General features: G+C 67.1%; 85 protein-coding genes and 2 pseudogenes. 53 read left to right on the top strand and 34 right to left on the bottom strand.

Going from position 1 to position 81,058, the window contains the following annotated elements:
* Positions 1-11 precede the first annotated feature (11 nt).
* Entirely contained in the window at positions 12-125 is a 114-nt protein-coding gene (locus ACIPY5_RS20110; protein WP_400974083.1) for an LPXTG cell wall anchor domain-containing protein, read from the top strand.
* Positions 126-297: 172 nt separating this feature from the next.
* Here the strand turns inward: ACIPY5_RS20110 and ACIPY5_RS20105 are convergent, their stop codons facing one another.
* Positions 298-744 (bottom strand): pyridoxamine 5'-phosphate oxidase family protein, encoded by a 447-nt coding sequence (locus tag ACIPY5_RS20105; protein WP_400974075.1) that lies wholly within the window; start codon positions 742-744, stop codon positions 298-300.
* Between the two features lie 67 nt (positions 745-811).
* A complete protein-coding gene (gene mgtA, locus ACIPY5_RS20100; protein WP_400974080.1) occupies positions 812-3,376 on the bottom strand; it encodes a magnesium-translocating P-type ATPase in 2,565 nt (854 codons plus the stop codon).
* Positions 3,377-3,704: 328 nt separating this feature from the next.
* Between mgtA and ACIPY5_RS20095 the strand changes: the two genes are divergently transcribed.
* Positions 3,705-4,166, top strand: coding sequence for a universal stress protein (locus ACIPY5_RS20095; RefSeq protein ID WP_400974072.1), 462 nt, complete (start codon positions 3,705-3,707; stop codon positions 4,164-4,166).
* Positions 4,167-4,191: 25 nt separating this feature from the next.
* Here ACIPY5_RS20095 and ACIPY5_RS20090 read toward each other — a convergent pair whose 3' ends face one another.
* Complete coding sequence (locus tag ACIPY5_RS20090) at positions 4,192-4,833, bottom strand: response regulator (protein WP_400974069.1); 642 nt, start codon at positions 4,831-4,833, stop codon at positions 4,192-4,194.
* On the opposite strand from ACIPY5_RS20090, the gene ACIPY5_RS20085 reads away from it, so the two are divergent.
* The 3 genes and pseudogenes from ACIPY5_RS20085 (at position 4,804) to ACIPY5_RS20075 (ending at position 9,221) form a co-directional block, all read left to right on the top strand.
* Positions 4,804-6,594: a GAF domain-containing protein gene (locus tag ACIPY5_RS20085; protein WP_400974066.1), complete on the top strand. Its 1,791-nt coding sequence runs from the start codon at positions 4,804-4,806 to the stop codon at positions 6,592-6,594. The genes ACIPY5_RS20090 and ACIPY5_RS20085 overlap by 30 nt on opposite strands.
* 83 nt (positions 6,595-6,677) lie before the next feature.
* Positions 6,678-8,033: pseudogene (locus tag ACIPY5_RS20080) on the top strand (MBL fold metallo-hydrolase RNA specificity domain-containing protein); the annotation flags it as partial.
* 39 nt (positions 8,034-8,072) lie between these two features.
* Positions 8,073-9,221 carry a zinc-dependent alcohol dehydrogenase gene (locus ACIPY5_RS20075; protein WP_400974077.1) on the top strand — a complete coding sequence of 383 codons (1,149 nt, stop codon included), beginning with the start codon at positions 8,073-8,075 and terminating at the stop codon, positions 9,219-9,221.
* 316 nt (positions 9,222-9,537) lie between these two features.
* On the opposite strand, the gene ACIPY5_RS20070 is transcribed toward ACIPY5_RS20075, so the two are convergent.
* Positions 9,538-10,287: a Pr6Pr family membrane protein gene (locus tag ACIPY5_RS20070; RefSeq protein WP_400974063.1), complete on the bottom strand. Its 750-nt coding sequence runs from the start codon at positions 10,285-10,287 to the stop codon at positions 9,538-9,540.
* A 519-nt stretch (positions 10,288-10,806) separates the two neighbouring features.
* Here ACIPY5_RS20070 and ACIPY5_RS20065 point away from each other — a divergent pair.
* A complete protein-coding gene (locus tag ACIPY5_RS20065; RefSeq protein ID WP_400974060.1) occupies positions 10,807-11,124 on the top strand; it encodes a hypothetical protein in 318 nt (105 codons plus the stop codon).
* Positions 11,125-11,557: 433 nt separating this feature from the next.
* On the opposite strand, the gene ACIPY5_RS20060 is transcribed toward ACIPY5_RS20065, so the two are convergent.
* Positions 11,558-12,274, bottom strand: a complete 717-nt coding sequence (locus ACIPY5_RS20060) for an SOS response-associated peptidase (protein ID WP_400974057.1) — start codon at positions 12,272-12,274, stop codon at positions 11,558-11,560.
* Between the two features lie 120 nt (positions 12,275-12,394).
* On the bottom strand, positions 12,395-12,775 hold the full coding sequence (locus ACIPY5_RS20055) for a hypothetical protein (protein WP_400974055.1): 381 nt from the start codon (positions 12,773-12,775) through the stop codon (positions 12,395-12,397).
* Between the two features lie 165 nt (positions 12,776-12,940).
* On the opposite strand from ACIPY5_RS20055, the gene ACIPY5_RS20050 reads away from it, so the two are divergent.
* The 3 genes from ACIPY5_RS20050 to ACIPY5_RS20040 are packed head-to-tail and all read left to right on the top strand — an operon-like array spanning position 12,941 to position 14,273.
* Entirely contained in the window at positions 12,941-13,372 is a 432-nt protein-coding gene (locus ACIPY5_RS20050) for a hypothetical protein (protein ID WP_400974052.1), read from the top strand.
* A complete protein-coding gene (locus ACIPY5_RS20045; RefSeq protein WP_400974049.1) occupies positions 13,366-14,052 on the top strand; it encodes a hypothetical protein in 687 nt (228 codons plus the stop codon). Before ACIPY5_RS20050 ends, ACIPY5_RS20045 begins: the two co-directional genes overlap by 7 nt.
* A gap of 35 nt (positions 14,053-14,087) precedes the next feature.
* Positions 14,088-14,273 (top strand): hypothetical protein, encoded by a 186-nt coding sequence (locus ACIPY5_RS20040; protein ID WP_400974046.1) that lies wholly within the window; start codon positions 14,088-14,090, stop codon positions 14,271-14,273.
* Between the two features lie 68 nt (positions 14,274-14,341).
* Here ACIPY5_RS20040 and ACIPY5_RS20035 read toward each other — a convergent pair whose 3' ends face one another.
* The 5 genes from ACIPY5_RS20035 to ACIPY5_RS20015 form a co-directional block, all read right to left on the bottom strand.
* The gene (locus ACIPY5_RS20035) at positions 14,342-19,141 is read right to left on the bottom strand and encodes a helicase (protein WP_400974043.1); all 4,800 of its coding nucleotides are present in this window, start codon (positions 19,139-19,141) and stop codon (positions 14,342-14,344) included.
* 200 nt (positions 19,142-19,341) lie between these two features.
* Positions 19,342-19,824: a hypothetical protein gene (locus tag ACIPY5_RS20030; RefSeq protein WP_400974041.1), complete on the bottom strand. Its 483-nt coding sequence runs from the start codon at positions 19,822-19,824 to the stop codon at positions 19,342-19,344.
* 373 nt (positions 19,825-20,197) lie between these two features.
* Complete coding sequence (locus ACIPY5_RS20025; RefSeq protein WP_400974039.1) at positions 20,198-20,698, bottom strand: hypothetical protein; 501 nt, start codon at positions 20,696-20,698, stop codon at positions 20,198-20,200.
* On the bottom strand, positions 20,695-21,420 hold the full coding sequence (locus ACIPY5_RS20020; RefSeq protein WP_400974036.1) for a ParA family protein: 726 nt from the start codon (positions 21,418-21,420) through the stop codon (positions 20,695-20,697). Before ACIPY5_RS20020 ends, ACIPY5_RS20025 begins: the two co-directional genes overlap by 4 nt.
* A 181-nt stretch (positions 21,421-21,601) precedes the next feature.
* A protein-coding gene (locus ACIPY5_RS20015) for an IS5 family transposase (RefSeq protein WP_400974034.1) occupies positions 21,602-22,532 on the bottom strand; the annotation gives its coding sequence in 2 pieces (ribosomal slippage) (positions 21,602-22,156 and positions 22,158-22,532; 930 coding nt in all).
* 169 nt (positions 22,533-22,701) lie between these two features.
* Between ACIPY5_RS20015 and ACIPY5_RS20010 the strand changes: the two genes are divergently transcribed.
* From ACIPY5_RS20010 to ACIPY5_RS19985, 6 genes are all read left to right on the top strand, one after another.
* Positions 22,702-23,175, top strand: coding sequence for a MarR family winged helix-turn-helix transcriptional regulator (locus ACIPY5_RS20010; RefSeq protein WP_400974031.1), 474 nt, complete (start codon positions 22,702-22,704; stop codon positions 23,173-23,175).
* On the top strand, positions 23,172-23,843 hold the full coding sequence (locus ACIPY5_RS20005; protein ID WP_400974028.1) for a pentapeptide repeat-containing protein: 672 nt from the start codon (positions 23,172-23,174) through the stop codon (positions 23,841-23,843). The genes ACIPY5_RS20010 and ACIPY5_RS20005 overlap by 4 nt, the downstream gene beginning before the upstream one ends.
* Before the next feature lie 379 nt (positions 23,844-24,222).
* A complete protein-coding gene (locus ACIPY5_RS20000) occupies positions 24,223-24,579 on the top strand; it encodes a hypothetical protein (protein WP_400974025.1) in 357 nt (118 codons plus the stop codon).
* Positions 24,576-24,902 carry a hypothetical protein gene (locus tag ACIPY5_RS19995; RefSeq protein WP_400974023.1) on the top strand — a complete coding sequence of 109 codons (327 nt, stop codon included), beginning with the start codon at positions 24,576-24,578 and terminating at the stop codon, positions 24,900-24,902. Before ACIPY5_RS20000 ends, ACIPY5_RS19995 begins: the two co-directional genes overlap by 4 nt.
* A gap of 55 nt (positions 24,903-24,957) precedes the next feature.
* Positions 24,958-25,194: a hypothetical protein gene (locus ACIPY5_RS19990; protein ID WP_400974021.1), complete on the top strand. Its 237-nt coding sequence runs from the start codon at positions 24,958-24,960 to the stop codon at positions 25,192-25,194.
* Positions 25,195-25,311: 117 nt separating this feature from the next.
* Positions 25,312-26,331: an MBL fold metallo-hydrolase gene (locus ACIPY5_RS19985; protein WP_400974019.1), complete on the top strand. Its 1,020-nt coding sequence runs from the start codon at positions 25,312-25,314 to the stop codon at positions 26,329-26,331.
* 61 nt (positions 26,332-26,392) lie between these two features.
* Here the strand turns inward: ACIPY5_RS19985 and ACIPY5_RS19980 are convergent, their stop codons facing one another.
* The 3 genes from ACIPY5_RS19980 to ACIPY5_RS19970 all read right to left on the bottom strand — a co-directional run bounded on the left by ACIPY5_RS19980 (position 26,393) and on the right by ACIPY5_RS19970 (position 29,176).
* On the bottom strand, positions 26,393-28,225 hold the full coding sequence (locus ACIPY5_RS19980) for a hypothetical protein (RefSeq protein WP_400974016.1): 1,833 nt from the start codon (positions 28,223-28,225) through the stop codon (positions 26,393-26,395).
* Between the two features lie 284 nt (positions 28,226-28,509).
* On the bottom strand, positions 28,510-28,758 hold the full coding sequence (locus ACIPY5_RS19975) for a hypothetical protein (RefSeq protein ID WP_400974013.1): 249 nt from the start codon (positions 28,756-28,758) through the stop codon (positions 28,510-28,512).
* A gap of 31 nt (positions 28,759-28,789) precedes the next feature.
* Complete coding sequence (locus tag ACIPY5_RS19970; protein WP_400974010.1) at positions 28,790-29,176, bottom strand: ArsR/SmtB family transcription factor; 387 nt, start codon at positions 29,174-29,176, stop codon at positions 28,790-28,792.
* Positions 29,177-29,341: 165 nt separating this feature from the next.
* On the opposite strand from ACIPY5_RS19970, the gene ACIPY5_RS19965 reads away from it, so the two are divergent.
* The 29 genes from ACIPY5_RS19965 (at position 29,342) to ACIPY5_RS19825 (ending at position 55,877) form a co-directional block, all read left to right on the top strand.
* On the top strand, positions 29,342-29,968 hold the full coding sequence (locus tag ACIPY5_RS19965) for a helix-turn-helix domain-containing protein (protein WP_400974008.1): 627 nt from the start codon (positions 29,342-29,344) through the stop codon (positions 29,966-29,968).
* A 78-nt stretch (positions 29,969-30,046) separates the two neighbouring features.
* Positions 30,047-30,568 (top strand): hypothetical protein, encoded by a 522-nt coding sequence (locus ACIPY5_RS19960; protein WP_400974006.1) that lies wholly within the window; start codon positions 30,047-30,049, stop codon positions 30,566-30,568.
* Positions 30,561-31,541, top strand: coding sequence for a hypothetical protein (locus tag ACIPY5_RS19955; protein ID WP_400974004.1), 981 nt, complete (start codon positions 30,561-30,563; stop codon positions 31,539-31,541). The genes ACIPY5_RS19960 and ACIPY5_RS19955 overlap by 8 nt, the downstream gene beginning before the upstream one ends.
* Positions 31,538-32,638: an alpha/beta hydrolase gene (locus ACIPY5_RS19950; protein WP_400974002.1), complete on the top strand. Its 1,101-nt coding sequence runs from the start codon at positions 31,538-31,540 to the stop codon at positions 32,636-32,638. The genes ACIPY5_RS19955 and ACIPY5_RS19950 overlap by 4 nt, the downstream gene beginning before the upstream one ends.
* Before the next feature lie 415 nt (positions 32,639-33,053).
* Positions 33,054-35,219 (top strand): hypothetical protein, encoded by a 2,166-nt coding sequence (locus ACIPY5_RS19945; protein ID WP_400973999.1) that lies wholly within the window; start codon positions 33,054-33,056, stop codon positions 35,217-35,219.
* 155 nt (positions 35,220-35,374) lie between these two features.
* Complete coding sequence (locus ACIPY5_RS19940) at positions 35,375-36,616, top strand: hypothetical protein (RefSeq protein ID WP_400973996.1); 1,242 nt, start codon at positions 35,375-35,377, stop codon at positions 36,614-36,616.
* A gap of 119 nt (positions 36,617-36,735) precedes the next feature.
* The gene (locus ACIPY5_RS19935) at positions 36,736-37,020 is read left to right on the top strand and encodes a glutaredoxin family protein (protein WP_400973994.1); all 285 of its coding nucleotides are present in this window, start codon (positions 36,736-36,738) and stop codon (positions 37,018-37,020) included.
* The gene (locus tag ACIPY5_RS19930) at positions 37,020-37,316 is read left to right on the top strand and encodes a hypothetical protein (RefSeq protein WP_400973991.1); all 297 of its coding nucleotides are present in this window, start codon (positions 37,020-37,022) and stop codon (positions 37,314-37,316) included. Before ACIPY5_RS19935 ends, ACIPY5_RS19930 begins: the two co-directional genes overlap by 1 nt.
* Positions 37,313-37,723: a hypothetical protein gene (locus ACIPY5_RS19925; RefSeq protein WP_400973989.1), complete on the top strand. Its 411-nt coding sequence runs from the start codon at positions 37,313-37,315 to the stop codon at positions 37,721-37,723. The genes ACIPY5_RS19930 and ACIPY5_RS19925 overlap by 4 nt, the downstream gene beginning before the upstream one ends.
* Before the next feature lie 110 nt (positions 37,724-37,833).
* Positions 37,834-38,610: a class E sortase gene (locus ACIPY5_RS19920; RefSeq protein ID WP_400973987.1), complete on the top strand. Its 777-nt coding sequence runs from the start codon at positions 37,834-37,836 to the stop codon at positions 38,608-38,610.
* Between the two features lie 8 nt (positions 38,611-38,618).
* Entirely contained in the window at positions 38,619-38,993 is a 375-nt protein-coding gene (locus ACIPY5_RS19915; protein WP_400973984.1) for a hypothetical protein, read from the top strand.
* The gene (locus ACIPY5_RS19910) at positions 38,993-39,169 is read left to right on the top strand and encodes a hypothetical protein (protein ID WP_400973982.1); all 177 of its coding nucleotides are present in this window, start codon (positions 38,993-38,995) and stop codon (positions 39,167-39,169) included. Before ACIPY5_RS19915 ends, ACIPY5_RS19910 begins: the two co-directional genes overlap by 1 nt.
* A gap of 265 nt (positions 39,170-39,434) precedes the next feature.
* The gene (locus tag ACIPY5_RS19905; RefSeq protein ID WP_400973979.1) at positions 39,435-39,863 is read left to right on the top strand and encodes a DUF6993 domain-containing protein; all 429 of its coding nucleotides are present in this window, start codon (positions 39,435-39,437) and stop codon (positions 39,861-39,863) included.
* Positions 39,863-40,174 carry a hypothetical protein gene (locus ACIPY5_RS19900; protein ID WP_400973976.1) on the top strand — a complete coding sequence of 104 codons (312 nt, stop codon included), beginning with the start codon at positions 39,863-39,865 and terminating at the stop codon, positions 40,172-40,174. The genes ACIPY5_RS19905 and ACIPY5_RS19900 overlap by 1 nt, the downstream gene beginning before the upstream one ends.
* On the top strand, positions 40,171-41,700 hold the full coding sequence (locus ACIPY5_RS19895) for a hypothetical protein (protein WP_400973973.1): 1,530 nt from the start codon (positions 40,171-40,173) through the stop codon (positions 41,698-41,700). The genes ACIPY5_RS19900 and ACIPY5_RS19895 overlap by 4 nt, the downstream gene beginning before the upstream one ends.
* A gap of 61 nt (positions 41,701-41,761) precedes the next feature.
* Complete coding sequence (locus tag ACIPY5_RS19890; RefSeq protein ID WP_400973970.1) at positions 41,762-42,328, top strand: hypothetical protein; 567 nt, start codon at positions 41,762-41,764, stop codon at positions 42,326-42,328.
* Positions 42,328-42,672, top strand: a complete 345-nt coding sequence (locus tag ACIPY5_RS19885; RefSeq protein ID WP_400973967.1) for a hypothetical protein — start codon at positions 42,328-42,330, stop codon at positions 42,670-42,672. The genes ACIPY5_RS19890 and ACIPY5_RS19885 overlap by 1 nt, the downstream gene beginning before the upstream one ends.
* A gap of 257 nt (positions 42,673-42,929) precedes the next feature.
* On the top strand, positions 42,930-43,382 hold the full coding sequence (locus ACIPY5_RS19880) for a hypothetical protein (RefSeq protein WP_400973965.1): 453 nt from the start codon (positions 42,930-42,932) through the stop codon (positions 43,380-43,382).
* Positions 43,376-44,794, top strand: a complete 1,419-nt coding sequence (locus ACIPY5_RS19875) for a hypothetical protein (protein WP_400973962.1) — start codon at positions 43,376-43,378, stop codon at positions 44,792-44,794. Before ACIPY5_RS19880 ends, ACIPY5_RS19875 begins: the two co-directional genes overlap by 7 nt.
* Complete coding sequence (locus ACIPY5_RS19870) at positions 44,794-46,407, top strand: hypothetical protein (protein WP_400973959.1); 1,614 nt, start codon at positions 44,794-44,796, stop codon at positions 46,405-46,407. The genes ACIPY5_RS19875 and ACIPY5_RS19870 overlap by 1 nt, the downstream gene beginning before the upstream one ends.
* Complete coding sequence (locus tag ACIPY5_RS19865; protein ID WP_400973957.1) at positions 46,404-47,810, top strand: ATP/GTP-binding protein; 1,407 nt, start codon at positions 46,404-46,406, stop codon at positions 47,808-47,810. Before ACIPY5_RS19870 ends, ACIPY5_RS19865 begins: the two co-directional genes overlap by 4 nt.
* On the top strand, positions 47,807-48,988 hold the full coding sequence (locus ACIPY5_RS19860) for a hypothetical protein (RefSeq protein WP_400973954.1): 1,182 nt from the start codon (positions 47,807-47,809) through the stop codon (positions 48,986-48,988). The genes ACIPY5_RS19865 and ACIPY5_RS19860 overlap by 4 nt, the downstream gene beginning before the upstream one ends.
* A 200-nt stretch (positions 48,989-49,188) precedes the next feature.
* Positions 49,189-49,560: a hypothetical protein gene (locus ACIPY5_RS19855; RefSeq protein WP_400973952.1), complete on the top strand. Its 372-nt coding sequence runs from the start codon at positions 49,189-49,191 to the stop codon at positions 49,558-49,560.
* Positions 49,557-51,257 (top strand): type IV secretory system conjugative DNA transfer family protein, encoded by a 1,701-nt coding sequence (locus ACIPY5_RS19850; RefSeq protein WP_400973950.1) that lies wholly within the window; start codon positions 49,557-49,559, stop codon positions 51,255-51,257. The genes ACIPY5_RS19855 and ACIPY5_RS19850 overlap by 4 nt, the downstream gene beginning before the upstream one ends.
* A 17-nt stretch (positions 51,258-51,274) precedes the next feature.
* Positions 51,275-52,093 (top strand): hypothetical protein, encoded by an 819-nt coding sequence (locus tag ACIPY5_RS19845; protein WP_400973947.1) that lies wholly within the window; start codon positions 51,275-51,277, stop codon positions 52,091-52,093.
* Positions 52,094-52,173: 80 nt separating this feature from the next.
* The gene (locus ACIPY5_RS19840) at positions 52,174-53,523 is read left to right on the top strand and encodes a hypothetical protein (RefSeq protein ID WP_400973945.1); all 1,350 of its coding nucleotides are present in this window, start codon (positions 52,174-52,176) and stop codon (positions 53,521-53,523) included.
* A gap of 14 nt (positions 53,524-53,537) precedes the next feature.
* The gene (locus ACIPY5_RS19835; RefSeq protein WP_400973942.1) at positions 53,538-54,335 is read left to right on the top strand and encodes a DNA/RNA non-specific endonuclease; all 798 of its coding nucleotides are present in this window, start codon (positions 53,538-53,540) and stop codon (positions 54,333-54,335) included.
* A 44-nt stretch (positions 54,336-54,379) separates the two neighbouring features.
* Positions 54,380-54,814, top strand: coding sequence for a hypothetical protein (locus ACIPY5_RS19830; RefSeq protein ID WP_400973939.1), 435 nt, complete (start codon positions 54,380-54,382; stop codon positions 54,812-54,814).
* Between the two features lie 22 nt (positions 54,815-54,836).
* A complete protein-coding gene (locus ACIPY5_RS19825) occupies positions 54,837-55,877 on the top strand; it encodes a YhcG family protein (RefSeq protein WP_400973936.1) in 1,041 nt (346 codons plus the stop codon).
* A gap of 23 nt (positions 55,878-55,900) precedes the next feature.
* On the opposite strand, the gene ACIPY5_RS19820 is transcribed toward ACIPY5_RS19825, so the two are convergent.
* The 4 genes from ACIPY5_RS19820 to mobF form a co-directional block, all read right to left on the bottom strand.
* Positions 55,901-56,368, bottom strand: coding sequence for a hypothetical protein (locus tag ACIPY5_RS19820; RefSeq protein ID WP_400973933.1), 468 nt, complete (start codon positions 56,366-56,368; stop codon positions 55,901-55,903).
* A 94-nt stretch (positions 56,369-56,462) separates the two neighbouring features.
* Positions 56,463-57,482, bottom strand: a complete 1,020-nt coding sequence (locus tag ACIPY5_RS19815; protein ID WP_400973931.1) for a zeta toxin family protein — start codon at positions 57,480-57,482, stop codon at positions 56,463-56,465.
* Entirely contained in the window at positions 57,479-57,730 is a 252-nt protein-coding gene (locus ACIPY5_RS19810) for a hypothetical protein (RefSeq protein ID WP_400973928.1), read from the bottom strand. The genes ACIPY5_RS19815 and ACIPY5_RS19810 overlap by 4 nt, the downstream gene beginning before the upstream one ends.
* Before the next feature lie 60 nt (positions 57,731-57,790).
* The gene (gene mobF, locus ACIPY5_RS19805) at positions 57,791-62,236 is read right to left on the bottom strand and encodes a MobF family relaxase (protein WP_400973926.1); all 4,446 of its coding nucleotides are present in this window, start codon (positions 62,234-62,236) and stop codon (positions 57,791-57,793) included.
* A gap of 926 nt (positions 62,237-63,162) precedes the next feature.
* Here mobF and ACIPY5_RS19800 point away from each other — a divergent pair.
* Both ACIPY5_RS19800 and ACIPY5_RS19795 read left to right on the top strand, forming a co-directional pair.
* Entirely contained in the window at positions 63,163-63,558 is a 396-nt protein-coding gene (locus ACIPY5_RS19800; RefSeq protein WP_400973924.1) for a hypothetical protein, read from the top strand.
* Positions 63,558-64,043 (top strand): hypothetical protein, encoded by a 486-nt coding sequence (locus ACIPY5_RS19795; RefSeq protein ID WP_400973922.1) that lies wholly within the window; start codon positions 63,558-63,560, stop codon positions 64,041-64,043. Before ACIPY5_RS19800 ends, ACIPY5_RS19795 begins: the two co-directional genes overlap by 1 nt.
* Before the next feature lie 50 nt (positions 64,044-64,093).
* Here the strand turns inward: ACIPY5_RS19795 and ACIPY5_RS19790 are convergent, their stop codons facing one another.
* From ACIPY5_RS19790 to ACIPY5_RS19745, 10 genes and pseudogenes are all read right to left on the bottom strand, one after another.
* Complete coding sequence (locus ACIPY5_RS19790; RefSeq protein ID WP_400973920.1) at positions 64,094-64,615, bottom strand: hypothetical protein; 522 nt, start codon at positions 64,613-64,615, stop codon at positions 64,094-64,096.
* A 36-nt stretch (positions 64,616-64,651) separates the two neighbouring features.
* On the bottom strand, positions 64,652-65,161 hold the full coding sequence (locus tag ACIPY5_RS19785; RefSeq protein ID WP_400973918.1) for a single-stranded DNA-binding protein: 510 nt from the start codon (positions 65,159-65,161) through the stop codon (positions 64,652-64,654).
* Positions 65,162-66,000: 839 nt separating this feature from the next.
* Positions 66,001-66,330: a hypothetical protein gene (locus ACIPY5_RS19780; protein ID WP_400973916.1), complete on the bottom strand. Its 330-nt coding sequence runs from the start codon at positions 66,328-66,330 to the stop codon at positions 66,001-66,003.
* Positions 66,331-66,347: 17 nt separating this feature from the next.
* Entirely contained in the window at positions 66,348-66,737 is a 390-nt protein-coding gene (locus ACIPY5_RS19775) for a hypothetical protein (protein WP_400973913.1), read from the bottom strand.
* Positions 66,737-66,970, bottom strand: a complete 234-nt coding sequence (gene nrdH / locus ACIPY5_RS19770; RefSeq protein ID WP_400973910.1) for a glutaredoxin-like protein NrdH — start codon at positions 66,968-66,970, stop codon at positions 66,737-66,739. Before nrdH ends, ACIPY5_RS19775 begins: the two co-directional genes overlap by 1 nt.
* 356 nt (positions 66,971-67,326) lie before the next feature.
* A complete protein-coding gene (locus ACIPY5_RS19765; protein WP_400974086.1) occupies positions 67,327-67,701 on the bottom strand; it encodes a hypothetical protein in 375 nt (124 codons plus the stop codon).
* A 145-nt stretch (positions 67,702-67,846) separates the two neighbouring features.
* Positions 67,847-68,239 (bottom strand): annotated as a pseudogene (locus tag ACIPY5_RS19760) (DUF6349 family protein); the annotation flags it as partial.
* A gap of 200 nt (positions 68,240-68,439) precedes the next feature.
* Positions 68,440-68,820, bottom strand: coding sequence for a hypothetical protein (locus ACIPY5_RS19755; RefSeq protein ID WP_400973908.1), 381 nt, complete (start codon positions 68,818-68,820; stop codon positions 68,440-68,442).
* The gene (locus ACIPY5_RS19750; RefSeq protein ID WP_400973905.1) at positions 68,817-69,224 is read right to left on the bottom strand and encodes a hypothetical protein; all 408 of its coding nucleotides are present in this window, start codon (positions 69,222-69,224) and stop codon (positions 68,817-68,819) included. The genes ACIPY5_RS19755 and ACIPY5_RS19750 overlap by 4 nt, the downstream gene beginning before the upstream one ends.
* 11 nt (positions 69,225-69,235) lie before the next feature.
* Positions 69,236-69,631 carry a hypothetical protein gene (locus tag ACIPY5_RS19745; RefSeq protein ID WP_400973902.1) on the bottom strand — a complete coding sequence of 132 codons (396 nt, stop codon included), beginning with the start codon at positions 69,629-69,631 and terminating at the stop codon, positions 69,236-69,238.
* Between the two features lie 463 nt (positions 69,632-70,094).
* On the opposite strand from ACIPY5_RS19745, the gene ACIPY5_RS19740 reads away from it, so the two are divergent.
* From ACIPY5_RS19740 to ACIPY5_RS19730, 3 genes are all read left to right on the top strand, one after another.
* A complete protein-coding gene (locus ACIPY5_RS19740) occupies positions 70,095-70,310 on the top strand; it encodes a hypothetical protein (RefSeq protein WP_400973900.1) in 216 nt (71 codons plus the stop codon).
* A gap of 157 nt (positions 70,311-70,467) precedes the next feature.
* Complete coding sequence (locus ACIPY5_RS19735) at positions 70,468-70,968, top strand: hypothetical protein (RefSeq protein WP_400973898.1); 501 nt, start codon at positions 70,468-70,470, stop codon at positions 70,966-70,968.
* Between the two features lie 102 nt (positions 70,969-71,070).
* The gene (locus tag ACIPY5_RS19730) at positions 71,071-71,643 is read left to right on the top strand and encodes a hypothetical protein (RefSeq protein ID WP_400973895.1); all 573 of its coding nucleotides are present in this window, start codon (positions 71,071-71,073) and stop codon (positions 71,641-71,643) included.
* 79 nt (positions 71,644-71,722) lie between these two features.
* Here ACIPY5_RS19730 and ACIPY5_RS19725 read toward each other — a convergent pair whose 3' ends face one another.
* Together ACIPY5_RS19725 and ACIPY5_RS19720 are read right to left on the bottom strand one after the other, a co-directional pair.
* Positions 71,723-72,037, bottom strand: coding sequence for a hypothetical protein (locus ACIPY5_RS19725; protein ID WP_400973892.1), 315 nt, complete (start codon positions 72,035-72,037; stop codon positions 71,723-71,725).
* A 4-nt stretch (positions 72,038-72,041) separates the two neighbouring features.
* Positions 72,042-72,320 (bottom strand): hypothetical protein, encoded by a 279-nt coding sequence (locus ACIPY5_RS19720; protein WP_400973890.1) that lies wholly within the window; start codon positions 72,318-72,320, stop codon positions 72,042-72,044.
* Positions 72,321-72,367: 47 nt separating this feature from the next.
* On the opposite strand from ACIPY5_RS19720, the gene ACIPY5_RS19715 reads away from it, so the two are divergent.
* Positions 72,368-72,628, top strand: coding sequence for a hypothetical protein (locus ACIPY5_RS19715; RefSeq protein WP_400973887.1), 261 nt, complete (start codon positions 72,368-72,370; stop codon positions 72,626-72,628).
* A gap of 34 nt (positions 72,629-72,662) precedes the next feature.
* Here ACIPY5_RS19715 and ACIPY5_RS19710 read toward each other — a convergent pair whose 3' ends face one another.
* Both ACIPY5_RS19710 and ACIPY5_RS19705 read right to left on the bottom strand, forming a co-directional pair.
* Entirely contained in the window at positions 72,663-72,944 is a 282-nt protein-coding gene (locus ACIPY5_RS19710) for a helix-turn-helix domain-containing protein (RefSeq protein WP_400973885.1), read from the bottom strand.
* Positions 72,945-72,997: 53 nt separating this feature from the next.
* The gene (locus ACIPY5_RS19705) at positions 72,998-73,210 is read right to left on the bottom strand and encodes a PspC domain-containing protein (RefSeq protein ID WP_400973882.1); all 213 of its coding nucleotides are present in this window, start codon (positions 73,208-73,210) and stop codon (positions 72,998-73,000) included.
* Positions 73,211-73,401: 191 nt separating this feature from the next.
* On the opposite strand from ACIPY5_RS19705, the gene ACIPY5_RS19700 reads away from it, so the two are divergent.
* Positions 73,402-74,151, top strand: coding sequence for a hypothetical protein (locus ACIPY5_RS19700; protein ID WP_400973879.1), 750 nt, complete (start codon positions 73,402-73,404; stop codon positions 74,149-74,151).
* Positions 74,152-74,843: 692 nt separating this feature from the next.
* Here ACIPY5_RS19700 and ACIPY5_RS19695 read toward each other — a convergent pair.
* Positions 74,844-76,652, bottom strand: coding sequence for a sigma-70 family RNA polymerase sigma factor (locus tag ACIPY5_RS19695; protein ID WP_400973876.1), 1,809 nt, complete (start codon positions 76,650-76,652; stop codon positions 74,844-74,846).
* A gap of 421 nt (positions 76,653-77,073) precedes the next feature.
* Here ACIPY5_RS19695 and ACIPY5_RS19690 point away from each other — a divergent pair, with 421 nt between their 5' ends.
* Positions 77,074-78,600: a hypothetical protein gene (locus ACIPY5_RS19690; protein WP_400973873.1), complete on the top strand. Its 1,527-nt coding sequence runs from the start codon at positions 77,074-77,076 to the stop codon at positions 78,598-78,600.
* A gap of 693 nt (positions 78,601-79,293) precedes the next feature.
* Positions 79,294-79,710 carry a hypothetical protein gene (locus ACIPY5_RS19685; protein WP_400973870.1) on the top strand — a complete coding sequence of 139 codons (417 nt, stop codon included), beginning with the start codon at positions 79,294-79,296 and terminating at the stop codon, positions 79,708-79,710.
* A 131-nt stretch (positions 79,711-79,841) separates the two neighbouring features.
* Here ACIPY5_RS19685 and ACIPY5_RS19680 read toward each other — a convergent pair whose 3' ends face one another.
* A complete protein-coding gene (locus ACIPY5_RS19680) occupies positions 79,842-80,525 on the bottom strand; it encodes a hypothetical protein (protein ID WP_400973868.1) in 684 nt (227 codons plus the stop codon).
* Positions 80,526-81,058: the final 533 nt, after the last annotated feature.

Raw genomic sequence — 81,058 nt, 5'->3', positions numbered from 1 at the left:
CATCGGGCGGTCTGGCGCAGACCGGTGGTGACTCGATGCTGCTCGCCGGAGGAATCGCAGGCCTGCTGCTCCTCAGCGGCGCGCTGACCCTCATCGTCGTCAAGCGCCGGAACTCGATGAGCTGACACTCGTCGTCCCTCTCGTGAATGGCCCGCGGCCCAGAGGCCGCGGGCCATTCGTCTGTAATGTGAACATCGCGCCGGTACCGAGGCAAAGCGGACTGCGCTACCACGGCCGCCGAACAGGTTCGTCCCGCCGATCACAGCGGCCGCGATCGCATCCAGGTTGGTATCTCCGCTACCCGTATTGGGCATCGTGATCCGGCACACGCCGCGCCCGCCGTCGGAAGATCCGTCCTGAGACGGTTGTGGGGTGGATGCGCACCCAACGGTCTTTGGGTTCCGGTGCCCACGGTGTGGCCCCGGTGTTCTCGGCGTCGAGCGTGTCCGCATCCCGGTCGAACTCTTCGGCGACGCCCTTCACCATCACACTGAACGCTTCAGGTCCGTCGGTCCCGTCGATCTCGAACACCACGCGCTGTCTTATGGTCAGCTCGAGCAGTTTCGTGCCTGGGGAGGTCCGGAACACGATCATCCCCTCGAGTACGCCGTGGTTGATTGGGAAGATGTCGATCTCGTCCGCCGCGGCGACGGCGATGCGCCCATACGGAGCCGCGTGGATCCGCTCCCAGCATTCGCTTTCGGTGAGAGCCCGTGTCGGCTCCCTGCCCTCATCGGTGTCCATGGCCCGATGATCCCCGGCTCGGCCGCTCCGGGCCGGGCCTAAGGTCCCGTCGTCCTGGCGGGCACGATCAGCCGTGCGCACGCCTCGGACGGCCGGAGGGCGCAGTGAATCGCGCCGCGCGACGCAGCACCCTCCGCACACCGGGCCGGGGCGTCACGGCGGCGGCAGGCCGTGCGCTCATCCGCTGGAAGTACCAGAGCTTGGCGAGTTCGACGAGAACCAGGTAGATGATCAGCATCGCGACGAGCGCGAGGAAGAACGGCGCCGGCAGCGGTGTGAAGCCCAGCAGCCCGTTCGCGGGAGAGTACGGCAGCCAGGCTCCGACTGCGATGGCGGCGAGCACCGTGACCACCAGTGCCGGAGCCGGACGGCTCCGTGTGAACGGCACCCTGCGGGTGCGGATCGCGAAAACGATGAGCGTCTGGGTCGCGATCGACTCGATGAACCAGCCTGAGCGGAACTCGGGCGCGCCCGCGTGGAAGACGAACATCATGAGTCCGAAAGTAGCGAAGTCAAAAAGCGATGAGATCGGCCCGAACAGCAGCATGAACCGACGCACGGCACCGATGTCCCAGTGCGAGGGTGCTCGCAATTGCTCGGGATCTACCCGGTCGGCGGGTATTACGAGCTGGCTGGCGTCGTAGAGCAGGTTGTTCAGCAGGATCTGCCCGGGGAGCATCGGCAGGAAGGGCAGGAAGATGGAAGCAGCCGATGCGCTGAACATGTTGCCGAAGTTGCTGGACGTGCCCATCATCACGTACTTGATCGTGTTGGCGAAGATGCGCCTCCCCTCGGTCACCCCGTCGGCCAGCACATCGAGGTCCTTGTCGAGCAGCAGGACGTCCGCCGCGTCTTTGGCGACATCGACGGCGGAGTCCACCGAGATGCCGATGTCGGCGCCGTGCAGTGCGAGGGCGTCGTTCACCCCGTCGCCGAGGAATCCCACGGCACGGCCGCGATGCCGCAGCGCCCGCACGATTCGCGCCTTCTGCTCGGGCGAGACCCTGGCGAAGATCGTGGTCCGCTCGGCTGCGCCGATGAGCGCGATGTCGTCCAGTGCATCGACCTCCTCGCCGGTGAGCACCGCCGTCACATCCATGCCCAGATCGCCTCCGGTGCGGGCCGCGACCACCGCGCTGTCACCCGTGCAGACCTTGACTGCGACACCGAGTTCCGCGAGCCGCCGCAGAGAGACGCCGGCGCCGGGTTTGACGGCATCGGAGAAGACGAGGAAGCCGCCCACCGCGAGCCCCTCATCGAGCCCCGGCACCAGGGCGCGGGCTCCCGGCGCCGCGCCGTGGGCGACGGCGACCACTCGGAACCCTTCGCGATACAACTCGTCCAAAGCGGTAGCCACGGCCGCCGGCACCGATGCACAGCGCGGCAGGACGGATTCCGCCGCCCCCTTGACGATCACCATCGGGTCCTGTCCCTCGTGCTGGACGAGTACGGTCGTCGTGCGGCGTTCGTGATCGAAGGGGATGGCGTCGAGACGGCGCCACGGGTCGAGGGAGGCGCCGTCGCGCAGGCCCGCCAGGAGTGCGGCGTCGAGGGCGTTGAGCCCGACCGTGGAGAGCGCGTGCAGATCCGCATCGGAGGCGAGCAGGCCCCATTCGACTAAGGGCGCGGTCGCATCGCCCTCGACTGGGACCGAGCGTTCGAAGGAGATCTCCCCGGTCGTCAACGTTCCGGTCTTGTCTGTGACGAGAAGGTCGAGATCTCCCAGGTCCTCGATGCACACCATGCGCTTGACGAGGACGCGGCGGCGAGCCATCGCCTGCGACCCCGCCGCGAGGCTCGTGCTGACGACCGCCGGCAGAAGCTGCGGGGTGATCCCGACTGCGATGGCGAGGGAGAACAGCAGCGATTGGATCAGCGGTCTGCCCAGCGCCACCGCAATGACGAAGATCGTCGCGGTGAGCACGATCGCCACGAGCAGCAGGAAGGTCGAGAAACGTCCGAGACCGCGCTGGAACTCGGTCTGCGGCTCCCGCGCGGCGAGCCCGGCGGCGATCCGCCCGAACTCCGCGTCGGCACCGGTCGCCACGACCACTCCGGTCCCGGTTCCCGCGTGCACGACCGTGCCCATGAGTGCACAGCAGGTGAGGTCCCCGACGCCCGTACCCGCGGAAACGGGCGCCGCGCTCTTGACCGCCGCCAGCGCCTCACCGGTGAGGATGCTCTCATCGCATTCGAGCCCCTCGGAGTGCAACAGGCGCAGGTCGGCCGGCACCACGGTTCCCACCGAGAGCGCGACCACATCCCCAACCACGAGCTCCGTCACATCCACGCGCTGAACCTCGCCGGCCCGGTGCACGATCGCCGTGTGCCGCAGCCGATCATGCATCGCGTCCGCCGCGCGCTCGGCACGGAACTCGTTGACGAACCCGAGGCCGACGCTGAGCAGCAGGATCGCCCCGATCACCACAGCATCCGTGACATCACCGACGAAACCCGCGACGATCGCCGTCCCGAACAGCATCAGCACGATAGGGCTACGCAACTGCCTGCCCAGCACGCGCCAAGGACGGGCTCGTCGGCTGCGGATCGCATTCGGGCCCTGCCGCGAGAGCCGCGCCCGGGCTTCCTCCGGACTCAAACCGCTTTCGAGCGATCCGCACTCGGCCAGCACCTGCGCGGCTTCTTCGGCTGCATACCGTCTCACTGCACTCGGTGAAGCTGGATAACCGAGCGGGGCCGGCCGCGGGTGCCCCCTTCCGTCCGCGTCTCTCGTCACATCTATGGCCCGCTCAGCGGACACAGGCCCAACTCCGCTCTGCGACCAGCCCTGCGATCGGCGTGAGCATCTCGGCGTCTGTGGGCTCGTGGGTCACGGTCGGTCCTCTCTGTCGACGGCGGCACCCGGCACCGCTCGCGACTCCACCCTGTCCCGCGCACTCGCTCCATACAAGTGACTTTCGTCCCAACCCCTGCGACGCCCACGTCAAAAGATGAACTTCATGAACACGACTGAGAAAGCTCCCGTCCTCGTCGGCGTCGACGGCTCCGACTCCTCGCTCGACGCCCTCCGCTACGCCGCGAAGATCGCGGCCGCACTCGGTGCGCCCCTGCGAGCGATCACTACGTGGGACTACCCCGCCCTGGTCGACCTCTACCCGGCGCCGGGCTGGACCCCGGACGAGGATGCGGCAAACGTCCTCGATGCTGCCATCAGGAAGGTGTTCGCCGGGGATCCGCCGGCGGACTTGTCCGCCGCTGTCGTGGCAGGACCTGCCGCGTCCGTGCTGATCAAGGAGAGCCACGGGGCCGAGATGCTCGTACTCGGTAGCCGCGGCCGCGGAGGCTTCACCGGACTTCTTCTCGGCTCGGTGAGCTCGACCTGTTCAACGCACGCGCACTGCCCCGTTCTTGTCGTGCGGCACGAGCGGCACGGCGAGAACGCCGAACACACCGAGAGCTGACCGCGATCGATGGTCAGACCCGCGGTCAGGCGCCGCGGGTCCGACCCCGCTCGATCTCGAAGACCGCGGCCTGCGTACGGTGGTCGAGCCCAAGCTTGCTGAGCAGACCCGAGACGTAGTTCTTCACCGTCTTCTCCGCCAGGCCCAGCCGTTCGCCGATCTGCCGGTTCGTGAGCCCGTCGGCGATGAGCGCCAGGATCTGCCGCTCGCGCAACCCCAACGATCCGAACCGAGGATCCTCACCGGGCGCATCGCGCATCCGCTGCATCGCGTTGCGCTCCGCACTCGGATGCAGAAGTCGCTTGCCCGCCGCGACATCGCGGATGGCCTCGAGCAGCTCCGCGGCGCGGACGCTCTTCAGCAGGTATCCGGCGGCGCCGGCGACGACGGCCGCGAACATCGCGTCGTCATCGTCGTAGGCCGTGAGGATGAGGCACTGCACCTGAGGATGGTCCTGTCGGATCTGCCGGCATAGGTCGATGCCGTTGCCGTCCGGGAGCCGGACGTCGAGCACTGCTACGTCGGGCCGCGTCGCGGCGATACGCGCCAGCGCGTCGTGAGTGGTCGCGGCCTCGCCGATCACCGTCAGATCGGACTGGCCGTTGATCACCCCGGCGAGTCCCTGGCGGACGATCTCGTGATCGTCGACGAGGAAGACAGTGCTCATGAGATCTCCCTCCCGTTCTGTTCATCATGCCCCCAGGCGCCGAGATCCATGGGGCGAAGGTCCTGCGCTGACTCTAGACTGCGAAAGGTCAGGGACAGAGGTGCCATGGACGACGATCCGCTCACGTTCCCCGATGTTCCTCGGCTGGAGCTCGAGAAGAACATCGCGGAGCTGATAGCCCGCGCCCAGCAGGTGCTTACGGCTCAAGGACGTCTGCGCAGCCTGCTCAGTGCCACACGTGCCGTGAGCGAGGATCTGGACCTCGACACAGTGCTGCGGCGCATTGTCAGTGCGGCCATCGAGCTCGTCGGTGCTCGCTACGGGGCGCTCGGAGTGATCGACGAGGACGGTCTGCTCGAGCGCTTCATCCACCAGGGCATCTCCCCCGAGATCGTCGAGGAGATCGGTGCTCCTCCCCGAGGGCACGGGCTGCTCGGCGCCGTGATCGATGCCGGCGAGACGATCCGGATTCCGCGCATCGCGGATGATCCGCGCTCGGTCGGCTTCCCGGAGCACCATCCACCTATGGATGCGTTCCTGGGCGTACCGATCCGCGTGCGGGACCAGACTTTCGGCAATCTCTACCTGACAGACTCCGACAAGCCGACCTTCTCGCACGAGGACCAGGAGATCATCGAGGCGCTCGCGACCACGGCCGGGGTGGCGATCGAGAACGCCCGCCTCTACGCGGAGACGCGACGGCGCGAACGTCTCGGGACCGCGCTATCCGAGATCACCGCCGCCCTGCTGTCCCCCGATTCAGTGGACGCCCTGGGCATCGTGGCGGACCGGGTCGCCTCGATCATCCCCACGGATCTCGTCACGATCATCGTTCCTGACGAGGACGACCGGCTGCGTATCGACGTCGCTCGCGGGGCGGGTGCCAGAGATCTGGAGGGCGCTCACTACCCGGCGGCCGATTCGATCGCCGCCATCGCGATCACCGAGGGCCGGTCGGTCGTCGGCCGCCTCCCCGATCCCGTCGACGTCGTGCTTCGCCCGTTCGGCTTCACCGTAGCCGTGCCGCTCATCACCGCCGGCGACACTGTCGGCGCCCTGTGCGTGTCACGCAGCGCAAGCACATTCACGCGCACGGAACTGCTCACGATCACGGACTTCGCTTCGCAGGCGGGGATCGCGATCTCGCTGGCGCGCGCGCGCGAGCAACGCCAGATCCTCGACATCGTCGAGGATCGCGGCCGCATCGCCCGCGACCTGCACGACCACGTGATCCAGCGCCTTTTCGCCACAGCGCTCGGGTTGCAGGGGCTGGCGTCAGCGCATCCGCCGGTCGCCGCCGACCTCGATCACCACATCGAGGAACTCGACGGGGCGATCTCAGACATCCGCACGGCGATCTTCGCCCTTCGCGCCCACGACAGCGCGACCAACGGTCTTCGGCGCCGTCTGCTCGCGATCATCTCCGACTACGCTCCGCGCCCGCGGATCTCCTTCACCGGACCGGTGGACCTGGTCGTCACCGGCGACCTCGCCGACGACCTCGTCGCGGTTGTGCGCGAGTCACTCGCGAACGTCACCCGACACGCACAGGCGTCGTCCGCGCTCGTAGAAGTCCGGCTCTCGGACACCGAGGTGATGGTCACGATCGAGGACGACGGCGTCGGTCTGCCCACGAAACTGACGAGAAGCGGTACCGCCAACCTCGCTGCCCGCGCCGCCCAGCGCGACGGCGAATACGCCATCGAGCGTCGCCCAGAAGGCGGCACACGCGTCCTCTGGAGCGCCCCCCTCCAGGGATGAGCACGATCACCGAATCGACGGCGCACCGACTCACGTGACAAAGGTCCCTCCCCGCAAGTCACGGCCCGTGTTGTCTGACCTCTATGAGCGCAACACTGACCTTCCTCGGAGCAACCGACACCGTCACAGGATCCCGTTACCTGGTCGAGACAGGGACGAGCAGAATCCTTGTCGACTGCGGGCTCTTCCAGGGCTACAAGATCCTGCGCGAACGGAACTGGTCACGCTTCCCCGTGGAACCGGCGAGCATCGACGCCGTCGTCGTCACGCATGCGCACCTCGACCACACCGGTTACCTGCCGGCGCTCGTACGGGACGGATTCCGAGGGCCCATCCACACCACCGCCGGGACGGCGGAACTCAGCACCCTCGTCCTCCCCGACAGCGGCAGGCTGATGGAGGAACAGGCATCGTTCGCCGAGCGTCGGCACAGCTCGAAGCATGCGCACCCGCGGCCGCTGTACACGGAACGCGACGCGATGGCAGCACTCGATCGCTTCGAGCCGCACCCGTTCGACGTCGGCTTCGAGGTCGGCGACATCGGGGTCTCGTTCACACCCGCCGGACACATCCTGGGCGCTGCGCAGGTACGCCTCGACGTGGACGGCACCCGCGTGCACTTCACCGGCGATCTGGGCCGTGCCGACGATCCACTGATGCGCGCACCCCGCGCCCTCGAGGCGACGGATGTGCTCGTCTCCGAATCGACCTACGGAGACCGCGCCCATCCCGCCGAGGACCCGGAAGTCGCGCTCGCCGACATCATCACCCGGGTGTGTCGGCGCGGTGGCGTCGTGCTACTGCCGGCCTTCGCCATCGGACGGGCAGAGACGCTGCTGCTGCACCTCAGCCGCCTGCGCGCCGCCGGAAGGATCCCTGACGTCCCGCTGTTCCTGAACAGCCCCATGGCGGTGAGCGGCGCAGAGATGTACGCCCGCCACCCCGAGGAACACCGCATCCCCGCCGACGAGTTCCAGCGCATGTACAAGGATGTGACGCTGGTGCGCGGCGTCGAGGAGTCCAAGGCGCTCAACACCCGCGGAGGTCCGGCGATCATCATCTCCGCGAGCGGAATGCTCGAAGGCGGACGGATCCTGCACCATCTCGCCTCCTACGCGCCGGATCCGCGCAACGCGATCGTGCTTACCGGGTTCCAAGCCGGGGGCACCCGCGGAGACGCGCTACAGCATGGCGAGCGCACCCTGCGGATCTACGGACAGGACGTGCCGATCCTCGCCGAAGTCCACTCGCTGGAGATGCTCTCGGCACATGCCGACGCCGGACAGATCCTCGACTGGATGCGCACCGCACCAGAACCCCCCACGCAGGTGTTCCTCACACACGGCGAGCCGGGCTCATCCGACACCCTCCGAAATCGGATCCGCCGCGAACTTGGCTGGAACGTACGGGTACCGCACCTGGGAGAAGCAGTCAAGCTGGACACACTCCGTCACAGGTCGTCCGACGAGGCCGTTTCCATGTCCTCTGTCACCCCTACCGTTTCCACCGCCGCCGCCACCGAAGCGACGAGCCCGGCCACGGTGGTGCCGGAGGCTCTGGACACCGCACCAGCGGACTCCGAGGCTTCGTCCGGGACCATGCGCGCCGCGGTCGTCTCGTCGTTCACCGAGCCCATCACCGTGCAGGACGTACCTGTGCCCGTCCCGGGCCCGGGGCAGGTGCTCGTGCGCATTGAGATGAGCGGCCTCTGCCATACCGACATCCACGCTGCGCGCGGCGACTGGCCGGTGAAGCCAACGCTGCCGTTCATCCCGGGACACGAGGGCATCGGCCGCGTCGACGGCCTCGGCCCGGGTGTCACCGCTCCCGGAATCGGAACTCGCGTCGCATTGGCGTGGCTCGGATCCGCATGCGGCTCCTGCCGGTACTGCGTGACCGGGCGCGAGAACCTCTGCCTGGCGCAGAAGAACACCGGCTACGCGGTGAACGGCGCGCACGCGGAGTACGCCGTGATCGACGCCCGCTTCGCCGTGCCCGTTCCCGACTCAGTCACGTCGCTCGATGCCGCGCCACTGACCTGCGCCGGCGTCACGACCTACGCCGCCATCAAGGCCGCCCATGTGACGCCGTCAGAGCGCGTCGCCGTCTTCGGAATCGGCGGCCTCGGACACCTCGCGATCCAGTACGCACGCCTCGTCGGCGCGGAGGTGATCGCCGTAGACGTGAGCGACGAGAAACTGAAGCTCGCCACGATGCTCGGCGCCGACCACGTCGTCAACGCTGCGAAGACCGATCCGGTCGAAGCGATCAGAGCCCTCGGCGGTGCGGACGCCTGCATCGTACTCGCCGTCGCTCCCGCCGTGTTCGACCAGTCCTATCGTGCTCTCGCCCGAGGCGGACGGCTCGTGCTCGTCTCGCTGCCGAAGGACGGCACCCTGACGTTCCCCGTGTTCGACACGGTCCTGAACGGCATCGAGATCATCGGATCCATCGTCGGCACGCGCGAGGACCTCGCCGAGGTCTTCCGGCTGCACGCCCTCGGTCGCACAACCGTCGTCGCCCAGACGCGCGACCTGTCCACCGCGGCCTCGTCAATGCAAGAAGTGCTCGACGGATCCGTACCCGCTCGACTCGTCTTCGACTTCGACATCGAGAACACCGACTGAACGGTGGAGACCCTCCGGCCCGGGTGACTTTCGTCCCGCGCCGGTGTGCTGTCGCGGAGCATCATCGACGTCATGGACAGCATCGACAGCAACCGGATCATCGTCGGCGTCGACGGATCGGCCTCGTCCGTCGCCGCCCTGCGCTATGCCGCGCGACTCGCGGACGCGCTCGATAGCTCAAGTGCGAACGCCTGGCCACGAACTATCAGACACTCGCGCACGCAATCCGGACCAACGACCCCGACACCGCAGGTCGCGCGGTCGAGGACATCCACGCCCGCTGAGAACCACGGACGGACGCAGAGTCCGGGATCCGTCACTTCGGGTCGAGCGAAGGGGCGCCTCGGTCAGCGCCGGACAGGCTGCCAGCACCGTCGACGCCTGCCTGAGAAAGCTCCTCAGGGCGCGGATGGGTGCGCACGGCGGGAACCTTGTTGTCGATCAACAGGACGACTGCCATGAGGGTCGCCGCAACGAGGATCACGATGCCGGCGCCGGTCAGGGCCGCCGGGTATCCGACCACGTTCGCGTCCAGGAACGGGTAGGGATACCAGCCGGTCACCGCGCCACGCACGAATGTTCCGACCAGCCAGGCGGCCGGCCAGGCCAGCGCCCAGGCGACGGTGGTGATGGTGAACTGCCGGCGGGGACCGAACAGCAGCCAGCCGATCACGAACATGGTCGGGGTGATGAGGTGGAACAGGTTCGAGACGAACACGGCCTCGGCGCGCAGCTCGAGGTCCGGGGCGAGAATGAAGGAGAAAACGAGGCCCGTGATGATGATCCCGAGCAGCGCGTCCAGGAACAGCACCCGCCCGACGCGGCCGAGGCGCGTCTTGGAAGCGAGGAGTGCGCTTCCCGCGAGCACGAGGAGGTTCGACTGGATGGTGAAGAAGCTGAACAGTCTCACGAACCGGATACCCAGCGGCACCGCGCTCCCCGTCTCGCCTGAATTCGCATCGGCGCCACCGGTGAACAGCAGGTAGAACTGCACGACGAACCCGGCGAGGACGACGAGAGCGATCAGGGCGAACCAGATCCGCGCAACGACTCCAAGCCTCTGCATGGCACTGATTCTTGCATGTCGGACGCCCGTCACCGTTTACAGGTCGCATCCCGTGCTGGTATCAATATCTCGCTATGACGCACGTGACGGCCGCTCAAATCGGGCTCGCCCGATGCCAGGAGAAGGTCACGACGAACCGTCACCCGGCATCCGCGCAGCGCGGGGCACGCGCCGGCCCCGAGGTGTGAGGCCCGCCAACCTCGCGGTCCCGGCGCTCGGCGCCGGACGCGGCGGCACTACGAGCCAGACGACATTGGCGCTCGCTGCCGGAACAGCAATGGCCAGGCGCCCCTCTTGGGTCGTGGTCCGCGCCGCCCCGCAAGCACCAAGACCCCGCACCGTCGCACGAAGCCCCCACCGGGTCCGGACCACGAACCCGTCCCTCACCAGCCGGGAGACACGCCACTGCCGCCGCAGAGAACGTCCCGCAGCGGTCAGCGCAGCCTTGAACGCGATCTGCCTGAGCAGCTGACGCTCGACAAGAGTCAGGGTCCGGGCGAGCTGAGCCCCCTCCAGGAGATGGCGGTCGACCAGGGCCTCAGCCATCCCAGCAGACCATCGACGCCGAACCATGAGCTTCCTCCCGCGCACGCGGAGAAGTACGAGGGCCTGCGCGCCGAGCTCACGAAGCGACGCCTCGCAGAGTGGGCCGAGTACGGCGAAGCCCTCCGCGTGCAGCTGGACCGTGCGATCGCCGCAATGCCAGGGCTGAACGTTCCGGTCAAGATCTCCATCGACACGACGACCGAGCGGTACGGAAGTCCCTACGATCGCTACTCCCTGGAGTGGCTACTTCTCGAGCAAGCAGCATCCCGGATCGGCTCAGGGCGCGAGTGAGTGACGGAGATGGGAGAACTACACGACAGGAACATCGGCCGGATGGCAGAGTCACTCCTGATCGCACTGAGCGATCCCGAGGAGGCTGAGAAGCCGCACGTGGTCGTGGTCACCGACCCTAAGCGTGCGCCGCCTTTCGGGACGTCTACGGTCCCTATCCCACTGGGGTGGAGGCCCTGGCGGCTGTTGATCGGGTCAGAGAGCTGCACCCCCTTTACCAACTCATGAAGATCGATGTCCAGCGCCTACTCACCGAGTCAGAAATGCGCCAGAGTCCCTGACGATTCGCGGATCAAGCGTTGGGGCGTACCCTCTCTCCAGACGGTTCCTCCGGTCCGTCTTGGGACCCGCCGCGCACCCCCCGCTCGGCGGGTCCCACCTCTGCATGTCAGAGAGGTGCGTCCCAGCATCCCGCAGGTCTGCGGCGCTGACGCTACCCGCCGACCGGGTGGATGAGCTGTGGCCCGTCGTCCTTCACGCCGAACGGGGCCACCTGGTCGATGCGCAGCGCTTCGGCCTGCGCCACGCCGGCACGCACGGCCTCGTCGACGAGCGCCTGATCGCCCGTCACGGTGGGGTCGAGCCAGTGCGACCACAGCTCCTCGGGCAGGATCACGGGGTTGCGGTCGTGGATCCCCTCCAGGGTGTGCACGGCGTCCGAGGTGAGGATGGTTGCCGTGAGGATCCAGCGGTCGGGATCGTTGTCGTCCTTCGTGTGGTCGCGCCACCACGAATAGAGGCCGGCGAGGCCGAGCACGGCGCCGTCCGGGTTGCTCATGAACCACGGGGTCTTCGAGCCTCGCTCCCCCGTCCATTCGTAGAACCCGGTCGCCGGCACGATCGCCCTGTGAGACTTCACCGGGCCGCGCCAGGTTCGCTTTTCGAGGATCCCCTCGGTGCGGGCGTTGAAGGTGGGGAACTTGAGCTTGAGCGTCTTCGACCAGCCGGGAACGAGGGACCACCGTGCACGCTCGAAGCGCAGCTCCCCTGTCTTCGCAGACTCGAGCAGGATCGGGATCTGCTCGGTCGGAGCGATGTTGTACGCGGCCTCCCAGTCCGGGGACCACTCCGCCGGCTTCCGGCCCGTGCTTTCGACGAACTCAGTGATGCTCTCGTTGATCTTGTCGTCGACGGCGAATCGTCCGCACATGGTGCGAGCGTACTGCGGGGAGCCGACGCCGGCGCCAGGATTCCGCGGTACCGAGAACTGGGACCAAGCAAGTAGCCTCCATGGGTGCGCATCCGAGTCCTCTCCGCAGTCGCTGTCCGATCAGCCGCTGCTGCCATCGCAACCGGCGAGAACCTGCGGGCCGAGGTCCACGTCGGCCCCGCGATCGGAGGCGGATCCCGCATCGAGGTGAACTACACCTGGGATCTCGTCGACGGAGATCGCGCAAGCATCGAAGCCGAGCTCGTCGCACGGGTCGCCGCCGCGCTGGATCGGCAGGGAATCGTGCACGAGACCCACGCCGACGCCTTCATGAAGTACCGGAGGTCGTCCGGGTTGGGTGTCTCCCAGTTCACGGTGCGCACCGCCGGCGCCGACGGCCACTCCCCCGCGATCATCACCATCCCGGCCCTCGATCGAGCCGAGTTCGAACGCAAGCTCGCGTTCCTCCGAGACCTCGGCACGGACGATCGCCTCGGCCACGGGCCCGGACTTGACGGACTCGCAGTCCATGTCAGGGGGCCAGCTGCCGACGCTCTCGACACGCAGCAGCCCCCATACACGCGAGGCTGAGTACAGCTTCGCGCCTCGAGACAGTCACGCAAGCCAGGGTTGCGCAATCTAGGGTTGCGCGCTACGTTCGACGACATGGATTGGAACCAAGCCCTCTGGTACCGCGAGGACGGCGAAGACGATGTCGCTCGTCGATTCGAGGCCGCCGGGCTGTCCGCGCAAGATGTCGACCAGCTGCTTGCGCGGTTCGCGGCTGGGGCGACGTACTGGGAGCGGGAGCAGGAGAAGATTCCCGCTCGAGTACGGGTCCTGCTTGCCATTGAGCTCGACGTGCTTGGCGACGTGGTCCGACAGGAGGCCGCAGCAATGCGCGCGGACGGCATCCATGAGATGGCGGCCGAAACCTCGATCGCCGATATCGCGCGCGACGTAGGGCTGACCCGCCAAGCGGCATCGAAGTCAGCGAACGCATTTCCGCTCCGCAGCGGCTCTACAGGCGCGCGCGTTGCGCGCGCTCTCGGAGACATCACACGAACCATCAGCAGGGGGGCAAAGGACTCATGGTGAACAACATCACTCACAACAGCCATCCGGCGCGCATCGCGGGTGCAGCACGCAGATTCTGGTTCGGCCGGCTCATCGCCGCTCGCCTCTCGGATCTTCTACTGCTCGCGGGTGTCGCGCTCTTGTGCGCGGGTGCGTACGGCTGGGGTGTCGTCGTCTTCGTGGTCGCGGTCGTGCTCGTCTTCGTCTCTCGGACCTTGCGGATCCGCGCCTGGTGGTTCGTCCCGTGGAAGCTGCAGGGCACGGACAAAGGCCCTGTCTGGGTTCGGCTTCTCCCGATGCTCACCCAGCTGCTCGTGCTGGCCACGGGTGCTTGGCTGATGTCGCTCAGCGAGGTAGGGCGTTGGTTCGCGGGCCCTCTCACCGCCTACCTTCTCGCTGGGCTGTTGGTCTTCTGGCTCTGGGCCGCGTTCCTGGATCGGCATGACCGTGTTCAGTGGATGAACGTAGGTCTCGCAATCGTTCTCGGCGTGATCGTCTGGGGCTGGGCCGTTTCATTCGTCTGGCCTATCCATTCGGTGCCTGACTGGGGGACCGCTGAGCATCTGCGGTCGGTCTACTTCGGCGGCACCGCGATCATCGCGCCGGTCACGCTGCTCTTGGGCCTGCTGTGGAAGTGGATGACGCATGTCCCGACCCGATCGCGCCGCCGGGTCGACGAGACACATCAACCCGCTGTCTGAGCGTCCCCATCCCATCCACATCGAGAGGAATCACCGTGAATCAACACCCCGACATCACCCGTTTCGTTCAACTGCGACAGGAGCTCACGAAGATGCGCACCCAGCAAGAGGGCATCCAGCTGTCTCCTGCGGAGCGTGACTTCGTCGCACTTGCGCAGGCCGAAGCCCTGTGCGACATCGCGGCGACCCTGAACGGCGGCATCACCGTCTCGACTGAATAGCGGGCCTTCCATCCCCCGCCCAGCGATCACAGCCCCCCAACTGCGATTCTCGCCCCCCGGTGCGATGGTCAGCCACCGAGCCTTGTGGCGATCGAGGTCCTCTTCTCGCTGTCGCCGTCCTGCCCGCTCCACTGCGACGTCGGGACGTCGGCCTCGGTGATCTCGCGGAGCCGCCGCAGTCCGGCCTCGGCGGACTCGGTCTGTGTCGGCTCCGCTGTCGCTTCGGGATCCGGGGTGTCGTCCTGCTCAAGAGCTTCCTTGACGGCCGCGAGACGGTACGCGGCGGCGTGCAAGGCGTCGGTCCGGGGGAACGGCTTGCCGAGGTTGGATTCTGCGGCAGCGAGGTCGCGTTCGCAGTGCTCGAGGTCCTGGTCGACCGCGACGATGCTGCGCGCGATTGCAATGGTCTTGTTCTCCAGGGTGCGGATCAACCCGACGGTGGCGTTCTCGACCTCAACGAGCGGGTACGCGGATCCCGAGTAGGGAACGCCATCGAGCTCGATCCGGACCCGGTTCTGTGTCCCGTCCAGCCCGAACGATCGCTCCGTCGACGCGAGCAGCTCGTGGCCGCCGATCCGGCCGAGGTGCTGCGCGGTGGTGTTGGTCCACTGCAGGTCCGCGCGGCGGGCCCATTCGGCGATCGCGGCCGCGGCGTCGGCCCGGTTGTCGTAGTGGCGATCGCGCACGATCATCCGGAACCGATCGCCGGCGACATCCGTGGTGCGCGCCTGGGCCTTCTCGAGCTGAGCACGGACGCCGTGCAGGTTCTCGATGCGGGCGGTCTGGTCGACGCGGGTCTGGGCGAGGACGTTCTGCCCGCGGTGGAACGCGATCTCCTGCCGGCGCAGCTTCTGGTACTCGGCGTCCGCGGTCGCGAGCTCCAACAGCAGCGGGTTCCCGGACGCGATCGCTTTGACCTCGGCGGCGGACAGCGCCTGGTCGCCGATGTCTTCGATCTCGCGCACGTCGAGCTTGCCGCGGGTGATCTGGTTGATGAACTGCGCCTTCCGCGACACGGTCTGCCACATGTACGCGTCGAAGGACCGTTCGGTGACGTACCGGAAGATCGCGATTTCGTCGTTCTGGTTGCCCTGGCGGATGCCGCGGCCGTCGCGCTGCTCGAGGTCGGCGGGACGCCAGGGGCAGTCGACGTGGTGCATGGCGGCGAGGCGGGCCTGCACGTTCGTGCCGACGCCCATCTTCCCGGTCGACCCGACCAGGACGCTGATGTGGCCGGCACGGGCGGCGGCGAACATGCGTGCCTTCTCGGCGTCGTTGCGGGCGTCGTGGATGAACCGGACCGATTCCGCCGGCATCCCGCGCTGCACGAGCTGCGCCTTGAGCTCGGTGTAGGCGTCCCATCGGTCCTCGTTCGGGGTGCCCATGTCCAGGAACACCAGCTGCAGCGCACCGTTCACCGGGGACGGTTGCCCGGTGATGTCGTCGAGGTAGGCGGTGTCGCGAGTGCCCTGCCAGACGGCGGCGATCCGGGCCGCGGCGACGTCGACCTTGGTGAGCCCGCTCGGCTTCTCGTACCCGTAGAGCATCCGCAGGTCCAGGCCGGCCTTGCGCCCATCGCTGCTGATCTTGAGCATGTTGTCGTCCTGCGGGTCCACGCGCCGCTCCGCGACGGCTTCGCTGCGCTCCTGCAGCTGGTCCATGAACTGCAGGAGGTCATCGGATGGCGGGACCACGACGACCTCGGGCTCGCGCTTGCCGTCGGAGGCGCGGGCGGCGAGCAGTGGGACGGGGAGGTTCAGGTCTTCGGCGGTCTTCACGTCGGCGAAGACGTGCCAGATCCTGAGCATCTCGGGGACGTTCTGGAACTGCGCGAAGCGGGTCTTCTGCCGGAACTGCCCGGTCGGGGACAGCTCCATCTCGGTGACGGTCTTCCCGAACGTGGCAGCCCAGGCGTCGAATGATCCGATCCCGGCGGCCTTGAGCAGATCCGGGCGCAGGTATCGCTGCATCACGTACGCCTCGGTCACGCTGTTCGCGAGCGGGGTCGCGGTGGCGAGCGTCGCGACGCGGCCGCCGTGCTTTCCGCGCAAGTACTCGAGCTTCATGTGCAGGTCGCGCGCCTGGTCAGACCCGGCGATCGCGGCACCGGGGATCCCGGAGACGGTCTCCAGGTTCTTGTACATGTGCGCCTCGTCGACGACGAGGTAGTCGATCCCGGTGGCCTCAAACGTGAGCCCCGGGTCGGTCTCCCGATCCAGGCGCTTCTTCATCCGCTCCTCGGTCTGCAGCAGACGCCGCTGCATCCGCTTCACGCTCAACGCGTCATCGCCCTGAGCGGCCTCCAGCTGCGCCCGCTCGTCGGCGAGCTCACGATCGATGTACTGCTCCTGGAACTCGCGCGACAGGCCGAGCTTCTTGAACGCGGACTGGGTGAAGATCACCGCGTCCCACTCGTTCGCCGCGGCCCGCGCAACGAACAAGCGGCGCTTGTCCGCGTTGCCGAGATCCTCGCTGGACACCGCGAGCACCCGTGCTGCCGGGTACGCCTGCAGCCATTCCCGGGAGAACTGCTCGAGCATGTGGTTCGGGACGACGACACCGGGCTTGTGGATCAGGGCCATCCGGCGAAGCTCGGTCGCACCGACGACCATCTCCAGCGTCTTCCCGGCGCCGACCTGGTGGAACAGACCCACGGACGGCTCGGCAATCATCCGGGCCACCGCGGTGCGCTGGTGCGGGCGCAGCTGGATGTTCACGGCCAGGCCGGGCAGGGTGAGGTAGTCGCCGGCCTGGGTGTAGTCGCGCAGCACGATCGAGTTGAACTGCCGGTTGTACGTGGTCTGCAAGTCCAAGGCCCGGGCGGGGTCCGCCCACACCCAGTCCGCGAACTTCTCCTGCAGCAGGTCCGCCTTCTCCTGCGCCGCGGTCGTCTCGATCGTATTCAGCACCCGCCGTTTGCGGTCGCCATCCTCGATCTCGTCGTGGACCTGCACGACCCGCTGCTCCATGAGCGCCTGAGCGAGCTCTGGGGCGGGCCTGCGCAGCGTCCCGTACTCGTTGGTCGACTTCACCCCGTATCGGGCACCCTTGACCGTCCAGACGCCCGCACCGGGGTTCTCCACGTGCACGCTGCGGTCGTCGAGCAGCTCACGGAGGAACTGCTCGTGGTACTCGGCGCTGATCCAGACGGCGCCCATCTTCACGGCGATGTCCTCGACCGGGAGGGTCGCGGGCTGCACGGCGCGCAGCGCGTCGACGTTCACCTGGAACCGGTCATCGTCGACGGCCGCGGCCTGGGCGTTCTCGAGCTTGGACCGTACCTCCCCGGACAGGTACTCCGGTGCGTGGACCACGGTCCCCGTCGTCGGGTCGTCGTAGACGAGCTCGCCGAGATCCGCACGCGCCTCCTCGGGGGTTGTGCCCAGCAGGTCTGCGATCAGGGTGAGGTCCACTCCCCCGGTCTCGTCCAGGCTGATCGCCAGCGCGTCCGTCGCGGACTCGGCGCCGCGCGCCTGATGCCTGGGGGCATTCATCCGCTGCACCAGGATCGACGCGCCGGCCGCGGTCTGCGTCTCCTCGTCGAACCGCTCCAGGGCCAGCACCAGGGGCCCGTACGGGTCCTTCCGGATCGTGCGGATCGCCGCCGGGGTGATCCGCGCCAGCGTCTCCTCCCCCGTCTCCTCGTTGCGCCGCCCGGTCGACCGGAGCGTGAACCTGTTCAACGGCCCGAACCGCCCCACGTAGGCGTCGTAGTCGGCGCGGAGCTGGTCGCGCGCGGACTCGATCTCGGTCGTGTCCTCCGCGGTCAGAGATTCGGCCTCGATCAGCGCCTTGGCCTGATCCCGCAACCCGACCAGGGCCCGCAGCTCCACCAGCTGCGACTTCGGTGCCGGGAACGGACGCACCTGGCCCTGTTCGATGATCGTGAACGCCCGCTCGACGGCGTCGTACTGGATCGTCCCGTCGAACAGGTTCTCCGGCGCCGGCGCGAACGCCGCACGCGCTTCCTCGACCTGTACGGACGCGGCCGCGAACACGTCACCCCGCTCACGCGCCCGCACGGTGATGTCAGCCAGTGCGTCGTGCAGCCGATCCGCGGTCGACGTCAGCTCCTCGGCGCGCACGTGGACGGTGCGGCCGCCGAACATGCCGTTGCCCACATGGAAGGTGCCGAGCACGTGCTCCGGGTGGATGTCGAAGTACGTGTTCACCCGAATCCGCTCCCCGTCGACGATCCGCGGGGTCACGGTCTCCCACGACATGTCGCGGCGCGGCTGCCCTGGCTCGCGGCGCCGGAAGATCAGCAGGTCCGTGACCGCCTCGGTGCCAGCAGAACGCCGGTGTGCCCCGGACGGGAGTCGGACGGCCCCGACTAGGTCGGCGAGCTCGTTCATCTCCCGGCGCGCGGCCGGGTTGACCGCGTCCATCGTGAACGACGACGTGAGCACGGCGACCATGCCGCCCGGGCGGGTCAGCGCGAGGGACTTCAGGATGAAGTGGTTGTGCATCGAGTGCCCGCCGGCGTTGTGCACCGGGTCGTGCAGCTGCATGTCCGCGAACGGCACGTTCCCGACCGTCGCGTCGAAGAACCCATCCGGGAGACGGGTGTGCGCGAACGACTCCGTCCGGATCTCCGCCGCCGGATACAAGCCCGCGGCGATCGCCGCCGTCGTCCCGTCGAGCTCCACACCGACCATGCGCGCCGAACTCGGTGCCATCCCGATGAACGTACCCGCACCCGCGCCCGGCTCCAGCACCCGGCCGCCGTCGAAACCGAGATTCTGCAGCGCGCCCCAGATCTCCCGGACGTAGCCGGCGTCGGTGTAGTGCGCATTGATCGTGGTCAGCTCCGCTGCCGCCCACGCCTCGTCATCGAGCAGTCCACGCAGCCGCTCCCGTTGCGGCACCCACTCGGCGTTCTTCGGGTCGAAGACCTGCGGGATCGCTCCCCAGCTCGACCACCGCGCAAGAACCTGCCACTCCCCCGCCGTCGCCGGGCGACCCTCCTCGCTGAGCCGCTGCGAGACCTCGATCGCGGCGATATTCGCCTCGAAACGGGCCCGCGCACCCGAGGGCGCCAGGTCAGCCTGCCCCGTGGGCCGGAAACCTACATGTCCCGCAGCGTCTTCGCCTGCGGATCCCAGAACGCGCTCAACGCGATCACCAGATCCCGCTGCTCCGCCTCCGTCATCGCCTCCACCGCTTCCGTCCGGTCCCCGACCGGGAAGTCGATCAACGCCAGCAACGCCCGATACCGGGACAGCAGGACTTCCTGCTCCCGCGTCAGACCAGACTCCTCCTCGAGGTCCTCCAGATCCGAGATCAGCCGGTCCAGACTCCACACGCTCGGCAACCCGCCCAGCATCTCCTCGAGCTCCTCGCTCATCGACACCGGCTCGTGCTCCACCGAGAACACCATCTCCGCGAGCACCTGTTCCTCGGCCTGCCGACGGAACCCGGTCAGCTGCGCCATCCGATCCAGATACACCGGCGACGCCGTCGCGGTCCGCTCCAGCTCGAGCGCGATCGTCTGCACCTGCGTCTCGATCTGCTCCCCCAGATCCGTGAAGAACCCCTCGGGATCCTCCAACGCTGCCATCCTCGCGGGCGCGTGCCGCTCCCAATGCGCCCGAGCCGTCTGCCCGTACCGATTCATCGCCCTCTCCCCCATCGACACCAAAAAGATCGAAGCTGAGCTGGCCACCAACAAGCGCTGCTTCCACCTCGCTCGCCGGCGCCGTCCTGGACCACTCGACCCGCGCATCCGCATCATCCTCACCCACCCCCCACAGATCAAACGCCAACTGCGTCGACGGAACCGAAGACTTACGACGACGAACCATGAACTCCCCCGCATCAGCAACACCACTACTGCGAGGAAGTTAACACACACCCTAACGGCTAAAATCGCTTGCTATCTGGGATTAGATCGACCCGTTAGCCCCAGCGAGACTCGTCCATCATCAGAACCGTGGCCTACCCGATTCCCCTGTCTTGATGAGGCCACGCCGGATCTCTTCCACCACCGCTTCAGGTGCGAGCTCGGCCTGAAGTCTCCTCAGCGCTAGGCGAATAACAGCCGACTGGTTCGCATCAACCTTCCCTCCTGGGTGAAGCATCCCTGCCACGACGACGCTCTGAAGGAACGCCTCCTCTTCTGCCCCCACGTGGATCGTCTTCTTGCTGCCAGATTTAGCTGTAACAACCTTTGAAGGTTCTTTCCGCAATGCACTCTTCTGGTGCCCCCGCCCGGTTGCACCCGGACTTTCGGGGGCATCGTCGCGGACCGTCGTGGGAGCGATCGAGGGGGACGGAACGCTGTCGGGCGTTACGGCCACCTCTTGAGCTGACTCAGACTCGGGCAACGCAACGGGCTCAGCTCGCGCGACGTGCTGGGGCGGTGGGATCGGACGCTTCCGCTCGCCTCTCCCCCGGTTCTTTAGCGCATCAAGTCCTGTGCTCATGAGACGTACTCCTTCACATACTCGGCGACGTTACGAAGTCCCTCGACGACAGGGAGCAAGGCGCGCGCAGGGCGCTCCTCTGCGGTCATGGCCATGCGCTTCGTTCGCCGGCCGACAGCGGCCGCGTACGGAACGAACGGGCCCACCTGCACGGGGGTTCCCGCGATCATGTTCTCCAGGCGGCGGATCATTGAGACCGGCGGAACCGCCGGGATCATGTACGGCACCAAGACGAGTGGATAGTCCGCGAGGTCCTTCACCATCGCCTCCGTCGCAGCCATCTCCTTCTCTTTGAGGGGAACGGGAGCCACGACAACGTGAGCGATGGCCAGCAGCGCGTTCGTCAGATCGGCTGACCCAGGATGCGTGTCGATCACAACCCACTCCTTGCCGAGGGTCTTGCCCCAGTGCTCACCCCACCGCAACACGGAATCCGCGACAACGCTCCCTTCGGGAAGTTCCGTGGCGTAATCAGGATGGGAGGGCAGCAGCATCGGCTTCCGGTATCCCTTGAGCGGGCGCGGCACGCGATCGTGTGCGAGCGCCTGCAGAACCGGCGACTCCACGCGCTTCTCCCAGCGATACCCCCATGAACGCGTCGCTCCCCCCTCATCCCAGTCGAAGTCAGCCAGCACGCCGTCGAGCGCGTTCGCGGTCTCCTGCGCGACGGTGGTCTTACCCGTCCCGCCCTTGCGGCTCGTCACAGCGATAATCTTGACCATACGAACATATTAACCGACACCAGTTCAAACCTTCAAGCATTAGATAGTTTGTATGGCAGAACCGACAAACGGCATAACGTAGATACGTAGAACGGTTACAACAGCGCGCGCGGTTCCACCCTATTTACGTATCAAGGTTCTTACCGACTAACTCACGAGGTTTCAATCGCTCCTGAGGGAACTAGGGCGTGTCTCCCATTAGGCGTAGCCAGGTAAGGATGGCGCAGATCGTGAGGCCGGCGCGGTAGGTGATCGCGAGTTTGTCGAACCGCGTGGCGATGCCGCGCCACTGCTTGGCGAGTGCGAAGTACCGCTCGATGACGTTGCGGCCCTTATAGGCGTCGGTGTCGAGCCCGGGAGGGCGACCTCCCCGGCTGCCGCGTCGCTTCCGGGCGGCTGCCTGGTCACGTTTGTCGGGGATGACGGCCGTGATGCCGCGTCGGCGTAGCTCGGATCGAATGACACCTGTCGCATAGGCGCGGTCCGCGATGACTGCGTCGGGACGGGTGCGGGGTCGGCCGCGACCTAGGCGGGGAACATGGATCTGGGCGAGGAGCTCGGTCAGCATCGCGCCGTCGTTGCGTTGCCCACCGGTGACGATCATCGCCAACGGCCGACCGTGACCGTCGACGGCCTGGTGGATCTTCGTGGTCAGCCCGCCGCGGGACCGGCCGATCCCGTGACCGGACGGTTCAACCTCGTGCCAGGGCAGATTCTTGTGATTCGATCCCGCCCCCTGTGTCCTGCTCCGGGCGGGTCGTGTTCGTCGCATGCTGATGTGCACGCGCGATCGTCGCGTCCACCGACACGGCCCAGTCGATCTTCCCCTCCGCGTCGGCCTCGGCGAGGATCTGCGCGAGGACACGGTCCCAGGTGCCATCCCCCGCGTAACGGCGGTGCCGCTTCCACACTGTCTGCCACGGGCCGAACTCCTCGCGGGGGAGATCACGCGATGGCATCCCTGTCCTGAACCGGTATGCGATCCCCTCGATCACGCGCCGATTGTTACGAAATGGGTGGCCGCGCACCCCGGTGTTCGACGGCAGCAGCGACTCGATTCGCTCCCACTGATCATCTGTGAACACCCGATACCGCGAACCCGTCGACCTCACCCCACCAGGCTGCCGCGCGACCACGTCAATCGCCGCGGACGACACAGGTGCTTCGCCCTGTTGGTCGGGTACCGCCTCGATGAGCGGTTCACACCCATGACGTCGCGAGTGGAGCGGCAACCTCACCCAGTTATGTTCCGTGGCACATAACTGGCCATAAGATTGGAGAGTGTTCGATGATGTGACTGCTGACGAGCTCGGACCGTGGCTGGGGTTCCTCCGCCTCGCGTTCCTGATCCCTGGGCGGCTGGACAGCGCGCTCGATGCGCATGGACTGTCGTTGACGGAGTTCCTCGTGCTCGACATGCTCGCCATGCTCGAACGTCGCGGGGGCTCGCAACGTATCGGGAAGATCGCTGAAACGGCGGGGGTGAGCCCGTCGACCATGTCGCGAGTGCTGTCTCGGATGGAACAGGCGGGAGCCGTATCGCGGGAGCCCTCCGCCGAGGATCGCCGGGTCGTGGTCGTGGCCCTCACCACCGCAGGGCGCGCTGCCCGGGACGCGGCTGCCCCCGCTTACTTCGCTGTCGTTCAGGACGCGTTCACGAGCAGGCTCAGCCCCGCGCAGGCTGCAGCACTCGAGGACGTCGTTGCCGCACTCGACCCCGACTGGACGCCCATGACCTCAGGAATGAACTCGTGACCACACGCCCCCGCAGCTCCACTTCGCGCCGCCCCCGCCTCGACCCGATCCGCCTCGTCGACCTTCGCGACAGCGACCCAGCAACCCTGGTTTCGGGCGCTGACTTCGACGGTGAGCGCTTCACCGATGCCGACACGGAAGGGCGCAACCTCTCCGGCGCGACCTTCACCGAGTGCGAGTTGCTCGGGTGGAACGCGCACGAGACCACCATGCAGGGCGCCCGTTTCCTGCAGACCCGCATTGAGCGGATGAACGCACCGATCGCCATCATCCGCCGCACAGCCTGGCGTGACATCGAGATGCACGCCTCCCGGCTGGGCGCGGTGGAATGGTACGAATCGACGATCAACCAGGCACTCATCACCGCCTCGAAACTGGGCTGGGTGAATCTGCGCTCGACGGAACTACGAGACGTGGTGTTCCGCAGCTGCAGGATCGAGGAACTCGACCTATCTGGAGCGACGGTTTCCCGCGTCGCGTTCGAGGAAACCAGCGTCGACAGACTCGTGCTCAACGGCACACGGGCGACCCACCTGGATCTACGAGGTCTCGACTTCCACGTAATCGAAGGGCTCGACAACCTCCGCGGCGCGATCCTGACCAATTTCCAGGCAACGCAGATGGCCGGACTCTTCGCCACCCACCTCGGCATCACTATCGAAGACTGACCCGGCGCCTCCGCAATCCCGCGCAGACGCACACGACCTAACGACAGACACCGAGGGTGCCCGTGGCGCACCGACCACGAAAGATAGACGGCCCGGCAGCCTGCACGGACCGCAAGACGAACCCCGAACGAGGCCGCAGCGGGCCAACTGAAGGCCAACCCATATGGGAGACACGCCCTAGCTCTCCGGTAGCCAGGCAGTGAACCTCAGTGAGAGCTCGAACGACACGTACTGTTCCAACCGCATTACGTTTGTATGGCATTACCTCACAACGTTGGGCGTTTCGAACCTTCACTGGTTGTTCCACCCGTGCGTAGTACACGTGGCGGTCGGGTGGGCTTCTAAACTCCGAGAACATCCTGAAGCAGGGGGGCGGCAGATGAAGAAGACCGAGCGGGTCTGGATGGATGCGGACACTGCGATGTGGCATATCTGTCGCATCGCATACGAGATCGAGACAGGGACGTCGACGTCGGCTGCACCGATCGCGACCATGTTTCCGCTACACGTGGGGGAGTCGGCGCATGCGGCCGGCCCGCTGATTGTTGATGAGTTCCGGCAGACGGGGATGGTTCGTATCAGCGCTCGTCCTTCATCGCCGGTGGAACAGGGGTCTTCGGGATGGCGCTTCTCGCCGCGACGGCAGGGGCGTCCGCTGCGGGAAACGCGAGTCGCCGAGCTCAGGCTGCGCAGGCCGCTGCGCTGGCGTGGCGGCCACGGACACGAGGCCAAGTGACGATCACCAACCTGGGCTTCTACATCCAAGACGTGGAAGGCCTTTGGTGGTGGGACTGGGGCTCGATCGATCTTCTCCAGGTCGCCGGATTCAACACGACGATCATGCACGGCAGATCCACGGGCGGGCCCGTGACCTGGCGGCTGTACTCCGACTGGGCAGAGCTGATCTTCGTACTCTGGGCCCACGCACGCCACCGCCAGCATCCGCAGTACCTCTCCGGGGGTTGGATTCCAGAGGGTTGGGCGCAGTGGGCCGCTCAGCAGGGGTATCCGCTGCAGTTCGGCAAGGAGCCTCCCCGCGCGGGCGAGATCAGCGAATAGCCGCAGACCCCTCGAGCCACCAAGCGATGCAAGGGAGGGCGATAGGGTCTCGGCTATGCGATTGATCGCGTTGCCGGACAAGGACGGGCGCCCGACGTTCTGGGTCAACGCCGACCACATCGTCATGATCCAGCGCCAGGACTCGAACACCGGCACCGGGATCCACGTCGTCGCAGAAGTGAAGGTCGACGGCATGCCCCTGTTCCGCACACCGGTCGGGGACTTCGACAACCTCGCATCCGCCGACACAGCGTGGGCCGCGTTCCTCGAACAGCTGCAGCACGTGGCGTAGTCGGGCCGGGGGAGTGGGGCATCGGCAGTGAGCAACTGCCCGAACGACGTCCTGCTCACCGCGTCGGGGAAGGCGTCGACAGCCAGGAGTCTCGGATCGCACGGGTACCGTGGTCGAATGGGCGAAGACATGAACGACAGGGCAGACCCTGAGGGCCTGGCCGCGTACGAGCCTTCCCGATTCGAGTTCGCAACCGTCGCAGACGAGATCGAGTACACGCTCGCGTTCGAGGACTTTCGCGCAGCGCTGCGCGAACGCGGGACCATCAGGATCCACATCCGGAACCTCCGACCGGATCAACCCTCCCCGCCCGCAGAGCTCCACCCGCTTGCCCGCGCCGTTCGTAACCCCGAGCCTGCCCTGCGACCGGTGCCCATACGTGGGGCAGGGTTCGTCGTGCATCGGGTCGCCGAGGGCGTGGCCTTCGTGCAAGGCCCCAGCGTGAACTGGGTCGTCCTGGAGGGGGAGCATGGTCCGGTCCTCGTGGACACCGGATACCCCGCGGACGACACCGCCGTGCGCGGCAGCCTCAAAGCTCTCGGCCACACGGTCGACGAGCTCGCTGCGATCCTCATCACCCACGGCCACGGCGACCACATCGGCAACGCCGCCGCCTACGCCCACGAGGCCAACTGCCCCGTCTACACGGCGGCCGCGGAGATACCGAACGTCCGACGCGACATCACCGAACAGATCACCATCCCCACGCTACTGCCCCACATCCTCCGCCGCGGCGTCGCCGCCTGGGCACGACACGCGATCCGTGCCGGCGGCAAGAACGCCCCACCCGTCCCCGACGTCCAGCCGCTGCCCGACCAGCCCCAGCAGGCGCTCGGTCTCGACATCACCGCCGTGCCACTCCCAGGACACACCCGCGGACACACCGGATTCCTGCTCCCGAGTGCTGGCGTCCTGATCGTTGGCGACGCGCTCGTGACCGCCCACCCCACCTCCCGTACGAACGGCCCCCAGCTGCTCGCACGCATGTTCCACGCCGACCCCAGACAGGCGCTGCGCAGACTAGAGACCCTGCAAGATTTGGAAGCGACAGTCCTGCTGCCGGGACACGGCCCCCACCTCACCATCTCCCCACGAGATGCCGCCACCGCCGCGACCCAGACCGCGTTCCCGTACTAACCCCTCAGACCTTCCCACGGCACGACTCCCAGCGCACGTCGACAACAGGAAAAGGTCGGCGTCAAGCGATGAGCTCCGTGTCACGGATCTGCTGCAGAAGGTCCGCCTTCACGAATCTCCAGGCCGTCCGGTGATCTCCGCTGCCGTCGGGATGCGTAGGGTAGGTCGGCCAGGCACCGGGACCGCCGACATCGTCGACGAGCTGGAAGATCAGCGTCTGCCCGGACGCCCCGGTGCGCTCTCGTCCGGGACGTCCGGCCTTGCGGGCCAGGTGGTTCTGCCACCACGCCCAGACCTCTCGTTCACGCTCCATCCGCAGCTCACGCCGGCGCAGCACGCCTCCCAACCCGAGCTTTCCCGCGGCCCAGTCCCGGAAGTCCTTCGCACGGCGCCTCCACCCACCCAGAGCCGTAGCGAGCCGGAACCGTCTCAACCTGGCCAGAGCAACAAGCACACGCCCCCGCGGCACCCCTGCCCTCGCAGCGACGTCCTCCACCGGGCTCTCCACCGTCGTCAGCGCTTCATACACTCGTCGCGCGGTTGGCCCCAGCCCTCCGCGGGTGAACAGGTCGTGTCTGCCTGCATCGATCCGATCACTGAACTCCCTCAGCAGCACTGCTCGGGCGTCGAAGAGCTCGGAGGGGGGGCGGGCGGTCACGTCGTGAAGTGGCCCGTCTTGTCGATCGGCTGTGGAAAACCGGTCACTGACCCTCCACACGGCCGCGTCCAGTCCCTCGCTCGTCCTGGTCCTGGTCACCCATCCGGCCTGCTGCAGGCGCCGCAGGGTGCGATCGACGGTGGTGGACGGGATGCCCGTGACGCCGGCGATCGTGCGCAGCGCGGCCGCCGTGTCACGAGAGCCTGAACGCAGTGCAAGCCAGCCCAGCGCGGTGAGGACCATGGCGTCGTGGAACGCAGCCTCAGAGGCCGCCCAGCGGCCCGGCGAGACCCGGAACGCCTGCAGCATCCCCTCACCCGTCGCGACGATCACCTCGAGCTCGCTCAGATCCCGATCGGCGCGCTCCTGCGGCGCGTACCGGTACCACAGTGCCCGGTCCACCGCCTTGTCCCACTGTCGGGACAGACGGGCGGCGGCTTCTTCAGGTCTGCGCGGCACGCGAGCGCCGCCCTGAGCGTTTCTGCTGGTCCGGTAGTGCTCTAGGCCCGGAGCGGTCCTTACGGCCTTCTGGACGTCGCTGAGAGTCCATCCGGCCACCGCGGCAGCGAGCAGGCAGAGGTAGCCCGTCCTCGAGGGATCGGCGCCGCCGGCGACGGTGGCCATGTGCGCCTCACCCCATGCCGGCAACGGCCGGTGCGGGCGATGCGCCTGGTCAACCGGACCCGTCGCCGGTTGCTCCGCAGGATCCGCGGTGGGGGAGAGGAGCCGGAATCCGGCGATCGCGCGCTGCAGGTCCGCCGTCGTCACCGTGTGCTCGGTGAGCAGCTGCACGTCGCCTTCCATCACCACGGACGCCCCGGCCCTCGCATGCGGGGATCCCGGAGGGCGCACGGCCCCGGTGCGATCGTTGCACAACAGGCCGCGGTCCAGGGAAGGCAGCACGGCGGCCGCGGCCAGGGACAGCTGCACCAAGACCGGCTTCTCCAGGCCCGCCAGCGGCACCCACACGTGGAAACCGCCCGTCGACGAGGACCGACACACCACATGCGGGATCTCCGCGTCCCGCAGCACCCGGACGAGCACGCCGAGGTCCTCACACGCCTGCGCGAAATCCTCCGGCTGCTTCGCGTCCAGGTCGAACACCGCGAACCAGAAACGCCCATCCTCCGAGGTCAGGTTGATCGTGTATGGCGTCGACGGCGGCGTCAGACCCACCGTCGGGAACCGGCGCGGGTAGCTGTTCGCGTGCAGCTGCCCATTCGCCTCACGCCGCATCGCATTCACATACCGACGCGGCACGATCGCCCGTGTCAACGCCCACGCTTCCGCCGGCGGCAGGCCCCTCCCAGGCGCGACACGCCGAGAAGAACCCCGGGCGCGCTGGAAATCTTCAAGGGTTCGTTCTACGATGGGGTCACCTCCTCGATTCGCCTCGTGGGGACAACAAAGCTCCGGCTGCTAACCGGGGTTTACTTCAAATTCAGACCGGTCCTGGGTCGGCAAACTTTCGGACCGGTAGCAATATCAAGTGGCCCCGCCTTCGTGGCGGGGCTTCTGCTTTATGCGGCAGCTGAGCGGCTGGCCTCCTCTGGGAAATTGACAAGCTCATTCGTGCGATCGCGCGACGGCTGGGGGACAAACTCCAGCATCCCCAGAGCCACAGCGGCGAGCTTGACCATGTACTCCCCGTAGCTAAGCCCCTCTGCCGTCGCGTTCTCCTTCAGGATCGTCGCGAAGGGCACAGGGGGCTTTGCGCTGATCGTCTCACGCGCGCCCTTCGAGGGGCGACCCACACTGTTCCGTGCCATGCGTCGATCATCCAGCAATTAACATTTCCGCTTAGGAATTCTCGCGGCGTGTCGCTCTCGAACTCGTCGCCGGGTCGCCCGACGCCACCGCCGGCAATGTAAGGAGTGCCGCGAGTTCCTGGAAGCGATCGAGAAGAACATCACCTCGAACTGTGTAGCGCGCTCGCTGACCACGCCGATCCGCACGCGGCACGGCCCGAGGGGGGTCGACCTCCAACACGCCGAGATCAACGAGTGCAAACACGTGGTTCTTCACGGTGTTGACCGAAACTTCGGTCCCTTCAGCGACCTCGCTGACAAGCGACCTGGGATGCCGCACTAGGAAAGACAGGATGGCCAGGCGGGCGGGGTTGCCGCCGAGAACGCTAATGGCCTGCTCCGCGGCAGGCGGGAGCGACGTCGCGGCGTAGGACGGCATAACCGTTCATTCTTCCAACTCTCGTCGCTTGAAGTATGAGTAGACCGATGAGTAATCTAGTACACTGCATCTTGACCACCCAAAGACGATTCGCGGGGAGGGGGCCGCTACGCTGAGTGCGTGGGTAGGCAAGCTCGGGGAGAAGCGAGCGCGTGGGCTCGGGCGATGGCCGGCGCCGTCGCGCAGCTTCGCGACGAAGCCGGCATCACCAACGAAGAGCTTTGGCAGCGCGCCAAGATGTCCCGTTCGTACTACTACGAGCGGATGGGCCTACGAGCCGCGTTCGATGCCAACGACTTCGACCTTCTCGCATCCGCGCTCGGGACACATCCGCACGAAATCTCACGCGTCGCAGCCACATTCGCCGATGCTTCCGTCGACCCAACTCTGCGGGTCGATCGCCGAGAACTCGCTGCTCGAGTCAAGCGACTGCTGGACAGCCCACTTCCGTCCGGGGAGCTATTCAGCGAGGCCGTCTTCTTCGCTTCCTTGGCAGATCGCGGCCTCTCCGATTCCGCTCATGACTGGGCTGAGTTCGTCGACTCCACGAGCGACGGCCCCGTTCGACTTCGTGTTGTCGAAGCCCTGTCGGATTACTACGACGTGCCGTTGGCGTACCTCACAAGTTTCGACGACGAGTCAGCCATCGATGCCACCGAAGCGCGGCTTGACTTTCGCCAAGCCCTACGGGAGTCCGGCGCCGATGCGATCGCAGCGCGAGCTGTCGGGGACGTTTCACCTGCAGCGCTCCGCGCAATCGCCAAATCCATACGAGCGATCGGGTCCGGCTGACCGGACGACCTACAGGAGGGAAGCTGCTCGCCCGAAGCGCTGGGGAGCGTGCGAGTAGCTAATTGGGGGGGGGTACCAATGTGGCATTATCAGCCGTCACGTTCGGACAAGGACCTGCGCGACAGGGCAGATTGGCTCGTCGGGCAGCTTGAGCTGCCCGACGGCGCAGACCTTGAGATGATCGTGGGACGGGTCGCTGATCTGACGGGGCGACGTATCGACGTAGAGCCAGTCGGCGATCGCGATTGGGAGACGGTAACCGGTCTGCTGCTGATCGATGACACCCGAGCTCGTATCCTCTCTCGCCGGTCAGACCCGCGTTGGTATCAGTTCCACACGGTTCTGCATGAGCTCGCTCATCTGCTCTGGGGACACCCCGGCTGCGGAACGCTCCCGTGGCGACACGCCGGAATGAAGCACGTGGGAAACGCCAGGGCTGTACTGGCGAGGGGGGTCGTGACACGAGACTTTGAGCGGTCTATCGACTACGGCAATCTGGACGCAGTAGTCGAAGCGGAGGCGGAGAAGCTCGCGCAGCTGCTTTCCGCTATCGTGCTGGCGACGCCCCAGGCCCGAGACGAGGCAGTCTTTGGTGCCTGAGTTCCGCATCGGCGCCGGCATCGCCCTCGGCCTGCTTCTCTTTCTGATGCTCTACCGGATCCCCAACATGATTCGGCACCCTGAGAGCCGCCTTGCGTGGTTGGCATCATTCACTGGATGCCTTGCGCTGATATCCGTTGGAGTCTTGCCGTTGCTATCGCTGCCGGTTCTGGATGGTTGGCTTGGTGGAACAAATCTCATCAACCTCTCCCAAAATGTGCTCGCAACGTGCGCGTTCTGGTTCCTCCTTCAGGCCACGCTGACGTTGGACGAATCTCGCTTCAATCCAGCATCGACCTGGGCGCTCCCCGGCATGATCGTGCCCTTCGCGATCCCCTTCTTCATGATCGCCAATCGCGGCCCGACAGATCCGAACTTCATTCGCAGTCGGGTTGATGACTGGGCACTTTGGGCCTACGCGGTCCTCTACATGCTGAGCGTCACCCTCATCATGACCCAAATCTTGCTCGGCGTTCGAGGACGGCGCCCATGGCAGTATCACCTGATACGGATCGGCGCCGCCCTGATCGCTCTCGGATCGTTGCTCGAGGTCATCTACCTCACACTTCGAGTGCTTGACGTCCAGCCCCGGGCACTCATCGAGCGTCTTGGCGATCTATTCGCCCCTCCGTTCTTCGGCGGCGTGGTCGCCGTTACCGCAGGGATCATGAGCTTCACATTCGCGAAATGGACCCGGGCAGGAGCTTGGTGGCTGCTTGGAAGGCTGCTCGCTGGGACCCGCGCCACCCACGAGATCGACGTCGCAAACCTGGCCCAAGACGATGCCGCGCATGAGTCCTACCGCCTCGCGGTACGCCTCACGGACCTCGCGAATAGCCAGACACTTTTGAGGCGAGAGAGGTTCTCCTTAGTCATCGCGGCGTGGATATTGAACCGCTTGATGCGCGCCCCAGCGGTCGTGCGCCTCAGCATCGCCCCACAGGACCATCCACGCCTGAACGGAACTTCATGATCAAGCTTGCAGATGCTGCTTCCTCGGCTGCCGGCCACGCACTCAAAGGGCTTTCTCTTCGGATCGTCTCAGCAACCCGCCGACGCCGCCCGGTGACAGCGCACGGCCTGACAGATGGCGTCGTTCTACCGAAAACGAGCCTTACCGGCGCTCCGGGTGAATATGGCCTCTGGTTCGGCCCCGACTTCTCATCTCATGCGGTTCTGGGGGAGGTCCTAGTCGACGACGGCCGGCGCGTGCGTCGCGAAGTCAAGGGGTCTTCGGTCCCGCTCGGCAAGTTCAAGGCACACATGACCGGGCACATCGCCAACCGCCCAGAGGATGTTGGGCTCACTCACTCCGAGGTCACTATCCCCACCAGCGACGGCCAGGCGTTCCCCGCGTGGCACTTCGCGGGCGACCCCAACCGCTGGGTGATTCATGTGCAGGGGATCCGGACCTCCCGAGCTTTGACTCTTCGAACGGTAGGACCTGTTTCGACGGCCGGCCTCACCTCGCTCTCCATCGCGTACCGCGGCGCCGGGGACGGCCCTCCACAAGCAACGAGCACCCTGGGACTGACCGAATGGAGGGATGTCGCCGACGCGATCACGTTTGCGCGTACGAGAGGAGCCCGCGACATCACACTTGTCGGCTGGTCGATGGGTGCTGGCATAGCGCTCGAAACCGCCCGGCGACACCCAGATCTCGTCGACCGCTTGGTGCTGATCTGCCCCGCGACCAACTGGAGACCGATCATCGCGCAGGGCGCAAAGACGGCTGGCCTGCCGCCCTTCGTCGCCAAGGTCATGCTCTGGCTCCTGAGCTCACGGGGAGGTAGTAGCGCCGCTGGGCTCCCCGAACCACTGGACTTCGATCTGCTGAACTGGACCCGCCCCGGAGCACTCCACGTACCCGCACTGGTGATTCACACCAGCGGGGATGAGGAGATCCCCCTCGAGCTATCCCGAGCGTTTGCGAACGCTCATCCCAGCCACGTCACCCTGGTTGAAACTGCAGCTGCGCCACACGGTTGGGAACAGAATGCTGACCCTGCCCGGTTCAACAGAACCATCCAACAGTTTCTTTTCCAAGACTATGTTGACAGCGAGTCCTGAAATACGGATAGGCTGACCTGGCCGACCCATCGGGGTGGTGAGCACCAAGCTCACCACCCCGAGTCTCGTTCTGAGGACTAGAAAGTCCATATTTACAAACTCCACTTGACTTCAGTCTCTATTTCCGGACATACTGACCATGTGAGCCGGGGGGCGAGCGCGTAGACCACGTTGGTCCGGTTTGGGCTTTGCCTCCTATCTCGCACACGAGCGGGGACTTCCCCTCGTGACGTCGAGTGTTTGGGGAACCAAAGTCATGTCGGAGACGAGAGTGTCGTTGCGGGGGGCGCAGAAGCGCGCTGCTCGTATGCGGCGAGGAATCAAGGGTGGTGTGGCCGCGTTGACGATCGCCGGCCTCGCTGCTGGGGGAGTGGCGCTTGCTTCTCCCGCGTTGGCGGCTGACAAGGGTCCGGGCGTGGATGGCACGTACGGGTTCGTCGGGATGGAGATCGAGAACGGCGTGGGGTACGTGACCTGCGGCGATTCGAGCCTTGCCGTTCCGCTGGGGATCAGTCCGATCTCGGACACCACGGTGGGAGAGTTCGTCGCTGACCCGAACGTGACGAACTCGAAGACGTCGAACCCGACCGAGTCGGGGCAGATGAACACGATCCTCGTCCGGCATGGGCAGAACAACCCGGACGGCGTGACGGGTGCGGCCGTGAACCTGTCGATGAACGCGTTCATCAAGACCGGTGGTCTCGCCGAGATGCAGACGTATGTCGGTGACCCCACCGTTCAGGCGCTGGCCGAACAGTTCTACAACGAGGCCCTCGCCACGCAGATCGGTGGCGCGACGAACGTGACCGCGCAGGCGGAGCTGCAGATCGACCCGACCAACAACTTCAACGGGACACTGATCCTTCACGCGACCCCGGGCACCACGTGGGACTACAAGATGACGTCGGGGACGATGGTCATCAACGGTCAGGACGTCACGTCCGCGTCGAGCATCCCGGCGGAGACGCCGATCGCGGTGCACTGGACGCCCGGTGAGGATGTCACGGGTCACCCGATCCAGGGCACCTTCGACCTCGCGAACGGCGGCCAGGTGTGGCCGGCCGCGATCCGTGTCCTCGGCTACGGCGACGGTTACCAGCGCATGCTGGCCCCGATCGCCCCGACCCAGGTGTCGTTCCACGGTGAGTTCCAGGACCCGGCCGCTCGCACGGCCGTGTTCCAGCCGACTCTGACGTCGAAGACCGCGACGATCACCCCGGACGGGAAGCTGACTGACACGTTCGTGTTCGGGACGAGCCCGGACAAGAACGGTCTGAACAACCCGTGGGCGACGCGCGGCGATGGTTCGGCGCGTGAGGTCGGTTTCAAGGTCACCGCGTACGAGACCGGTGCTGATGCTCCGGACCAGTCCGCGACGGTCCCGGCAGGTGCGAAGGCTGTGGGTTCCGCCACGGTGGTCGGCAAGGGCTCGGGCTCGACCGGGTCGATCACGATCTCGGGTGTGCAGCCGCAGAGCCACTACACGTTCGTCGCGGCCTATGACCCCGACACGACGCCCGCCGCGACGAAGCTCTTCCTCCCGAAGGACTACGCCTGGCAGCACGCGTTCGGGATGAAGGACGAGACGACCGTGGTCCCGATGACCGTGGACATCAACACGAAGGTCCTCACCGGCACCATCGCCCCTGGCGTGAAGAGTGGTGACTCGGTGACGTTGTCGACCAAGGGGCCGTGGCTGAACGTCGGTGGAAAGGCGTGCACGGTCGTCGCGTACGGCGAGTTCATCGACCACCCTGCGGGCGACGTGAAGGTCACGGACTCGCTGCCCAAGGGGGCTGTCGTGAGCGGCACCGCTCAGCTGATCTTCACCAAGGCCGGGACGGTCGACACGGCCCAGGTCAAGATCCTGTCCGGGGACATCACGGCCCAGCAGGTGATCGAGGGATCGCAGAGTTGGCACTGGCAGGTCCGCGCTCAGGACCAGGTCACCCCGGGTTGCGTGCTTCCGATGAACGAGAAGTACGGTCTGCCCGAGCAGACCCAGAAGATCGTTCTCCCGAAGGTGACCACGAAGGCTTCGCAGCCGACCTACGGTGGCGACGCGTCCGACACCATCAAGGTCGACGGTCAGATGCCCGGCAAGGGTGAGATCCACGTCGTCGCGAAGCCGTACGACGTCCCGGCCGGCACCACCGACCTGAAGACGGTCTGCACCGAGCAGAACCTTGTCAAGGGATTCAACACGGCCCTCATCAAGGTCACCACGTCCCCGTCGGAGCACCAGTCCCCGTCGATCAGCAACGTGACCACGAAGAAGGTCTGGGGCGAGGAGGCGTACTACACGCCCACCGAGGGCCCCAACAAGGGCGTCGCGATCAAGTACTTCTCGGCCTGCGCCGAGGACACCGAGATCTCGACCCCGGGCCCGAAGCCGTCAGCGAACCTCGCCATGACCGGTGACAGCACCTCGCTGCCGCTGGCCCTCGGCGCTGCGGGCGTCCTCGTCCTGGGTGCCGGCCTGATCGTCGCCACTGCGCTGGTCCGCCGCCGCAAGGCCGCCGCCCTCGCGGGCGACGTCCAGCACCGGTCGACCTACACCGACACCCCGGACGGGGTGTAACCGACCCCGGGGCTGCTCCCACCGTTCCTCCCGGAGCAGCCCCGGCACCCAGAAGAAAGCCTGGGCCGCAGAAACCCTGCGGCCCAGGCGGGAGGAACACCACCACCGCCGCCCGTATCCACGACGGCGTCCATCAAGCCATTGGGAGGAACACCATGAGCACCGACACCACCACCCCGGAGGCGACGAAGAAGTCGCCCCGGCGCAAGATCTGGATCACCATTGCCGCGGCCGCTGTCGTCGCCGCGATCGGCATCCCCGCCGGCGCCTTCGCGTACACCGGCTACCGAACCCAGCAGACCACCGCCGCGGCAGAGACGGCCTATCAGGCGGCGCAGGAGGCGTACACCCAGGCTTCCGACGCGGCCTCGGGAAACGACCTCGAGCAGAACAAGCAGCGGCTGCTCGACCCGTACCAGGCCGCAGCCTCGACGGTGCAGGCGCACCCGGCACTGTTCTCGCCCGAGTCGGTCAAGGCGCTCACGGCCGACACGGACCAGTACGCGGCATTCCTGAAGACCAACTACGCCCAGGGCGCGGACAAGACCAGCGCGGGCACGTGGAAGCTCGGGACCCCGGCGAGTGTCCCGTTTTCGAAGAAGCAGGTCATCGACAAGTACCTCGAATCAGACAAGGCACGCGCCGCGGCCTCGAGCGCGCTCAAAGCCAGCATGAAGACCAACGGTGCTCTCGTGAGTAAGTACACGGTGATGTTGTACACCGAGGTGTACCTGCAGAGAGCCCTTGACAAGGACCTGCAGGCAGCGGCCGCGTCAGCACCGAAGCTTAAGGACACCTACGTCGGGACCGTGACGAAGGGGTCCGCCGACGCGCAGGCCGCGCTCACGAAGGCTCTCGCTGCACTGCAGCCGAAGGACACGGCCAAGCCCGACATCAAGGTGTTCAAGGCGTACACGGACGCCGCTGACGCTCTGAAGACCTCGCACGACCAGGTCGTTGCAGCCGAGCAGGCGGCCGCGCAGCCGCCCGTGCAGGGGAATGGAGACCAGGGCACCGGCGACGGCGGCTCGGGCGGCAACGGAGGAACCTCCGATGGCTGGAACGGCGACGGCGGATCCGGGGGTTGGAACGGTGACGGCGGCTCGACCGGCGGCACAGGAGCCACCGGCGGAACCGGATCCACCGGCGGCACTGGGTCGACCGGCGGTACCGGCTCGACCGGGCCGTCGTGCTGGGGCAACCAGGAGAACGCCTGCGACAAGACCCCGCCCACGTACGCATCGAACGGCAACGAGGTCGGCTACTCGAGCATCTGCAGCTACTACTCCAGCCACAACGTCGGATACGGCGGACGCTCTCTCGGCGGCAGCCCGAGCGGCGTCAAGTGGGCAGCAACCGTCGACGGCCCGACCGTCACCTACTACGTGTGCGAATAGGCCACGGCCTCTGACCCCCGCGCTTCCGGTCGCGGGTTTCCCAGGGGCCTGCACCTCCCTCCGCTCTCCCCCCGAGCACAGGTGCAGGCCCCACTTCTCCCCAAGGAGAGGACCAGATCGTGAACGACAACGAGAACACCCCCACGGTCCCGGCCTGGATCGTGATCGGTTCCGCCGGGTGCGGCCCGTGCATCGCGACCGTACGCGCCCTGGACGCGCGCGGGGTCGTCTACGTGAAGCACGACGTCGACGAGCTCACCGACGAGCAAGCATCCGCTGCCCGCGCGGCGGTCCCTGCGGGCGATCGCGTGGAGCTGCCCGTCGTGATCACCCCCGAACGCACCTGGACCGGTTTCCGGCCCGACTACATCGACTCATTCACCGTCCCGAAGGAGGGCCGCTGATGTACCAGGAAGACCCCCGCGCCTCGTTCAAGGCTGAGATCCCTGACGAGATCCGCCACCGCGCCGAGACCCCTGAACGTGATGTCGCCCGCGCGATCGCAGAAGCCGACGTAGCCGCCGCTGGGGCGGATCTGCTCACGTCTGGCCGCCGCCCCGCCCTGCAGCGAGTCGCCGCGGTGCTTGCTGGCGCCGCCCTCGTCGCGGGCGGTGTCGTGCTCGGCGCCGTCGCCGGTCTCTTGATCGTGGGCGTCGTGCTGATCGTTCTCGCCGCGAACAATCCGACGAGGGACGCATGAGCGCCCCGACGGTCCGGATCCGTGCACACCATGTGAGCCCGGCACGGCTGACCGCACGCACCCGCCGGGACCTCCCTCCGGTCGCTCGGCGCCAGGCCGTGCGCCCCGTCATGTCTCCGTCGACATGGGCTGAGCTCATTGGCACCGTCCGCCGTGAGCTCGGCTGGGGACTGCTGATACTGATCGGCTCATTCGGTGGGCTTGCGGTATGCGCGTGGATGTTCGTGCAGCGACTCGTACAGCCTTCGGTGGACGCGTACGCGGACTTCCTCTGGATCCTTCTCACCGGCGCGGGGTCAACCTTCTTCGTGCTCTGCGCGATGACCCTCCTCGAGGGGGTCGCGGATCTTGTCCAGGAACTACGTGATCTGCGGCGCAAGGCTTCGAAGGACGGTGCGATCAAATGAGCGTCCTTCCCACCCTGACCCCGGTGGCTCCTGAGCGACCAGCGCCGACGACTACGCGGCGTCAGCTCCGGGAAGCCCGAGCCGCACTGCCGGCACCCGCAATCCCCGCTGTGGCTCCGGCCCCTGTCCGGCTTCGACGACGCCCGACAGTCGTGAGCGTTGCGGGTGAGGTACTCGCGACCGTGGGCATGCTAGTGCTGCTGTTCGTGGCCTGGCAGATGTGGATCGGCGACGTCATCATGTCCCAGGCCGCCGACGAGCACGGCCACCAGATCACCGAGCAGTGGGCGAAAGCCCCCGCACCCGCACTCCCACCGGTCGTCGACGACGGTTCCGGAACGGGCACCGTGAAGACGTACGAGCCGCCTGTGATGACCGCTCCGGAGAACGGTGTGCCGTGGGGCGCACAGATGCGGATCCCGCGGTTCGGTCCCGACTACAACGTGACGATCGCCGGCGGGATCACCCGCCCGGACACCCTCGATCACGGCTGGATCGGCGTCTACCCGAACAGCGGCATGCCCGGCCAGGTCGGCAACTTCTCCATGGCCGGGCACCGCACCACCTGGGGTAAGCCCTTCAACCAGCTCGACAAGCTGCACCTGGGCGACGCGATCGTCATCGAGACCGCGCAGGGCTGGTACACGTACCGGTTCCGCACGCTCGAGTACGTCACCCCCGAGACCGTGAACGTCCTCGATCCGACCCCGCAGGGGACCGGCGTCGGCGGGGCGCCCTCTGATGGCGGCCGGTACATCACGCTGACCGCGTGCTCGCCGCTGTACTCGCTCGCTGAGCGGATTGTCGCGTACGGCGTGTTCGACAGCTTCCAGCCGCGCGCTCTCGGCGCGCCCACCTCGCTCGCCGATAACCCCCTCAGCCAGTAGGAGACGCGATGTCTGAACAGAAGAGCCCCACGCCTGCGGACGTTGTCTGTGCCGAAGAGCTGTGGACCATGGATGCGATGTCGCCGGCGGTCCGGAGAAAGGTCGACGAGATCGTCCGTACCAGTCGTCGGGATCGCGTCCGGACCCGGACCGCACTGCGAGCCATGTTCGACAGCAGCGCGGGCAAAGTGATCCTGCTGGACCGGAAGCGGGACATGGCCGAGTTGCTCTCGTTGACGATGGCACCGCACGTGCCGGCAGACCTTGATCAGGTCCCGCTGACTCCCGCGCAACTGGTTCTCGGTCGAGGCCGCGGCATCCGGGTAACTGCAATCCTGCAGGACCGCATTTGGCCTGCGGGCGGACACGAGGTGGTGTCCTGATGTACGCAGCGCTTTGGAGGATCATCCCCGGCCCCTGGTGGGTGCGGGCGCTGATCCTGACCGTGACGGCCGCAGCGGTCCTCTACGGGCTGTTCTGGTGGGTGTTCCCATGGCTGAGCCCTCTGATCAGCCCCGGCGACGTCGCAATCGTCCCGACCCCCGGAGGCGCGCGATGACCCGCGCGCACGAGCCCGACACTCATGACTCAGCCCGACAGTTCCCCACCTTCGTCTTCTGGATGTTGCTGCTTGGGTCTGCTGCCCTGATCTGCGCGATGACGCTGGTCCTGGTCTGGGTCTTCACGTCGACTGAGCCGTTCATCTTTCCTGTCCTCACGCCGGCGACAGGGGGCGCGCGATGAGCTCCACCTCGAGCAGGCCCCACCCGTGGCGGTCCAGCATCGTCCTCGTCAGCGCTTTCGTGGCTACCACGGCTGCAGTCGTGCTTCTGCTGTCGGGATGCACCGCGGCGCCCGCGCCGACGCCGTCGAGACCTGCAGCACACCCCACGCCCACATCGAGCCCGGCACCGACCCTGCACCCTGACGGTGCCGCGGCCGAGAACCTGCCGCTGTTCACCATGGTCGTCGACCAGGTGTGGGCGAGCCCTTCGAAGACGTCCGCTCAGGCGTACGTCGATGCGCTGGCCACGGCGGGCTTCACCAGGGCGGACATGCAGATGACGGCGGACGCCTCGACGGTCGGGAACCCGGCCGAGAGCATCCAGTTCTCCGTCCGGTGGGGGAGCACGCAGTGCCTGGTCGGGCAGGTCGGCCCCTCGACCGGTGACCCCGTGACCGCGGTGCTGCCCCAGCTTGCCGGTGGGCGCTGCCTGATCGGCACCACCCCGAGCACGAGCGGAGCGCAGTGATGTCCGAGTCCCAGGAAGGCGACGAGATGACCAACCCAGAACCGGCAGGGCCGTTGCGCGTGCCTGGTAGACGCGATCTCTGGCTACTCGGAGCGGGTGCGAGCGTGGTGGCGACGGTCGTCGTGCTCGGCTTCTTCGCTCCCGACCTGGCTGCTGCCTACGAGGGCCATCCGAACATCAGGTCGCTCGTCGCCATGGTTCTCGTCACCCTCTTCGCGGTCGCGCTCATGGTGGGTGTCTTCGCACTGTCGGTCCTGGCTGTACTGCGGGCCCTCAGTGCGCGCGGTCAGGAGAGGGAGGAACAGCGATGAGCGCGACGCTGGTGGTCTGCGAGACGTGCAAGTCGGAGGTTCGTGCGGAGCCGTACTGTGCTCGGTGCGGAGCAGTCCTGCTGGGCGCGGCTGCGGTCTTCACGGAGGCGGCCACGGTATCCACCTACTCCGAAGCAGCCCCGGAGAAGGAACCCGTCCAGGATGAGCTGCTTGCCCGCCTGGGCCTGATGGAAACCACGCCCACTGACGTGGAGGAGCCCGCCGAGACAGCTGCTGAACAGCACGTCCCCGAGAGCGATTCGGCACCGGTTCCGGTCGAGGAGGAATCGGCGACGCCGGAGGATGTTGCTGTCGCGGGCTCGACGTCGGGTGGCGGCGACGAGCTCGACGCAGCTCTCGCTCGCAACGCCTCGGATCTGACCGCTCCCATCGACACCCCGGCCCTAGCTGAAACGCCCACGAGACGCGGTTGGTTGGCGCTGATCCTTCGCTGGTGGTGGGTCGGCGCCATCGGTGCCTTCCTCGTGCTCCTGCTGGGCGGGATCGTGCTAGTGAGCATCTCGTCGGCCTCCCACTCGTCGCAGAAGGCCCCGCGCCCATCGTCGACTACTGCGGCGGCCTCCTCGCAGAAGGGCCCGCTCCCGGGGTACGCCTCGAAGCAGGTCTGGGGCGCTGCGGCGAAGCGGGCCGTCGTGACTGCCGATGGAGGCCGCGTGCTGGTCGTGTACCCGACCGCGAGCGGAACGACCGCGGCGGTGCGGGGCATGAAGGACGGGAAGTCGATCTCGACCAGCGACGTCGCGGCCGATGCGGCCCCGATGGTGGCGGGCAACACCCTGCTGGTGCGCTCCGGCGACAAGGTCCTCGCGTGGGCATCAGGGGCGACCGAACCGACCGCTGTTCCGGCTCCCGAGGGTTCGACTCTGCTGGTCAGGGCGGGCACCGGGTTCCTGGTCGACGGGGGAGCCGCGACCGTGTTCACCGACGGTGGGCTTGTGAGCGTGACCGCGCCGCGGGCGGGCATGGTCCCGCTCGGATACCTGTCGGAGACGCAGACGATCGTGTGGGCCTCGGCGACCGGGCACCTGGTGACGGGTGCCGTGACGGGCTCCGTCGTGCATGACGTGGCCCTTGTTGCGCCGGCTGCCGATGCCACGGTCTCGGGCTGGCTCGCCGCGACCGACAAGTTCGCGTTCCTCACCTGGACGACACCAGCTGGAACCGTCCTCGCGGTGCACTCGCTCGAGAACGGATCCGTCACCGCGCAGGCACCGATCAGCGGGGCCCCGCTGGTTTCGCCGAGCGGCACGATGCTCGCCGCTGCTGGCGCGCTGGTCACGACCGGCTCGGGCGAGCTCGTCGCCGAGACGGAGTTCGTGCCCGCGGCCTTCCTGAGCGACAAGGACCTCTACGGGACCACGAAGGCGGGCCGTCCCGCCCTGTGGCATGCCGGGAAGGTCTCTGATGCGACGGCCGGGGTGTGGCAGCCGGTCGCCCTGTCCTCGAAGGGGCTGCTGGCCGCTGACCCGAGCGGGATCGCTCTGTTCCCGCCCACCAAGAAATGACTTCCTCTCCCCGGGGCCACCATCCGGTGGTCCCGTTCACCTCCCAGATCAGGAGAACCTCATGAAGACGATTCGACCGCTGACGACCGTGGCCGGTACGGCAGTCGCCACAGCGCTGCTGTTCGCTGGTCCCGCGATCGCCGCCAATGCGAGCACCGGTCACGTGACCGTGCCGACGGCGGTGTCTGCGGCGGACCCGGGCACCCCGGACCCGCAGCCCACCGACCCTGGCACCGATCCCACGGACCCCGGCACTGGCCCGACGGACCCGACTCCGACGCCCACCCCGACCGACCCCACGGGACCGACAGATCCGACGCCGACGCCTACCCCGACGCCGACCGATCCTGGAACGCCCACGGACCCGGGAACCACGCCGACGGACCCGGGCACGACGCCGACGGACCCCGGGACCACGACGTCGGTGGAGGAGCCGGCGAGCAGCTCGAGCTCGAGCGGCGATGAGGAGTCCTCGTCGACGCGGGATTCTCGCCCGCAGCTGGCGACGACCGGTGCCGAGTCCGGGCCGCTGCTCGCTGCCGGTGGTGTTCTGCTGACCGCGGGTGCGGGTATCGCCGCGGCCGGATGGATGCGACGCCGTCGTGCTACCGCAGATGGAGCTGAGTGATGACTGGTGACAAGCTGCTCTTCCGCCTGGTGGCGGCGGATATCGACAATCCGTTCAAGGATGTGAAGATCGACTTCTCCTGGTTGACGGGGAAGAACGCTGCAGCGTTCGCGATCGGCATTGGTCTCATCTGGGGCGTGCTGCTGATCTGGGCCGCCATCAAGCTGATGCCCGCGATCTTCCACATCCGTGACGCGATCAAGAAGAACATGTCGCATGAGGTCGAGCACGCCCGCAAGGAACTCCTCGGTTCGGCGCTCGTGTTCATCGTCATGGGCTGCTTTATGGTGCTGGTCTCGCTGGGCTTCATCATCATCAACCTCGTCTCGAACGCGGCTGGATGATGAGCGAGATTCGCAAGTCTCGGCGCGTGTGGGCATGGGTCGGGGGGATTGCCGCCGCGGTGGTGATCTCCTCGATCCTCACGGCCGTCCTCATCGTTGCCGGGCTGTCCGCAGGCGCTCCTGCTGCCCGTCCCGGCGCGTCGAGCGCCCCGTCAGAGGCCCCGCAGACTCCTGGGGCGGCTGCGCCGACGTCGGCGCCTGATGCGTCGGGCGCCGGCGCGTCCGGCTGCACCGCGGTGCCGATCTCGGTTCGGTCAGTGCTCGCGTTGCGCGCGAATCGTGACTTCACCGCGAAGGGTGCCGCCGAGTTCGCTGGTGCCGTGGTGCAGCTGGTGGGTCTGACGCCCATGGATGCGGACCTGCCGCTGTTCCTGCAGCAGGCGACGTCGGGCAACGCGGCCGACCAGGTCGGGAAGGTCGTGGGCCGTGGCGGCATGGCCAGCACTGCGGGCTCAGCGAGCCTGTGGGGCGGCCAGTACATCGTCGAGTCGCACACCGCCGACGAGACCGTCGTGCTGGTGATGTTCACTCCGCTGACGAATGGCGTCACGGAGACGAACGCTGAGGGCAAGACCCACCAGGTGGTGCTCGACGTGGTCCTGAACCACACCCGGGACGGCTGGGTGCTCTCGAACCTTGGCGGTGTCACCGCGGCGCAGGAGACCGCGATCGTGAGCCCGCAGGCGAACAAGTTCAAGGGGGCGTGCTGATGGGACCGGACGGTTGGGGCTCGATCGGTGACGGATTCGGTTCCATCTGGAACACGATCACGGGCGCGTGGAAGGCCGCGGGGGATGCAGCTGCCGGTATCGGCAATGCGGTGTCGTTCGCGACGGATCCGATCGGGTTCCTCACCAATGCGTTCGGCGGGGCGGCGAAGTTCATCCTCGCCACGGTGATCCCGTGGGCGTTGAAGGCGCTGACCCCGGACTTCACCTCGGACTGGTTCCTGAAGCAGTACTCGATCGTGTTCTCCGTGGCGATCCTCGTCTGGGGCCTCGTGTTCATGATCGGCCTGGTCCGCAAGCGGCTCACCCCGACGCAGGTTGCCGACATGATCGTCACCGGGTCTCCGGCGTTCTTCGTCGGCTGTCTGCTGGCCCCTTGGGGCATGTTCGTCGTCGGTGGGTTGATCATGACGATCACCAACGCATTGGCCGTGTGGATGACCGGCCAGAACGTCGACACGTTCGTCACGCAGGTGGGGACACTAGTCACCAACGGCGACACGCTCGCGTTGCTCCCGGAACCGCTGATCGCTCTCGGGTTGATCCTGTTCCTGCTGCTGTCGGCGTGCACGATGTTCTTGGTCCTGCTGATGGGCCTGGTGGTCTCGTACATGACCGGAGGGCTCTTCCCCCTTGCCTGGGTGTGGATCACACTGCCGGAGACTCGCCGGACCGCGTGGCTGATGGTCCTGGCGCTCATCGGTATCTGGTGTGCCCCGGTTTTGATCATCCTCGCGATCGGTATCGCCACGCAGATGTCGGCGAACGTCGCCTTCCAGGCGACGCAGACACCAGGGGACGCGATGGCGGTGGTCCTCGCCGTGTGTGTTCCCGCGATCGGGATGCTGATGGCGTCTCTCGCTCCGATGATGCTGGGCGTGATGGCGGCAACGCGGGTCAGCCCTGCCGGCACGGCGGGCCTCTCCAGCGGATTCGGGCGCGACAACCTGGTGAACCGGTTGCCGCAGCCGTCGAGCAAGCCCAAGAGCGCCGGAGATGTCGCAAGCACGCCACCTGCTGCCTCTCCGACGCAGGCACCGTCGACTTCCCCCGCGGTCATGTCGACGACGTCACCGGGTACGGCTGTGGTGGGATCCGAAGCGGCTACGGCTGCGGCCGGGACCGGAGCGAAAGCGGCCACGGGTGCGGGTGCGGCGACCGCGAACACAGCAGGAGCCGCCGCGACGGCAGGTGTAGCAGGCACTGGCGCCGCAGGTGGTGCAGGGGCGGCAGGAGCAACCGCCGCCGCTGGCACAGGAGCAACCGCGACCGGTGTCGGTGCCGCGGTGGGCGTTCCGCTGCTGGTGGGTGCTGCAGTACTCGCCGCGGCGAATGGCGGCAAGCAGAAGGCACGGGCGTTCGCGTCCGCTCTGGCAGAGATGGGGCAGATGTGATGCGCGTAGCAATGCTCGGCGGAGAATCCGCCAACCGGAAGCTGTTCGGCGGGAAGCACAAGCGGCTGATCCCGGTCGTCGTCATCGGGGGATTGTTCCTCTTGGTCGGCATCTTCATCCAGTGGGTGCTGATCGTCGGCGCCGTGTTCGTGGCCCTAGCTCTCCTCGCCCTGTCCCCAGGTGTCACAGGATCGCTGTGGGAGCGGGTCGTGAAGCGGCGCCGCTGGAGGTGGCGGGAGAACGACGGCACCACGGTCTATCTCCCATTCGACCAGGAACTCTGGGACGTTCTCACCGACGCCGTGGCGAACGCGAAGACCCGCAAAGAACGCAAGGCCGCGACCCGCAACTTGCATGCGATGAGGGAGACGCCGGACGGCCTGGACGGGTTCCGGTGGCTGCACGATGCCCGGCATGAGCCGGGGATCCAGTGGCATCGGCCCGCCGAGGGCGACCAGTACCTGGCGGTGACGTTCGCGACGACCGGCCAGGTCGACGGTGTCGGCTCCGACACGGTCTATGACCAGGCGTCGGAGTCGTTCGGTCGGTTGACTGCGGGGCTTGGCGACCCGCTGACCCTTCCCACCCGGATCCAGACCCTGGTGCGCACGCTCCCGCCGGACTCCGCCCGCCACGAGGCGTGGATCGAGGATCAGGTTGACCCCGCAGCGCCCGGGGTGCTCGCGGTCAGCTACAAGGAGAACCTCGACACGAACCGGAACTCGGCTCTCATCCCCAGGCACTTCGTCGTCGTGTCGTGGCCCGTCACGGGAACGTTCGAACGCAAGGCCGCCACCCTCCACGAGGGCCAGGCAGGATACGTCGCGTTGATGATGCGCGAGATCTCCCGCATGGCCTCGGCGCTCACGAACGCCGGCTTCCAGGACGTGCGGGCGCTCACCGCCCGCCAGACCGCGGCGGTCATCCGGCACATGCAGGTCCCGTCGTTCCCGATCGACCGTGTCTCGGACATCACCCCCATGGGCGGGTTCCTCCCGTCCGAGGACTCGTGGCACTCGACCACCTACTTCGCGCAGACAGGCCGGTCGGGCCTGTCTCAGACGCTCGTGCGGACCGCACGGATCGACGTGGAGAGCATTGAGGGATCCCAGCGCAACGCCCTGTGGATGCACCCGATGCTCTCGCACATGGGCGACCAGATCCCGCGCACCCTCACATTCCATCAGGAGCTGTCCCCGCAGGCGACCGCCCGCACGGCAGCCGACAAGGATGTGACGTCCGACGATGCCGACCGGATCAGCCGCGCCAAGGACGGACGCCTCGAAGACTTGGAGACGGCCGCGAACCTTTCCGCGGCGATGCGGCGCCGTCTCGATCTCGCACCCGGGACCGGGCATGTCGGTGCCGCCTGGGTCGGGTATCTGTCGGTGTCCGCGGGGGACCGGAAGCAGCTGCGCGACGCGTGCGAGGCGATGCAGGCGGCCGCGTCGAACGCCGGGCTCGGACAGCTCGAGTGGATGGACACGCAGTCGTCGACGGCCGCCGCGTTCTGCTGGCCCACCGGCCGCGGCATCCTGCCGGCAGAAAAGGGACGCGGTGAGCAGGTCTTCACCGGCATGGAATCGCTCGCATCGGAAGTGGAGTCGCTATGACCACCGTGACGGACGCGCCTCAGACGCGCGAAGAACTGTTCGCCCCGGACCCGCTCGCGCCCTTGTGGTCGTGGGAACCGGACCGCGGATACCAGATCACCGTGAACCGGTGGCAGAAGTCGGCCGGGTTCTTGAAGGCCGCCGTCTCCGGGGCGATCTCCACCTCCCGGCAGACGGAGATCCTCAACCCTGCCATCATCCGTTCCAACGCGCACGACGACGGCGTGCTGGATGGCATCGACACCATGACCGGTGAGCTGTTCCACCACGACCCGGTCACTGCCTACCGTGCCTTCCCCCGGCGCGTGGACTCTCCGAACGTCTGCATCTTCGGCGACGTCGGCACAGGTAAGTCGTCCCTGCTGAAGATCGTCTACCTGCTGCGCCAGCTGCTCCTGACCGGCCGCCGCGCCGTCGTCATCTCCAAGAAGATGCAGGGCGACAACGAAGACGAGTACGCGCCCGTCGCACGGCTCCTGAACGTGAAGCCGGTGCGTCTCACCCTGGACGGCACCGGATCGCGGCTGAACCTGCTCGACCCGAAAGTCACCGGCACGAAAGGCCCCTACGCGATCCTCGTCGACGCGCTCACCCTCATGTCCGGCAAACGTCCGGACAAGTGGGCGCGGCAGGTCCTGCGCCGCACCCTCGCGACCGTGTACAAGGACGTCAAGGAGAGAGTGCCGGAGCTCGACGACCTGATCGCGGAGCTCTACCGGCACCAGCCGCCCGCGATCGCGCCGCAGATGATCAGGGACCGGATCATCACCGCCGCGTGGGGACTCGCCGCGGAGCTCGAGGAGCTCACCGAAGCGTACGGCGGGATCTTCTCCGGCCAGACCAGTCCCGAGGTCTCCCTCGGACGCAAGCTGACCATCTTCGACGTGTCGGACCTGCCCGAGGAAGGGCCGGTCCTCTCGGTGGTGATGAGCGTCATCAACACGTGGGTGCTCGAGCAGCTGAAAGCCCGACGCGCTGAGGGGCACCGGGACGTACTCTTCCTCATCGTCGAGGAAGGCTGGTACCTGGTCCGAGGCCCGATGGGTGCACGCCTGCGGTCGAATGCCCGCCTGTCTCGAGCCCTCGGCCTCATCCTGGTCGTCGCGATCCACCACCCCTCCGATATCCCCGCCGATGACCCGGCGATCGCATTCATCCAGGACGCCGGCACCGTGTACATCTACCGGCAGGCCAGGCCCGCGGACGCTCTCGCCGCGGTGCAGCTCGCCGGCATGCACCCGGACGCCGTGGAGTACGTGCAGCGCCTCCCCAAGGGCGAAAGCTACGTGAAGGTCGGCCTCGAGCCCGAACGCCGGATCCGCCACCTGCGCTCCTCGATCGAGGAGCACGTCACGGACACCGACGGCGGCCTCGGTGGCCAGCAGCTCAAGGACGCCGCATGAAGATCGCAGTGGCCTTCACGGCGGCGTTCCTGCTCTTCGCAGCGGCAGCGGTCGGTGTGATCGGGATGCTCCTCACCGCGGCTCCCGCGGCCGCGGCATGCACAACACCGGGCACGCCCATCACGGCCGCGACCGGCGACGGGCCCCTGCAGCTGTCGGCGTCGCAGAAAGCGAACGCGCAGACCATCATCGGTGTTGCCAAGACGGTGTTCCCGGATCCGGCGATCGCGAACGCCGCGGCGACCGTCGCCGTGGCCACGGCGATCCAAGAGTCCGGGCTGGAGAGCCTGGACCATGGCGATCGCGACTCCCTGGGCCTGTTCCAGCAGCGCCCCTCCGCCGGCTACGTGAACGCGACGGACCCGGTGTGGGCGGCCACGCAGTTCCTGACCCGGCTCGCCGCGATCCCGTCCTGGACGACCCTGAGCGTCGGCCAGGCGGCCATGTCGGTCCAGATCGCAGCGGAGTACCCGAACGGTACGGACAGGCCCTCCTACGTCGACCAGGTGATCGGACACGCCACCGAGGCCGCGGCGATCGTGGGCACCCTCACCGGGGCGAGTCCCGCGATCCCGCTTCCCGCAGGGTCGACGGATCCGAACCTGCGCCCCGTCGACGTGAACACGGCACCTGCCGCAAAGACCACGTGCACCGGGGCTGCGGCATTCAGCCAGGCCAGTGCGCAGCAGGCGGCGCAGGTCCTCGTCGCCGGGTGGGAGGCCGGAACCCTCGTCGATTTCGAGTCGTCGATGATCACCGAGGAGATCATCCCGATCGCTCAAGGAAAGCCGATCCGCCCCGAGTGCGAGATCGACCCGAGGATCCTGCAACTGATGGCAGGGCTCCTGCAGAAGTACGGGTCTCTGGGCGTCTCGGACATCAACCGGCCCTGCGTCGGCATCGCCCTGAACTGCGCGTTCTCGCTGCACTGCGCGCACCCGTCCAAAGCGCTCGACATCGTCAGCGTCGGCGGCCGCGGCGTCGACGGAGGCAACGCCGCCTCGCTCGAGCTGCTCGCCTATCTCGACCAGGTGATGCCGAACGGATCCGGCACCGGCCAGTCCAACTGCCGCGGCGACATGTCCTTCAAGAACTTCCACACGTTCGAGGACTCCTGCAACCACGTGCACATCGACCTCGGCGACGCGACCGATCCGCTATCCGCCACGAAAGCCTGAGAGGTACCCCCATGAAGACCATTCCTATCGTTCCATCCACCGTGGAGGTATTCGGCAGTATGGCTGCCCTCCTCGGCATCATTGTCGCCGCCGCGGCGTTGATCTGCGCCGCGGCAACGGGCCTTCTGATGCTGTTCCCGCGGATCATCGTCCGCTCGCCAGAGCCCCAGGTCGAAATGGAGTCCGCGGAGATCTTGCCCATGGTGGATGACGCCTCCGATCATCTGCGTCAACGCGCGCGCCCCGTGCTGCGTGCCGCCCTGATCTGGGCGTGCGGGGGAGCGCTGCTCGCACTGATCGGCGCGATCGTGCACGACCCGACGATGATCTACCCGGCGCTCAGCCTGCTCATCGCCGTGGGGATCCTGCTCGTGATCGTCGCCGCCGGCTTCCGTCTCGCCGGGAACCGTGACCACAACGGCATCCCCATGAAGAACCTGATCTACACCGGCGCGATCACCGCGATCGCTGCCGCCGCCGTGCTCGTGCTGCTCTCGCTGATCTTCACATCGCCGGCAGCATCGTCCGCCCCCGCGGCGATCGCCGCCGCATCGCTTGGGGTGGCATCGTGAAGGCGGAGACCCGCGCCGGCCTGTACCTGGCCCTCGCGGTACTGATCGCCCTGTTCAGCTTGCACGCGGCCCTCGCGTTCACCTCTGCCGGGGTCCCGTTCCTGACGCCCACCGGTTTCGCGACGTCGGTGAAAGTCGCCGCAGCGCGGATTGGCGGCGGATCGCTGCCGGACGGTGTGATGCTCGCCGCCCCTGTCGTCTACTGGGTCGTCTTCGGGCTCCTGGTCGCGATCCTCTGCGCGGCGTGGTGGTTCATCGCCCGCTGGTGGAGCAACCGTCACCCGCACCGGGTGAAGGTGGAAGGCACGCTCGGGCGCCAGGAGGTGCGCACGCAGAACGAGCGCTCCGGGAAGGGCCCGCGACCGATCGGGTTCATCGACGGACAGCCGTTCTACCCGACCTTCGAGGACTCGTTCACCGTGCTCGCGATGTCGGGCGCCGGTAAGACCATGCGGTTCGTGGTGCAGATGGTCGTTCACGCCGTCGGCGCCGTGGTCACAACGTCGACACGCATGGACGTCTTCCTGCTGACGGCATGGCAGCGCTCCCGACGCGGGCGCGTTCTCGTGTTCGCACCGGAGTACGGAATCCTGCAGCGGTGGAAATGGCGTGTGGGCTGGAACATCGTCGCCGGGTGCGAGAACCCAGCGGTCGCGCAGGAGCGCGCCGACGCGCTTGTAGCCGCCCGCCCCCTCGGAAAGGGCTCGTCGAACTCCAGCTTCTTCGCAGAGTCGGCAAGCATCGTCCTGCGTTGTCTTCTTCACGCCGCGGCGATCGGCAACGTCCAGACGCAGAAGCCGTACACGATGCGCGACGTCGTCTCCTGGATGCGCGACTTCGACGACGACACCCCCTACACAGTTCTCCAGCGATCCACTCATCCGCTCGTCGAGCGGCAATGGCTGAAGGACCTGAAGAACTACTGCCGGGGCGAGGCCAAGGAGACCCGCAACAACACGGCCCAGACCATCGGCATCATGCTGAAATCGCTGGCTCTGCCCGAGATCCTCGACGCCGTCTGTCCCGCTGAGGGTCGGCTGATGCTCGACATCGACGAGTTCCTGGCCAGCACGGACAGCCTGTACTTGCTGTCGAAGAAGAAGGGGCTCGCCGCCCCCGTCATCACCGCTCTGGCCGAGTCCCTGCAGTCCAAGGCGATGGACGCCGGTGAAGAGGCTCCGCTGAGCCCGGTGCTCACCATGGTGCTCGACGAGCTCGCCAACGTGTGCCCTATGCCCTCGGCACCCTCGCTGATGACCGACGGCCGCGGCCACGGCATCCAGGTTGCCGCGATCCTGCAGGGCCGCAAGCAGGCCATTCAACGGTTCGGGGAGGAAGGCGCCGACACGATCATCCACCTCTCCAGTTGCCTGATCATCTTCGGAGGATCCCGCGACTACCAGATGCTCACTGAGCTGTCCGGGCTCACCGATGAGCGTGAGGTCGAACGCTCGTCGACGTCGACCGGAACGAACGGGACATCCACGTCGACGTCGACCGCGAAGGAACGGGTCCTCACCGTCGGCGAGCTGCGCACGCTCGCTGAGGGGCACGCTGCGATGTTCTACCGGAACTTGCCCGTCGGGATCCTGCACATGCCCGCCTGGTGGGAGTCCGACGAACGCGACGACTACACCCGCTCGCAGCAATGGGCCACCGAGCAATTGCGGCGCCAAGACGTCGCCACCGCCGCATAGACGACAAGGAGATCACCATGGTCAAGTTCACCGCAGACCCCGCCCCTAGCGCAGACGCCGGCGCCGGCGCCGCGGAGGAGGTTCCGGCGTACCCGGTTGGTGGCCACGACTTCGTGCTCACGAACCACGCCGGGTTGATCGACGACCACACCGGTGCGCTGCAGGCGCACGACAAGACCCTCGAAACGATCATCACCCACCTGTCGGGGGAGCCGGGCGGGCCCTGGCAGTGGGAGCATCTCGACAAGGTCCAGGCCCGGAAGCTCTGGGGCGAGCTGACCGCGTTCGTGAGCTTCCTCGACCGCAGATACCTGCGCTACCTCGGCGGGCAAGGGGCACGAGTCGTCGCTGACTGGTACAAGCACCCCATCCTCGTGGAACTGTTCACCGCGCTCATGGTCGCCTACCAGCACGCCTACTCGAAGAGCTCCCGCGTCCCGAGCTTCACCCTCGTCGAGTGGCACGAACGATGCCTTTGGCCCACCTTCCAGCGAATCGAGCAGCTGCGTATCCTGCACGACATCCCCGATCAGGACGAGTGGGGCGGCCCCGAGAAACTGCCCACCCACGACGGCCACCCGGAGCGCTTCGAGTCCTTCCTCGACGAGGACCTCAGCTGGCGGCCTGCCCCCGAGCCCAAGCCGCGACAGGAGGCCGGATCCCGTCCCACGGCGAGGGCTGCTCGCCCAGCCCCATCACGTCCGGGCACGGCCCCGTCTCCGTCACCGGTCGACGCGCCATCACCGCCTGCCGACGGCGATGACTTCCTTCTCCTTTCAGACGACGACGCGCCGCCGTCTGAGGATGCACCGCCACCGCCCCTCGACGGCCGCTAGACGCCCGCACAATTCGACGGCCTCAGATGCCTGGCCCCAACACAACGTCCGCTGGACGAACGAGATGAGAGGAAAGCACCATGGATGTACGAAACGCCGGGGAGCAGCGCCCTGGATTGCTTTATCTGGACAGTCAAGAGGCGGCGGGTCTGGTGGAGACGCTGCGAGAATACGCGGACTACCACTCTCGAATCGCCGGTGAACTGCTCTCCGTCGAGCCCGGCGACGAAGCAGAGACCATCGGGAACGATCCCCGCTACATCGCCAACCCTGGCCTGGCGCAACAGGACCGTGAGGTTGACGCTCGCCAGGCCAATGACGCCGCCCGATCCCACGACGCGTACAGCGATTCATTTCGGTCACTTGCAGACCAGGTGGAACGGAGTGGGCAGATCGACGTCGCCAACGAATCAACTCGCGCCGCCCTCGTTGAGAGCATCGATTCGTGGGGATGGGATGCCGAGACCGTTCCGCCCAGGATGCGTCGTGTGGTGGATGCGATCGCTCCGTCCAACGCGCCCGAGACCAGCCAGCCATTCATCCATCTGAGCGACCTCGAGCGGGGCACCTTCGTTGGTGCGCTGCGCGGATCAATCTTCGATGAGGACCACGCCCTGGCTGAGCAGATCGAACGCGACGCAGGACAGGTCCGCCTCACCGAGGCGAACACCGCAACCATCCTGAACTACTTCTACTCCGGCCCACGCGTCCAGCCCGAGCACATGGCCGGCATCGTCGCGCAAGCGCACACCGAGTACCAGCGGCGGATCTACGACAACCTCAGCATCGATTCCGCCGGCGAGGACGACATCGATCGGCGCTGGCTTGCGGCAGAGCATGAAGCCGCGGACCTTGATGAGCAGCAGGACCTCGCCCAGGACCTCGATTCGCTGCAGACCAGGAACCGAGACCGACTCTTCCACAGCAAGCTCGATGCGTTCGAGGAGAGCCTGTCCCGGCACCTGGGAGCAGCACGAGCCGATCTACAGGTGTGGGAGCCTGACGTCGACCACGATCGTCCGCACGTCGGTATCGCTCGACCAAGTGCCCAGGAAACGGACGTCGTCACAGTCACGTTCGACCCGGCATCAGGCCGCATCGAGACATCCACCTTCGATCCCGCTCACCCGATGCCCGTCGACCTCGCCACAGCCGCCCGCATGCTCGGGATGACGGCGCCAGAAGCCCGAGTCGCGCTCGATGCGACCGCTGATAGCCTACGAGCCGCCAGCGAGCTCACGACTCCAGGTGCAGACGAGGACCTCGCACGGCCACACGTCATCGCCACCGCCGAGAACACAGCGGCGGCGGACGCGCTACTGGAGCGCATGATGGCGGTTGCCGACAAGGAGCCGTCCCCGTTGTGGCTGTGGGGCGATCCTGATGCTCCGGCCGAGGCGACAGCCGCACGAACCCAGCACGAGCGCTGACCGTAAAGAGAATCATGAGCCGCTTCCGTCGCATCACCGCAATCGCCATCACCCTGACGAGTTTGGCGATCGCGGCAGCCTGCGTTGCGGCGATCGGCCACGCTCCCAACCCGTCGACGGCACCGAGCGCGACCCTGCACCCCTCGTCACCGTCGACGAGCACGCCCCCTGTTTCGGCGCCGACCGCACCCACCGGCGACTACTTCACGGTGCTCGGAACCGCACAACGTCTGTATGTGCCCGCGCAGACGGGTGTCGTCGAGTACTGCCCCGTCGATCGGCTCGGGCGGGCTGTCTGTGCGTACGGAGATCTCACCTCGAGCCAGCGACGTGCGGCTGAGGCGCGTGGTCGTGAAGAGATCACGGTCGCGCCTGCAGGCTGGGGGCACAACCGGACGGTCACGATCCCCGCGGCCCCTGGCGTTGCGGGATCGGCCTCCTACAGGGGCTGGTTCTGGAACCGTTCGCACCTGGTCGCCGATTCCCTCGGCGGCGCCGCGTCCTTGCAGAACCTCATCACAGGGACACGCCCTCAGAACGTCGGATCCACGAAGATCGACGGTCAGTACGCCGGCGGGATGGCCTACGCGGAGACTCGCGCCCGTGCCTACCTCGACACCCACGACGGGGATGAGTGCCCTCTCTACTACGCCGCGACCCCCACCTATGCCGGCGACGCTCTGGTCCCCGCCTCCGTGATCGTCGACATGCGCTCCTGCGACGGCGCGGTCGACGAGCGAGTCGAGATCTCCAACACCGCCAACGGCTGGGCCATCGACTACCAGACCGGCACCTTCTCGCCAGTGCCGTGAGCATGTCGGCGTGGCGGGATAGGTTCGTGACGAGGGGGTTGACCATGAACATCTACGTCGACGAAGCGCCCGAGGGCGTGACCGTGTACGCATCCGCCATCGACTACTGGACCGAAGACCCGTCACGTCGATCGGGGTTCAACATTCCGGGCGACGTCGGCGGATACGACGCCATCCATCGCGTTCTTCACTCGGACGGATCCGAGTGGCGCGTGAGCATCCTCAATGGGGTTGTCTATGCGATCCTGCGCCGCTTCCCTCACGAACGGCGGTACACGTTCGCGGGTCCCGTCTGGGAGATCACCACGCTCCCGGCAGGCTTCCAGTGGCGAACGCAACAGCTTGCTCGGAAGGACGTCCGCGACTTCTTCTTCGAGCTGGAGCAGAGGTACCGCCGAGAGCCGGACTCGCTGCACACCGTCGTCCGGCGGATTCAGCGATGGGCGGCCGACCTCCCGAGCAGCTCTTCGAGAGCCTGACTGACGGTCTACGGTGGTCGATATGAGCGACCTGGTGCCCGACGACTACGCCGAGGTCCTCGCCGACCTGAAGAACCAGGTCCACGCGGCACGATACCGCGTGCAGCGGGCCGCGAACACGGAGCTTTTGCGGTTGTGGTGGCGGGTCGGGCGCACCATTCTGGACCGGCAGCAGCGTGCGCCGTGGGGGAGTGGTGTGCTGCGCCGGCTCGCTGACGACTTGCGAGCCGAGTTCCCCGCGATGAAGGGGTTCTCGCTCGCGAATCTGAAGTCGATGCGCCGGTTCGCTGAGACTTGGCCGGACGAAGACGCAATTGGCCAACAGGCTGTTGGCCAATTGCCATGGGGGCACGTCGTCACGCTGATGGAGCGTCTCGATGACCAGGAGCTCCGCAACTGGTACGCAGGCAAGGCCGCCTTCCACGGGTGGAGTCGCGCCATCCTCACGCACCAGATCCGGACTCGGCTGCACGAACGCGAGGCCGCCGCGGTGACGAACTTCCGCGGCGCGCTCGAGCGATCGGATTCGGAGCTCGCGCAGCAGCTCACGAAGGATCCCTACGCTCTGGACTTCCTCGCGATCGACAGCGACGCTTCCGAGCGGGCGCTCGAGGACCGCCTGGTGGAGAGGATCATCGAGACGCTGCGTGAGCTCGGCCCGGGCTTCAGCTTCGTGGGACGTCAAGTCCAACTGACCGTGGGTGAGTCCGAGTTCTTCGTGGATCTTCTGTTCTTCCACGTGGAGCAGCTGCGGTACGTGGTGATCGAGTTGAAGACGACGCCGTTCACGCCGGCGGACACCGGACAGCTCTCGTTCTACGTGAAGGTCGTCGACGAGCAGCTGCGGATCCCCAGCAAGCACGAGCCGACCGTGGGGATCCTGCTCGTCGCCGACAAGGACGACGCCGTGGTGCGGTACGCGCTCGCGTCGACCGCGCAGCCGGTCGCGGTCAGCCGCTACGAGCTCGGCGAGGATGAGCAGAAAGCTCTCCCTGACGAGGCCACGATCGCGCGCGCGTTTGCGGACGAGCTCGCGCGTGGCGCGGGCGATGTCGGCGAGTAGAGACAGGCGGGTTCTAGGAGCCCTTACGCGGCCGTACTGTCTCGGACCCACGTCACTTCACCGTCTCCCTCCCAGTCGATCCGAGCGCTGGGCTCGGTTGCGGTCAGGTCGCTGTACAGAGTCGACTTGACGTCGATGACGCTCACGCTGTCCAGCGCGAAGCCACTGAGCGTGCTTGCACCGAGATGCTCGCGGAGCGCTTCGACCATCGCGGTCAATGTCGCGGCCGAGACCAGCGGGGAGGTTGAGAAGTCGGGCTCGCCTGGCTGCTGCCCATTGGTTTTCAGTGTGTCGTGGATGATGCCAGCGAGGTGGAGAGGGACGGTCACCGACAGGCCGCGTATGTCCTTCTCCAGGATCTTCGCGTCATCAAACTCCTCGAGTGCGCGCTCAAGCCTGTGGTTGGCGTTGGGAACTGGGATCCGGATGGCCGTCTCCGGATTGATCGGGTGAGAGTGCGTGAAGGGGACCCGCACGGTGAATGAGTTCATGCGGACATCGTGACAGTCTCGTTGCAGGTGGTCGTCCCGTGTTCGCCGTCGGCGTGTGCTCGCGCTGCCCGGGACCGTCAGGGCGCAGAGGCGCTCATGGCAGTGATGGGCCGCGGTGCTGCTCGCCCGGGTGCTGGGGATCCGGCTGGCTTTCCGTCGTCCCGAGACGGGTGGCATTGTCGGAGATCTCCGTGAGTCGCTGAAGTAGAGCTTCGGCGCTGCTGGTGAGGTCGGTTGTTGTCTCGTGCTCGAGGGCGCCGCGGTGAGCGGCGCCGGCTAAGAGTTGGACGAGGGCCGTGGCGTTCTCCTCGAGCGCGCGATCGGCGGCTTCGGTCTCGGGAGTGTGTGGGAGCTCACGCCTGAAGTAGGTGACGACGTCTCGGCGGCGGAGTTCCCATTCGTGGTGCTCGGCAGGCGTCGGTGCGGTCTGGTGCAGGGCGCGGAGGACGTCGGCGGCGTGGGTGAGCGCGGCGGGTCGCGTCCTGTCGAAGAGAGCGGCGCCGTCACGGGTGACGACGGAGATCCGGTCGATGGCGGGGGAGGCGGCCGCAGCATCGAGGGTGATGGGGGTGCCGCGTACGCCTGCGTCGTGAGCGGCAGGGTCGGTCCACCTGGCGGTGAGACCTGCTTCGTGGTCGAGCTGGAAGCGTTCCAGCGAGGACAGTTGGCTTTCCCAGGGCGGGACGGCGAGAGCGACCAGGTGGGTACGGTAGCCGGAGTCGTGGAAGCGCCGCGCGGTGCCCAGCGTGATCTCGGGGCGACGGAAGGTGCCTTCGACGAGCACGTTGTACTGGTGCTCGCGTGCGTGCTCGAGGGCGAGCTCGACCCATCGGGCGGACGCAGGGATGGGCGCGGCGGGCATCGCGAGCGGGTCCTCGTGGAGGAGTCGCTGGTAGTCGGGGTGGAAGGCGCGCAGGTCGTCGCCGATGATTGCGGTGACCATGGTGCCGCCGTTGAGGCGCAGCGCGCGATCGCGCCCGTGGGTCTTGCCGGCGCCCGGCTGCCCGCCGATCCCGATCCAGAGCGGATCCGAGGACGGACGGGCGCGCGCAAAGAGACGCGGCACGATCAGGTCGTGAAACCGGGCGTGGATCCACGCCTCGTCGAGGGTCATGCAGCGCTGAGCCGGTTGAACTCCGCGCGGAGGGCTTCGGTGGTGCGGGTGATCGCTTCACGGTCGTCGGGGCCGACGGCTTCGATCGTGTCCATGAGGGCGATGTCTTCGCGCAGATAGAGGTCGGCGTTCTCAGGGTGCTTGTCCTGCAGGGCGACGAGGGCGCCGCGGACGCGCGTGGCGGCCTCGGTCATGATGTCGTAGAGGACAACGGTGGGGACTCGCGTCTGGCTGCTGGTGAGCGTCATGGCGGGGTTCCTTTCCCTTGCTTTCGCAGTGTACGCCGGGGGTCTGACAGGCGGCTCGGGTCAGATCCCGAGGCCGTGGCGGCGTTGTTCGTCGGCGGTCTGTTCGTCTTCGTCCCAGTCGGGGGTGTGCGGGTCTTCGCTGCCAAGAGCGTTCATGCGGCGTAGGAGTGCTTCGGCGCTGGCGGTCTGGGTGTCCGGGCCGGGTTCGGGGATCTGGGCGACGCCGATCTGGCCGAGGTCGTGGCGGAGCTCTTCGACGGTGTGGGCGGCCGCGTGGCGGGCGATCGCGTCATGGTCGGGCGCATCGGGCAGGCGACGGTGGCGGCGTGCGATCGCGGCGGCGGCCGCGGTGCGCAGCTGCTCGACGTCGGCCTCGGGCGCGTCCCAGTGGCCGGTGCGGAAGCGTGTGATGTGGTCGGTGAGGAGCTTCGCGGGGCTCCCGTCGATGGCGTGCTCGGAGGGAACTGGCCGGGTTTCCGTGTCGGGGACCTGGTATCGGGTGCGGTAGGCGTCGGCGATGCCGGCGAGCTTGACCCATTCGGCTTGGCCGGCGGGGTCGGCGGGCACGGGCCCGAGGGGGGCGGTCCAGTCGGGGCGGGTGTGGGCGAGGATCTGGCCGCGGTCGGTGAGCTCGTCGCGGATCCGCGCGTGCCGGTCGCGGAGGTTGGCCGCGGCGTCCGCCGGGTAGGTCGCCGCGGCGCCGGTCGCGGTGAGCGGGGACAGGTCGGCGATGAACCGGGGCACCTCGGGGAGGAATTCGAGGGTGACGGGCGCACGGAAGCGCTTGTCGTCGTCTCGGGTGATCGCACGGATCACCTTGGCGGTGACGCGGGCCGCGTCGAACTTCGCCTTCTGTTTCTCGGTGGTGCGACCGGCCCGGTTCGCTTCCATCGCCTGCAGCGCTGCGGCGGTCACCTTCGCAGGGTCAAGGCCCGCGGTCTCGGCCTCGTCGACGGCGCGCAGCAGCGACGGCCAGTGCGCGGAGGTCGTGAGCTCCTGCCATTGCTGACGGGGGATGGTGTCGCTGTGGTGTCCGGTGGCGACGGCCTCGCCGAGCAGCTTCATCCGTGCACCGTCGTGGCGGCGGCGCGCGACTCGGGCCGCGTTCGCGCGCAGCTTGGTGGCGACCTTGGCCGCCGCGGTGGCTTCCTCCGCCGCGGTGTCGTCGGATCCGTCGTCGACGACGTTCTCGGAGGCGGACACGAGGCCCTGCGGGCTGTCGCTTTCGGATGCCGGTTCCTGGGCGCCGTCGGCGCCTGTGAGGTCGAGGGTTTGGGCGAGCGCGGCGTAGAGGTCGACGCCTTGCCGCTCGAGGTCGAGCAGGGTGCGGGTGAGCGCGGGCCATCCGTCGACGTCGGCGATGACCGCGGCGGCCTGGTCCTTGTCGAGGACGGCGTGGACGAGGTTCTGCAGGCGGGTGGTGTTGATGTGTTCGGCGATGTCGTTGAACTCGCCGAGCAGCTGGGGGAGCCCGCCGACGCGTTCGCGCTCGGTGCGGAGCATGTCGTGCGCGGCGGCGTTGGTGGAGACGTTGCCGGCGATCTGGGCGAGCACGTCGTCCATGGCGACCTGGTTGGGGTGGTCGGTGAGGTTGTCGACGCCGCTGGTGTCGGTGTCGTCGACGGCGACGTAGAGGTAGTTCCCGTCGACGGCGCGGGTGGCCATGACGTAGGCGTTGTTGCGGCTCACGGAGGCGTCGAGGAGGACGTGTCCGCGGCCTTCGAACTGGAATCCGTCGTCGCTGCTGTCGCCTTCGATGGTGGCGCCTTGGGCACGGTTGCCGGTGATCGCGTACCCGAGTTCGGTGTTGTCGGTGACGTACTCGGCGGGCAGGCGGACGCTGCCGTGGTTGGCGGTGTGGGAGACCTGCAGGGACCCGTCGCGGTAGATCTTGGTGATCCACCATTGGTCGCCGTTGCGGACGAAGTCGGTCCCGCCGTTGTACTTGATGCGGGTGTTGTTGTGGCGGGTGAGGATCAGGTCGCCTTCGTGCCCGTTGTTCCCTTCGCGGAGTCGGGTGGTGCGCCCGCGGGCGAGTTTCCCGGCTGCGGCCTGGTAGGCCTGGGCGCGCTTGTTGAGCTGGTCGACCTGCGTGTTGGTCGCGGCGACCATGATGGCGCTGTGCCCGACTTCGACGTCGTGCTGCCATGCCTCGTAGACCTTCTGCACCATCTGCTCTTCGGTGCCGGCGACGACGCGGCCTTGTTCCTTGTACCAGGCGAAGGGGTCACCGGCGGTCTCGGGGTCGCGCAGCATGATCGACGCGGCGGCTTCGGCTTTGTCTTTGAACCGGAAGACCTGGTCGAGTTCGGCGGCGCCGTGGTGGCGGACGAAGAGGGGGAACATGCCGCCGGCGTCGACGGCGGACAGCTGCCGGTGGTCGCCCATGAGGCGCACGTGCACGCCGAGCTCGCGGGCGACGTCGACGATCGCGGCGAGCTTGCGGGTGCCTGCCATGCCTGCCTCGTCGACCACGATCACATCTCCTGGGCGGAGCTCCAGGGGCGTTCCGCCGCTGGCGTGGTAGCCGGTGGGGTCGTGGGGGAGAGCGTCGTGGTTGACGAGGAATGCGTCGATCGTTTGAGCGGGGACGCCGACCGCGTCGCGGAACACGGCGGCGGCCGCGGCCGAGGGCGCGAGTCCGATGAGGCGGACGCCTCCGGCTTCGGCGGCGCGGGCGGCGAGCTTCATGCTGGTGGTCTTGCCGGTACCGGCGGGGCCGATTCCGGCGGTGACCTGGCGCGGGTTGGTGACGAAGTCGCGGGCGAGCGCGATCTGCCGTTTGCTGATCTTGCCGTCGAAGCCCGCGAGGGTGTGCTCGAACTCGGCGGGTTCGAGGGGTCGGCTGAGGTCGTGAGATCCGGCGGTGAGGACTGTGGATTCTGCGTCCAGGATCGCGGTGGATGTGTACCGGATGCGGCCGCGTCGTTCGTACGCGTTGGTGCCGTCCTGGGTGCGGTACAGGGCGCCCTCTGGGAGGTCGTGGACGGGCGCGGGCGTGATCCGAAGGCTCTGATCGGTGGCGGTGCGGGTGATGAGCTCGACGAGCTCATCCCCGGTCGCATCAGGAAGACTGGCGCCGTCGCGGAGCGCCGCGTGGTGGGTTTTCACGTACCGGTTGGCTTCGGCGCGGAGGTTGTCGACGTTCCATGTTGCACGTCCTGTGGAGACGACCGCGGTGACGTATTCGGCGGCCGTGTCGATCGTCACGGGCTCCCGGTCGGGGTCCGCGGTGCGGGTGTTCTTCTTCGCTGCGGCGGCGACGTCGCGGTCGATGTTCCGCTTGGTCTTGGGGTCGTTGCGGGCCCAGTCGGTCATCATCTGCGCGGGGGAGCGGTGCGTTTTCCGTTCCCGGGTGGAGAGGTTCGCGGTCTGTGCGAGGTCGATGCGCGCGGCGGTGTCGGGCTGGCGGCCGTGCTCTTTCACGTAGTCGGCGACGAGGTCTTTCATGACCGGGAGGATGTCGCGCATGCGGCGCCCGGAGTGCCGTTCGATGGTCTCGTCGTCGATGCCCGCGATCTCGGTCACGGTCGGCTTGCCCTCTTGGACGACGCGCTGCCGGGTCGCGAGTCCGAGGTCTTCCCCGAGGTACTCGGTGAGGAGCCGGTTGTAGTTCTCGCTCATCGTGACGACGGCGTTGTACATGAGCTGCGCGTCGATCGAACGCCAGGTGCCGTCCGCACAGCGGACCTTGTTCGAGATCACCGCGTGGTCGTGCAGCTGCGGGTCGCCGGTGCGGGAGTCGTAGTGCCGGAACCGGGTGACGATGACCCCGCCGTCGACGTCGACCTGGCGGACGCCGGCCTGCCCGGCGCGGGAGTAGAGGGACGTGTCCTCGAACCCGGCGATGGTCTCCGCGATCGCCTTCTCGTGGACGCGTTCCAGCCCCGCGCGGAGTTCCTGGTCCTCGGTGAACGCCCAGAGGATCGACACGGATTTGGGCGGGCTGAAGGTGCAGTCCATGCCCGCGACGGCGTGCCGGGTGGGCTTCATCTGCGCCGACAGGAACCGGGAGAGCTCCTCTCCGTCGACGGCGTCGCGGCCTCGTGCGTCGCGGAACGCGATCGCTGCGACCTTCATCCGCAGCGCCTGTCGCTCCTCCTTCGTGGGCTCCCGGTAGGTGGTCCGCTCGAACCGGTCGTACTCCGCCTGGATCTTCGCAGACAGCGTCTCGTGCGGCGCGTAGACCGGGTACCTGCGCCCCAGGCGCGCAGCCTTGATCGCCGCCTCGGGGGACATGCCGTCCTTGACGGCTTGCTCGATGATCTCGTCGGCGTCGGGGTGGAGTCCTTCGCCGAACAGGGCGCGCATCTGCGCTTCTGAGACCGTTCCGGACACTCCGAGGTGCTCGGTTCCTCGGCCCATCCACACGCCGGGAGGGTTCCCCTCGACGGTGTAGTAGTCGGTGAGCTCTTCCCCGCGGGTCCGCTTCGTGTCGGCCGAGGCGGTCTCCTTCAGGTAGTACTCGTAGCCGTCGCCCGCGGACAGCTTGTGGAACGACATCATGCGCGCGAACCGCCCGTCAGACGTCGCAGGAGCCCACGTGACGGGCTCAAACTGACCGCCGGAACGTCGGCCGGGGGGCGGCGAGTTCGGACAGTCATGGGCCGATTCTAACCGCCGCAGGCGGAACATCACTAATAGTGCAAGAGGTGTGACTGCTTTTCCTCCTCCTTCTATGGGTCCGGTTGATGTGCGGGTGGTTCCGTGCTTCGGGTCCGGTGTTGCTGAGATGGAGGAGGGGAAGCTGGCTCTAAGCCTCTGGCTTAGCGTTCTGCCATCCTTGGATGTGCTGAACGGCCGGCATGGAGGCTTGCCGACAGGCCGGGCTGAGCGTGCGAGCCCTTGGGCGAGCGCCGAGTGCCGCTGGCAGCCCCGGGGGGAGGGGCAGGCCAGCTCCCGACCATGTGGAGGACGTGAACCGCCGTGGTGGCCGTTAGTGGTCGGGATGATGTGCGGGGGGAGCGCGAGGGGGCTTGCCCCCTCGTTTGATCGGGTGGGCCCGGATGGGCACGCGCGAGACGAGGGGTGGCCGGCGCCCGGAGGGTGTCGGCTCTGATGAGCGCGGCTGTCCATCCTGTGGTCAGGACAACCCGGGGTTCGTTGTGCTGTCCACAGGTGGTCAGGCGCGCCTCGGCGGCGTTGTCCACGGCACGCACTACCGCGGTGGTCAACGCCGCCGAGTTCCCGGGTGGGGGTGTCTGAGGGGGAGGGCGTGCCCGCCCCCTCAGCGGGGCGCAGGGACGGGAGCTGACGCAATGTGGTGGGAGTGCCGGCTGCCGGGTGGGGGAGTCTGAGGGGGAGGGCTCGCCCGCCCCCTCAGCAGGTCCTCGGGAGGGTGCGGGCGTCTCGGTGAGCCGGGACTCGTGTGTGTCGCGCTGGCCGGTTAGGGTGTGGGTGGGAGGGACGCCCAACTATTTGGAGTGCCCTCTATGTCTACGAAACCGAAGTCGACCCGTGTGATGGCCCGTGAGCGTGTGCGTGCCGCTCGTGCCGCGCAGCTGGCGGAGACCCAGCGGCGTGAGCAGAAGATCGAGGAGGCCGCGACCTCGTTCTACATGACCGCCGATCGGATCGCGGATCTCGACGCCGAACGCGAGCGTGTGCTCGAGCAGTTCGCCGCACGGCAGGCCGCGCTCGAGCTGGAGCAGGGCCGCTCGATCGTCGAGCTGCGCACGCTGGAGAACGTCGGAGTGATCGCGGAGCTGCTGGAGGTGTCGCCCGGCGAGGTGACGCGCCTGTCGAAGCTCGCCACCGACATGAGCGACGGCCCCGCGTCACCGGATCGCAGCGGTGACGCGGGCGAGTACGGCGACGCTGCGGCGTAGTGGACTCGGTCGAGCTGGAGCGGTTCATGGACAAGGTCCGCAAGGGCCCGCTCGAGGAGGACTGCTGGATCTGGGTCGGCGCGATCAGCGACGACGGGTACGGGCGGTTCTCGATCCGGCGCGACGGCCGCGAGCGGATGGTCCGGCCGCAGCGCCTGCTGTTCGAGCACGTGACCGGGCGGACCCTCAGCCCGGATGTGAAGCTGCTGCACTCGTGCGACGTGCCGATCTGCGTCCACGTGACCGACGGGTACGGCTCGCACCTGTTCGAGGGCGACGACAGCATGAACATGCGCGACCGCGAGCAGAAGCGCCGCTCCGGACGCACGCACGTCGGACGGCGCGGGCTCTCCCGTCAGGAACTCGCAGCACGCTCACGTGACCTCCGCAAGCTCATCCTGACCGTGGGGTGGGATCGCGAAGCGATCTCCGCCGTCCTCAACGGCGTCTCCCCGGATCAGCCGAGACTGTTCGACTGGCCATAGACGAGGGGCCGGCTACCTGCAGCGGTAGCCGGCCCCTCGTCTGCTGTGCATCAGACGTTTGCCATGTCCTCGGTGCTCGCGGCCTCGGGAAGCGGGACGCGGGCCCCGTAGCGGACCGCACGTCTGCGGCGTCGCCTCGTCCTGGACGTCGTGAACGTGAGAGCCTCGGGGATCTCGTCGACGGGAAGCTCCACGCGCACCGTGGCGGTCACGGTCGCCCCGGGGTTCACCTCGCTGCGCGATGCTCCGGCGGCTTCGTCCCACATGAACGTGCCGTGGTAGCGGAACGGTCGGTGCAGGACGGACGTGCGCTGGGTGCTGCGGATGTGCGCGATCGCGTCGACCGATGCGATCCGGCCCAGCCGGTGGCGGTCGTTGGTGAGGATGATCGGGATCGCCCAGACCTGTCGGACGATGTTGTCCTCGACGATCTGCGCGGTGCCGAGCTCACAGCGGAAGCCGTCGATCCGATGCCTCGGCACCTGCCACCTCCAGTCCTTCCGACGTGACAGCAACGCGACCAGCGCGATCGCGCTAAGCAACCACACGATGATGATCAACCACTGACCCATTCCAGTTCCCCCCTCGTTGTCGTCCTACCCCGATCCTCAGAACGGGGTGTCGTCCCCGCTCGAGGACATGGCCGCGTCGGGCGTCGACCACGCCTCGTTGCTGTCCGCCTTCCCGCCCGGGGTCGCGGCTGCCCACTGCGTCGCGGGCGCACTCGCGGCCCCGGCGTCGCCGCCGCCGTTGGAGGCGGCACGGGTGACCTGGGCGGTCGCGTAGCGGAGCGAGGGGCCGATCTCGTCGACCTCCAGCTCGATCGCGGTGCGGTTCTGGCCTTCGCGGTCCTGGTAGGACCGCTGACGCAGGCGTCCGGATGCGATGACCCGCATGCCCTTCGTCAGCGAACCCGCCACGTGCTCGGCGAACTCGCGCCACACGGACGCACGGAGGAACAGCGCATCGCCGTCCTTCCACTCGTTCGCCTGGCGGTCGAAGGTGCGCGGCGTGCTCGCGATGGTGAAGTTCGCCACCGGCAGCCCGTTCTGCGTGTACCGCAGCTCGGGGTCGGCGGTGAGGTTTCCCACCACGGTGATCACAGTCTCGCCAGCCATCAGATGTCTCCTCCGTCGTTGTTGTATCCGACCCATTGGTCGAGGTTGCAGCCCGTGCACGTTGAGAATCCGTCCTCGGTGCCATCGGGTTCTTCCGGGGTGTGTGCTGGTCCCGCAACGCAGAGCCAGCGGTTGTTCGCGAGGCGTCTCGGTGACGATGGATCATCAGCGGGATCAGCCGTGTCGCCCAGCCCTTCGACCATCCAGGACCAGCAGTCCGGACAGACGGGACGCCAACCATCCGGCGCTCCCCGTCGTCCCCAGCCAGCCGGTGGCAGTCCCCGCGCCGCACGGTCCGCATCATCGGGGATCGGCGCAAGCCGCCCACACAGATCGCAGGCGATCTGGATCGTTCCCGTGCTCATGCTTGAACTCCACCCGTGAGAGAGGAGCCGGCTTCATGAGTCCGGAGGCCAGCGACTGGAAGTTGCTGCGTCCACCAGGACGACGTGCCTGTCTCGCGCCCGCCGCCGTCGCGGCCGCAGGCCGGGCAGATACCAAGGGCCGTGCGAAATCCGCCCTTGTGCCAGACGACGACGCATCCGCACCAGGCGCACTGATGGACGACCTGCGTTCCGCGGTTCATTGCCTCGGTCGGCGTCAGTCCCAGGCCGACGGCGTCAAGGTCGAAGAGCGGCGTCAGCCCCGAGTTCTGACCCGGACGCACGCTCATGACTTGCTGCCAGTGATGACGCGGGTCACGGGTCCACCTGAGCCGTCGAGCAGCGGATCCGCAGCGTGCTTCGTCGCGACATGCGTTGCGAGCGTTGCCACGTTGCGTAACGCCACACGGTAGCCGCACAGGCGGCACTCGATCTGCGGTTGGCGCGGACGCTCGCTCATGAAGCGCTGCCAGAAGTGTTCGCGATGATCCAGGCGGCGACGTCGGTGGCGCTGGTGGTCGGGCCGAGGTCGGAGATGATCTGTCGGGTGCCGAGGTCGAAGTCGAGCCACCAGACAGGGTTCTCTTCGTCGGGGTCGATCCCGGCACGGTGGGTGGGGCGGCCAGTGGACTCGTCGATCTGGTCGCCGAAGTAGATCTGGTCGGCCCAGGTGTAGCCCATGTCGGCGTCGAGGGCCGTCGGGAAGGGGAGCAGCTGCGCGACGTCGTCGACGAGCTGGTCGGCCTCATCGACGGTGAGGATCGTCGGGCGGGTCTTGGTGGCCATGATCGTGGGTCCGTTCGTCAGGCGGCGTGGGCCGTGGTCGTGGTGTGCAGTGCTTCGTCGTCCTGGCGGCGCAGCTCGGCGGGGAGGGCGGCGCGGCGGCGGGCGAAGGTCTGCCGCTCGATGTCGTTGTGGTGCACGAGCATGTGCAGGCGGTCGCGGTCCGCGGTCATGCGGGCGAGTTCGGCCTGCAGGCGTGCGATCTCGGAACGCTGGAAGGTGTCGGTGGCGCAAGATCCGTGGTGGAAGGTGTCGCAGTGCTCGTGGCGGGCGTCTTCGGCGGCCTGCGCCTGGTGCTCCTGCTCGAGGACCTCCGCGTCTCGGGCCGCGTACGCCTCGGCCGCGGTCATGCGGGGGGCCTGGAAGGCCTGCGCCCAGGTCTGCGGCTGCACGGTCATGTCGATGGACATCACGCACGCTCCGCGACCAGCTCGGAGATCTTGTCAGGGCGGAAGCCGGACCAGTGGTCCTCGTCGGTGATGACGACGGGTGCCTGCAGGTAGCCGAGGGACTTCACGTGCTCAAGAGCTGCGGCGTCTTCGGTGACGTCGCGGATCTCGTACTCGAGGCCGGCGGCGTCGAGCGCCCGGTAGGTGGCGTTGCACTGAACGCAGCTGGGCTTCGTGTAGACCGTGATGCTCATGATTTCTCCTAGTTCCGTATGGGCTTTCCCGATACCCATAGTCTACCCGAAATGAGACGATTTACCTAGACCTTTTTTCCTTTTAATTTCAGCGTTGAACTGGTTTTTTATGGGCCGTTAGCGCCGGGGCCGCTGGGTGTTCGGAAGGGCTGGAAACCCCCGTGGCTCAACGCGATCGACACATTGTCTGGCGCATTCTCAGGACAGAGGAATTGGGGGACCGCGAACGTTTCCGGCGCGGCTGGAATGCACCGGGGCTCAGGACCTGGAGCCCTCGGAATCCACTCCCTTGTCATCAGCGAAGAAAGCCGTGGGAGGCGGGCGGCCGCCGACGTCGACGACCTGGGCGGCTGGGTCTAGTTGGTGAGCTGGCCGATGCGCTGCGCGGAGACGCCGAGCGCTTCGGCGGCCGCGGTCTTGGTGTAGCCGGCGTCGGTGAGGATCTGGGCGGCGCGGCGGCGGAGCTCGACGCCGCGGGCGGTCGCGGCGGCCGCTTCTGCGTGCGCGGCGTCGCTGGCGGCCATGAGCTCACGGACCCCGTCGGGGACGTCGACCGTGACCGTGGCGGCGAGGGTGGTGGGCTTGACGGCGAGCTGCTCGGCCGCGAGGGCGCGAGCGGCGTTCGCGACGCCGGTGAAGGTGGCGGTCGACCCGGTGATGGAGGCCATGTCCGGGGCGTGGGGGTCGGTGATCTCGAACGTCCAGCGTCGCCCGTCCGGGCGCGTGGTCACGGTGAGAGTCCGAACGCGCGCCATGCTCCCAGCTTCCCACAGTCCGGGGGAGGCGACCTGGTCGACGCCACCCCACCGCCCACCTCACTGGGCGGCTGTTCGTCCGTGGAGGTTGTTGGCGAGGTCGAATCCGCCGTAGGGGCTGTAGCCGGGTGGCGAGTCCTTCGCGGAGGGTAAGGATCGGTGCCCCGGCGGTGCGGAACACGTCGGGGTAGTTCGCCTCGAACCACGCCTCGGCCTTGGCGGTCATCGTGGTCGCGCCCATCTTGCCGCGCAGCTTGTCGGGGAGCGTGGGGAGGTCACGCCATCCGGGCCAGGCGTGATCGTGCCAGGCCTCCACACACTCGCTCTCGTCCTCGGCGATGTGATGCCATTCGCACGCGGTGCAGACCGCCTGATTGAGGGTGAGCTGGATGCAGCTGCAGGTCCGCAGCGTCTCGCCCTGCGCCCGGGTGCGGTCATAGTCGTGGGTGGGGTAGCCGTAGCAGGACAGGCAGCAGGTCAGCAGGCAGAGGTCGTGGACCCGTTCGCGGATCACCCATCCGGTGGTGTTGCCTTGCCGCCAGGTGTGGATGCGTCCGACGGCGGATCCGAAGTGCTGGCCTTCGACGTCGCGAAGCCAGGAGTCCGCGGCAGCGAGGTCGTCGGGGTGGAAGTAGTCGGTCGTGAAGTTCAGCGGCGCGATGCCGGTGTAGACGGGTGCGGGTTCGAAGTCGGCGAGTTCGAACAGGGTCTCGGTCACCACAGCGCACCGTCCTCGATGACCTGTTCGCAGATCCACCAGTCGAGGTCGATGCCCCGGTAGGTGCCGCGGGAGTCCTTGCAGGCGTAGTGCGTGTTGTGCTCGTTCTCGTGGATGCCAACGACGATCACGGGCTCGTCGAACTCGCCGAGGTCGTCGTGCCCGTCGACCATGTGCTGCGCGGTGGCGCACCAGCGAGTGTGGCGCAGCGCGTACCGGATCCGGTCCCCGACCTCAGGGACGTACCCGAGCGGTTCGCCCGGGCGGCGCCGGTGGTAGTCGTCCGAGGTGACGAGCGGCCACGGGGCCGGGGTCGTGACCCCGGCCTGGCAGGGCCGGGTCGCGGTCGCCCCGGCGGGCTGGGTGTGCGTGGTCATGATGCCCCCTCGAGGGTGCGGGCCGGGCGCTTCGCGCGGTACTTCGCCCGACGGCGTTCCTGAGCCCGGGTGAGCTCGTCGTGCTCGTGGACCTGGTGCGCGCCGACGGCCCAGGTGGAGAGATGCCACCCTTCACCGCGGTTGTGCTGGCGGGTGAGGCATCCGTCGAGGCTTGCGCACGCGTCGCAGAGCTGAAACGCGCCCTGCCACCGGGACCCGCCGCAGTTGACCCAATTGACCTTGGTTCCGCAGTCGCGGCAGAGCTGCGCGCGGACCAGATCGACGAGCGTGAACCGGTAGTAGATCGGCTCCCACTCGATGGCCTGCTCAGTCCAGTCGTCGAGGAGGTCCAGGAGGCTTGTCGCGCTCTGCGCGAAGAGCGCGGGGGCATTGAGGGTGGTCATGGCGGCTCCGTTCAGACCAGGTTGTGGCGGGCGTACCAGCGGTAGTGGTTCGCGTCGAGGCGGCCGCCGAAGGTGCGGATCCCGTCCGCGAGGTCGATCTCCTCGCCGGTGAAGGCGGCTGCGATCGTCGGGAGGGTGAGGGCGATCCTGATCAGGTTGAACCCGTAGGTGAACCAGACGTCGACGATGCCGTGCTCGTCGGCGATCGCGCCGACGCCTTCGCCGTTGACGACCGCTGCTTCGCCACGGTCGACGGTGAGGATCATCTGGGGGAGCGGGCCGTCCCCGAGGACCGCGGGGTCCCATCCCGGGTACTGGAGAGGCAGTTGCTCCTGTGCGGCTGCGAGCAGGGCCTCAGGGTCGAGCACGGTCGTGAGGGCACCGGCGGGGCGGGTGTTCTTGTTCATGGCTCCTCCTCGTTCTTTTCGCCTCCAGGTGGGGCGTTAGCAGAGAGACCGGAGCGGAGGAACGGAGTGCGTCGGGGGAGCGGTAAGCGGACTGAGGAGCGCAGCGACGAGGGAGCATTAAGGAGCGGACCCGACGCACGCAGAGACGGAGCGGAGGTATCGTCGCGAAGCCCCACATGGATGTGAAAAGAACGTCCCGGCCGAAGGCCGGGATATAGGCACTGGGCCGGCTTGCCGGCCTCCGCTTCGACGTGCTGAAGCAGCGCCGACGAGTCGGGGCACGAAAAGGCCCCCGCGATCCGTGATGGATACGCGGGGGCGGAGCCAAATCGGGGGGACTCGGCGAGATCAGCGTACCCAGCCCTTGCGCGCCCCGACAAGCGCAGGGACCGCCCGTCCGGACGACGAGAGACATTCTGGCCACCACCGGTCGGCATCCGCGGGGCGCCGCACTCATGTGGTCATGAGCAGCACCGACGACAACGACCAGATCCCCACAAGCAGGAAGGCCGCGCGTGAGGCCCGAGAGAGGGCGAAACACGCTGAGAGGGCGCAGCGACCCGCGCTCTGGATCCAGGCCGGCGGACAGATGGTTCGAGCGGCTGACGCGATCGCGCGGCTCGTCGAGGCGATCGCGGCGTTCTTTGAGAGGTTCGGTCCGCCGCCTCCGTTCGCATAAGAAGCAGCGGCTATCGCGGTGCGAGTGCTGATGCGCAGCGGGCGAGTCGGCGTCGGCGCACGTCCGCCGGGGTCGGCCTGACTTCGACTATGAGCGTTGCGACGGCCCTGTGGGTCACCGCGGGATCTTTCTGATGCCGGGGGTATGGTCTGGTGGCATGGAAAAGGTGCCTCTGACCCCCGAGCAAGCTCGTGCCATGCAGGAACAGGCCCGACAGAAGATGCTGAGTGCCGAGGTGAGGGCCTACGCTCTCGCTGAACCGGCGTGGCACGGCGCGTTCGTCGAGTTTCCCCTTAACGTGCCGCGCGCATATGCCTCGACCGGCTATTGGTCCGCGTTCGTGAAGGGCGCCGGCGCACAGCCCGATGTCCGGATCACTGCGGCCCCGGCCTCGGAAGCGAGCCTGCTTCGCGAGCGTGCCGGGTTGCAGGATCCGGGCGCGCCCGACGCGTCCCACAGCCTCTGCTTCGCGGGGCGCACGAAGACGATTGAGGCGGGGCTGAGGCGCCACGAGAGCGGGGCAGCCAGCGCTCTGATCGAGGATGGGGACACGGCTGTCCTGCTCGTCGCCACCGGCAGAGTCTCGCTTCCCGCAACCCTCAAAGTCGAGGCTGTGGGGCCTATCGATTCGCTGATCGATGGCTGGATAAATCTATGAGTTGCCACTTAGAACTCTAAGAATTTGCTTGATCCGAATCGATTGATGTGCTTGGTTCGAGGCAGCGCGAGATCTCGCGCGTGACTCGGAGGGAGCACACAAATGAAGAAGATTCGGACCTGGTTCGCGGGGGCGGCAGCCGCCGTATTGGTGAGCCTGGCAGTCGTCAATCCCGGTGCGGGAGCGTTCGCTGCGGAGGGTGGCCTGGACACGGCAACGCCCGCGGTGGAGTCCACCGTCGAGACCGTGCCCATGACGATCGACTGTTCCACCTTCACTGAGCAGGACCGCCAGAAGGCCGTGAGTCTGGGCCTGAACTACTGCGGCGCGCTCGCGGGCGCGGGCGCCGTGACGACGCGCGGTACGACTCCGGCCAACTGCGGGACCGCTTCGGTCTACGCCGAACGTGCCGGCGGGCAGATGCGAGTGTCGTGGGGGCTGCACTCGACCTCTGGGCCCATGCTCGAGCGCTTCCTTTCGCTGGAGTGGGGGCCCATGAACTCGGGCGGCTACCCTGACAGCTACGTGATGTACACGGAGGACTACTCCAACAGCATCAACACCGGAACCGTCAAGAGCGGCAAGGCGGGAGCGACGCTCCGCGGCTGGGTCGCGATCCTCGGCTGGAACTTCACCTGCACCGTCCTCGCCGACGACCCCCCTCACTACATCTGACAGACAGCTAACAGAGAGGGCGGCCCCGCATGGGGTCGCCCTCTCGCCGTCCCGCAAGCCGACGAGGAACAGCTACCCCCTAGGAGGCGGCGACCTCGGCCTCCTCCACCCGGACGGCATTACCCCAGATCCAGCAGCGGAACGTCTTGTCGCGGATCGTGAACGAGACGCCGGCGGCGTCCGAGGTCGTGCGGTGGATCCAGCATTCGACGTGCATCGGGATCGCCCCGAACCGGACCCACGCCTTCGCCCGGACCGGCCGCGGGTAGATCGTCACGGGGGTCTCGTCGAGCCGCAGCTCCTTCTCCGTGAGCGACTGCAGCGCATTCTCGCGCGCGATCTTCAGCAGGAAATGGTCGGCTGCCGCGTCGGCCTCACGCTGGCTCGTGCCCACGTGATCAGAACCCGACGCGCGCGACCGACGCCGAGATCTTCGCCTTCTCCTCGGCGGTGCGGCGGATCTCGTCACGGCACCAGTTCTCCGCAGCAAGGAGCCCGTCGCACACGGCGAGGACGTCCCGCTTCTTCGGATCCGGCGCCCACCATTCCACGCGGTGCTGAACCATCGTCTCGCCCGTCTCGCGCAGCACGAGCGGTCCCTCGACGATGAGGAAGCGGGCGCGGTAGTGGTTGTCCACCACGAGCCACTGCGAGCGGGCGAGCTGGATCACGTGCACGATCGCACTCTACCCGTATTCGAAAATGTGTTCTATGGTGTTAACCCATGAACGTGCAGACACTCGAACAGCCCGCAACCGTCTGGATGGTCAACGACGTCCCCGCGCGGATGGTCTTCGCGGGGAAGCGGTGGCGGGTCACAGACATGCCGACCAGACTCCGGGACTCGATCTGGTCCGTTCCACTCGAGGCGCCTCACCCGCTGTACGGATGGCGCTTCCAAGGCACGAACGACGCCGGCGAGAGCTACGTCTTCGACGTCTACAAGGGCGAGCGCGGCTGGCACGTCCATCACACCTACGCGTGATGCCAGGTCGCACCGACTCATGCCGAAGACGGGATTAGGACGGCTCATCGTCGGCGTAGGAGAATCGGATCTCCACGTCGATGTCAAGAACCAGGAGAATGCGCAGCATGGTGTCGAAGGTGGGATTCACATCGCCTCCGCGCGGAGTGCGCCCTCGTTCGATCCCGCCATACGTGTAGACCGTGATGCCCGCGTCATGCGCGACACGTTCCTGAGACAGCCCTTTCCGCAAGCGCGCGTTGCGCACCATCTCGCCGAACGCACGAACCTGCGTGCGGCGTCGACGTGCGTGCGGGTGATCGGGAAGGACAGCCATTCGCCCTCACTCGGTCGGGGTCGCACGAACTCGCCGAGTCGATGTCATCGCTCTTACTTCCGGCGCGCGGCCTTCACGCGAGGCGCGCCCGGCAGCGCCAGCCACAACACCACGTAGATGGCGGCAGCGACACCGAAGGAGAAGAATGCGCCCACCACCGTGGCGAGGCGCACGCTGAAGGGATCAAGACCAAACCCGTTGGCAACGGCCGCACACACGCCACCGACCAGGCGGTCATCTGCTGGCCTCACAAGTCGACGTTCCATGCTTCGACACTACACACCGGTCACAGACAATCCATCGGAGCCTGGGGTAGGCGACTGGCGTCGCAACCGCCTCACGCTACGGCACCGACTACCCTTCGTCCAGATGCCCTAGCACATTGGCTGTTCATAGGGATCTCTGTAGCGTCCTGACCAGCGGCCTAACCACAGGCCGATCACGCGAAGGGATCCACATGAAGATCACGACCGGAAGATGTGTAACTGCGCTGCTCGCGGGGGCGCTGCTGCTCGGGGCTGGACTCGCTCCGACGGCGGCTATGGCAGCGGAAACGACCTCCACGACGGCTGTCGTTTCGTCGGACGAGCAGCGTCAGTTCGATGAACTGACGGCTCATCTGACCGAGTTCCTGAGCGAGTACGGGGTGGCACCGGATACGCAGCAGGCCCTGGTGGTCAAGCTCCGCTCCGGTACCGTTCTGGACTCCATGACCGAAGCGTCGCCCGTCAGCACGGACACCTCGGCGTCCGACGCTGCGACCAAGACGATCGAGACGTTCCAGGATGGCTCCATCCGGGTGACGTCCGTCGAGAAGCCCAAGCCGGCTCCCGATCCTGGCACGATCTCGACCCGCGGCGGCGGGTTCGGTGAGTGCTCGCAGAGCGGCGATGAGAACCACCAGTGGAACAAGAACTGCTCGATCGAGCGGTGGGACGGCATCATCACGCAGCACTTCTACGCCAACTTCACCTACGTGACCCCTGGCTACGACTACATCGACAGCGTCTGGGGAGCCACCTACCAGGTGTGGGGAGCGAGCTCGGCCAGCCAGACCTACTTCGGCATCACCAAGCAGTACGAGGACGCGGCCGGGCCTGCCGTGGCAGAGCAACGCGTCGCCGCCCAGGTCCCCGTCCTCGGCTCCATGTCGTACTACCTGGCCCTGCGCGTCGGCTACGGGGGCGCAACGGTTGAGGGATCCTGATCCTTCGAATCAACAACACCAGGCGGCCCCGCACCTCGCGTGCGGGGCCGCTGCTTGTCTGCACCCCAGTCAGTATGTTGAATATACGTACGATTGACCCGGCAGCTGTGGCGTTCCAGATTCGCTGATAATTACTCTTATGTCAGTTTGTAAAGGGTATGTCTGCAGAACTGGCAGTTGCACCCTCCCCTGATAACGGAGGCCAGGGGCCTTCGAATGTTCTGCGGACCAGGACTATTGCGTCTCCGCGGGTGTCGCTGGTGGTAGCCCTGGCATTTCGCTTGCGCGGCGATCGGGATACTCTCTGAACTGGGATTCTCTGCACTTCCCTTGCCGTTCTGCATGCAGTCTGCAAGAGGTGCGTAAGAGCGTGGGCGGCTCGTTCGCCTCCCTGCGGAGGAGTTCCGAGCCGAGCGAGCAGCCGCATGCGGTGCGTGGGGCCCGTGCCGGGAGCTGTGCAACCCTCCGTTCGGGGCATCCGGGGTGTGTGCGGCCGGTGTCCCGACCGGCCGCACTCCGCCAACCCCTTGGCGCACACGACTGAAGGGGAATCGCCAGGTGAGACCCCCGGGTGACTCAACCTCGGAGAGAGGAGCCGTGCATAGACGAGGAGAGCGCAAGTCCTCAATCGCGACGGCAGCTCCGAGCAAGGAGACGTGTCGGTGGCCGGTTTTGATGCGAACGGGCGATCCTTAGGGCGTGACGAACTTGTATGTCATGTCTTCGGGGGCGGGGCCCATAGGGTCGTATGGTGCGGCCGGGTTGTAGACGTCGAGGTTGTGCTCCCAGCCGGGCCCCCAGTATCCGTCGCTGTCCAGGTAGCGCATCGTGAACCAGTACCAGCCGTAGGAGTTCACGAGCAGTCGACGTTTCGCGTAGCCGGTCGCGTCCAGGGCGACGAGGGCGGTATAGCCCTCCATCGTCTGGGTCCAGACGATGCCGTTCGGTGGCCCCTGGAACTCGACGATGAGGCCCGTCGTCGCGGCTTGCGTTGTCGTCAGATCCTCGAAACCGGTGACGTTCTCGAAGCCTCGTACTGCCAGCGGGAGCACGGTGAACGTGCCTTCGGTGGCGGGAGAGGACACGAAGTCCGTGTAGGCCCAGGCCTGATAGGTGTAGTCGCCCGCGGCGAGCTCGAGCGACCGGGTGTCCAAGCTCCATGAACCGTCCGATGCGACGGTCGGGGTGAACCGCCTGGTGTCGAGCTGAACGGCGATGTGGTTGCCCGGGGCGGTCTTTCCCGTGACGGTCGGTGAGATGTACGCGGAGGTGCTCGCCGGACTTGTCACGCCGGGCGAGAACGTCGCCGGGGGGCTGCTGACGGGCCCTGCTGTCGGGCTCGGCTCCGGCGAAGGGCCCACTCCAGGGCCGGGAACTCCCGTCATCGGTTCCGGGCGCGGCTTGTATCCCGGGAAGTACTGCGACGGATCATCTGTCAGGCTGAGCGCCTGATCCGCCGGGTCGGGCTGTCCTGAGGCTCCGACCGGCACCGTGACAACCTCGGGAGGGCTTCGCAGCGCACTCGGTGCCGGCACGGTGGTACCCGTTGCCAAGGCTGTAGGGGGCGCGGTCTGCACCTGTTGCGGCTCCGGTGCGGCAGTGGCGGGCCCCACAGTGAAGAGCGCTGAAATGACCAGACTTCCGGCGGTGACCGCGGCGACACCTCCACCGACCAGCCAGGACGCGGCTCCCGCGCCCGCCGCCACCGCAATCGCGGTGGCGGTCGTGGCCGACGACAGCGTCGCGGTGGCCGTGCCGATACCGGCGGTGCCCAGAAGGACGGCGAGAGTGTTGCTGCCCATCCGAGCGGCGGCTCCGCGCGTGTCGTGCAGCAGCGTCCGGCACGGAGCACAGTCGACGACGTGCAGATGAACCTCCGCGGAAACCACGAGGTTGGCGGGCTCAGTCAAGTATTGCGGGAAGAGTCGCGCCGCATGTGACGCGTCTTCGCGAAGACCCGGCGGCACCTGGAGGGTGAGCCACTGGAACTTCAGACCGGTCCGTGCCCGGCGCTGCAGAGCGGACACGGCATTGGGCGTGATCTTCAGTTCGCGCGCGATCTCGGTCCGGCCCGCCTCGGCGACTTCGGCCAGCCAAAGCACCCGCTGCCACCGCTCCGGCAGAGCCTGCAGCGCAGCCAGCACGTCTCCCGCCTCGTTGTCAGTCTCGGCGATGCTCAGGGCATCGCGTCCGTCGATCGCGTCGAGCTCATCCGTAGGGATGAATTGTTCCTCGTCCTTTGACCAGCGGATCGCCGTGTTGCGCATGACGGCCTTCAGATAGGACCGGAACGCGAATCGCGGACCTGCATCCGTCGTCGTCACCTGCTGGTAGATCGCGAGGAACGACTCCGAGATCAGATCATCCGCCCTGGAGGGGAAGAACCGGTTCGCGTAGTGCCGGGCCGCGTGGGAATGCCGACCCCACAGCACACCGTAGGCGCGCTTCTCTCCATCACGGACTGCGCTCAACAACTCGGCATCGGTGCGTGCGTCCACCACGAGCTCTCCCAGAACGAGCATTCGACCGATGCGTTTTCCCTCCGCACCGGTAGCAGATCTGCGCGGGGTCAGCGCAGGGTTTGGTCAGGCTATCGGAACAATCGCGATCAGCGCACCGGGCACCCATCACTTTTGTGCGGACGTGCGCTCCTTTGAAGTGTGGAAGCTGAAGCCCTCCCCGTCTTTGGCTTCCTACGGTGTGGTCCGACGCGGGACCAATGTCGGGTTTGGACCCCGGGCGCATGTCGGCCCGCGACTCGGACCACACCGGGTTCAGATCACGTGGCGCCACGTCACCTCCTCATCGAACCCGACCAGGAACGCTCCGCATCACTTTCTCCCGGGAGCGGGCTCCTTATGAACGGGCGCGATCTTCGGCGCCTGACCGTGCGAGGGGCCTGCGGCCCGAAAAGGGGAGAACATGAGTGAATCATCGCGTTCCACGCCGAATCCGGGGAACGGGAGCGTCACGCGTCGGACGATCGTGAAGGGCGCGGCGTGGTCCGTCCCGGTGATCGCGGCTGCGGCGACGGTGCCGCTCGCATCAGCGTCGACGAATCCATGCACCGTGTCGGGCCTGACGCTGTCGGGGCTGAGCGCCTGCGGAACCGCCACGTTGGACCTGACGCTCAAGAACGCGCAGGGCAGCCCGGTGCCCACGGGCACCGTCTCGGTGACGCTGCCTGCCGGTCTTGTCTGGGCCGACAACAACGCATCGGGCGCCAGGACGATCACGATCGTCAACGGGCACCCCTCGCCGGCGGTATCGGTGAAGAGCACGGGACAGGCAGGGAGTCTCACGATCACCGCGCAGGGGCTCACGCCCTGCAGCACTTCGGCCACGCAGGCGGTCGTGTCGATCGCGCCCGCTGCCGGCGCCGGACGGATCTTCTACCAGGTGCAGGGCGGCGGCTACCCGGTGGTGAACGCGGACCCGACGGGCATCGTCCCCAACCCGGCCGCGGTCTACCTGAATGCGGGAGCGGACTTCCTCTTCACCGTGACCGGAACCGGTGCCCTGTGGTACGCCTGGCCGCTGAACGTCAACGGCACGTCGCCCGCCCCGACCTGGCACCAGGTCACCACTCCGGTGCCGATGGCGTCCCTCACCCCGGACAGCGTTTCCGGCTCGTTCATGTGGGGCCTGGGCACCAACGGGCAGCTCTACAAGTGGACCAGCACGTCGCCGAACGTGGCTACCCTCATGCCGTCCGGCGGCGCCACCCTCGCCAGGATCTTCACGGCGAACAACTGGGTCTACGGGGTCGGCACGGACGGCAGGCTGTACGGCGCGGCGACGTCCGGCAGCGGTCCCCTCGTCCCCATCACGACGGGAAGTCCGGCTGCCCCGGTGACGAACGTGACGATCATCCCGGGCGTGGACGGGCGCATCAACACGACCGCCACGTTCATCGCGGGCGGAAAGGTGTACCAGGTCAGCGGGGCCGCGAACGCGACAGCGGTCCCCGCTCCGGGCCTCACGAACGCGAAGAGCCTGATCCACGACTCGTCCAACGCGGTGCAGGTTCTCGACAGCAACGGGGCGCTCTGGTGGGGAACCGGCGCCGGACTCCAGCAGAACGCCAACCCGGCGTTGCCGCCCCTGGATTCGTTCCTTGCAAAGGTCGGTACGGGCTACCTGGGCATCGCGAAGGACGGTCGACTGATCTTCTGGACGGTCTCGCCGACCGGCGTTCAGATCGTCCAGGACTGGTCGTCCACGCAGTTCACCGCGGCGGACATCGCGGAGGCGGTCGCCGCCCAGCGTGACAGCTCCGGACCGATCGCTCTGCGACTCGAGAACGGCGATGTGTGGACGCGTCGCCTCTCGGGTGACTCGTGGGTCAAGGTGCCGCTCCCCGGGGTCACCGACGCCGACGGCTCAAGCGCTGGTCTCAGTCTCGGCGCCTTCGCGTTCCTCACCGACGGCAGCACCACCTGCCCCTGACCGAACCAGCCAACACATCGGGGTTCGCAGCGCCCTCCTTGCCCTGCGAACCCCGTTCCCCCACGCCGATCCGACGCTCAGGAACCTCGTCGGGAAGGCGATGACCGCGGGCCCCAGTCGCCCGCGCGGTGTTCGCTCCCATCCGTGGGGACGACGAGCGAACACCCAGGAGGCTCGCGCTCTCTTCCCCACGAGCGCGAGCCTCCACACCCCCCGACCGGCACTCACCGAGCGGGCGCAAAGGGGGCGTCAGTTGTCGGCCCGGCTCGCACCATTGCCACGATCCGCCAGCAACCTCAACCTCTAGACCACAGTCACAAGAAGCCCTGACTGCAGACAAGGTGGGAGTTTCGAGAATGAACTGGGAAGTCAAAGTCGCGCGCTACCGCCGCAGGGCCAACGACCCCTACTATCGCCATTGGCTCCTCCGAGAACACGCCGGTGCCCCCGTCTGGAGCATGCTCTTGTTTCTCCTGATCGTCATCGGACTCGGTGTACTTACGCTCGTCATCGCGGTCCTCGGATAGCAACAGTGCGAATGGGCGTCATGCAGGCCACGTGCGCGTCGCGGCGTACAGCCTGAGACAGGGGCCATCTTTTATGCCCGGGTGCGTTCTTGGCGTCACCCTCGCGCGTTTCCTGACTCTTTTGCTGTGTGGAGCGATTCGATCTGGTCCACGGAGAGGAGCGTCGGTGACCGGATGGAAGGTTGCTGTGGTGGAGCCGTACACGATGCAGCGACGAGGCCTCGTTCAGCTGCTCACTGAGCTCCCTGGCGCTGATGTCGTGTTTCAAGGTGCACAGGTTGCGCAGTTGTTTCGTTGGGTTCGCTCGGCGCCGCAGAGCATGCGCCCGGACGCGGCCGTGCTGAGTGTGTCAGAGTCCGCAGGAGTCGAGGCCGCGTTGACGTCCATTGCGTCGCTTCAGGGTGTGGTGCCCCGGATCGTCATCATGGCTGATGCCAGGAGCGCCTCACTTGTGGGGAGGCTCGAGCGCGCCGGCGTAGCGGCGGTTATCTCAAAGACCGACAGCGTCGACCGTGTCTGGAGGGTGTTTCACTCGCTCACGCAGCCATCATTCGTCCCGCCCGGTGCGGGCGGCGACCGCTGACCCGTAAGCTGAGAGCGACCACGGCGCTGCCTTCGTCACTCCCCCAAGCGTCTGCGGGAAACGCGAAGCTGATCCCGGCGCGTCCTCCGCATGACGATCTGAAGTCGGCCGGCCTGGGTGCAACCAGCGAGTCAGCGGGAAACCGACATCGGTTGCACCGTGTACGTTTCACGCACCGCTTGCGCGGATGTTGATACGGTGATCGAGGTGAGGTTGTTGCCACTGAACAGCATTGATGTCCATGGTCCGGTGGGGATCGCGTCTCCCATGGCATCAAATCGATAGTCGTAGCTCACGGAGATGCTCTGCCCTGGGTGGAGGTCCGGACCGGTCACGGCAACCTGCACCATGTCGTGGTGGTTGAAGTCGGTGTGCTCGTCTCGAAACTGCTCGATGACGGACCGCCCGGGGCTGGAAACCGCCTGAAATTCGCCGGTCGCAGTCTTGCCCCAGTGGAGCCGGAACAGGAGCAAATGCAGCGGAACGGTCAGGGGCGATCCATTCGTGAAGCTCGCGATGGTGGTGATGGTTGAGCCGGGCTGGTACACGTAACGTGTCTCGGACGGTCGTTGTATCGTCCCGCGATGCCCTGGCGCGGTCTCTCTGGATCCGCGGATGTTCTGCAGCGCACCGGGGAAGATGAGCCGAGCCTTTGCGGAGGTGACGAGATCCGCAGATGTCACGGTGGCCTCGGAAGCCATCTGCGCCGGCGCTGCGACGGTGGCAGCGATGATGGGGACGCTCCATCCAGAGCTGCGTCGCACGCCCAGACCCTCGGAGCCGCGCGCGACTGGTCTCGAGGCGTCATCAGTCATGTCGTTGGTCTTCCCTTCGCGTAGATGAAGGTGAACCGCCGCTATCGCACCCTTCACCTGAAGAAGGAGTCATGAGTCAGGCAGACGTGACGCGCGCGGGGCCCGCGCTGAGCCTGACTCGCACTCCGCCCCGCCGAGGCACCTCAGAATTCAGATCAGTACCCCCCACTGACCCAAACCGCCCGCAACGATGTCGGCGGTCGATGAGCACTCGTCCTGAACTCGGCGGTCCCGCGTGCGGGTTCTCGGCCTGTAACGCCTTCTCGCTTCTGCCTCAGCCCGTGGTGAGGATCCGCAGGTGCGCGTCACTTCCCTCTCCGCTCTGACTCCTTTTACGTGTGGCGATATTGGGTTGCCACCTCGTGGTGATGTACGTCGCCGCTTACTTGGGGAGTTTCTATGGAAGACAACAAGAAAGACGGATCCCGGTCCGTCACTCGTCGCACGATCGTCAAGGGTGCGGCCTGGTCCATGCCCGTGGTCGCCGCGGCGGTCGCCGTACCGGCGCATGCCGCGTCGACGGGGATCGTCGT

It is taken from the genome of Microbacterium sp. NPDC089698 (assembly GCF_044749045.1).
GTDB lineage: Bacteria > Actinomycetota > Actinomycetes > Actinomycetales > Microbacteriaceae > Microbacterium.
This window is presented reverse-complemented; position numbering and strand designations above follow the sequence as displayed.

Bases quoted from the DNA above. Each gene is read 5' to 3' on its own strand.
- ACIPY5_RS20105 (WP_400974075.1), bottom strand. From the start codon at position 744: ATGGACACCGATGAGGGCAGGGAGCCGACACGGGCTCTCACCGAAAGC.
- ACIPY5_RS20095 (WP_400974072.1), top strand. From the start codon at position 3,705: ATGAACACGACTGAGAAAGCTCCCGTCCTCGTCGGCGTCGACGGCTCC.
- ACIPY5_RS20090 (WP_400974069.1), bottom strand. From the start codon at position 4,833: ATGAGCACTGTCTTCCTCGTCGACGATCACGAGATCGTCCGCCAGGGA.
- ACIPY5_RS20075 (WP_400974077.1), top strand. From the start codon at position 8,073: ATGTCCTCTGTCACCCCTACCGTTTCCACCGCCGCCGCCACCGAAGCG.
- ACIPY5_RS20070 (WP_400974063.1), bottom strand. From the start codon at position 10,287: ATGCAGAGGCTTGGAGTCGTTGCGCGGATCTGGTTCGCCCTGATCGCT.
- ACIPY5_RS20065 (WP_400974060.1), top strand. From the start codon at position 10,807: ATGGCGGTCGACCAGGGCCTCAGCCATCCCAGCAGACCATCGACGCCG.
- ACIPY5_RS20060 (WP_400974057.1), bottom strand. From the start codon at position 12,274: ATGTGCGGACGATTCGCCGTCGACGACAAGATCAACGAGAGCATCACT.
- ACIPY5_RS20050 (WP_400974052.1), top strand. From the start codon at position 12,941: ATGGATTGGAACCAAGCCCTCTGGTACCGCGAGGACGGCGAAGACGAT.
- ACIPY5_RS20045 (WP_400974049.1), top strand. From the start codon at position 13,366: ATGGTGAACAACATCACTCACAACAGCCATCCGGCGCGCATCGCGGGT.
- ACIPY5_RS20025 (WP_400974039.1), bottom strand. From the start codon at position 20,698: ATGAGCACAGGACTTGATGCGCTAAAGAACCGGGGGAGAGGCGAGCGG.
- ACIPY5_RS20020 (WP_400974036.1), bottom strand. From the start codon at position 21,420: ATGGTCAAGATTATCGCTGTGACGAGCCGCAAGGGCGGGACGGGTAAG.
- ACIPY5_RS20000 (WP_400974025.1), top strand. From the start codon at position 24,223: ATGAAGAAGACCGAGCGGGTCTGGATGGATGCGGACACTGCGATGTGG.
- ACIPY5_RS19990 (WP_400974021.1), top strand. From the start codon at position 24,958: ATGCGATTGATCGCGTTGCCGGACAAGGACGGGCGCCCGACGTTCTGG.
- ACIPY5_RS19985 (WP_400974019.1), top strand. From the start codon at position 25,312: ATGGGCGAAGACATGAACGACAGGGCAGACCCTGAGGGCCTGGCCGCG.
- ACIPY5_RS19980 (WP_400974016.1), bottom strand. From the start codon at position 28,225: ATGCGGCGTGAGGCGAATGGGCAGCTGCACGCGAACAGCTACCCGCGC.
- ACIPY5_RS19975 (WP_400974013.1), bottom strand. From the start codon at position 28,758: ATGGCACGGAACAGTGTGGGTCGCCCCTCGAAGGGCGCGCGTGAGACG.
- ACIPY5_RS19970 (WP_400974010.1), bottom strand. From the start codon at position 29,176: ATGCCGTCCTACGCCGCGACGTCGCTCCCGCCTGCCGCGGAGCAGGCC.
- ACIPY5_RS19965 (WP_400974008.1), top strand. From the start codon at position 29,342: ATGGCCGGCGCCGTCGCGCAGCTTCGCGACGAAGCCGGCATCACCAAC.
- ACIPY5_RS19960 (WP_400974006.1), top strand. From the start codon at position 30,047: ATGTGGCATTATCAGCCGTCACGTTCGGACAAGGACCTGCGCGACAGG.
- ACIPY5_RS19950 (WP_400974002.1), top strand. From the start codon at position 31,538: ATGATCAAGCTTGCAGATGCTGCTTCCTCGGCTGCCGGCCACGCACTC.
- ACIPY5_RS19940 (WP_400973996.1), top strand. From the start codon at position 35,375: ATGAGCACCGACACCACCACCCCGGAGGCGACGAAGAAGTCGCCCCGG.
- ACIPY5_RS19930 (WP_400973991.1), top strand. From the start codon at position 37,020: ATGTACCAGGAAGACCCCCGCGCCTCGTTCAAGGCTGAGATCCCTGAC.
- ACIPY5_RS19925 (WP_400973989.1), top strand. From the start codon at position 37,313: ATGAGCGCCCCGACGGTCCGGATCCGTGCACACCATGTGAGCCCGGCA.
- ACIPY5_RS19915 (WP_400973984.1), top strand. From the start codon at position 38,619: ATGTCTGAACAGAAGAGCCCCACGCCTGCGGACGTTGTCTGTGCCGAA.
- ACIPY5_RS19910 (WP_400973982.1), top strand. From the start codon at position 38,993: ATGTACGCAGCGCTTTGGAGGATCATCCCCGGCCCCTGGTGGGTGCGG.
- ACIPY5_RS19900 (WP_400973976.1), top strand. From the start codon at position 39,863: ATGTCCGAGTCCCAGGAAGGCGACGAGATGACCAACCCAGAACCGGCA.
- ACIPY5_RS19895 (WP_400973973.1), top strand. From the start codon at position 40,171: ATGAGCGCGACGCTGGTGGTCTGCGAGACGTGCAAGTCGGAGGTTCGT.
- ACIPY5_RS19890 (WP_400973970.1), top strand. From the start codon at position 41,762: ATGAAGACGATTCGACCGCTGACGACCGTGGCCGGTACGGCAGTCGCC.
- ACIPY5_RS19885 (WP_400973967.1), top strand. From the start codon at position 42,328: ATGACTGGTGACAAGCTGCTCTTCCGCCTGGTGGCGGCGGATATCGAC.
- ACIPY5_RS19870 (WP_400973959.1), top strand. From the start codon at position 44,794: ATGCGCGTAGCAATGCTCGGCGGAGAATCCGCCAACCGGAAGCTGTTC.
- ACIPY5_RS19865 (WP_400973957.1), top strand. From the start codon at position 46,404: ATGACCACCGTGACGGACGCGCCTCAGACGCGCGAAGAACTGTTCGCC.
- ACIPY5_RS19860 (WP_400973954.1), top strand. From the start codon at position 47,807: ATGAAGATCGCAGTGGCCTTCACGGCGGCGTTCCTGCTCTTCGCAGCG.
- ACIPY5_RS19855 (WP_400973952.1), top strand. From the start codon at position 49,189: ATGGTGGATGACGCCTCCGATCATCTGCGTCAACGCGCGCGCCCCGTG.
- ACIPY5_RS19845 (WP_400973947.1), top strand. From the start codon at position 51,275: ATGGTCAAGTTCACCGCAGACCCCGCCCCTAGCGCAGACGCCGGCGCC.
- ACIPY5_RS19840 (WP_400973945.1), top strand. From the start codon at position 52,174: ATGGATGTACGAAACGCCGGGGAGCAGCGCCCTGGATTGCTTTATCTG.
- ACIPY5_RS19835 (WP_400973942.1), top strand. From the start codon at position 53,538: ATGAGCCGCTTCCGTCGCATCACCGCAATCGCCATCACCCTGACGAGT.
- ACIPY5_RS19830 (WP_400973939.1), top strand. From the start codon at position 54,380: ATGAACATCTACGTCGACGAAGCGCCCGAGGGCGTGACCGTGTACGCA.
- ACIPY5_RS19825 (WP_400973936.1), top strand. From the start codon at position 54,837: ATGAGCGACCTGGTGCCCGACGACTACGCCGAGGTCCTCGCCGACCTG.
- ACIPY5_RS19820 (WP_400973933.1), bottom strand. From the start codon at position 56,368: ATGAACTCATTCACCGTGCGGGTCCCCTTCACGCACTCTCACCCGATC.
- ACIPY5_RS19815 (WP_400973931.1), bottom strand. From the start codon at position 57,482: ATGACCCTCGACGAGGCGTGGATCCACGCCCGGTTTCACGACCTGATC.
- ACIPY5_RS19810 (WP_400973928.1), bottom strand. From the start codon at position 57,730: ATGACGCTCACCAGCAGCCAGACGCGAGTCCCCACCGTTGTCCTCTAC.
- mobF (WP_400973926.1), bottom strand. From the start codon at position 62,236: ATGATGTCGTTCCACAAGCTGTCCGCGGGCGACGGCTACGAGTACTAC.
- ACIPY5_RS19800 (WP_400973924.1), top strand. From the start codon at position 63,163: ATGTCTACGAAACCGAAGTCGACCCGTGTGATGGCCCGTGAGCGTGTG.
- ACIPY5_RS19790 (WP_400973920.1), bottom strand. From the start codon at position 64,615: ATGGGTCAGTGGTTGATCATCATCGTGTGGTTGCTTAGCGCGATCGCG.
- ACIPY5_RS19785 (WP_400973918.1), bottom strand. From the start codon at position 65,161: ATGGCTGGCGAGACTGTGATCACCGTGGTGGGAAACCTCACCGCCGAC.
- ACIPY5_RS19780 (WP_400973916.1), bottom strand. From the start codon at position 66,330: ATGGCCACCAAGACCCGCCCGACGATCCTCACCGTCGATGAGGCCGAC.
- ACIPY5_RS19775 (WP_400973913.1), bottom strand. From the start codon at position 66,737: ATGTCCATCGACATGACCGTGCAGCCGCAGACCTGGGCGCAGGCCTTC.
- nrdH (WP_400973910.1), bottom strand. From the start codon at position 66,970: ATGAGCATCACGGTCTACACGAAGCCCAGCTGCGTTCAGTGCAACGCC.
- ACIPY5_RS19755 (WP_400973908.1), bottom strand. From the start codon at position 68,820: ATGACCACGCACACCCAGCCCGCCGGGGCGACCGCGACCCGGCCCTGC.
- ACIPY5_RS19750 (WP_400973905.1), bottom strand. From the start codon at position 69,224: ATGACCACCCTCAATGCCCCCGCGCTCTTCGCGCAGAGCGCGACAAGC.
- ACIPY5_RS19745 (WP_400973902.1), bottom strand. From the start codon at position 69,631: ATGAACAAGAACACCCGCCCCGCCGGTGCCCTCACGACCGTGCTCGAC.
- ACIPY5_RS19740 (WP_400973900.1), top strand. From the start codon at position 70,095: ATGAGCAGCACCGACGACAACGACCAGATCCCCACAAGCAGGAAGGCC.
- ACIPY5_RS19735 (WP_400973898.1), top strand. From the start codon at position 70,468: ATGGAAAAGGTGCCTCTGACCCCCGAGCAAGCTCGTGCCATGCAGGAA.
- ACIPY5_RS19730 (WP_400973895.1), top strand. From the start codon at position 71,071: ATGAAGAAGATTCGGACCTGGTTCGCGGGGGCGGCAGCCGCCGTATTG.
- ACIPY5_RS19715 (WP_400973887.1), top strand. From the start codon at position 72,368: ATGAACGTGCAGACACTCGAACAGCCCGCAACCGTCTGGATGGTCAAC.
- ACIPY5_RS19710 (WP_400973885.1), bottom strand. From the start codon at position 72,944: ATGGCTGTCCTTCCCGATCACCCGCACGCACGTCGACGCCGCACGCAG.
- ACIPY5_RS19705 (WP_400973882.1), bottom strand. From the start codon at position 73,210: ATGGAACGTCGACTTGTGAGGCCAGCAGATGACCGCCTGGTCGGTGGC.
- ACIPY5_RS19700 (WP_400973879.1), top strand. From the start codon at position 73,402: ATGAAGATCACGACCGGAAGATGTGTAACTGCGCTGCTCGCGGGGGCG.
- ACIPY5_RS19690 (WP_400973873.1), top strand. From the start codon at position 77,074: ATGAGTGAATCATCGCGTTCCACGCCGAATCCGGGGAACGGGAGCGTC.
- ACIPY5_RS19680 (WP_400973868.1), bottom strand. From the start codon at position 80,525: ATGACTGATGACGCCTCGAGACCAGTCGCGCGCGGCTCCGAGGGTCTG.